Annotated in this window: 114 protein-coding genes, 4 tRNA genes and 1 pseudogene (1 of these 119 only partly in view); 33 read left to right on the top strand and 86 right to left on the bottom strand. The window is 68.7% G+C overall.

The window, feature by feature from the left end:
* Positions 1-498: 498 nt before the first annotated feature.
* Entirely contained in the window at positions 499-1,149 is a 651-nt protein-coding gene (locus QE397_RS01850; RefSeq protein WP_307091297.1) for an endonuclease/exonuclease/phosphatase family protein, read from the top strand.
* 4 nt (positions 1,150-1,153) lie between these two features.
* Here QE397_RS01850 and QE397_RS01845 read toward each other — a convergent pair whose 3' ends face one another.
* Positions 1,154-2,116 (bottom strand): MsnO8 family LLM class oxidoreductase, encoded by a 963-nt coding sequence (locus QE397_RS01845; RefSeq protein WP_307091295.1) that lies wholly within the window; start codon positions 2,114-2,116, stop codon positions 1,154-1,156.
* A 206-nt stretch (positions 2,117-2,322) separates the two neighbouring features.
* Here QE397_RS01845 and QE397_RS01840 point away from each other — a divergent pair, with 206 nt between their 5' ends.
* Positions 2,323-3,906: a GMC oxidoreductase gene (locus tag QE397_RS01840; RefSeq protein ID WP_307097312.1), complete on the top strand. Its 1,584-nt coding sequence runs from the start codon at positions 2,323-2,325 to the stop codon at positions 3,904-3,906.
* Positions 3,907-3,923: 17 nt separating this feature from the next.
* Here the strand turns inward: QE397_RS01840 and QE397_RS01835 are convergent, their stop codons facing one another.
* Positions 3,924-5,561: an alkaline phosphatase gene (locus tag QE397_RS01835; protein WP_307091294.1), complete on the bottom strand. Its 1,638-nt coding sequence runs from the start codon at positions 5,559-5,561 to the stop codon at positions 3,924-3,926.
* A gap of 99 nt (positions 5,562-5,660) precedes the next feature.
* On the opposite strand from QE397_RS01835, the gene QE397_RS01830 reads away from it, so the two are divergent.
* Positions 5,661-5,987 (top strand): hypothetical protein, encoded by a 327-nt coding sequence (locus QE397_RS01830; protein ID WP_307091292.1) that lies wholly within the window; start codon positions 5,661-5,663, stop codon positions 5,985-5,987.
* Positions 5,988-6,003: 16 nt separating this feature from the next.
* On the opposite strand, the gene QE397_RS01825 is transcribed toward QE397_RS01830, so the two are convergent.
* From QE397_RS01825 to QE397_RS01760, 14 genes are all read right to left on the bottom strand, one after another.
* Positions 6,004-6,393 carry a VOC family protein gene (locus QE397_RS01825; RefSeq protein WP_307091290.1) on the bottom strand — a complete coding sequence of 130 codons (390 nt, stop codon included), beginning with the start codon at positions 6,391-6,393 and terminating at the stop codon, positions 6,004-6,006.
* 208 nt (positions 6,394-6,601) lie between these two features.
* Positions 6,602-10,558, bottom strand: coding sequence for a DNA-directed RNA polymerase subunit beta' (locus tag QE397_RS01820; protein WP_027504575.1), 3,957 nt, complete (start codon positions 10,556-10,558; stop codon positions 6,602-6,604).
* A 97-nt stretch (positions 10,559-10,655) separates the two neighbouring features.
* Positions 10,656-14,162: a DNA-directed RNA polymerase subunit beta gene (locus QE397_RS01815; protein ID WP_027504574.1), complete on the bottom strand. Its 3,507-nt coding sequence runs from the start codon at positions 14,160-14,162 to the stop codon at positions 10,656-10,658.
* A 440-nt stretch (positions 14,163-14,602) separates the two neighbouring features.
* Positions 14,603-15,364: a hypothetical protein gene (locus tag QE397_RS01810; protein WP_285184355.1), complete on the bottom strand. Its 762-nt coding sequence runs from the start codon at positions 15,362-15,364 to the stop codon at positions 14,603-14,605.
* A gap of 60 nt (positions 15,365-15,424) precedes the next feature.
* On the bottom strand, positions 15,425-16,171 hold the full coding sequence (locus QE397_RS01805) for a hypothetical protein (protein ID WP_222649764.1): 747 nt from the start codon (positions 16,169-16,171) through the stop codon (positions 15,425-15,427).
* Positions 16,172-16,241: 70 nt separating this feature from the next.
* Positions 16,242-17,492 carry an MCE family protein gene (locus tag QE397_RS01800; protein WP_027504573.1) on the bottom strand — a complete coding sequence of 417 codons (1,251 nt, stop codon included), beginning with the start codon at positions 17,490-17,492 and terminating at the stop codon, positions 16,242-16,244.
* Positions 17,489-18,751 (bottom strand): MCE family protein, encoded by a 1,263-nt coding sequence (locus QE397_RS01795; protein WP_027504572.1) that lies wholly within the window; start codon positions 18,749-18,751, stop codon positions 17,489-17,491. The genes QE397_RS01800 and QE397_RS01795 overlap by 4 nt, the downstream gene beginning before the upstream one ends.
* Before the next feature lie 2 nt (positions 18,752-18,753).
* Positions 18,754-19,983: an MCE family protein gene (locus tag QE397_RS01790; protein ID WP_261781554.1), complete on the bottom strand. Its 1,230-nt coding sequence runs from the start codon at positions 19,981-19,983 to the stop codon at positions 18,754-18,756.
* Between the two features lie 56 nt (positions 19,984-20,039).
* Positions 20,040-21,059: an MCE family protein gene (locus QE397_RS01785; protein WP_037184706.1), complete on the bottom strand. Its 1,020-nt coding sequence runs from the start codon at positions 21,057-21,059 to the stop codon at positions 20,040-20,042.
* Positions 21,056-22,120, bottom strand: a complete 1,065-nt coding sequence (locus QE397_RS01780) for an MCE family protein (RefSeq protein ID WP_027504569.1) — start codon at positions 22,118-22,120, stop codon at positions 21,056-21,058. Before QE397_RS01780 ends, QE397_RS01785 begins: the two co-directional genes overlap by 4 nt.
* Positions 22,117-23,448, bottom strand: a complete 1,332-nt coding sequence (locus QE397_RS01775) for an MCE family protein (protein ID WP_027504568.1) — start codon at positions 23,446-23,448, stop codon at positions 22,117-22,119. The genes QE397_RS01780 and QE397_RS01775 overlap by 4 nt, the downstream gene beginning before the upstream one ends.
* On the bottom strand, positions 23,445-24,305 hold the full coding sequence (locus tag QE397_RS01770) for an ABC transporter permease (protein WP_027504567.1): 861 nt from the start codon (positions 24,303-24,305) through the stop codon (positions 23,445-23,447). Before QE397_RS01770 ends, QE397_RS01775 begins: the two co-directional genes overlap by 4 nt.
* 3 nt (positions 24,306-24,308) lie before the next feature.
* On the bottom strand, positions 24,309-25,103 hold the full coding sequence (locus QE397_RS01765; protein WP_027504566.1) for an ABC transporter permease: 795 nt from the start codon (positions 25,101-25,103) through the stop codon (positions 24,309-24,311).
* A gap of 9 nt (positions 25,104-25,112) precedes the next feature.
* Positions 25,113-26,354: an ABC transporter ATP-binding protein gene (locus QE397_RS01760; RefSeq protein WP_307091280.1), complete on the bottom strand. Its 1,242-nt coding sequence runs from the start codon at positions 26,352-26,354 to the stop codon at positions 25,113-25,115.
* A 455-nt stretch (positions 26,355-26,809) separates the two neighbouring features.
* Between QE397_RS01760 and QE397_RS01755 the strand changes: the two genes are divergently transcribed.
* Genes QE397_RS01755 through QE397_RS01745 form a run of 3 tightly spaced genes read left to right on the top strand, consistent with a single transcriptional unit; the run spans position 26,810 to position 31,785 of the window.
* A complete protein-coding gene (locus tag QE397_RS01755) occupies positions 26,810-28,516 on the top strand; it encodes an MFS transporter (RefSeq protein ID WP_222645484.1) in 1,707 nt (568 codons plus the stop codon).
* Positions 28,513-30,147 (top strand): MFS transporter, encoded by a 1,635-nt coding sequence (locus tag QE397_RS01750; RefSeq protein WP_307091276.1) that lies wholly within the window; start codon positions 28,513-28,515, stop codon positions 30,145-30,147. The genes QE397_RS01755 and QE397_RS01750 overlap by 4 nt, the downstream gene beginning before the upstream one ends.
* 60 nt (positions 30,148-30,207) lie before the next feature.
* Positions 30,208-31,785, top strand: a complete 1,578-nt coding sequence (locus QE397_RS01745; RefSeq protein ID WP_373425202.1) for an NAD-dependent epimerase/dehydratase family protein — start codon at positions 30,208-30,210, stop codon at positions 31,783-31,785.
* A 6-nt stretch (positions 31,786-31,791) separates the two neighbouring features.
* Here the strand turns inward: QE397_RS01745 and QE397_RS01740 are convergent, their stop codons facing one another.
* Positions 31,792-32,298 carry a DUF2505 domain-containing protein gene (locus tag QE397_RS01740; RefSeq protein WP_307091273.1) on the bottom strand — a complete coding sequence of 169 codons (507 nt, stop codon included), beginning with the start codon at positions 32,296-32,298 and terminating at the stop codon, positions 31,792-31,794.
* A 4-nt stretch (positions 32,299-32,302) separates the two neighbouring features.
* Entirely contained in the window at positions 32,303-33,589 is a 1,287-nt protein-coding gene (locus QE397_RS01735) for an aminotransferase class I/II-fold pyridoxal phosphate-dependent enzyme (protein ID WP_081821120.1), read from the bottom strand.
* Positions 33,590-33,888: 299 nt separating this feature from the next.
* Between QE397_RS01735 and QE397_RS01730 the strand changes: the two genes are divergently transcribed.
* Complete coding sequence (locus QE397_RS01730; RefSeq protein ID WP_231476216.1) at positions 33,889-35,064, top strand: acyl-CoA dehydrogenase family protein; 1,176 nt, start codon at positions 33,889-33,891, stop codon at positions 35,062-35,064.
* A 9-nt stretch (positions 35,065-35,073) separates the two neighbouring features.
* On the opposite strand, the gene QE397_RS01725 is transcribed toward QE397_RS01730, so the two are convergent.
* Positions 35,074-35,673, bottom strand: coding sequence for a class F sortase (locus QE397_RS01725; RefSeq protein ID WP_307091270.1), 600 nt, complete (start codon positions 35,671-35,673; stop codon positions 35,074-35,076).
* Positions 35,674-35,686: 13 nt separating this feature from the next.
* Positions 35,687-36,394: a CHRD domain-containing protein gene (locus tag QE397_RS01720; RefSeq protein ID WP_307091268.1), complete on the bottom strand. Its 708-nt coding sequence runs from the start codon at positions 36,392-36,394 to the stop codon at positions 35,687-35,689.
* Positions 36,395-36,453: 59 nt separating this feature from the next.
* On the opposite strand from QE397_RS01720, the gene QE397_RS01715 reads away from it, so the two are divergent.
* Both QE397_RS01715 and QE397_RS01710 read left to right on the top strand, forming a co-directional pair.
* The gene (locus QE397_RS01715) at positions 36,454-37,125 is read left to right on the top strand and encodes a sigma-70 family RNA polymerase sigma factor (protein WP_307091266.1); all 672 of its coding nucleotides are present in this window, start codon (positions 36,454-36,456) and stop codon (positions 37,123-37,125) included.
* Positions 37,125-37,823: a hypothetical protein gene (locus tag QE397_RS01710; RefSeq protein WP_307091265.1), complete on the top strand. Its 699-nt coding sequence runs from the start codon at positions 37,125-37,127 to the stop codon at positions 37,821-37,823. The genes QE397_RS01715 and QE397_RS01710 overlap by 1 nt, the downstream gene beginning before the upstream one ends.
* 79 nt (positions 37,824-37,902) lie before the next feature.
* Here the strand turns inward: QE397_RS01710 and rplL are convergent, their stop codons facing one another.
* Complete coding sequence (gene rplL / locus QE397_RS01705; protein WP_027504561.1) at positions 37,903-38,289, bottom strand: 50S ribosomal protein L7/L12; 387 nt, start codon at positions 38,287-38,289, stop codon at positions 37,903-37,905.
* 105 nt (positions 38,290-38,394) lie between these two features.
* On the bottom strand, positions 38,395-38,949 hold the full coding sequence (gene rplJ, locus QE397_RS01700; protein ID WP_027504560.1) for a 50S ribosomal protein L10: 555 nt from the start codon (positions 38,947-38,949) through the stop codon (positions 38,395-38,397).
* Between the two features lie 429 nt (positions 38,950-39,378).
* Here rplJ and QE397_RS01695 point away from each other — a divergent pair, with 429 nt between their 5' ends.
* From QE397_RS01695 to QE397_RS01685, 3 genes are all read left to right on the top strand, one after another.
* Positions 39,379-39,576: a hypothetical protein gene (locus tag QE397_RS01695; RefSeq protein WP_027504559.1), complete on the top strand. Its 198-nt coding sequence runs from the start codon at positions 39,379-39,381 to the stop codon at positions 39,574-39,576.
* A 112-nt stretch (positions 39,577-39,688) separates the two neighbouring features.
* Complete coding sequence (locus QE397_RS01690) at positions 39,689-41,662, top strand: CocE/NonD family hydrolase (RefSeq protein WP_307091261.1); 1,974 nt, start codon at positions 39,689-39,691, stop codon at positions 41,660-41,662.
* A gap of 123 nt (positions 41,663-41,785) precedes the next feature.
* Entirely contained in the window at positions 41,786-42,631 is an 846-nt protein-coding gene (locus QE397_RS01685; RefSeq protein ID WP_373425272.1) for an alpha/beta fold hydrolase, read from the top strand.
* 60 nt (positions 42,632-42,691) lie between these two features.
* On the opposite strand, the gene rplA is transcribed toward QE397_RS01685, so the two are convergent.
* From rplA to QE397_RS01630, 11 genes are all read right to left on the bottom strand, one after another.
* Positions 42,692-43,411 (bottom strand): 50S ribosomal protein L1, encoded by a 720-nt coding sequence (gene rplA / locus QE397_RS01680; protein WP_027504557.1) that lies wholly within the window; start codon positions 43,409-43,411, stop codon positions 42,692-42,694.
* Positions 43,412-43,497: 86 nt separating this feature from the next.
* The gene (rplK, locus tag QE397_RS01675) at positions 43,498-43,932 is read right to left on the bottom strand and encodes a 50S ribosomal protein L11 (protein ID WP_027504556.1); all 435 of its coding nucleotides are present in this window, start codon (positions 43,930-43,932) and stop codon (positions 43,498-43,500) included.
* A 77-nt stretch (positions 43,933-44,009) separates the two neighbouring features.
* Positions 44,010-44,855: a transcription termination/antitermination protein NusG gene (nusG, locus tag QE397_RS01670; RefSeq protein WP_056442340.1), complete on the bottom strand. Its 846-nt coding sequence runs from the start codon at positions 44,853-44,855 to the stop codon at positions 44,010-44,012.
* Between the two features lie 70 nt (positions 44,856-44,925).
* Positions 44,926-45,384 (bottom strand): preprotein translocase subunit SecE, encoded by a 459-nt coding sequence (gene secE / locus QE397_RS01665; protein ID WP_307091255.1) that lies wholly within the window; start codon positions 45,382-45,384, stop codon positions 44,926-44,928.
* Positions 45,385-45,464: 80 nt separating this feature from the next.
* A tRNA-Trp gene (locus QE397_RS01660) sits at positions 45,465-45,540 on the bottom strand.
* A 132-nt stretch (positions 45,541-45,672) separates the two neighbouring features.
* The gene (gene hadB / locus QE397_RS01655) at positions 45,673-46,101 is read right to left on the bottom strand and encodes a (3R)-hydroxyacyl-ACP dehydratase subunit HadB (RefSeq protein ID WP_027504553.1); all 429 of its coding nucleotides are present in this window, start codon (positions 46,099-46,101) and stop codon (positions 45,673-45,675) included.
* Positions 46,091-46,645 (bottom strand): (3R)-hydroxyacyl-ACP dehydratase subunit HadA, encoded by a 555-nt coding sequence (hadA, locus tag QE397_RS01650; protein WP_051613161.1) that lies wholly within the window; start codon positions 46,643-46,645, stop codon positions 46,091-46,093. The genes hadB and hadA overlap by 11 nt, the downstream gene beginning before the upstream one ends.
* 190 nt (positions 46,646-46,835) lie before the next feature.
* Positions 46,836-47,003, bottom strand: a complete 168-nt coding sequence (gene rpmG, locus QE397_RS01645; RefSeq protein WP_027504552.1) for a 50S ribosomal protein L33 — start codon at positions 47,001-47,003, stop codon at positions 46,836-46,838.
* A 98-nt stretch (positions 47,004-47,101) separates the two neighbouring features.
* Positions 47,102-47,174 (bottom strand) — tRNA-Met (locus QE397_RS01640).
* Positions 47,175-47,209: 35 nt separating this feature from the next.
* Positions 47,210-47,282 (bottom strand) — tRNA-Thr (locus QE397_RS01635).
* Between the two features lie 171 nt (positions 47,283-47,453).
* A tRNA-Tyr gene (locus QE397_RS01630) sits at positions 47,454-47,536 on the bottom strand.
* Positions 47,537-47,680: 144 nt separating this feature from the next.
* Here QE397_RS01630 and QE397_RS01625 point away from each other — a divergent pair.
* Complete coding sequence (locus QE397_RS01625; protein WP_056441678.1) at positions 47,681-48,172, top strand: YajQ family cyclic di-GMP-binding protein; 492 nt, start codon at positions 47,681-47,683, stop codon at positions 48,170-48,172.
* Here QE397_RS01625 and htpX read toward each other — a convergent pair.
* Positions 48,163-49,041, bottom strand: a complete 879-nt coding sequence (htpX, locus tag QE397_RS01620; protein ID WP_307091252.1) for a zinc metalloprotease HtpX — start codon at positions 49,039-49,041, stop codon at positions 48,163-48,165. The two genes, QE397_RS01625 and htpX, sit on opposite strands and share 10 nt — an antisense overlap.
* 72 nt (positions 49,042-49,113) lie before the next feature.
* The gene (locus tag QE397_RS01615) at positions 49,114-50,148 is read right to left on the bottom strand and encodes a polyprenyl synthetase family protein (protein ID WP_307091249.1); all 1,035 of its coding nucleotides are present in this window, start codon (positions 50,146-50,148) and stop codon (positions 49,114-49,116) included.
* A gap of 82 nt (positions 50,149-50,230) precedes the next feature.
* Between QE397_RS01615 and QE397_RS01610 the strand changes: the two genes are divergently transcribed.
* Positions 50,231-51,508: a geranylgeranyl reductase family protein gene (locus QE397_RS01610; RefSeq protein ID WP_307091247.1), complete on the top strand. Its 1,278-nt coding sequence runs from the start codon at positions 50,231-50,233 to the stop codon at positions 51,506-51,508.
* Between the two features lie 32 nt (positions 51,509-51,540).
* Here the strand turns inward: QE397_RS01610 and QE397_RS01605 are convergent, their stop codons facing one another.
* From QE397_RS01605 to QE397_RS01590, 4 genes are all read right to left on the bottom strand, one after another.
* Complete coding sequence (locus QE397_RS01605) at positions 51,541-52,524, bottom strand: hypothetical protein (RefSeq protein WP_222649776.1); 984 nt, start codon at positions 52,522-52,524, stop codon at positions 51,541-51,543.
* A gap of 61 nt (positions 52,525-52,585) precedes the next feature.
* Entirely contained in the window at positions 52,586-53,290 is a 705-nt protein-coding gene (locus QE397_RS01600; RefSeq protein WP_027504546.1) for a demethylmenaquinone methyltransferase, read from the bottom strand.
* 30 nt (positions 53,291-53,320) lie between these two features.
* On the bottom strand, positions 53,321-54,466 hold the full coding sequence (locus QE397_RS01595; protein WP_027504545.1) for a glycosyltransferase family 1 protein: 1,146 nt from the start codon (positions 54,464-54,466) through the stop codon (positions 53,321-53,323).
* Positions 54,467-54,553: 87 nt separating this feature from the next.
* Entirely contained in the window at positions 54,554-55,003 is a 450-nt protein-coding gene (locus QE397_RS01590; RefSeq protein ID WP_051613160.1) for a DUF3592 domain-containing protein, read from the bottom strand.
* A gap of 117 nt (positions 55,004-55,120) precedes the next feature.
* On the opposite strand from QE397_RS01590, the gene QE397_RS01585 reads away from it, so the two are divergent.
* Positions 55,121-55,621, top strand: coding sequence for a DUF2505 domain-containing protein (locus tag QE397_RS01585; RefSeq protein ID WP_307091242.1), 501 nt, complete (start codon positions 55,121-55,123; stop codon positions 55,619-55,621).
* On the opposite strand, the pseudogene menD reads toward QE397_RS01585, so the two are convergent.
* Positions 55,618-57,229: pseudogene (gene menD, locus QE397_RS01580) on the bottom strand (2-succinyl-5-enolpyruvyl-6-hydroxy-3-cyclohexene-1-carboxylic-acid synthase). The gene QE397_RS01585 and the pseudogene menD overlap by 4 nt on opposite strands.
* 83 nt (positions 57,230-57,312) lie before the next feature.
* On the opposite strand from menD, the gene QE397_RS01575 reads away from it, so the two are divergent.
* Entirely contained in the window at positions 57,313-57,906 is a 594-nt protein-coding gene (locus QE397_RS01575) for a flavin reductase family protein (RefSeq protein WP_373425201.1), read from the top strand.
* The gene (locus QE397_RS01570) at positions 57,903-58,967 is read left to right on the top strand and encodes an AbrB family transcriptional regulator (RefSeq protein WP_307091240.1); all 1,065 of its coding nucleotides are present in this window, start codon (positions 57,903-57,905) and stop codon (positions 58,965-58,967) included. Before QE397_RS01575 ends, QE397_RS01570 begins: the two co-directional genes overlap by 4 nt.
* On the opposite strand, the gene QE397_RS01565 is transcribed toward QE397_RS01570, so the two are convergent.
* The 5 genes from QE397_RS01565 to QE397_RS01545 all read right to left on the bottom strand — a co-directional run bounded on the left by QE397_RS01565 (position 58,964) and on the right by QE397_RS01545 (position 63,382).
* A complete protein-coding gene (locus tag QE397_RS01565) occupies positions 58,964-60,142 on the bottom strand; it encodes a glycoside hydrolase family 3 C-terminal domain-containing protein (protein ID WP_307091239.1) in 1,179 nt (392 codons plus the stop codon). The genes QE397_RS01570 and QE397_RS01565 overlap by 4 nt on opposite strands.
* Positions 60,025-61,170 (bottom strand): glycoside hydrolase family 3 protein, encoded by a 1,146-nt coding sequence (locus QE397_RS01560; protein WP_307091237.1) that lies wholly within the window; start codon positions 61,168-61,170, stop codon positions 60,025-60,027. The genes QE397_RS01565 and QE397_RS01560 overlap by 118 nt, the downstream gene beginning before the upstream one ends.
* Before the next feature lie 74 nt (positions 61,171-61,244).
* Positions 61,245-61,688, bottom strand: a complete 444-nt coding sequence (locus QE397_RS01555) for a hypothetical protein (protein WP_037184699.1) — start codon at positions 61,686-61,688, stop codon at positions 61,245-61,247.
* A gap of 102 nt (positions 61,689-61,790) precedes the next feature.
* Positions 61,791-62,774 carry an o-succinylbenzoate synthase gene (locus tag QE397_RS01550; RefSeq protein ID WP_307091235.1) on the bottom strand — a complete coding sequence of 328 codons (984 nt, stop codon included), beginning with the start codon at positions 62,772-62,774 and terminating at the stop codon, positions 61,791-61,793.
* Entirely contained in the window at positions 62,771-63,382 is a 612-nt protein-coding gene (locus QE397_RS01545) for a PaaI family thioesterase (RefSeq protein ID WP_027504536.1), read from the bottom strand. Before QE397_RS01545 ends, QE397_RS01550 begins: the two co-directional genes overlap by 4 nt.
* A gap of 51 nt (positions 63,383-63,433) precedes the next feature.
* Here QE397_RS01545 and QE397_RS01540 point away from each other — a divergent pair, with 51 nt between their 5' ends.
* The 4 genes from QE397_RS01540 to QE397_RS01525 all read left to right on the top strand — a co-directional run bounded on the left by QE397_RS01540 (position 63,434) and on the right by QE397_RS01525 (position 67,147).
* The gene (locus QE397_RS01540) at positions 63,434-64,342 is read left to right on the top strand and encodes a 1,4-dihydroxy-2-naphthoyl-CoA synthase (RefSeq protein ID WP_373425200.1); all 909 of its coding nucleotides are present in this window, start codon (positions 63,434-63,436) and stop codon (positions 64,340-64,342) included.
* A gap of 13 nt (positions 64,343-64,355) precedes the next feature.
* Positions 64,356-64,754: a VOC family protein gene (locus QE397_RS01535; protein ID WP_307091233.1), complete on the top strand. Its 399-nt coding sequence runs from the start codon at positions 64,356-64,358 to the stop codon at positions 64,752-64,754.
* Entirely contained in the window at positions 64,747-65,910 is a 1,164-nt protein-coding gene (gene menE / locus QE397_RS01530) for an o-succinylbenzoate--CoA ligase (RefSeq protein ID WP_307091231.1), read from the top strand. Before QE397_RS01535 ends, menE begins: the two co-directional genes overlap by 8 nt.
* Positions 65,911-66,025: 115 nt before the next feature.
* Positions 66,026-67,147, top strand: coding sequence for a GAF domain-containing protein (locus QE397_RS01525; protein WP_307091229.1), 1,122 nt, complete (start codon positions 66,026-66,028; stop codon positions 67,145-67,147).
* A 23-nt stretch (positions 67,148-67,170) separates the two neighbouring features.
* On the opposite strand, the gene QE397_RS01520 is transcribed toward QE397_RS01525, so the two are convergent.
* Positions 67,171-67,365: a hypothetical protein gene (locus tag QE397_RS01520; protein WP_037184696.1), complete on the bottom strand. Its 195-nt coding sequence runs from the start codon at positions 67,363-67,365 to the stop codon at positions 67,171-67,173.
* Between the two features lie 198 nt (positions 67,366-67,563).
* Between QE397_RS01520 and QE397_RS01515 the strand changes: the two genes are divergently transcribed.
* Positions 67,564-68,433 (top strand): 1,4-dihydroxy-2-naphthoate polyprenyltransferase, encoded by an 870-nt coding sequence (locus QE397_RS01515; protein ID WP_307091227.1) that lies wholly within the window; start codon positions 67,564-67,566, stop codon positions 68,431-68,433.
* 59 nt (positions 68,434-68,492) lie between these two features.
* On the top strand, positions 68,493-68,975 hold the full coding sequence (locus QE397_RS01510; RefSeq protein WP_027504530.1) for an FBP domain-containing protein: 483 nt from the start codon (positions 68,493-68,495) through the stop codon (positions 68,973-68,975).
* A gap of 18 nt (positions 68,976-68,993) precedes the next feature.
* Here QE397_RS01510 and QE397_RS01505 read toward each other — a convergent pair whose 3' ends face one another.
* The gene (locus tag QE397_RS01505; protein WP_056442327.1) at positions 68,994-69,386 is read right to left on the bottom strand and encodes a phage holin family protein; all 393 of its coding nucleotides are present in this window, start codon (positions 69,384-69,386) and stop codon (positions 68,994-68,996) included.
* A 75-nt stretch (positions 69,387-69,461) separates the two neighbouring features.
* Here QE397_RS01505 and pepN point away from each other — a divergent pair, with 75 nt between their 5' ends.
* Positions 69,462-71,939 (top strand): aminopeptidase N, encoded by a 2,478-nt coding sequence (gene pepN, locus QE397_RS01500; RefSeq protein WP_307091224.1) that lies wholly within the window; start codon positions 69,462-69,464, stop codon positions 71,937-71,939.
* Here pepN and QE397_RS01495 read toward each other — a convergent pair.
* On the bottom strand, positions 71,919-72,236 hold the full coding sequence (locus tag QE397_RS01495) for a DUF4229 domain-containing protein (protein WP_027504527.1): 318 nt from the start codon (positions 72,234-72,236) through the stop codon (positions 71,919-71,921). The two genes, pepN and QE397_RS01495, sit on opposite strands and share 21 nt — an antisense overlap.
* A 168-nt stretch (positions 72,237-72,404) precedes the next feature.
* On the opposite strand from QE397_RS01495, the gene QE397_RS01490 reads away from it, so the two are divergent.
* Positions 72,405-72,614: a BldC family transcriptional regulator gene (locus QE397_RS01490; protein WP_042574081.1), complete on the top strand. Its 210-nt coding sequence runs from the start codon at positions 72,405-72,407 to the stop codon at positions 72,612-72,614.
* A 186-nt stretch (positions 72,615-72,800) separates the two neighbouring features.
* Positions 72,801-73,010, top strand: a complete 210-nt coding sequence (locus QE397_RS01485) for a hypothetical protein (RefSeq protein WP_027504525.1) — start codon at positions 72,801-72,803, stop codon at positions 73,008-73,010.
* A 39-nt stretch (positions 73,011-73,049) separates the two neighbouring features.
* On the opposite strand, the gene QE397_RS01480 is transcribed toward QE397_RS01485, so the two are convergent.
* The 8 genes from QE397_RS01480 to QE397_RS01445 form a co-directional block, all read right to left on the bottom strand.
* Positions 73,050-74,099, bottom strand: coding sequence for a MinD/ParA family protein (locus tag QE397_RS01480; protein WP_307091221.1), 1,050 nt, complete (start codon positions 74,097-74,099; stop codon positions 73,050-73,052).
* Between the two features lie 33 nt (positions 74,100-74,132).
* Positions 74,133-75,110 carry a c-type cytochrome biogenesis protein CcsB gene (gene ccsB, locus QE397_RS01475; RefSeq protein ID WP_056441651.1) on the bottom strand — a complete coding sequence of 326 codons (978 nt, stop codon included), beginning with the start codon at positions 75,108-75,110 and terminating at the stop codon, positions 74,133-74,135.
* A gap of 2 nt (positions 75,111-75,112) precedes the next feature.
* Entirely contained in the window at positions 75,113-76,756 is a 1,644-nt protein-coding gene (locus QE397_RS01470) for a cytochrome c biogenesis protein ResB (protein ID WP_222645466.1), read from the bottom strand.
* 16 nt (positions 76,757-76,772) lie between these two features.
* Positions 76,773-77,564, bottom strand: a complete 792-nt coding sequence (locus QE397_RS01465) for a cytochrome c biogenesis CcdA family protein (protein ID WP_027504522.1) — start codon at positions 77,562-77,564, stop codon at positions 76,773-76,775.
* Complete coding sequence (locus tag QE397_RS01460) at positions 77,557-78,165, bottom strand: TlpA disulfide reductase family protein (RefSeq protein WP_027504521.1); 609 nt, start codon at positions 78,163-78,165, stop codon at positions 77,557-77,559. Before QE397_RS01460 ends, QE397_RS01465 begins: the two co-directional genes overlap by 8 nt.
* A complete protein-coding gene (locus QE397_RS01455; protein ID WP_051613157.1) occupies positions 78,162-78,767 on the bottom strand; it encodes a histidine phosphatase family protein in 606 nt (201 codons plus the stop codon). Before QE397_RS01455 ends, QE397_RS01460 begins: the two co-directional genes overlap by 4 nt.
* Before the next feature lie 95 nt (positions 78,768-78,862).
* On the bottom strand, positions 78,863-80,200 hold the full coding sequence (hemL, locus tag QE397_RS01450) for a glutamate-1-semialdehyde 2,1-aminomutase (protein WP_307091218.1): 1,338 nt from the start codon (positions 80,198-80,200) through the stop codon (positions 78,863-78,865).
* A gap of 66 nt (positions 80,201-80,266) precedes the next feature.
* Entirely contained in the window at positions 80,267-80,761 is a 495-nt protein-coding gene (locus tag QE397_RS01445; protein WP_056441643.1) for a GNAT family N-acetyltransferase, read from the bottom strand.
* Between the two features lie 96 nt (positions 80,762-80,857).
* Here QE397_RS01445 and QE397_RS01440 point away from each other — a divergent pair, with 96 nt between their 5' ends.
* Entirely contained in the window at positions 80,858-81,115 is a 258-nt protein-coding gene (locus QE397_RS01440) for a hypothetical protein (protein ID WP_027504517.1), read from the top strand.
* 42 nt (positions 81,116-81,157) lie between these two features.
* Positions 81,158-83,167, top strand: a complete 2,010-nt coding sequence (locus tag QE397_RS01435; protein ID WP_082544307.1) for an acyl-CoA dehydrogenase — start codon at positions 81,158-81,160, stop codon at positions 83,165-83,167.
* A gap of 94 nt (positions 83,168-83,261) precedes the next feature.
* Here QE397_RS01435 and QE397_RS01430 read toward each other — a convergent pair whose 3' ends face one another.
* From QE397_RS01430 to QE397_RS01365, 14 genes are all read right to left on the bottom strand, one after another.
* On the bottom strand, positions 83,262-83,537 hold the full coding sequence (locus QE397_RS01430) for a metal-sensitive transcriptional regulator (protein WP_027504515.1): 276 nt from the start codon (positions 83,535-83,537) through the stop codon (positions 83,262-83,264).
* A 36-nt stretch (positions 83,538-83,573) separates the two neighbouring features.
* Positions 83,574-83,789, bottom strand: a complete 216-nt coding sequence (locus tag QE397_RS01425) for a hypothetical protein (protein WP_307091214.1) — start codon at positions 83,787-83,789, stop codon at positions 83,574-83,576.
* A 20-nt stretch (positions 83,790-83,809) separates the two neighbouring features.
* Positions 83,810-84,307 (bottom strand): hypothetical protein, encoded by a 498-nt coding sequence (locus QE397_RS01420; protein WP_027504513.1) that lies wholly within the window; start codon positions 84,305-84,307, stop codon positions 83,810-83,812.
* Positions 84,304-84,771 (bottom strand): hypothetical protein, encoded by a 468-nt coding sequence (locus tag QE397_RS01415; protein WP_051613085.1) that lies wholly within the window; start codon positions 84,769-84,771, stop codon positions 84,304-84,306. Before QE397_RS01415 ends, QE397_RS01420 begins: the two co-directional genes overlap by 4 nt.
* Before the next feature lie 52 nt (positions 84,772-84,823).
* Complete coding sequence (locus QE397_RS01410; RefSeq protein WP_027504511.1) at positions 84,824-85,033, bottom strand: hypothetical protein; 210 nt, start codon at positions 85,031-85,033, stop codon at positions 84,824-84,826.
* A 57-nt stretch (positions 85,034-85,090) separates the two neighbouring features.
* Positions 85,091-85,228, bottom strand: a complete 138-nt coding sequence (locus QE397_RS01405; protein ID WP_155956937.1) for a hypothetical protein — start codon at positions 85,226-85,228, stop codon at positions 85,091-85,093.
* Positions 85,229-85,317: 89 nt separating this feature from the next.
* Positions 85,318-85,983, bottom strand: coding sequence for a DUF5336 domain-containing protein (locus QE397_RS01400; RefSeq protein WP_307091209.1), 666 nt, complete (start codon positions 85,981-85,983; stop codon positions 85,318-85,320).
* Positions 85,980-86,954 carry a porphobilinogen synthase gene (gene hemB / locus QE397_RS01395; RefSeq protein WP_027504510.1) on the bottom strand — a complete coding sequence of 325 codons (975 nt, stop codon included), beginning with the start codon at positions 86,952-86,954 and terminating at the stop codon, positions 85,980-85,982. Before hemB ends, QE397_RS01400 begins: the two co-directional genes overlap by 4 nt.
* 69 nt (positions 86,955-87,023) lie before the next feature.
* The gene (locus QE397_RS01390; RefSeq protein ID WP_027504509.1) at positions 87,024-88,586 is read right to left on the bottom strand and encodes a bifunctional uroporphyrinogen-III C-methyltransferase/uroporphyrinogen-III synthase; all 1,563 of its coding nucleotides are present in this window, start codon (positions 88,584-88,586) and stop codon (positions 87,024-87,026) included.
* Positions 88,583-88,792: a hypothetical protein gene (locus QE397_RS01385; protein ID WP_155956936.1), complete on the bottom strand. Its 210-nt coding sequence runs from the start codon at positions 88,790-88,792 to the stop codon at positions 88,583-88,585. Before QE397_RS01385 ends, QE397_RS01390 begins: the two co-directional genes overlap by 4 nt.
* Positions 88,785-89,783, bottom strand: coding sequence for a hydroxymethylbilane synthase (gene hemC / locus QE397_RS01380; protein ID WP_027504508.1), 999 nt, complete (start codon positions 89,781-89,783; stop codon positions 88,785-88,787). Before hemC ends, QE397_RS01385 begins: the two co-directional genes overlap by 8 nt.
* A 29-nt stretch (positions 89,784-89,812) precedes the next feature.
* Entirely contained in the window at positions 89,813-91,207 is a 1,395-nt protein-coding gene (locus QE397_RS01375; protein ID WP_056441625.1) for a glutamyl-tRNA reductase, read from the bottom strand.
* Entirely contained in the window at positions 91,204-92,085 is an 882-nt protein-coding gene (locus QE397_RS01370) for a redox-sensing transcriptional repressor Rex (protein WP_037184687.1), read from the bottom strand. Before QE397_RS01370 ends, QE397_RS01375 begins: the two co-directional genes overlap by 4 nt.
* A 200-nt stretch (positions 92,086-92,285) precedes the next feature.
* Complete coding sequence (locus tag QE397_RS01365) at positions 92,286-92,546, bottom strand: glutaredoxin family protein (protein ID WP_027504505.1); 261 nt, start codon at positions 92,544-92,546, stop codon at positions 92,286-92,288.
* Between the two features lie 180 nt (positions 92,547-92,726).
* On the opposite strand from QE397_RS01365, the gene QE397_RS01360 reads away from it, so the two are divergent.
* Positions 92,727-93,692 carry an HAD family phosphatase gene (locus tag QE397_RS01360; RefSeq protein WP_222631034.1) on the top strand — a complete coding sequence of 322 codons (966 nt, stop codon included), beginning with the start codon at positions 92,727-92,729 and terminating at the stop codon, positions 93,690-93,692.
* A 50-nt stretch (positions 93,693-93,742) separates the two neighbouring features.
* Positions 93,743-95,233: an NAD(P)/FAD-dependent oxidoreductase gene (locus tag QE397_RS01355; protein WP_307091205.1), complete on the top strand. Its 1,491-nt coding sequence runs from the start codon at positions 93,743-93,745 to the stop codon at positions 95,231-95,233.
* On the opposite strand, the gene QE397_RS01350 is transcribed toward QE397_RS01355, so the two are convergent.
* The 10 genes from QE397_RS01350 to QE397_RS01305 form a co-directional block, all read right to left on the bottom strand.
* The gene (locus QE397_RS01350; RefSeq protein ID WP_222631906.1) at positions 95,230-96,336 is read right to left on the bottom strand and encodes a lysophospholipid acyltransferase family protein; all 1,107 of its coding nucleotides are present in this window, start codon (positions 96,334-96,336) and stop codon (positions 95,230-95,232) included. The two genes, QE397_RS01355 and QE397_RS01350, sit on opposite strands and share 4 nt — an antisense overlap.
* Entirely contained in the window at positions 96,333-97,445 is a 1,113-nt protein-coding gene (locus QE397_RS01345; RefSeq protein ID WP_261769952.1) for an NAD-dependent epimerase/dehydratase family protein, read from the bottom strand. Before QE397_RS01345 ends, QE397_RS01350 begins: the two co-directional genes overlap by 4 nt.
* A 190-nt stretch (positions 97,446-97,635) precedes the next feature.
* Positions 97,636-97,737 (bottom strand): 30S ribosomal protein bS22, encoded by a 102-nt coding sequence (locus tag QE397_RS01340; protein WP_003402602.1) that lies wholly within the window; start codon positions 97,735-97,737, stop codon positions 97,636-97,638.
* A gap of 263 nt (positions 97,738-98,000) precedes the next feature.
* Positions 98,001-98,246: a helix-turn-helix domain-containing protein gene (locus tag QE397_RS01335; protein WP_027504502.1), complete on the bottom strand. Its 246-nt coding sequence runs from the start codon at positions 98,244-98,246 to the stop codon at positions 98,001-98,003.
* 123 nt (positions 98,247-98,369) lie between these two features.
* Positions 98,370-99,185: a pyrroline-5-carboxylate reductase gene (proC, locus tag QE397_RS01330; RefSeq protein ID WP_056441616.1), complete on the bottom strand. Its 816-nt coding sequence runs from the start codon at positions 99,183-99,185 to the stop codon at positions 98,370-98,372.
* 61 nt (positions 99,186-99,246) lie between these two features.
* Positions 99,247-100,098, bottom strand: a complete 852-nt coding sequence (locus QE397_RS01325; protein WP_027504500.1) for a thioesterase family protein — start codon at positions 100,096-100,098, stop codon at positions 99,247-99,249.
* On the bottom strand, positions 100,095-100,802 hold the full coding sequence (locus tag QE397_RS01320; protein WP_307097304.1) for a MerR family transcriptional regulator: 708 nt from the start codon (positions 100,800-100,802) through the stop codon (positions 100,095-100,097). The genes QE397_RS01325 and QE397_RS01320 overlap by 4 nt, the downstream gene beginning before the upstream one ends.
* 88 nt (positions 100,803-100,890) lie before the next feature.
* Positions 100,891-101,745: a sugar phosphate isomerase/epimerase gene (locus QE397_RS01315; protein WP_231476212.1), complete on the bottom strand. Its 855-nt coding sequence runs from the start codon at positions 101,743-101,745 to the stop codon at positions 100,891-100,893.
* Positions 101,742-102,758: a Yip1 family protein gene (locus tag QE397_RS01310; RefSeq protein WP_307091200.1), complete on the bottom strand. Its 1,017-nt coding sequence runs from the start codon at positions 102,756-102,758 to the stop codon at positions 101,742-101,744. The genes QE397_RS01315 and QE397_RS01310 overlap by 4 nt, the downstream gene beginning before the upstream one ends.
* Positions 102,755-103,711, bottom strand: a complete 957-nt coding sequence (locus QE397_RS01305) for a Ppx/GppA phosphatase family protein (protein WP_027504497.1) — start codon at positions 103,709-103,711, stop codon at positions 102,755-102,757. The genes QE397_RS01310 and QE397_RS01305 overlap by 4 nt, the downstream gene beginning before the upstream one ends.
* 154 nt (positions 103,712-103,865) lie before the next feature.
* Here QE397_RS01305 and QE397_RS01300 point away from each other — a divergent pair, with 154 nt between their 5' ends.
* Positions 103,866-104,666, top strand: coding sequence for a hypothetical protein (locus QE397_RS01300; protein WP_027504496.1), 801 nt, complete (start codon positions 103,866-103,868; stop codon positions 104,664-104,666).
* 123 nt (positions 104,667-104,789) lie between these two features.
* Positions 104,790-105,659, top strand: coding sequence for a DUF559 domain-containing protein (locus QE397_RS01295; RefSeq protein WP_307091197.1), 870 nt, complete (start codon positions 104,790-104,792; stop codon positions 105,657-105,659).
* Positions 105,660-105,739: 80 nt separating this feature from the next.
* On the opposite strand, the gene QE397_RS01290 is transcribed toward QE397_RS01295, so the two are convergent.
* The 3 genes from QE397_RS01290 to QE397_RS01280 all read right to left on the bottom strand — a co-directional run bounded on the left by QE397_RS01290 (position 105,740) and on the right by QE397_RS01280 (position 108,470).
* Positions 105,740-106,423 carry a response regulator transcription factor gene (locus QE397_RS01290; protein WP_027504494.1) on the bottom strand — a complete coding sequence of 228 codons (684 nt, stop codon included), beginning with the start codon at positions 106,421-106,423 and terminating at the stop codon, positions 105,740-105,742.
* Between the two features lie 16 nt (positions 106,424-106,439).
* Positions 106,440-107,609, bottom strand: a complete 1,170-nt coding sequence (locus QE397_RS01285; RefSeq protein WP_027504493.1) for a cell wall metabolism sensor histidine kinase WalK — start codon at positions 107,607-107,609, stop codon at positions 106,440-106,442.
* Between the two features lie 105 nt (positions 107,610-107,714).
* The gene (locus QE397_RS01280) at positions 107,715-108,470 is read right to left on the bottom strand and encodes a phosphoglyceromutase (RefSeq protein ID WP_027504492.1); all 756 of its coding nucleotides are present in this window, start codon (positions 108,468-108,470) and stop codon (positions 107,715-107,717) included.
* A gap of 125 nt (positions 108,471-108,595) precedes the next feature.
* On the opposite strand from QE397_RS01280, the gene QE397_RS01275 reads away from it, so the two are divergent.
* The gene (locus QE397_RS01275; protein ID WP_222631915.1) at positions 108,596-109,414 is read left to right on the top strand and encodes a triacylglycerol lipase; all 819 of its coding nucleotides are present in this window, start codon (positions 108,596-108,598) and stop codon (positions 109,412-109,414) included.
* Here QE397_RS01275 and QE397_RS01270 read toward each other — a convergent pair.
* From QE397_RS01270 to QE397_RS01260, 3 genes are all read right to left on the bottom strand, one after another.
* Positions 109,411-110,877: a carboxylesterase/lipase family protein gene (locus QE397_RS01270; RefSeq protein ID WP_307091193.1), complete on the bottom strand. Its 1,467-nt coding sequence runs from the start codon at positions 110,875-110,877 to the stop codon at positions 109,411-109,413. The genes QE397_RS01275 and QE397_RS01270 overlap by 4 nt on opposite strands.
* 98 nt (positions 110,878-110,975) lie before the next feature.
* The gene (locus tag QE397_RS01265; RefSeq protein ID WP_027506349.1) at positions 110,976-112,577 is read right to left on the bottom strand and encodes an AMP-binding protein; all 1,602 of its coding nucleotides are present in this window, start codon (positions 112,575-112,577) and stop codon (positions 110,976-110,978) included.
* Between the two features lie 130 nt (positions 112,578-112,707).
* Positions 112,708-113,083, bottom strand: the 3' portion of a protein-coding gene (locus QE397_RS01260) for a YbjN domain-containing protein (RefSeq protein WP_037186136.1). It continues 182 nt past the right edge of the window; 376 of the gene's 558 nt are visible here — the last part of the coding sequence; its start codon lies beyond the right edge, outside the window; it ends in the stop codon at positions 112,708-112,710.

Raw genomic sequence — 113,083 nt, 5'->3', positions numbered from 1 at the left:
CCTGCCCGCCCCCTCGTGTTCGCCCGTCTGTCAGGGCGGCGCGATAGCGTCCCGCACCATGCGACTCACCCGCGTGCTTCTCGCCGCGTCCGTCCTGACGATCACCGCCTGCAGCGCGCCTGCCGCCGACGAGCCGCCCGGTGACCCGCGCACCGTCCGCGTCGCGACGTACAACGCCAGCATGAACCGCCCCGCCGCCGGCGATCTGGTCGCGGCTCTGCGGTCCGGAACGGATCCGCAGATCCGGTCGGTGGCCGACGTGGTTCAGCGCAACGCCCCGGACATGCTGCTGCTTAATGAGTTCGACTACTCCGACGGCGCCGTCGACCTCTTCCGCGACAACTACCTCGCCGTCGGCGACGCACCGATCGACTACCCGTTCGCGTACACGGCACCTGTCAACACCGGCGAGCCGTCCGGGCTCGACCTCGACGGCGACGGGCGGTCCGACGGACCGAACGATGCCTGGGGCTTCGGGCAGTTCCCGGCCAGTACGGCATGGTCGTCCTCTCGAAGTTCCCACTCGACGCCGCCGCGGTCCGCACGTTCCAGACCTTCCGCTGGGCCGACATGCCCGACAACCTGCTCCCGCGCGAGTACTACGGCGCGAACTCGGACGCCCTGCGCCTGTCGAGCAAATCGCACTGGGACGTGCCCGTGGACATCGACGGGCGGGTGATCCACCTGCTCGTCTCGCACCCCACGCCGCCCTCCTTCGACGGGCCCGAGGACCGCAACGGCCGACGCAATCACGACGAGATCCGGCTCACCGCGGACTACATCGCCGGCGCCGACTACCTCGTCGACGACACCGGACTCGCCGGCGGCCTGCCGAACGGCTCCTCGTTCGTGGTGTTGGGGGACCAGAACAGCGATCCGGTCGACGGGGACTCCTATCCGGGCGCCATCGCGCAACTGCTCGACAGCCCGGCGCTGCAGGACCCGGCGCCCACCTCGCCGACCGCCGGCACCCACACGGCGGACTTCGCCGATCCCGTGCCGGGTGATCTGCGGGTGGACTACGTCCTGCCGAGCACCGATCTGACGGTCACCGGGTCGGGGGTCTTCTGGCCCGCGCCCGGCGAGCCGGGCGCCGAGTTGCTGTCGGCCAGCGATCACAGACTGGTATGGGTGGACCTACAGGTCTGACCCGTCAGCGCAGCAGTGCGGCCAACGCCTCGTCGGACGCACGCAGAGCGTCACGGTCGAACGTCGATGCCGAGGACAGGATCTCGTCGGCACCGGTGCGGTCGACGAGGTCCTCGAGCCGGCGGCGCACCGTCGCCGGACTGCCGTGCACGCTGCCGTCGAGGGAGCGCTGGGCCGACTCCCGAGCTCGGGGAGTGAGTCCGTCGGGCATCTCGGTGACCGCCCGCAACGGTGGGAACTCCCCGGTCCGGCGGGAGTCCGCCATGGCCACGGCCTCCGCCATGGCGAGACGGCGGGCCTCGGCGTCGGTGTCGGCGACCAGCACGTCGAGCGACACCGTCACGGACGGCTGCGCCGCGAAGGCCGAGGGAACGAACTCGCGTCGATACGCCTCCAGTGGAGCCAGGTCCCCCGACAGCATCGGACCGCCCACCACGACGGGGAGCCCGCGCTGCGCGGCGATCGCCAGCCCGTGACCCGTCGCGAGAACGTGGATCGGGATCAGTCGCTCGGGCGCGGGCTGCACGGTCACCGGACCGGTGCCGAGCAGGAAGTCCTGCAGATCCGCGAGGTCGTCGGCGAAGCGCTCGGCGTCCTCGGTGTCCGCCCGCAGCACCTTGCGTATCGGCGGAGTGAACCCCAGCGACCGGCCGACACCGAGGTCGACCCGGCCGGGACACAGCGCGTCGAGCATCGCGAACTGCTCGGCGACGACGATGGGCGAGTGGTTCGGCAGCATGACGCCGCCCGACCCCAGCCGAATCCGCGACGTCGCCGCGCCGATCGCGGCGAGCAACACCGCGGGTGAGCCGCTCGCGATGCCGGGGACGGCGTGATGCTCGGCCACCCAGAACCGCTCGTAACCCGCCGCCTCGGCCCACCGCGCACGCTCGATCGTGTCCGACACCGCGGCGGCGGCAGACCGATCGGTGCGGGTACGGGAGCGATCGAGAAGGGACAGACGCATACTCTGCACAACCCTCGCGGGAGCCGCCCTGTTCCGCCCCGACCCGCCCGAAAAACCAGCACGAAGATTGGTTAACAGTCATACAATCCGGTCGAGTGGTTCCACCACCTGCACCATTCACGGGAGACTGACCATTCGACTGTTCTCGATCGATGGTGGGTGTGCACGTGAAGCGCAGGCAACTGCTGCAACTGGCCGCAGCAGGAATGGTGGGCCTCGCGGTCCCGCCCGCGATCACCCGGTCGACGGCGTCCGCACTCCCGCTCGGCGTCCCCTCGATCCGGAACCTCTTGCCCGAACTGTTCGCCGACCCTCCGCGTCCACCGGACCACTCACCCGCCCTCGTCATCGGATCGGGCTTCGGAGCCAGCGCCGCGGCGTTGCGGCTCGCGCAGGCCGGTACGTCGGTCACCGTGCTCGAACGAGGACTCCGCTGGCCGCGCGATCCGTTCCGCGACATCTTCACCGCCGACATGACGGCCGACGGGCGCGGCCTGTGGCATCAGCGTTCGTTCACCAACCTCACCGGCATGCCTGTGGGGCCCGTCGACTGGTTCAACGGCGTCCTCGACACCACCCGATACGAGAACCTGTCGGTGTGGCGTGCAGCCGCGGTGGGCGGCGGCTCCGTCGTCTACACCGGCGTCAGCATCGCCCCGGACAAGCGCTTCTTCGATCTCTCCTTCGGTGGCCGCGTGGACTACGACGAGATGGCGTCGCAGTGGTACCCCAAGGCTCGCTCGGTGCTCCGGCCGTCGACCATGCCCGACGACATCTACGCCTCCCCCGGGTTCGCCCACTCCAGGACGTGGGACGACCACGCCCGCCGCGCCGGTTTCGACCCGCAGCGCGTCGACGGAGGCTGGAACTGGAACGTGCTGCGTGACGAGATGTCGGGTCGGTCCCGGCCGTCCGCCACCGTCGGTTGCAGCACGTTCGGCAACTCCAACGGCGCGAAGCACGACCTGACGCAGAACTACATCCCGCAGGCCGAGGCCACGGGCAACGCCGTGGTGTGTCACAGCCACGAGGTCGTCGCCATCGGCACCGAGAGCGGTGGCCGCTACCGCGTGGAGGTGCGGCGCCTCGATCCCGAGGGCAACGTACTCGAGACGCGCACGCTGACCTGCGACTCGCTGATCCTCGGCGCAGGATCCATCGGCACCACCGAACTGCTGGTCCGCGCACAGGCCACCGGCGCGCTTCCGGAGCTCAACGAGTTCGTCGGACGCGGATGGGGCACCAACGGCGACGCCTTCATGACCCGCTCGCTCGGCCCCATCGGCGGCGGACCGCAGGGGGCGCCGTGCGCCTCCCGCATCGTCGACGACACGGGCCTGCCTCTCAGCGTCGAGAACTGGTACGTCCCGGGCGTTCCCACCGAGATGGGGTTCCTCGGATCGCTCGGTATGACCATCGACCCGCTGCGGGCCGATTTCCGTTACGACCGTGCGACGGACGGGATGAGCTTGACCTGGCCCAAGGGCGGCAGCCGCGACACCGTCGAGGCACTGCGCGCGGTGCAGAACCGGATGGCACAGGCCGGCCGCACCGTCGTCTCCGCCGAGCCGTTCACTCGCGACGTCGACGACACGTTCACCGCGCACCCTCTCGGCGGTGCGGTCCTGGGCGACGTCACCGATGCGTACGGACGAGTGAAGGGGCATCCCGGCCTGTACGTCATGGACGGAGCTCTCGTACCGGGCAGTACGGGCGCCGCCAACCCGTCTCTCACCATCACCGCGCTCGCCGAGCGCAACATCGCGGCCGTCATCGCCGCGGGCCGCTAGGCGTACCCGGCCGTCCGCTAGGCCAAGCCGATCTCCGGCCGCCCCTCCGGCACCGTCACGGTCGCTGCCGTGCGGACCGGCGCGCCGGGAATCGAGATCGCGTCCAGGACCCGGACCTCGGACCGCCACTCCGTCGGCGTCAGCGTCGCACGCAGGTAACCGCGTCGGGCATTGCCGAATTTGACGTGCGGTGACGCGGCCGCGATGTCCGCACCGGCCGTGTCGACGTCCGCACCGTCCTTGCCCGACGCGATGGAGGTCGACGCGATCTCGACGCCCACCACCGGGGCGGAGTCGTCCTGATAGTCGCGGCGCAGTTCCGACACGATGGTGCGGTGGATGTCGCCCACGATGGACGCGAGGGTGATGCCCCGGTCGCGAGCGCCGTCGAGGATGCGGTGCCGTGACGCCTCGTACCCACTCCACGGGTCCATCCCGACCTTCCGCTCGCCGTCACTGATGCGGGCGAGGTCGGAGATCACCGTCTGGTGCGCGAGGAACTTCCACGTGGCGCCGGACCCGAAGCCGTCGAGGATCCACTTCTCCTGTGCCGCTCCGGTGATGGTGCGACTCGGGTCCGCGGTCTCCGCGTTCTGCGCGTGTTCGCCGTCCCCGTTGGCCTGATCGCTGCGGTACTGCCGGGTGTCGAGCACCGAGAAGTCCACCAGGTCACCGAAACTGAAGCGGCGGTACGCCGTCAGATCCGGCCCCGTCGGTCGCTGGGCCATCCGCACGGGAGTGTTCTCCCACCACGCCTTGAACGCATCGGCGCGGCGCAGGAGGAACAACCGCGGATCACCCGCAGGATCGCCGGGAGCGGCGGTGCCGGCATCCTGGCTGATCGCCCCGGCCCAGTTGTTGTCCACCTCGTGATCGTCGAAGGTGGTGATCCACGGCGCCGCTGCGTGCGCCGACGCCAGGTCGGGATCCGACTTGTACAGCGCGTACCGATCGCGATAGTCGTTCAGTGCCAGCGTCTCTCGTCCCGCGGACTCGGGCCGTGGCTGCGACGCGCGGGCGCCTGTACCTTCGATCGCGTACTCGTAGATGTAGTCGCCGAGGAAGAACACGACGTCCGGGTCACTCGCCGCGAGATCGGCATAGGCGCCGTAGAACCCGTCCTCCCACTTCTGGCACGACGCCCATGCGAACGACAGTGACGCGAGGGGTGATCCCGGTGCGGGCGCCGTCCTCGTTCGCCCGACGGTGCTCACGTGCGGACCGACCATGAAGCGGTAGAAGTACTCCCGCGCCGGAGCCAGACCCCGTACGTCCACGTGCACCGACCAGCCGTCCGCATCGGATGCCAGTTCGATGCCCTGGCTCACCGCCCGCCCGAACCGTTCGTCCTCGGCGATCTCCCACCGCACCGGCACCACACCCGGCCGCATACCGCCGACCGGAGCGAGTGGGTCGACCGCGAGACGAGTCCACAGCACCACCGAGTCCGGAAGCGGATCGCCCGACGCGACGCCGAGGCGGAACGGGTAGTCGGCCGGGGTGCCGCGTTGCGGCTGCGCGTGCGACGTCGCGCTCGACAGTTCCGGTGTCATCGCGAGCGCACCGACCAGTGCGGTCCACGTGAGGAACGAACGACGCGTGGTGCCGGCACGCAGAGAACGATCGGCACCGATGACGAGATCACGACGGCTCATGGACCGAACGGTGCCCCTCGAAAGGAAACTCCGTGTGGATCGGAGACGACGCGCGCGAGGACTCGCGCTGAAGCCACCCGAATCGGGTACGCAGACGACATGGACGACAAACGAGAGATGGGCAGACGCGACGTCGAGAAGCGGTGGCGCGATCCGCGCGCGATCCGGCACGCGGCCACGTACGACGGGGCAGTGATCGGCATCGCTGCCGTCGCGGTGGCCGTGTTCCTCGCAGCGGGCGCGTCCAGCGTCGTGATCGCCGCGCTCGTCCCGGGTGTCTGTCTGCTCGGGGGGATCGGCGCACTGTGGATCGGCTACCGCTCCTACCGCCACCGCGGGACGTGGCCCGTCTGGCAGGGCGCCGCCTGGCTGCTGTTCGCGCTGATGCTGGTGAGCTTGTCCCTCCCGACCCTCGCTCTGCGCTGAGCCGGGAGGGAACGGATCACGCCTGCACGACGGTGATGACGTTGCCGTCGGGATCCTTCAGCATGAACATCGGCGGCACGTTCGGATCGTCGTCCTCACCGAGCGGTTCCATGTCGACGCCGCCGATGGCACTCAGACGTGCGTGTTCCGCCCGGACGTCCGCGGTCTCCACCCCGATCGCGGAACCTCCCGGCGTGTCGTACATCGGCGGGTTGAGCGCCAGGCGCGCTGTGGACCCCGGCGGCGCCACCTCCAGCCAGCGGTACTCCTGGTTCGGACCGAAGCGGGTGTCTCCGCGCACCTCGAATCCGAGTACACGCGTGTAGAAGTCGAGGGCTGCGTCCTGGTCGGCGACGGTGAACATGGCCACGCCGATGTTCGTGATGGTGCTGGGAGTCTCGGTCATACAGGTGCCGACTCCGCGGTGGCCCGGAACTCATCGCGGTGCCCCACCGGGGCCGGCGCGCGCAGCGCCCGGCCATCAGCGCACTCTGCAACCTGCGCACACCACCGTGCGCAGCGCGCGGCGCAACCCAGCCGAGCAGCGCGAGCAGCTCGGAAACGACACGAGCCCCACCCCGCCGAAGCGGGATGGGGCTCGATGTTGCTCGTCTCTAGCGGTAGTCGCCGGAGAAACCGTAGTCGTCGAGCGGCACTGCAGCACCGGTGTTCTGGCCGAAGCCGTCCGCGCTGTAGTACTGATCGTCGTACGACGGCACCGCGTAGGCCGCGGCACGTGCTTCCTCGGTGGGCTGAACCGTGATGTTCCGGTACCGGTTGATGCCGGTGCCGGCGGGGATCAGCTTTCCGATGATCACGTTCTCCTTGAGACCGATGAGCTTGTCCGAGCGGCAGTTGATCGCCGCGTCGGTCAGCACTCGGGTGGTCTCCTGGAACGACGCCGCGGACAGCCACGAGTCGGTCGCCAGCGATGCCTTGGTGATACCCATCAGCACCGGACGTCCGGCCGCGGGCTCGCCACCCTCGGACACGACGCGACGGTTGCTCGACTCGAACTCACTGCGCTCGGTCAGCGATCCGGGCAGGAACTCCGTGGAGCCCGAATCGATGATGGTCACGCGGCGGAGCATCTGACGAACGATCGTCTCGATGTGCTTGTCGTGGATGGACACACCCTGGCTGCGGTACACCTCCTGGACCTCGTTGACGAGGTGGATCTGCACCTGGCGCGGGCCCATGACTCGCAGGACCTCGTGGGGATCGGCAGCACCTTCCATGAGCTGCTGACCGACCTCGACGTGGTCACCGTCCGACAACAGACGCTCCGTGCCGTCGTCGTGCTTGAAGACACGCAGACGCTGACGCTTGGAGAGCTTGTCGTAGACGACCTCTTCGCCGCCGTCGTCCGGGACGATGGTGATCTTGTAGAAACGGTCACCGTCCTCGAGCTGGATGCGACCCGAGACGTCCGCGATGGGCGCCTTGCCCTTGGGCACACGAGCCTCGAAGAGCTCCTGCACTCGGGGCAGACCACCGGTGATGTCGTCGCCGGCCACACCACCCTGGTGGAAGGTACGCATCGTGAGCTGCGTGCCGGGCTCACCGATCGACTGTGCCGCGACGATACCGACGGCCTCGCCGATGTCGACGAGCTTGCCGGTGGCCATGGAACGGCCGTAGCAGGTGGCGCAGACGCCGGTTCCGGTGGTGCAGGTGAGCACCGAACGGACCTTGACCGACGTGATGCCCGCTGCGAGCAGCGCGTCGATGGCCGGGTCGCCCAGGTCGTGTCCACGCTCGACGATGACGTTGCCGTCGGCGTCGACCGCGTCGGCGGCCAGGGTGCGGGCGTACGTCGAGGTCTCGACGTGCGCGTCGCGGATCATCGAGCCGTCGGCCAGCTTCTCCGCGATCACCGTGGTGATGCCGCGCTCGGTGCCACAGTCGGTCTCCCGAACGATGACGTCCTGCGAGACGTCGACCAGACGACGCGTCAGGTAGCCCGAGTCGGCGGTACGAAGCGCCGTGTCGGCCAGACCCTTACGAGCACCGTGCGTGTTGATGAAGTACTCCAGGACCGTCAAGCCCTCCTTGAAGGAGGACTTGATCGGGCGCGGGATGAACTCACCCTTCGGGTTGGTCACCAGACCCTTCATGCCGGCGAGCGACCGCACCTGCGTCATGTTTCCGGCTGCGCCGGACTTCACGATCATCGGGATCGGGTTCTCGTCGGGGAAGTGGGCCTCCATGGCCTTACCGACCTGCTCGGTGGCTTCCTGCCAGATCTTGACCAGGGCCGAGTTGCGCTCGGTCCGGTCGAGAGCGCCACGCTGGTACTGCTTCTCCAGGCGGTCGGCCTGAGCCTCGAACTCCTCGAGGATCTGCGGCTTCTCCGGCGGCACGAGGACGTCGGAGATGGAGATCGTGACACCCGAACGCGTGGCCCAGTAGAAGCCGGCGTCCTTGAGCTTGTCGACGGTCTGCGCGACCACGATCATCGGGTACCGCTCGGCGAGATCGTTGATGATCGTCGCCTGGCGCTTCTTCGGCATCTGCTCGTTGACGAACGGGTAGTTCGTCGGGAGCAGCTCGTTGAAGAGCACGCGGCCCAGCGTCGTCTCGGCGGTCCAGGCATCGCCCGGGGTCCAGCCGTCGGGGAACAGCTCCGCCTCGATCTCGCGCGACGGACGCTGCTGCGTCAGACGCACCTTGATCTGCGACTGCACGGTCAGGACGCCGCGATCGACGGCCATCTGCGCCTCGGCCGGGCTGGCGTAGATGCCCAGCTCCGCCGAGTCGGACGTCGAGGCCTGGAACTCGCCCAGAGCCTTGTCGTCGAGACGCGTCAGGTGGAACAGACCCGTCACCATGTCCAGACGCGGCATGGCGAGCGGTCGGCCCGATGCCGGCGACAGGATGTTGTTCGACGACAGCATCAGGATGCGCGCCTCGGCCTGCGCCTCGGCGGACAGCGGCAGGTGTACTGCCATCTGGTCACCGTCGAAGTCGGCGTTGAACGCCTCGCACACGAGGGGGTGCAGCTGGATGGCCTTGCCCTCGACCAGCTGCGGCTCGAATGCCTGGATGCCCAGACGGTGCAGCGTCGGTGCGCGGTTCAGCAGCACGGGGTGCTCGGCGATGACCTCTTCGAGGACGTCCCACACCTGTGCGCGCTGACGCTCGACCATGCGCTTGGCCGACTTGATGTTCTGCGCGTGGTTGAGATCCACCAGACGCTTCATCACGAACGGCTTGAACAGCTCGAGTGCCATGAGCTTCGGCAGACCGCACTGGTGCAGCTTGAGCTGCGGTCCGACGACGATGACCGAACGGCCCGAGTAGTCGACGCGCTTGCCGAGCAGGTTCTGACGGAAACGACCCTGCTTGCCCTTGAGCAGATCGGACAGCGACTTGAGCGGGCGATTGCCCGGTCCGGTGACCGGACGGCCACGACGACCGTTGTCGAACAGGGCGTCGACCGACTCCTGCAGCATCCGCTTCTCGTTGTTGACGATGATCTCGGGAGCACCGAGGTCGATCAGTCGCTTGAGGCGGTTGTTGCGGTTGATGACGCGGCGGTACAGATCGTTGAGGTCGGACGTCGCGAAACGTCCACCGTCGAGCTGCACCATCGGACGCAGCTCCGGCGGGATCACCGGCACGGCGTCGAGCACCATGCCCATGGGCGAGTTGCCCGTGGACTGGAACGCGGCGACGACCTTGAGACGCTTCAGCGCACGGAGCTTCTTCTGGCCCTTGCCACTGCGGATGGTCTCGCGCAGGCTCTCGGCCTCGGCCTCGATGTCGAAGGTCTCCATGAGCTTCTGGATGGACTCCGCGCCCATCGCACCCGTGAAGTACTCGCCGTAGCGGTCGATCAGCTCGCGGTAGATGAGCTCGTCGACGATGAGCTGCTTCTTGGCCAGCTTGGTGAAGGTGGTCCAGATCTCCTCGAGACGATCCAGCTCACGCTGCGCGCGGTCACGGAGCTGACGCATCTCGCGCTCGCCACCGTCCTTGACCTTGCGACGGACGTCGGACTTGGCGCCCTCCGCCTCGAGCTCGGCGATGTCTGCCTCGAGCTTCTGCGCACGGGCCTCGAGGTCGGCGTCACGCTGATCGGCGACGGCCTTCTTCTCGACCTCCATCTCGGCCTCGAGAGTGGAGAGCTCGTTGTGGCGCAGCTCGTCGTCGACCGACGTGATGACGTAGGCGGCGAAGTAGATGATCTTCTCGAGATCCTTCGGCGCCAGGTCCAGCAGGTAGCCGAGGCGCGACGGAACACCCTTGAAGTACCAGATGTGCGTGACCGGTGCGGCCAGCTCGATGTGTCCCATGCGCTCACGACGCACCTTGGCGCGAGTCACCTCGACGCCACAGCGCTCACAGATGATGCCCTTGAAGCGCACGCGCTTGTACTTGCCGCAGTAGCACTCCCAGTCGCGAGTAGGTCCGAAGATCTTCTCGCAGAACAGGCCGTCCTTCTCGGGCTTGAGCGTGCGGTAGTTGATGGTCTCCGGCTTCTTGACCTCGCCGTAGGACCAATTGCGGATGTCGTCCGCGGTCGCGAGACCGATGCGGAGTTCATCGAAGAAGTTGACGTCCAGCACGTCGTACTTCCTTTCCCCTTCTCAGGGATAGTTTTCTGCTGCTACGAGTGATCGGGGGTGGGCCGGCGCGAGTCCCCTCGCGCCGGCCTGTCACCGATTACTGCGCGAGATCGTCGACGGTCGCGGACTCGTTGCGGGAGAGATTGATTCCCAGGTTGGCCGCGGCACGCTCGAGATCCTCGTCGTCGCCGTCCGCCATCGTGATGGCCGCGCCGTCCGAGGACAGCACCTCCACGTTGAGGCACAGCGACTGGAGCTCCTTGAGGAGCACCTTGAAGGACTCGGGGATACCGGGCTCCGGAATGTTCTCGCCCTTGACGATGGCCTCGTAGACCTTCACGCGGCCGACCACGTCGTCGGACTTGATGGTGAGGAGCTCCTGCAGCGTGTACGCAGCGCCGTAGGCCTGCATGGCCCAGCACTCCATCTCGCCGAAGCGCTGTCCACCGAACTGCGCCTTACCACCGAGGGGCTGCTGCGTGATCATCGAGTACGGACCGGTCGAACGAGCGTGGATCTTGTCGTCGACGAGGTGGTGCAGCTTGATGATGTACATGTAGCCCACGGAGACCGGGTACGGGAACGGCTCGCCGGAACGGCCGTCGAACAGGGTGGCCTTTCCGTCCGCGCCGACCATGCGCTCGCCGTCGCGGTTCGGGATCGTGCTCGCCAGCAGGCCGGTGAGCTCGTCCTCCTTCGCACCGTCGAACACCGGGGTGGCGATGTTGGTGTCCGCCTCGGCGGCCAGCATCTCCTCGGGCAGCGTCGCGGCCCAGTCGGGTCGGACTCCGTCCGCGGCCACCTGAATGTTCCATCCGGTCTTGCCGATCCAGCCGAGGTGAGTCTCGAGGATCTGACCGATGTTCATACGACGCGGCACGCCGTGCGTGTTCAGGATGATGTCGACCGGGGTGCCGTCGGACAGGAACGGCATGTCCTCCTGGGGGAGGATCTTGCCGATGACGCCCTTGTTGCCGTGGCGGCCGGCGAGCTTGTCGCCGTCCTGGATCTTGCGCTTCTGGGCCACGTAGACGCGGACCAGCTCGTTCACGCCGGGAGGCAGATCGTCGTCGTCCTCGCGCGAGAACACGCGAATGCCGATGACCTTTCCGTTCTCGCCGTGCGGAACCTTCAGAGACGTGTCGCGGACCTCGCGGGCCTTCTCGCCGAAGATGGCGCGCAGCAGGCGCTCCTCCGGGGTCAGCTCGGTCTCGCCCTTCGGCGTGACCTTTCCGACCAGGACGTCGCCGTCACGAACCTCGGCACCGATACGGATGATGCCGCGCTCGTCGAGATCGGCGAGGACCTCGTCCGAGACGTTCGGGATGTCACGGGTGATCTCCTCGGCACCGAGCTTGGTGTCGCGGGCATCGATCTCGTGCTCCTCGATGTGGATCGAGGTCAGGACGTCCTCTTCCACGAGGCGCTGCGACAGGATGATCGCGTCCTCGTAGTTGTGGCCCTCCCACGGCATGATCGCGACGAGCAGGTTCTTGCCCAGCGCCATCTCACCGTTCTCGGTGCAGGGACCGTCGGCCAGGACCTGGCCGGCCTCGACCCGTGCGCCCTCGTCCACGATCGGACGCTGGTTGGCACAGGTGCCCTGGTTCGAGCGCGCGAACTTGCGCATCCGGTAGGTGTTGCGAGTGCCGTCGTCCGCCATCACGGTGACGTAGTCGGCGGACACCTCCTCGATGACACCGGACTTCTCGTTGACGATGACGTCGCCGGCATCGACAGCGGCACGCAGCTCCATGCCGGTTCCGACGAGCGGAGCCTCGCTGCGCACCAGCGGCACGGCCTGACGCTGCATGTTCGCGCCCATCAGTGCGCGGTTGGCGTCGTCGTGCTCGAGGAACGGGATCATCGCCGTGGCGACCGAGACCATCTGCCGAGGCGAGACGTCCATGTAGTCGACGTCCATCGACGAGACGAACTCGACCTCTCCACCCTTACGGCGGACGAGGATCTTCTCGTCGACGAAACGACCCGAGGTGTCGATCGACGAGTTGGCCTGCGCCACGACGTGGCGGTCCTCCTCGTCGGCGGTCAGGTAGTCGACGTCGTCGGTGACCTGTCCCTCGACGACCTTGCGGTACGGCGTCTCGATGAAACCGAACGGGTTCACACGGGCGTACACCGAGAGCGATCCGATCAGGCCGATGTTCGGGCCTTCCGGGGTCTCGATGGGGCACATGCGGCCGTAGTGCGACGGGTGGACGTCGCGGACCTCGAGGCCGGCGCGCTCACGCGACAGACCGCCGGGGCCCAGCGCCGACAGGCGACGCTTGTGCGTCAGACCCGACAGCGGGTTGTTCTGGTCCATGAACTGCGACAGCTGCGAGGTTCCGAAGAACTCCTTGATGGCAGCGACCACGGGACGGATGTTGATCAGGGTCTGCGGCGTGATGGCCTCGACGTCCTGGGTGGTCATCCGCTCGCGGACCACACGCTCCATGCGGGACAGGCCCACGCGGATCTGGTTCTGGATCAGCTCGCCGACCGTGCGGAGACGACGGTTGCCGAAGTGGTCGATGTCGTCGACCTCCACGGGAACCTCGACGCCGTCGGGTGCCGTCATCGACTTCTCGCCCGCGTGCAGACGCACGAGGTACTCGATGGTGGCGACGATGTCCTCTTCGGTCAGCGTCGACGCCTCGATGGGCAGACCCGAGTTCAGGCCCAGCTTCTTGTTGATCTTGTAGCGACCCACGCGTGCGAGGTCGTAGCGCTTCTCCTTGAAGAACAGGTTCTCCAGCAGGGTCTGCGCGCTCTCCTTCGTGGGCGGCTCGCCCGGGCGGAGCTTGCGGTAGATGTCGAGCAGCGCCTCGTCGGTGCCGGCCGTGTTGTCCTTCTCCAGCGTGGCCATGAGGATCTCCGAGAAGCCGAAGCGCTCGGTGATCTGCTCGGTGGTCCAGCCGAGTGCCTTGAGGAGCACGGTGACGGGCTGACGACGCTTGCGGTCGATGCGGACACCGACGGTGTCGCGCTTGTCGACGTCGAACTCGAGCCAGGCGCCGCGGCCGGGGATGACCTTGACGCTGTGCAGATCCTTCTCGGTGGTCTTGTCGACGGCGTGGTCGAAGTAGACACCCGGGGAACGCACGAGCTGCGAGACGACGACGCGCTCGGTGCCGTTGATGATGAACGTGCCCTTGTCGGTCATCATCGGGAAGTCACCCATGAAGACCGTCTGGCTCTTGATCTCACCGGTGTTGTTGTTGATGAACTCCGCGGTGACGAACAACGGCGCCGCGTAGGTCATGTCCTTGTCCTTGCACTCGTCGATCGAGGCCTTGACCTCGTCGAAGCGCGGATCGGAGAAGGAGAGGGACATCGAGCCGGAGAAGTCCTCGATCGGAGAGAGCTCCGTCAGGATGTCCTCGAGACCGCCGCTGCGAGAGCTGTCGCCACGTGCTTCCGCACGTGCGCGCCACTCCGGCGTGCCGACGAGCCACTCGAACGAATCGGTCTGAAGATCGAGCAACCCCGGTACTTCGAGGGGTTCGCGAATCTTCGCGAACGACACCCTCTTCGGGGCTCCGGGAGTTCCGGCGTTTTCCTTGGACTGGGTGGAGACTGCCAAGATGCGTCCTTCCAGCACCTCACGCGGGCCGCTTCGTGCACTGCGCGACCGTCGCTAATCTGCTTCTTTGTGTGGGAACTTCGCTGGTCACTACCCGTACGAAGTCCTCGCTCAGCAGAGATCGACACACGTGTCGATTCAGGCAAAGTCTGGAAGTGGACAGGAGGCACCCAGCGCAACGTCCAAAAGTACCCCAATGCGGCGGATATGGCAACCGCGTCCGCGCGGGGAGCGCGCTCGGCCCGGAGACTGCACGGGCCGTGATCCACGAACCGCCGTACGCCCCTGCCCGTCGATCCCGGCGCCCGGTGCCTCCATTTGCTCCGGCGTCGATCTCGATCATGGCAGCGGGGTCGCACCCGCGTTCGATGAATCCGGTAATCAGAGTGGACTCCCGAAGCCCTCGCGTCAAGAGCGAGAGCGGCGTTTCGTCCCCCGAATCCGCTCGAAGCGGGCGATCAGCGGTTGTCGATGGTCGCGAGCAGCCACTTTCCGTCGACACGTTCCATGGTCACCGAGACCGGCGTCTGCACCGTTCCCTGGTCGACCGTGTCCTGCGTCGCGGCGATGTCCATGCTGGCCAGCAGCTCGGCCCGGTCACCGTCGAGCAGTGACACCCCGATGTCGGTGACCGTGGCCGTCGTGGTGGTCTGCGTCTGGATGACGCCCTGCTTGGTCTGCTCCGCGGTGGAGTCGTACTCCCCGCGGCGCTCGTCGTTCAGCACCGCGCGGGCGGCCGCCTGATCCTGGTCGATCGTGTCGAACTTGTAGCTGAACACCGTCTGCAGGGCGTCGCGCCCGGCCGACGTGACCTCGAGTGTGGCCGGAGTGTCGACCCATGCCTGGTTGCTCACCTCGGACGTACCGGGGCGCACCACGGCGAGGAGCGCGATGACGGCGAACACCACCGCGAGTGCGGCGAGCAGCATCGTGCGGGGAGTCCACCAGGCCGTGCGGCCGGCGGGGGCGCCGTCGTCCGCCTCGGTCGTCTCGTCCACGACCGAGTCCGTGGCAACGCTGTCGACCGCAGCGGTGTCGGCCGACGACTTCGACAGGTCGACGGTCGAGGCCGCGTCGGTGGACGCAGTCGTGGTCTCGTTCTCGATCGCGTCGCCGCCCGCGGGGGGCGCCGTGGAGCGTCCGGCGACCTTGGGTCGACGAACGCTGCCGGCGGGGACACGGGGAGCGCCTGTGGGGGGTCTACGGCGTGCGGGGGGCATAGGAAGAACTCCTGGCTGGTGCGAGGCGAGCGGGACGGACGGCGTCGTGACAGCGAGGTGTCACTGACCGCCGTCGGTCGGTGCGGGAGCGGGATCGACGGGCGCGGCGGGATCCACCGGAGCTGCGGGGTCGACCGGAGCTGCGGGATCGGTGGCGGCGGGATCGGTGGGTGCAGCGGGATCGCCCGTCGCAGCGGGTGCGCCCGGGACCTCGAGGGGGATGCGCTGCCCGATGGGCTGGATACGCGTGGCCTTCCACGTGCCGTCCACGTCCTGCAGTTCGAGACGCAGGGTGCTCTGGTACCGCTCGTTGCCGTCCGGCTTGGTGGTGTCGGTGGTGAGGACCACGAGCGACTGCGCGGTGCCGTCGTCGGAACTGAACCCGACGAGCGACGCGTGCTGCACTGCCGCGGTGGTGACCACACCGGTCTCCGCGAACTGCTGGCGGAACTGATCCTTGGTGTCGTTCAGACCGTTGGTGAGCTCGTCACCGGTGATGGAGGACTCGATGTCGGCGAACGTCTTGTCCAGATCGTTCGAGTCGACGGAGTTCAGATTGATCGCCGCCTGCCGGGCGCCGGCGAGGGCGTCGTCCCGCAGGGAGGCGTCCGAGGACTCCTGGTACGCGAGGAACCAGAAGATGCTCAGCACGACGGCCGCGATCAACGTGATCGCGGCGGCCGCGGCAGTCACCGCCGTGGCGACCGGAGACGTGCGCGGCGCCGGTGCGGGCGTGGACTCGGACGTGCCGTCACCGGTGTCGGTGCCGTCGAGGTCCGGGTCGGAAGGAGAGGTGGTTGGCGTCACAGCAGACACCCTACTTGAGGGTAACTTCTCGCTGCCATCACCGCGCACCTCTCCTCACCCGACTCGACGGTCAGGGGCGGACCGTCACACCGAGCAGTGCGGCCAGCTGTGTCGCGATCGGGTTCAGATCCAGGGGGTCCGGCGCGACCTTGGGCTTGTCGTCCCACGGCTGCACCGTCTGCGGATCGGCGAAGCGCACGCTGTTGGCGCCGCGCACTCCCGTCAGGGATCCCTGCGGCACAGTGCAGTTCGCGTCGAGGTTCAACGGGAAGTCCTGCTGCGTCGGATCGAAGTCGGGGTTCTTGGCGTACTCCGCGTCGAGGATCGCCTGCGTGCCCTCGTAACCCTGGGTGCACGACGGCGGGTTGTTCACCTCGAGCGCGATGCCGAAGTGAATGGTGCCGTCACCCGGACTCGCCGAGTTCGCTCCCTGCGCCAGGGCCGGGAGGAACTGGAGCAGCGGACGCAGTGCGAACGTGCGCGGGCTCAGTGCACTGGTCACACCCGCGAGGTTCGTCAGGTTGGTCGTCAGACCCGGGCCGGCCTGGTCGACGAGCGCGCCGACCTGGTCGCTGGCGGGAAGCCCGTTGTCGATCAGTCGTCGGATGTCCGGATCGCTCGACCGCAACTGCGCGGTGACCAGATCCAGATCCGAGCTGAACTGCTGAATGGACGACGACTGCTCGGACTGGGTGTCCAGCACGACGCGGCTGTCGCGGATCAGCGTGAGGGTCTGTGGCAGGTTGGCGAGACCGTCCTCGGAGAAGCTGTCCAGCGAGGTGACGAGCTGCTGCAGTGAGTCACCCGTGCCGGCGAACCCGGTACCGAGCTCGGTCACCACGGTGTGCAGATCGTCGACCGGCACGGAGTCCGCGAGCGTCTTGACGTTCTTGAGCAGGCTCTCCACCGGCGTCGGGATGGACGTGTCGTCCTGCAGGATGACGTCGCCGTCCTGCAGGAACGGGCCCTGATCGGTGCGCGGCTGCAGATCGACGTACTGCTCACCGATGGCGGAGCGGTTGGCCACCACGGCGATGGTGTCGGCCGGGACGTCGGGAGCGCTCTTCTCGAGCTTCAGTTCGACGTCGACGCCCTGCTCGGTCAGCTTCAGCTCACCGACGCGCCCTACGGGAATGCCGCGGTACGTCACCTCGGCGTTGCTGAAGATGCCGCCGGAATCGGCGAACTGACCGGTGACCGTGTACTGGCCGAAGCCGAACAGCTGGTCGACGCGCACGTACTTGGCACCGACGTACACCAGGCCGAGCACGGCGATGACGACGAAGAGGATCAGCTGTGTGCTGACCAGCTTGGATCTCACTGTCCACCTTCGTTCTGAGGAACGATCCCGAACTGCTGCAGGATGCCGTCCAACGGGTTCGCCGACGGTGCGGCGGCGGGTACACCCGGCGCCGGGGTCGGCGACGGGATGATGGGCGGCAGAGGCAGCAGCGAGATGGTCGGGAAGGAGTTACGCGGGCCGTTGCCGTTGTAGTACGGGTTCGACGGATCGACCCGCGGCTTGGGATCGCCGTTGCGGGGCGCGCTGTAGATCGGGTTGCCCTGGCCGACGCCCAGCGCGGTGAGCTGGTTGCCGATCTGCAGATCCACACTGAGGAACAGATTCACCGCGTTGCCCTGGGTGATCTTCTCGACGCCGTCGGGGAACGGGAACGTGGGCACGAACGCGAGGTCCGTGATCAGCTCGTCGCCGTAGGTCGAGAGCTCCTGCAGGGTCGGGCGCAGTGCGCGCAGGTCGGCGATCAGATCGTCCTTCGACCGCTCGATGACGTCGGTCCCGACCTGCCCGAGGCGATCGAGCTGACCGAGAAGCTGTGTCAGCTGCGGACGCTGCTGTTCGAGCACCTCGGTGGCGACCGGCAGATCGACGAGGATCCGGTCGATCTTCTCGGTCTGCTGGTTGAGCGTGCCGGTGAGGACGTCGAGACCGTCGATCGCGCGCGTGATGTCGGCCTTCTGATCCTCGAGGCCGCCGATGAGCGAGTTGGCCTCCTCGAGCAGGTTCCGCACCCGGTCCTCGCGGCCGCCGAGCGCGGTGTTCAGCTCCTTGACGATCGGAGCGAGCTGCGCGACGCCGCCGCCGTTGAGCAACATCGACAGCGCGCCGAGCACCTGCTCGATGTCGGTGGCGTGGCGGGTCCGCTCGACGGGGATGGTGTCGCCCGAGGCGAGGCGCGCGGACGCCGCGTCGTCGGCCGGAACGCTGAGCTGGACGAACTTCTCGCCGAGCAGGTTGGTCTGCTGGACGGACGCCATGGCGTTGGCCGGCAGGTCCACGGACGAGTCGACCTCGACCTCGACGTCGGCGATCCACGAGTCGTTCGGCACGGAGACCGAGGTGACCCGACCGACCTGGACACCGTCGACCTTGACGGTCGATTGCGGAACCAGGTCCAGCACGTCGTCGAACTGCAACGTCAACCGGATCGGATCCGATCCGACGTCGGCACCGCCGGGCAGCGGGATCCCGTAGATACCGCTGGATCCGCAGGCACTGAGCGTCACGGCGACGACGCAGGCACCGGAGGCGGCCATCAGGCCACGCGAGCGCACTCTCATCGTCACTCCCCTTCCGCAGGAATGTTCAGGCCCGGAAGCTGCAGGTCGTCGACCCGCGGCGATTCGACACCGGGCACGGTGCCGGGCTCGACGTTGCGCTGGATGTTGTCCGCACTGAGCAACCCGAACGGCAGAACCAGCGTCGGCGTCTTCACACCGGCGACGGCCTGGTCGATGATCGCGCCGCAGTTGTCGACGATCGGCTGCATCTGACGGCCGAGCGCCTCGAACTGCGGATCGCCCGGGCGCAGCTTCTGCAGATCGATGAGATTGCAGAAGAACGTCTTCGGATCCTGGAACTCCTGGAAGATCAGGCGCGCGTCCAGCGATCCGGACTCGGCGTTGTAGGAGTTCGCGACGTTCGCGACGGCCAGCGGCAGCAGCGTCAACGTGTCCGCCAGGTTCTGGCGGTTGTCGGCGAGCAACTGCGTGGTCGGAGCGAGGTCGTCGAGATCGTTGGACAGCTGGTCCCGGTTGTCCCGCACGAAGGTGGCGACGTCACCGAGCGTGACCGAGAGCTGGTTCAGCGCGAGGCCGAGGTTCTCCCGCTCCCCCGCCAGGAAGCTCGTCAGCGAGGACAACTGATTGTTGAAGGCACGCACCTGCTGGTCGTTCGCCGACAGTGCACTGACGAACGTCTGCAGATTCTGGATCGTGCCGAACAGATCGCCGCGGTACGAGTCGAGCGTCTCGACGGCACCGGAGAGCTGGGTCAGCGAATCGTTCAGCGCCTCACCGTTTCCGGCCAGGTTCTGCGCGCCGGTGGTCACGAGGTCGGAGACGGCGCCGTTCTGGTTGGCACCGTTCGGTCCGAGCGCGGCCGACAGCTCGTCGATGCTCTTGTACAGCTCGTCGACCTCGACGGGAGTGGCCGTGCGCTCGCGTGGGATCACGGCACCGGACTCCATCTTCTCGCCGCCGGTGTACGCCGGCGCGAGCTGGACGTAGCGGTCGGCGACGACGGACGGCGCGAGCTGGACGGCGCGGGCATCGGCGGGGATGTCGACGCCGCGATCGACGCGCATGTCGACCTGCACCTGATCGCCCAGGCCCTCGACCTTGGTGACGGTGCCGACCTTGACGCCGAGGACGCGAACCTCGGTGCCCTCGTACACGCCGACCGTCTTGTCGAAGTACGACGTGATGGTGGTGGTGCCGAGGCGGGTGAAGGCCCACCACAGCGCGAACACGACCAGCACCACGACAGCGACGACGGCAGCGATGATTCCCAGGTTGCGCTTGCTGAAGAAGCCGCCGTTCGACGGGGCTTCCTGGTCGGTGGATGCGGTCACTGGCCTGCTCCCGGACTACGGACGGGATCCACACCGAGGGTGCGAATCGGCTCACGGTATCCCGGAATGTCCGGGAGACCGGGCGGGAAGGTGTTGACGATGACCTGATCGAACCAGCGGCCGTTACCGACGATGTTGGTGTACAGCCGGACGAACGGCGAGTACAGCTTGATCGCCTCGGCGATGTTCTGGTTGTTGGTCTTCAGGGTGTCGATGACCTGACCCAGCGACTGGAGTGCGGGCCCGATCTGTGCCTCGTTGTCGCGGATCAGACCGGTCAGCTGAGTGGACACCCGCTGCGTGCCGATGAGCAGCTGCGAGATGGACTGCTGCCGATTGTTCAACTCCTGCAACAGGACCGAGGCGTCACCGATCAGCTTGGTGAACTCCTGGTTGCGGTCGGCGAGGACCTGCGTCGTCTTGTCGGTCGCGGCGAAGAGCTTGCTCAGCTCGTCGTCACGGGAGGAGATGGTCTCGGACAACCGCGTGACACCGTCGAGCGACGCGCGGATGTTCTCCGGCGTCTCGGAGAACGCCTGCGACAGCGTCTCCATGCTCGTCGCGAGCTGCGTCGTGTCGATGTCGCCGGTGGTGCGGGCGGCGTCGGAGAACGCGTCGATGACGTCGTAGGGGGCCGTCGTGCGGTCGATCGGGATCGCGTCGCGCGGGTTCAGCCGCTCCTCGCCCTTGGGCTCGAGCGAGAGGAACTTCTGTCCGAGCAACGTCTTGATCTGGATGGACGCCGACGTCTTGTCGCCGACCCACGCGTCACTGACCGTGAACTCGACCTTCACCTTGTCGCCGTCGAGGGCGACGTCGGTGACCTTGCCGACCTTCACGCCGGCGATCCGCACCTCGTTGCTGGCGCGCAGACCGGCCGCTTCGGAGAAGTTCGCGGTGTACTTCGATCCGGCACCGATGATCGGCAGCGAGTCGAGGAAGAACGCGGACAGCGTCGCCATCAGGATGATGAAGATGCCGAGGGCACCCAGCACCGCGGGCTTGCGTTTCGTCACGAGATACCTCCTGCGGCGCAACGCTTCGCGGAGTTGGTGTACAGCGGCTGATTGATGGTGGGCAGTCCTGTCGGGAGGTTGAGCTGCGGCGCGTAGCCCGGCCCGGCGACGATGTCGATGCCGCACAGGTAGAACTGGAACCACGAGCCGTAGCTGGCGACGCGGATCAGCTTCTCGAGCTTGACCGGGAAGTTCGACAGGATGTTGTCGAAGTCCTGCTGCCGATTGTTGATCTTGGTCGACAGTCCGTCGATCGACGAGATGGCCGACTGGATGGACGGACGAGTCGGCTCGAGCAGATCCGCTGTCGCGTCGGTCAGACCGGCCAGCGAGGTGACCGCCGAGCCGACGGTGTCACGATCCGCCGACAGCCCCGACACCAGCGCCTGGGTGTTCACGATCAACTGGTCGAGTTCCTTGTCGTGCTGGTTCACCGTGTCGAGGACCCCGTTGAGGTTGTCGATGACCGCCCCGATGACCTGATCCTTGTCCGCGACCGTGTTGGTCAGGCTCGCGGTGTCCCGCACCAGATCGCCGATGGTGCCGGACTCACCCTGGAAGACCTGGATGATCTCGTAGGACAGCTTGTTCACGTCGTCGGCCGTCAGCGTCTGGAACAGCGGACGGAAGCCGTTGAACAGTGTCGTCAGGTTCACCGCGGGGGACGTCCGATCGAGCGGGATGGTGGCTCCGCTGGTGATCTTCTCGCCCTGGTCGCCCGTGCCCTGCTCGAGCGCGATGTAGCGCTGCCCGATCAGGTTTCGGTAGCGGATGGTCGCGGTGGTGGAGGCCGGCAGCCATTCACGCTCGGTCAGCGCGAAGTCCACCTGAGCCAGGTCACGCTCGTGGATCTCGATCTTCTCCACCTGGCCGACGCGCACGCCGGCGATGCGCACCTCGTCGCCCTCGTTGAGCGAGGAGACGTCGGTGAAGATGGCCGAGAACTTGGTCTTGCCGGACCCGGCTCCGTTGGCGATGGTCAACGCCAGGGCGGCCGTCGCAAGAATGGTCACCACCGCGAAGACGATCAGCTTGATCAGCGGTGCCGCTAGGCCTCTCATCGCACACTCACTTCCGTGCCGCGGAGCGCCGGAGCGCCCACCAGGGTGGTCCACGCGGGGACCTGGTCCGGGGAGATGCCGGAGCCTCCGCCGTAGACCACCGCCAGCGTGTCCCGTTCGATGTCCGATCCGGCGTAGGCCGCCGGGACGGGCGACTGCAGCGGGTTGGGCAGTGCGCCGGGGTCGACCGCGGGGCCGGGGTTGCGCGACGGCACCTGGTAGGAGCCGTCGTTGACGCCGCTGCCCGGGTACTGCGGGAAGAACTTGCCGGGTGTGGTCACGTTCTCGAAGCACGACGGGCCACGGGTGTCGAACAGTCGCGGCTCGTCCTGGTTGGGGATGTAGCGCCCCTTGGGGTTGACGAAGTTGATCGACGCGCGGACGCCGGGGTACGCGTCGTCGACCGAGAGGATCTTCTTCGCCTCGTCGGCGACACGGACGAACTCGGTGAACGTGCAGCCGAACGACGGGGAGAACTCGGCGAGCAGTTCGAGCGCCTCGCGGGAGTCCGCCGCGATGGACACGATGGACTCGGCGTTGGTCTGCACCAGGTCGGCCAGCGAGCCCGACGACGCGGTGGCGCTCGCCAGGAGCGTGGTGACGTCGTTCTGCTTCTCCACCACCGTGTTCCCGGTGACGCGCAGGTTGTCGAGCGCGTCGATCAGATCCGGAGCGGCGGTCGAGTACGTCTCCGACAGGTCGGCGATGCCGACGAGATCCTGCTGGATGTTCGGCAGCTCGTCGTTCAGACCCGAGAAGATCTCCTCGAGCCGGTCGAGAGTCAGACCGAGCCGCTCGCCGTTGCCCTCGAGAGCCTGCGACAGCGCACCGAGCGTGTTGGCGAGATCCTGCGGCGGGATGGCGTCGAGGAGCGGGAGCAGCGAGTCGAGCAGCTGCCCGACCTCGACCGCGTTGCCGCTGGTGTCCTGACGGATCACCGCGCCCTCGGCGAGAGGGCTGGCGCCGGCGGAGTTCTCGGGGATCTGGAGCGCGACGTAGCGCTCGCCGAAGAGCGTCTTCGGCAGCAACCGGGCGGTGACGTTGGAGGGGATGGTGCCCACGAGACCGGGATCGAGTGCCAGCTCGGACGTGACCTCACCGTTCTCGGTGGTGGCGGACCGCACCTCGCCGACGATCATCCCGCGCGCCTTCACGTCCGCGTTGGCGGGCAGCGCGTTGCCGACGGTGTCGGTGATCAGGTCGACCATGACGACGTCCTTGAACGTCTTGTTGAAGGTCGTGATGCTCCAGGCGACGAAGAGAACGACGACGAGCAGGAATCCGATTCCGAGGAGGCGACGACGTGTCGCCGACGGAGCGTGGTTCATCCGGCGACCCTCACCGTCGTCGTGGTGCCCCAGATGGCGAGGCTCAGGAAGAAGTTCAGCACCGCGACCGTGACCAGTGCGGCACGCACGGCACGACCGACGGCCACCCCGACGCCGGCGGGTCCGCCCGACGCGGTGTAGCCGTAGTAGCAGTGGATCATGATGAGCACGAAGGCGAAGACCAGCACCTTGGCAAAGGAGTAGAGCACGTCCTCCGGGGGCAGGAAGAGCGTGAAGTAATGGTCGTACGAGCCCGGTGACTGACCGTTGAAGACGGTGCTCACCAAGCGGGACGCGAGATAGGCGGACAGCAGGCCGACGATGTACAGCGGAATGACGGCGATGAATCCGGCGATCATGCGCGTCGACACCAGGAACGGCACGGACGGAACGGCCATGACCTCGAGTGCGTCGATCTCCTCGGAGATGCGCATGGCGCCGAGCTGGGCGGTGAAGCCGCAGCCGACGGTCGCGGACAGCGCGAGGGACGCCACGATGGGCGCGATCTCACGGGTGTTCACGTACGCCGACAGGAAGCCCGTCAGCACCTGGCTGCCGAGCTGTTCGAGCGCCGCGAAGCCCTGCAGACCGACGACGACACCGGTGAACCCGGACATCATCAGGATGACGCCGATGGTGCCGCCGATGACGGCGAGAGCGCCGGAACCGAACGTCACCTCCGCGAGCAGGCGGAGGGTCTCCTTCTTGTAGTGCACGGCCGTCTTCGGGATCCACCCGATCGCGCGTCCGTAGAACGACATCTGTTCACCGGCACGGTCCAGCACACCGAGCGGAGCCGAGGCCGCGCTACGGAGCCGGAGCAGGGTGCGGTCTCCACGACCACGAGCGATGGTCATCGCTCACCCTCCCTTCGCAGGGACGACCTGCAGGTAGACCAACGTCATGATCAGGTTGGCGAAGAACAGGATCAGGAACGTGATGACGACGGTCTGGTTCACCGCTTCACCCACGCCCTTCGGACCGGGATTGGGATGCAGCCCCTTGTAGGACGCGATGACGCCGGCGATGAGACCGAACACGACGGCCTTGAGCTCACCGACCCACAGGTCGGGCAGCTGCGCCAACGTGGAGAACGACGCCAGGTACGCGCCGGGCGTTCCGTCCTGCAGGATCACGTTGAAGAAGTAACCACCGGCGATGCCGATGACCGACACCAGGCCGTTGAGCAGCAGCGCGACGAGAATCATCGCGAGCACGCGGGGAACGACCAGGCGCTGCACCGGATCGATGCCGAGCACGCGCATGGCGTCGATCTCCTCGCGGATGGTGCGTGAACCGAGGTCGGCCGTCACGGCCGATCCCGCCGCACCCGCGATGAGCAACGCCACCACGATGGGACTGCCCTGCTGGACCACCGCCAGCACGCTGGCGGCACCGGTGAAGGACTCGGCGCCGAGCTGCTTGATCAGCGACCCGGTCTGCAGGGAGACCACCGCGCCGAACGGAATGGCGACCAGCGCGGTCGGAAGAATGGTGACGCTGGCGATGAACCAGGCCTGTTCGATGAATTCGCGGAATTGGAAGGGGCGCCGGAAGGTGTTGCGCGCGACATCGACGAGAAGTTCGACGATGTTTCCTGCCTGGGCCAGCGCTGCAGTGCCCGACTTGAGAATCGGGTTCTTCGTTTTAGCCATTGTTTTCGGTCAGCCCCGCGAGCCACTGGAAGGGAGACCGTCGTTCCGGTCCTGGCCGGGCTCACTCCACCCCTGGTTGCTGTAGCCCTGATTCTGGTCGTACGACCGGTTCTGGTCGTACGTCTGACCCTGGTCGTAGCTCTGGCCCTGGTCGTAGCTCTGGTTGCCGTAGGCCGGCTGCTGGTCGTGGCCCGACTGCTGACCGTACGACTCCTGGTAGCCCTGCTGAGCACCCGCGTACGCCGGCTCCGCCTGACGGCCGTCCTGGCCGTCCGCCTCGTCGAGGCTCTGCTGGATGGCGTGCTGTGCGTGCTCGGGCAGCGTGTGCATGATGCTGCGCACCCGGTCGCGACGACGATCCACGGCCTGACGACGCGGCATGCCGGGCGTGGGATCCATCTGCGGCATGATGCCCTCCACATCCTCGACACCGCCGAGGTTGTGGCCGGCATCGGAGAGGGCCTGCTCCTGGCGCATCTGCGCCTCGTCCTTCTCCTCGCTCATGCCGATCGGCCCGATCATCGTGCCGTTCAGGAACTGCTTCACGGCGGGCTCGTCGGAGGTGAGCAGCACCTCGCGCGGACCGAACATGACGAGGTTCTTGCGGAACAGCATGCCGATGTTGTCCGGCACCGTGCGCGCGAGATTGATGTTGTGCGTGACGATCAGCATCGTCGCGTCGATCTGGGCGTTGATGTTGAGCAGCAGCTGGCTGATGTAGGTGGTGCGCACCGGGTCGAGGCCCGAGTCGGGCTCGTCCACCAGGATGATCTCGGGGTCGAGGACGAGCGCACGCGCCAGACCGGCACGCTTGCGCATACCGCCCGAGATCTCGCCGGGGAGCTTGTTCTCGGCACCGGTCAGACCGACCAGCTCGAGCTTCTCCATGACGATGCTGCGGATCTCGTCCTCCTTCTTCTTCGTGTGCTCACGAAGCGGGAAGGCGGTGTTGTCGTACAGGTTCATGGAGCCGAAGAGGGCGCCGTCCTGGAAGAGCACGCCGAACAACTTGCGGATCTCGTAGAGCTCCTTGGACGAGCACTCCATGATGTCCGTGCCGTCGACGACGATCGAACCCTCCTCCGGTCGGAGAAGGCCGATGAGCGACTTGAGGAAGACGGACTTACCGGTACCGGACGGCCCCAGGAGAGCACTGACCTCACCCTTCGGGAGCGTCAACGTGACGTCCTGCCAGATCTTCTGCACACCGAACGACTTGGTCAATCCCTCGACCGAAACCTCGACACCCATGTGGATCCCTCCCACTGCTCGTCGCACACGACGCGAACGCGTCGACACCTGTGTGCGTCGCGTCACTCTAACCCAGCCGAGTGGTCGCAACGACCACGGACCTTACCGCCCAGTAACACGTCCCCCGACCTGGCCGCAGTCTCCGGATAGAAGTGTGACCCATGAACGCCCGATTCACGAGGGAACGGAGCCGACAAGGCCGAAATTGGTGGCGGCGGTGCACGCGCGGGCGGCCCGGGCTCACGCCACGTGGCGCGGGACGGGCGCTCCCACCTGCAGCGTCGTACGGCGTCACCGGCTCGCTGACGCAACTCTGTGACGTCACACCGACTTCTCCCGCGCTCCCGCCGTTAGCGTCGACAGTGCCGTCGTGACACCTAGCGTTGCGCTCGCGCACGACACTCGCCGCGCTGCATCCGCGGGCGGGGTCCGGGGGGAATACGGGGGATCACGCTATGGGCAGCAGCTCGAAGGACGACACGGGCACGCCCGGGTCGAGGGGGCACTCGACGTTCGGTGTCCGCACCGAGATCGGTCGGCGTCGCCAACTCGCGGCCTTCGGCGTCATCTGCATCGCCGAACTCCTCATCGTCCTCGACATGACCATCATCAACGTGGCGCTGCCGTCCATCGGCATCGAGTTGGCGACGGGCATCTCGGGCCTGCAGTGGGTCGTCGACGCGTACACCCTCACCTTCTCCGGCCTGCTCCTGGCGTTCGGCAACCTCGGTGACCGGTACGGGCGCAAGCTGTTCCTCGTCGTCGGCCTCACGGGCCTGGGCACCGCGTCGGTGATCGGTGCGCTCGGCGACTCCCTCGCCCACGTCCTGACCTCACGCTCGGTCATGGGCGTCTTCGCCGCGATGGTCCTGCCCGCCACCCTGGCCGTCATCACCAACCTGTTCCCGAAGCCGCAGGAGCGGGCTCTCGCCATCGGCGTGTGGTCGTCCATCGCCGGCGTGGCCGTCGCGATCGGACCGGTGTCGGGCGGCTGGCTGCTCGAACACTTCTCCTGGCACTCGGTGTTCTGGATGAACGTCCCCGTCGCCCTCGTCGCCGTCGTGCTCGTGGTGCTGATCGTCCCCGAGTCGAAGGCCTCGGCGGTGGGCCCGCTCGACGTACCCGGCGTGATCCTGTCGATCGCCGGCGTCACCCTGCTGGTGTTCGTGGTCATCGAGGCACCGAACTTCGGCTGGACGTCGTGGCGGACGATCGGCGGTCTCGTGCTCGCCGCGGTGTTCCTCGTGCTGTTCGTCCAGCGGGAGCGACGCATCTCGTCCCCCGTGCTCGACGTGTCGCTCTTCCGCATCCGTCCGTTCGCGTGGCCGGCCGTGTCGATCGCGGTGGGATTCTTCAGTCTCTTCGGCTTCCTGTTCCTCATCACCCAGTACTTCCAGGGAGTGCGCGAGTACTCACCTCTCGCATTCGGCATCGCGACACTGCCCTTCGCCGCCGCGCTGGCCGTCAGCTCCCCGGTGTCGACGATCGTCGCGCAGAAGATCGGCACGATGCCGGTTCTCGTGACCGGGCTCGTCCTCATCGGCGCAGGACTGCTCGTCGCGGGCCGCGTCGAGATCGACAGCTCCTACCTGACGCTCGTCCTGCCCGCGATGCTGTTGCTCGCGGTGGGCATCGCGATCATCCAGGGCCCCGCGACGGAATCCATCATGTCCTCGCTCCCCCTCGACGAGGCCGGAGCCGGTGCCGCGGTGAACGACACCACCCGCGAGATCGGCGGCACTCTCGGTGTCGCGGTGCTCGGGTCGATCGTCGCCTCCTACTACGTGTCGACGGTGCGGCCGCTCGTCGAACGGATCCCCACCGCCATCATGAGCGAGACCGAGAAGGGCTACGCGCAGTCCAGCGTGCTCAGTGTCATCGAGATCCAGAAGCGAGACCTGCCCGCGATGTTCGAACCGCAACGCGCACAGTTGATCCTGGAGATGAAGGAAGCCGCTCTGCGCGGATCGTCCATCGCCGCGTACGTGGCGGCCGGAGCCGTGTTCGTCTGTGCCGCACTGGTCTTCTTCTTCTTCCCCGCCTCGTACCGCACCACGGGCATGCTGGCACCGCAGACCTCGGACGAGCGCGCGGTGGACCGTCTCGCCGCAACGAAGGACGTCGGCTCCGCCCCGGGCAGCGGCCCGGACTCGCCGTCATGACCGGCCGGCACGCCGCGCCGCCGCCGCGGTCGTCGTCCCACCTCCTCTCGTCACCGCGGCGGATGATCGCCTTCCTCGTCATCTGTCTCGTCGAACTGCTGGTCGTGCTCGACAACACCGTCGTCAACGTCGCTCTGCCCGACATCTCCACCGACCTCCGCGCCGGCTTCACGGGGCTGCAGTGGATAGTCGACGCGTACATCCTCACGTTCTGCGGTCTGCTGCTGGCGTTCGGCAACATCACCGACCGCATCGGGCGGCGCCGCATGCTGCTGATCGGCGTCGTGGGTCTCGCCGCGATGTCGGTGGTGGGCGCGGTGGCCGACGACCTGCCGCAACTGATCGCCTCGCGCGCACTGATGGGGGTCTTCGCCGCCGCCGCGCTGCCCGCGACCCTGGCGGTGATCATCGACCTGTTCCGCACTCCCGCGGACCGCGCCGTGGCCATCGGGGTGTGGGCCTCGATCGCCGGTGTCGCCATCGCGATCGGGCCGGTCTCGGGTGGGTGGCTCATCGAACACTTCACCTGGCACTCCGTGTTCTGGCTGAACGTGCCGGTCGCCGTCGTCGCGGTGATCGGCATCGTCGCCGTGGTGCCCGAATCACGTGCTGCGGCCACCGGTCCGCTCGATCTGCCCGGTGTCGCCCTGTCCTTCTCGGGGGTCTCGCTCCTGGTGTACGCACTCATCGAAGCGCCGGGTCACGGTTGGGTGACCGTGCCCACGCTCGGCGGGAGCGCGGTGTCCCTGGTTCTGTTGTCCGCCTTCGTCGTACGCCAGTCGCGCGTGTCCAGCCCGATCCTCGACGTGCGCCTGTTCCGGTTGCGACCCTTCGCGATGCCGGCGCTCGCGATCTCGGTCGCCTACTTCTCGCTCTTCGGGTACGTCTTCCTCATCACCCAGTACTTCCAGGGCGTCCGCGGCTACTCGCCGCTCGAGTTCGGTGTCGCCACACTGCCGTTCGCGGTGGCCCTCGCGGTGAGCGCACCGACCGCGACCTCGCTGGCACAGCGGATCGGCACCATGCCGGTGATCGTCGCGGGCCTGCTGTTGGTGGGCATCGGCATGATCATGGCGGGTCAGGTCGGCATCGACAGCTCGTACGTCGGGCTGTTGCTGCCCACGATGATCGTGCTCGCAGTCGGCATCGCCGTGATCCAGGGTCCCGCGACCGAGTCCATCATGTCCTCCGTGCCCATCGACGAGGCCGGCGCCGGCTCGGCCGTGAACGACACGACGCGGGAACTCGGCGGCACTCTCGGTGTCGCGGTGCTCGGATCCGTGACCGCCTCGTACTACAACACCACCGTCGGCCCACTCGTCGCGACCATTCCGTCGGAGATCCTCTCGGACCGCGACCGGGAGTACGTGAACGGCAGCTTCCTCAGCGTGCAGCAGATCCAGCAGTACCCGCTCCCCGAGATGTTCTCCGCGGTGCGCGACAACCTCGTCCTGTCCATGAAGGAAGCCGCGATGGCCGGGTCCGAGGTGGCGTCCTACCTCGCCGCCGCGGCCGTCTTCGCCTGCGCCGTCGTCGTCGCGGTCCTGCTTCCCCGCCACCACCGCACCACAGGAGTCGTCATGACGGACCCACAGGACACCACCCGACAGTTCAGCTCGGACGAACGGTGAGCGGCCTGACCGTCGCCGTCACCGGTGCGACGAGCGATTTCGGGTGCTGTCATTCTCCCTGTGCTGCTGGATGATCCGGAGATCGACCGGGTCATCGGGCTGGGTCGCCGGGCACCGCGCGTGCGGCACCCGAAACTCCGCTCGATCGCGATGGACATCCGCTCCCCCGAACTCGAGACTGCCTTCGCCGGCTGTGACGTGGTGATCCACCTGGCTTTCGTCGTGGAGGAGCAGCGCGACAAGGCCGCGATCCACGAGACCAATCTGGAGGGCTCGCGCAACGCCGTCGAGTGCGCGCACCGGGCCGGTGTGCGGTCGATGGTCATCGCCTCGAGTGTCAGCGCTTACGGACGCGAGGACCTTCCGGTGCCCGTCACCGAGGAGGAGTTCCCGACGTCGGATCCGTTGCGCTACTACTTCTTCGACAAGGCAGAGGTGGAACACTTCGTCGAGTGGTGGCTGCGCCGGCACGAGGGCGGCATGACCATCTCGATGCTGCGCCCCACCTACATCGTGGGCACCCACTTCTCGAACGACGGCATCGACACCCTCACGCAGTCCGTGGTGGCCTTCCCCGATCCGGCGCAGTCCCGCTACCAGTTCCTGCACGAGGACGACCTGGCCGACGCCTTCCACCGGGCCGTCCGGACACCCGTGAACGGCCCCTTCAACCTGGGTCCGCGCGACTGGCTCGGGGTACGCGAACTCGGTGCGATGCAGGGCCAGTTGGTGCTGCCGATCCCGCGTCGAGTCCTGCGCACCGTGGTCGATCTCGCGTACGCGCTCCGCATCCTGCCGTTCTCCAGCCACTGGATCTCCTCGGGCGAGGCGGCCGTCGACTCGACGGCCTTCGAACGCGCCACCGGGTGGACCCCGACGATGTCGTCCGCCGAGGCCGCGGCCGTCATGGTGTTGCTCAACGGGCGCCCCATCCTGTCGACCCGCCACGCGCCGGTCCGTCATCACGTGTGCGAGGCGGCCCTGGACGGCGCCACTCGCCGCGTACGGACGTGGGGCGACGTTGACCCGGACATGAAGCCCTTCAGCGCCGAGCTCGATCGCGCGGTCTCCTCGTGCGAGCACCGCCAGATCCGCACGTCGACGGGCTCGGTGCACGCCGAGATCCACGAGGGGACCGACACCTCGGCCCCGACGGTCGTTCTCGCGCTGCCCCGCGGCTCCCATGCGCGATACGCCACCGGTCTGGCACGGACACTGGCCGATCACGGCCCGCGGGTGGTGCTGCTCGACGCCCCCGGCCACGGTCTCGGTACCGGCATCCGCGGGCGCGCCGGACGCCGGGCACGAGCCGAGGCGATCGACGCTGCGGCCGGTGAGTTCGCGGGGACCGACGTTCTCCTCGTGCGGGTTCCGCGCACCAGGACCCGACGGACGGCCGCGGCCCTCCGCCGGGGAGACGACACGCTGACGGCGGTACCGGGCACGGACGGTCTGCTCGCCGCACGGAACGGACCGCGCCTGCCCCGACGTCTACGAGCAGTCGAACACCAGGCACCACAGCCGGTCTCGGGTTCCTACCGGACCGTGTCGGTGCCGCGCGGAACGACCGTCACGTCCGGCCGTGGTCAGCGCCAGGTGCTGGAGGCGATCCTGCGCGCACTCCCGCGCCGCAGATGAGAGGGCTCAGGTCCGGAGGGCGAGCCACGACTGGGTGAACTCGCGCTCGGCGGAGAAACTCTTGTCGATCTCGCCGACCATGATCTTCTCGACCACCGGACCCATCACCGGGATCGACGCGTCGACCGTACCGACGAACTGGAGCACACACTGCTGCGCTCCGGTCGCGAGAAGTTCGAGTTCCCCGTCGATCACCACGGGCATCCGGGCGACCCGCAGGGTGTAGTGGCCCTGCGCGGACCCGTCCTCGCGCACCGACTGCCACGACTCGGTGCACCGTGCCGACATCGACGCTCCGGCGAAGCGCTGCAACGCCTTCGGCAGTGCCGCGGCCTCGAGGTCCTGGTCGACCACCGAGGTGGTCAGGCCCTCCTCGACGCGATGCTCCACCACTCGACTGCCGCCACCGATCTCGGCGATCCGGTCCTGCCAGTATCTCTCGTCGGTGAGGGTCGCGTGCAGCACCGCGGCGGCACAGTCGTACGTCGTGCGCTGGTCGACCTGTGTCACCACCGGGTCAGACCGATGCCGGCGCCGGCGCGGCGAGCGCTGCCCCCACCTCGGCCGACGCCACCTCGGACGTGGACGAGTTCTCGCCGAGGAACAGGCCCATCTGCTCCACCACGTAGTCGAGCTGGGTGGTGGTGTGATCGGGCTGGACGCACAGACGCAGGAGTGCACCGTCGCGGGCCACCGCCGGGAACATGGCGGCGGATGCGAAGATGCCCGCGTCCCACAGCTTCCGCCACGTGTTGACGGTGCGCAGGTCGTCACGGACGTTCACGGGGACGATGGGCGAGACCATGTCCGTACCGTCCGGGAGAGGGCTCGGCGCGTGCACGTCGACACCGGCCGCCACGAGCCCGTCGTGCAGGTAGCGCGCGTTCGCGAGTGTGCGGGTGGCGCGCTCGGCGCCCTCCTCGGTCTGCATGAGCTGCACGGAGGCGAGCGCCGCGCCGAGGGCAGCAGGCACGCCCGCGGTGGTGAACAGGAACGTGCGCGCATGCACGCGCATGGCGTCCACGATGTCCTTCGAGCCGGCCACGAAACCGCCCGAGGACCCGAGTCCCTTGGAGAGGCAGCCCATCCGGGCGTCGATGTCGTCCTCGATACCGAACAGCTCGGCGGCACCGGTGCGCTTCGCGCCCATGACCGCGACGCTGTGCGCCTCGTCGACGAACAGTGCCGCGTCGTACTTCTCGCAGACCGCGGCGATCTCGTCGAGCGGGGCCAGGTCGCCGTGCATCGAGTAGAGACCGTCCACGACCACCATGACGACGCCGGTGGAGCGGGAGAGCTTCTCCTCCAACAGGTCCACCCGGTTGTGACGGAAGGCGCGGATGGTGGCGCGTGAGAGGCGGCAGGCATCGTAGATGGACGCGTGCGCGGCCGAGTCGACGATGATGGTGTCACCCACACCGCACAGCGCGCTGATACCGCCCAGGTTCGCCTGGTAGCCGGTCGTGAAGACCAGCGCCTGCTCGGTCCCGTGCCAGTCGGCGAGCGCTTCCTCGAGTTCCGTGTGCAGCGAGATGGTGCCGTTGAGCAACCGGCTGCCCGTGACCGTTGCGCCGTATTTGTCCAGTGCCGCAGCGGCTCCCGCGCGCACCAGCGGGTGGTCGGCGAGGCCGAGGTAATTGTTGGAACCGAGCATGATGACGCTGCGGTCCTCCACGTCGACGACCGGCGCGTTGACCGATTTCATGACGCGGAAGAACGGGTTCTGGTCGTGCTTCGTCAGCACACGATGGGCCCAGATCCTCTTGTCGTGGCGGATTCGGTCGAGCATTCTCTGCGAGCTCATGTTCGCTCCAAGATTGGGGGATCGGTACGTGACGCGAGTGCGCTCGCCGGTCCGGGAGACCCGTGCGACGGGAGACGTCTGTGATTCGAGCCTACGGTCAGCACAGGCGGCCCGAGGGTGCCGCGACCTGTGAGTAGTTGCCAACGAACACGACTGCACTTGTGTCATGCAACAGCAGTTGAGACGGGCGCCATCGAGGCCGTCGCCGACCCCGAATACTGCGGTATCGAGTGACGTGCTGGCACGTGTCCCACACCCGTCCCAGCCACGGTCACCCTTCTTCGACGAAAGGCCGGTACGTGTCCGTTCTCGCTGACAGAGCAGCTCTCGCGTCCGACGGGACCGCGCAGCCGTCGCGGCTCATGTCCACCGAACGCGCCACGCTCCGTCGCCTGCTGCCCGCCCTCGCCACCTACCTCGAGGCCACGCCGCTGTCCGTGCTCGAGGCGCCCGGCAGCGACGCCATCGCGACGTTCCGCGACGCGGGCGGGTGCGGACTCATCGCACCCACCTCGCTCGGCGGACTCGGCGCGACCGCCGTCGAGGCACTGCGCGTCCACCGGGCCATCGGCGCGGCCTCCCCGTCGCTCGCCGCCGCCGTCACGATGCACCACCTGTCGATCGCCACGATCATCGAGATCGCCATGGCGGGTCCCGAGGAGGAGCTGCCGCTCGTCGCCGGCCTCATCGAACAGAAGTCGATCATCGCGTCCGGCTTCGCGGAGGGCGTGGGCAGCACGCTGGTGCCGTCCGTGGACGCCTATTACGACGACGGCGACTACGTCGTCAACGGCAGCAAGAAGCCGTGCAGTCTGTCGGCCTCGATGGACTTCCTCGCCGCCAGCGTCGCGACACGCGAGAAGAAGGGCGGCAAGACACGCAAGGCGGTCGCCCTCATCCCCGCGTCGATGCCCGGTGTCTCGGTGCGTCCGTTCTGGACGACGCCCGTTCTCGCGGGTGCGGAGAGCGAGGAGGTCGTCCTCGAGGACGTGCGCGTGCCGGTGTCGCTGACCATGGTCGGCGCGCTGGACGATCCGGAGGGCATGCACGAGCTCACCGGGTTCCTGTGGTTCGGCATCCTCGCCTCCGCCGGGTACATCGGCGCGGCCACGGCGCTCGTGGAGCGTCTCGTGGGGCACCCGAAAGTCAGCGACAGCGTCTACACCTCGGCGGCCGCCGAGCTCGAAGCGGCGATCGCGGGCCTCGAGGCCGTCGCCGCAGCGATGGACTCGGGTGAGCGCGGCGCCGACATCTCGGCTCGACTGTTGTTCTGCCGCATCGCGCTTCGAGGCGCGCTGCGACGCGCGGTCGACGCCGCCGTGACAGCGCTGGGCGGCATCGCGTTCATCACCGACCCGGACATCGCGTACCTGCAGTCCGTCGTGTCGGCGTTCGCGTTCCACCCGCCGTCGATCCGCGAGACCGAGTCGTCCCTGGCGGCCTACCACCGCGGCGAGAACTTCTCCCTCGCCTGAGGTGTCGCATCACCCCACGCGGGTGCCGAAGACGACGAGGTTGTTCTCGTAGGACCCCGCGTCGTCGTCGAACACTCCGGCACACGTGATCAGTCGGATCTCGTCGCGCGGGACGGCGCCGAACACGCGCGCCGTCGGGAACTCGGATTTCGCGTAGTCGCCGATGTCAGTCACCCGGTACCTGGCCTCGATGCCCTCTGTCGTGGTGACCGTGACGTCGTCTCCCACCACGAGGTCGCGGAGTCGGAAGAACACGGAAGGACCCGTGGTCGAGTCGACGTGACCGGCCAGCACCGTGGGTCCGACCTGATCGGCCGCACCGGGACGCCCGGGCCGCCCGCCGCCGGTGAACCATCCGACGTCGTCGTGGTCCTCGGGAACCGCCATGGTGTTGTCCGGGTTCAGACCCAGCTCGATCAACGGTTCGTCCAGACCCATCTCGGGTACCGACACCCGCGCCGGGACGAGAGGTCCCGTCTCGGACACGGTCGCGGCAGCAGGAGACGTGACGGACACCGCCGTCGCGGTGGGCGGTACGGCCGGTGGTCGCGCGCAGGCGACCACCAGCCCCACCAGGAGGAACGCACTCGCGCGCGTCGACCATCTCATCCGCGTCGGTCGATCAGGAGTTCCGCCGACGGGCGACGCCCAGCCCGACGAGGGCCGCCACGCCCAGAACGGCGGCACCGGCACCGGCACCCGCGACGGTCGCGGTCGAACTGTCGGTGACGGATCCACCGGCGCCCGTCTCCACACCGCCGACGGGAATCGGGGTCAGCTGTCCGCGCACTGCGCCGGCGGCGAAGGCGGTGGTGTGACTGTCCGCGGCGAACCCGGCGGCGTTCGCCTCGATGGCCGCGAGGTCGAAGTTCGTTCCGGTGTCGGCACCGTTCGCCATCACGCCGGTCGTGAACGGCCCCTGCAGGCAGCCGCTGCTGGTGCGAGGTCCGTCGCCGACCGGGGACGGGTTCGGGAACGCGATGCGCGGCGGGCCCGCGGCACCCACTGCTGCCTGATGAATGTGCGTCGCCGTCTTCGCCGGCGACATGTAGTCGCCGGTGACGCCCTCGAGGGTGATGTCGTAGCAGATGATGTTCTCGTCCGAGTTGATGCGGAACGTGAACGTTCCGGTCGCGCCGGGCTCACCCGGCGTCGCGACGCCGTCCGCGTTCAGGACCTGGTCCGGAGTCGCCATGGCCGTGAAGGCACTGGTGAACGACGACGGTTCGCCGACCGGCGTCTCTGCTGCCGCGGGAGCAGCGGTGAGCGCGAGGAACGCCGCAGCGCCTCCCGCAACGATGATCGTTCCTCGTGCAGTGCGTGTCGTCATGGTGGTCGTACCTTCCGATCGGGATGCGCGGACGTCCTTCGAGAGGGGATACGTCCGGAATGACAGGAACGTTCACCGCGGTCGAACGTCGTCGCACTTCTCGACGTACACCCACCATGGAGGTCGGAGCGGCGTCGACGGTGAGTAGGGTTCGTCCTGCACGGGCACCGGCGGGGTACACCCCTCCCCCGACATCGAGGGGGCAGACGCTGGCGATCTTCCGGTCGCGCGAGAGCGGGACGTTCGATCTCACGGCCGCCTACGACGCCCACGCGTCGTCGCTGCTGGGTTTCGCCGTGAACGTGTTGCACGATCGTGTCGCCGCCGAGGATTGCGTGCAGGAGACCTTCGTGCGTGCGTGGCGAGCGCGGGACAGGTTCGACGAGTCCCGGGGTGGAACTCGGACCTGGCTCTTCGCCATCGCGCGCAACGTCGTCGCGGATGCTCTGCGGTCGCGAGGCCGTACTCCGCTGGTCGCGTCCTCCCCCGTCACGGAAGGCGACGCCGTGGAACCCGATCGAAGCGATCACGTCCTGACCCGGATGCGGGTGGTGGAGGGTCTGGCCACCCTGTCCCCCGAACATCGACAGGTGGTGGTGGCCATCCACCTGACCGGCCTGTCCTACGCGGAGCTGTCGGCCGGCACCGGCGTCGCGATCGGCACCCTGCGCACCCGCGCGTACTACGCACTGCGTGCCCTGCGCGCTCACTTCGACGGTCAGGAGACCTGATGACTCCGGGACATCCGCGACGAGAGGAGTTGATCGCGGCCGCGGTGGCCGGCGACCTGACCGACGCCGAGCGGCGTGAGCTTCGCATTCTGGAGGCCGAGGACACCTCGGTCGCCGACGAGATCCGTGAGATGCGCGAGACGGTCGCGTCGCTGGGGTCGGCAGCGGGACTGACCTGGGTCGATGCGGAACCCGGTGACCTGCTTCGACGACGCATTGTCAGACCGTCCGCACCCGGTCGCCTCGTCCCGGCCGCTGCAGCTGTCGCCGGAATCGCGGTGGGCGTCGCGGCGGTGCTCGGTGTGCAGACGGTCGGCACCGGGGGTGGCGAGACGCCCACCGACAGCACGATCGCGGCGCCCGAGGCCGAGGGACCACCGGGCCAGCTGGGCGCCTTCGAGACGGTCGACTTCACCGCGTCGAGTCCCGGCGTCACTGTCGACGGCGGCCTGGTTGCTCACACGTGGGGCACCGAGACGGTCCTGGACATGCAGGGTGTCCCGGTCGACGAAGCGTTCGAGGTGGTTCTGGTGGACCGCACCGGAGCGGATCGTTCCTCGGGCAGCTTCCTCGGCAGCTCCGTGACCATCGACTGCCGCATGAACGCGGCGGTGCTGCGTCCCGACGTCGCGGAGATCGAGATCCGGGCTGCGGGTGGAGACCTTCTCGCCCGCGCCGCACTGCCCACCGTGGGCTGACTCCGCGCACCGTCGCCAGACACGAGAAAAAGCGGCCGTACCCCGAGGGGTACGGCCGCTTCTGCGCTGTGGGGCTAGATCACTTGATGGAAATCTTCGCGCCGGCAGCTTCGAGCTTCTCCTTGGCGGCGTCGGCCGAAGCCTTGTCCACCTTCTCCAGGATGGCCTTCGGAGCGCTCTCGACGAGGTCCTTGGCTTCCTTCAGGCCCAGGCCGGAGACGACCTCACGGACGACCTTGATGACCTGGATCTTCTTGTCGCCGGCGCCCTCGAGGACGACGTCGAACTCGTCCTGCTCCTCAGCGGCCTCGGCGGGAGCAGCTGCTCCGCCTGCGGCAGCAACGGCGACGGGGGCAGCTGCGGTGACCTCGAAGGTCTCCTCGAATGCCTTCACGAACTCGGAGAGCTCGAGGAGGGTGAGCTCCTTGAACTGGTCGAGCAATTCTTCGGTGCTGAGCTTCGCCATGGTGGCGGTCCTCTCTGTAAGTCCTTGTCGCCGATCCGGGGACAGGAGATTGCGTGCAGGCCGGAGGCCGGCCGCACGGGGGGGTGTGCAGTCCTTGCGGATCAGCTAGTCGGCAGCTGCGGCTTCCGGCGCCGAGGCGCCCTCTTCTGCAGCCTTCTTCTCCTGCAGCGCAGCCGCGAGACGCGCGACCTGCGAAGCGGGAGCGTTGAACAGGCCTGCGGCCTTTGCCAGGTTGCCCTTCATCGCGCCGGCGAGCTTGGCCAGCAGGACCTCTCGGGATTCGAGATCCGCGATCCTGTTGACCTCGTCCACGGACAGCGCGCGGCCGTCCATGTAGCCGCCCTTGATGACGAGCGCCTTGTTGTCCTTGGCGAACTGCTTGATCGCCTTGGCAGCGTCGACCGGCTCACCATCGATGAATGCGATGGCGGTCGGACCGACGAACAAGTCGTCGAGGCCTTCGATGCCCGCATCAGCTGCGGCACGCTTGACCAGGGTGTTCTTGGCGACGGAGTACGTAGCTCCGGTACCGAGGGCCCGACGGAGCTCCGTCAGACGGGTGACCGACAAGCCACGGTATTCCGTGACGACGGCCGCCGTGGCGCCCTTGAACTGCTCGGAGATCTCCGCGACCGCGGATACCTTCTCAGCCTTTGCCATACTTCGCCTCCTCTCGTTGCGTCGAGTCGGCCCGGCCCGAACAAGCAGAAACGCCCCGGTGCAGGGCACACGGGGCGTCGGAATGCGGGCGGCGCGACTCGGAGAGAGTCAGCAACACGTATCCCTGGTCCTCGTCCTCCTGCGTGGGTCGCCGGCTCGGCCGGACCTTCAATCGCCATCTCCGACGAGGCGAACCTCTTCGGAGACCACGATGACCAACGGTCTTGGGTGGAACAGATCAGGTGAACGTCGCACGATCGCAGATCACGACCGCACGGTGTCCGAAGAGAAGAGTACCCCGGGGCCGCCGGAGACACCAAAAGGGCTACGCCCCTGTGCGCCTTGTGCGCATCCCCGGGTACGCAAAAGGCGCACGGGGGCGGAGCCCCCTCGGTTTGAGAGGTGCTCTCCCGAGGGAACACGGTGCTCATGGCCAATTATCGCGTACTCGACCCCACCGGATCCGTCGTCGCCACCAAGGAGATCCCCAACTCCACCGACGCCCACACCTGGTTCAAGGAGAGCAAGTCCGACGACGCCGAGCTCGGCTGGCGTCTCGAAGTGGAGCACGACGGCGAGTGGGCCTTCTTCAGCGACAGCGAGGGAACCCCCGAGGGCGGCAAGTAGCAGCGCACTCACCTGGTGACATCGAACGACGACGTGCCCTCGTCGTTGTCGAAGGGCCGGGAATGGCGTGTTGTGTACCGCGTGTCACAGCAATGAGGTTGACTCGACGTTCATGACGACGACATCGGCCCATGCACTGGTGCAACCCGAGCATGTCGTCTCGCCCTTCCACCGTGATCCCACCGGCGGCGCCGACGGCCGAGCATGGGCAGAACTCGTGGAGTCCGCTCCCGAGTTCCCCCGTGTGCACATCGACCGCGGCGCCGCCGTCACGATGACGGACGGAGCCGTTCTCCGCGCCATCGTCGTGTCCCCCGCCGACGCGAGTGGACGATCCGTCTCCTCCCGCTTCCCCGTCGTCCTCAACATCACCCCGTACAACTCGGTCCTGCTCGACTCGATCGACGCACTCCTCGCCGCACCCGTGCTCGGGCCGGCGCTGCGTCGCGTGTCCCGCTCCGTCGACCTCTCGGGAACCCCGTTCGACGGCATCTCCGAGATCACCCGCGTCGTCGCCGGCGGTGCGGCGGATCTGCTCACCGTGAACCGCCATCTCGTCCGTAGCGGCTACGTGCAGGTCATCATCGACGCGCGCGGCACCGGTTCCTCGTCCGGCGTGTGGGACACCCTCGGCCCGCGTGAACAACTCGACACCCTGGAGATCCTCGAGTGGATCCGGGCGTCGCCGTGGTGCGACGGGCGCGTCGGCATGGCCGGCATCTCCTACTCCGCCATCAACTCCCTGCAGGCCGCCGCCGCGGGCAGCGCGGGACCGGACGCCGTGTTCGCCGTCGAGGGATCCGAGGACATCGTCCGCGAGATCTTCGCCACCGGCGGCGCACCGTCGCTCTTCATCCCCCTGTGGCTCACCGCCGTGAACACCCTCAAATGGGTTCCGGCAGTACAGATCCTGCGACGCGGCGGAGTCGGCTGGCTCGCGGATCGCATACGGTCCCCCGCCACGAACATCAGCAATCTGGTGAACGGGTTCCTCACCGGTTCGGACCCGCGCATCTACGACGACCCGTCCTTCGACACCATCGATCCCACCATCGAGGACATCGCGGTCCCCACGTTCCTCTACGGCTGCTGGCACGACATCTTCGGCGGCGCGGCACCCGACATGTACAACCGACTCACCGTCGAACGCGGGCGCAAGCAACTTCTGGTGGGCGACGGGTACCACGGCAACCCCGGGATCGGCTTCGGTGAACCCGGGTTCCCGCCGCGACTCGACGTGCTCGAACGCGCCTGGTTCGACAAGTGGCTGCGCGGCATCGACAACGGTATCGACCGCTACGGACCGGTCACGCTGCGTCAGCAGGGCGGCGGGTGGGAAGCGCACGGCCGATTCCCCGCGCCCGCCGCCGTGGCTCGGCGCCTCTACCTGAGCGCCGACTCGTCCGGTACCGCGTCGCACAGTCGGCACGACGGGTCCCTGCACTTCGAGGCGCCGACCGACACGGCCCGTCTGACGGTGAAGCCCGGGTTCCGCACCGTCGTCTCCCGCGACACCACGCAGGTGCTGGCCGGTGTTCCGGCCGTTCTCGGCGGCGGCTTCACCTACGACAACCGCTTCGCGGAGGGTGACGCGCTCACGTTCACGACGCCTCCCGTCATGACCACCGTCGTCTACTCGGGCCCCGCCAACGTCCACGTCCGCACCGTCGCGCGCGCCCGCGAGTCGATGTGGGCCGTGATGCTGTGCGACGTCGCTCCAGACGGCACTCCCACCGTGCTCACCAACGGTGCGCTGCTGGCGTCGCGCCGCGCGATCGACGACGAGGAGAGCATCCGCACCGAGTCGGGTGACTACCTGGTGGCCCACCACCCGCTCACGCGCGAGTCACTGCTCCCCGTGGTCCCCGGCGAACCGATCGTCCTCGACATCGAACTACTCTCGACCGAGGCGGTCCTGCACCCCGGACACCGCCTGCGACTCGACATCTTCGCGGCCGACGCGCCTCGATTCGTGCCGATCCTGCCCGATCGCCTCCGCACCCGATGGCGAGCGCAGGACGTCGACCTCGACCCGACGGACCCCAGTTTCATCACGTTGCCGCTGCTCGGTGAGCCCGGCTGGTAAGGAGATCCACGTATGACAGGCACACCCGAGACCGGCCGTTCCGAGACCGGCCGTTCCGAGACCGAGGTCGAGGTCCGTACCGGCACCGCCTCGGTCGGCGCGGTCGACATCGCCTACGAGGACATGGGCGACATCGAGAACCCGCCGATCCTGCTCGTCATGGGACTGGGCTGCCAGCTGCTCACGTGGTCGATGCCGTTCTGCCGCAAGCTGATCGACGCCGGCTATCGCGTGATCCGCTTCGACAACCGAGACATCGGACTCTCGGGCAAGCTCGACGGGCAGCGCGTCACGGGGAACATCCTGCTGCGACTGGTCCGCCACGAACTCGGGCAGTCGAGCTCGGTTCCGTACACGGTGGTGGACATGGCCGAGGACACCGTCGGCCTGCTCGACCACCTGGGCATCGAGTCGGCCCACATCGTCGGCGCCTCGATGGGCGGCATGATCACGCAGGTGGTCGCGGGGTCGCACCCGGAGCGCATCCGCTCGGTCTCCATCCTCTTCTCCAGCACCAACGAGGCGTTGCTGCCGCCGCCGGACGTCCGCGCGCTCGCGCCGCTGCTCAAGCCGCCGCCCAAGAACGCGACGCGCGAGCAGATCATCGAACACCAGGCGACGACGTTCCAGACGATCGGCAGCAAGCAGTTCCCCACCACGCGGGACGAACGTGTCGCCGACGCGACCGAGGCGTACGACCGCGGCTACTACCCGGCCGGCATCGTCCGTCAGCTCGCGGCGATCACCGGAACCGGGAGCCTCGCGAAGTACACGAAGCGGATCACGGCGCCGACGGTCGTCATCCACGGCACGGCGGATCCCCTCGTGCGTCCCGCCGGCGGGAAGGCCATCGCGCGCCACGTGGTCGGATCCGAGCTGGTGCTCGTCGACGGCATGGCGCACGACATCCCGAACGCCCTGGTGGACCGCGTGGTCGACACGATTCTCACGAACGTCGCCAAGGCCTGAGAACGCGACGAAGGCCGGCACCCTCACGGGGTGCCGGCCTTCTTCGGTGCTGCGAGTGACTCAGGCGGTCGCGTCGTCCTCGAGGAGGTTCCGAGTACGGTTCGGGTCCACCGGGATGCCCGGTCCGGTGGTGGTCGAGACCGTGATCTTCTTGACGTAACGGCCCTTGGCCGACGACGGCTTCGCACGCAGGATCTCGTCCAGGGCTGCGCCGTAGTTCTCCACCAGCTTGGCGTCGTCGAACGACGCCTTGCCGATGACGAAGTGCAGGTTGGCCTGCTTGTCGACGCGGAAGTTGATCTTGCCGCCCTTGATGTCGCCGACGGCCTTGGTCACGTCGTTGGTGACCGTGCCCGTCTTCGGGTTCGGCATCAGGCCACGCGGTCCGAGAACGCGGGCGATGCGGCCGACCTTGGCCATCTGGTCAGGGGTGGCGATCGCTGCGTCGAACTCCAGCCATCCGCCCTGGATCCGCTCGATCAGGTCCTCTGCGCCGACCTCGTCCGCACCGGCGGCGACGGCCTCGTCGGCCTTCGCGCCTGCGGCGAAGACGATGACGCGGGCGGTCTTACCGGTGCCGTGGGGCAGGTTGACGGTGCCGCGCACCATCTGGTCCGCCTTGCGGGGATCGACGCCGAGGCGCATCGCGACCTCGACGGTCGGATCGAACTTGCTCGACGCGGTGTCCTTGGCCAGCTTCGCCGCCGAGAGCGGCGAGTAGAGCTGGTCCTGATCGATCTTCGCTGCTGCGGCCTCGTAGGCCTTGCTGCGCTTTGCCATGATGATGTCCGTTCGTTGTTCGGAGCGTGGTTGACGAGCCTGGCCGGCTCTCCCACGTGATGCTGTGGAGCTGGTGAGCCGGTGGCTCAGCCTTCGACCGTGATACCCATCGAGCGAGCAGTGCCGGCGATGATCTTCGCGGCCTGGTCGATGTCGTTGGCGTTCAGATCCTCGGCCTTGGTCTTGGCGATCTCGCGCACCTGGTCCATGGTCACCGTGGCGACCTTGGTCTTGTGCGGCTCGCCCGAACCCTTGGCGACGCCGGCTGCCTTGAGCAGCAGCTTGGCGGCAGGCGGGGTCTTCAGCTTGAAGTCGAAGGTCCGGTCCTCGTAGACCGAGATCTCCACCGGCACGACGTTGCCACGCTGCGACTCGGTCGCGGCGTTGTACGCCTTGCAGAACTCCATGATGTTGACGCCGTGCTGACCGAGGGCGGGGCCCACGGGCGGTGCCGGGTTGGCCTGACCGGCCTGGATCTGAAGCTTGATGATCCCGGCTAGCTTCTTCTTCTTGGGGGGCATCTGTGATTCCTAGGTTGTTGCGTGGTTCTCGGATGTCTTGCGGTACTGCCTGCAAGTTGTGGGGGGTTCTGAGCGCCCTAGATCTTCGCGACCTGAGTGAAGCCCAGCTCGACCGGAGTCTCGCGGCCGAAGATGGACACCAGCACCTTGAGCTTCTGCTGCTCGGCGTTGACCTCGCTGATGCTGGCGGGAAGCGTGGCGAAGGGGCCGTCCATGACGGTGACGGACTCGCCGACCTCGAAGTCGACCTCGATGGTCGGCTTCGACGACGTCTCGCCCGCACCCTCGGCACCGGTGGTGGCGCCCGCGGTGGCCTTCTTCTTGTCCTCCTGCGGCATGAGGAACTTGACGACCTCGTTGATGGTCAACGGGGACGGGCGCGACGTGGCGCCGACGAAGCCGGTGACACCGGGAGTGTTGCGGACAGCACCCCAGGACTCGTCGTTCAGTTCCATGCGCACCAGGATGTAGCCCGGCAGCACCTTGCGGTTGACCTGCTTGCGCTGGCCGTTCTTGATCTCGGTGACCTCCTCGGTGGGAACTTCCACCTGGAAGATGTAGTCACCGACGTCGAGGTTCTGGACGCGGGTCTCGAGGTTGGTCTTCACCTTGTTCTCGTATCCGGCGTACGAGTGGATGACGTACCAGTCGCCGGGGGCGCGCCGCAGCGCAGCCTTCATCTCGGCGACGGGGTCGACCGGCTCCGCGTCGATGGGAGCGTCGTCGGCGACGACGGCGTCCGCATCGGCGTCGACGGTCTCCGACTCGTCGGTGTCACCGGTGGCGGCAGCGACGTCGGCCGCGATGGCCTCGTCGGTCTCGCGGTCCTGTGCGGCCTGCTCCGCTTCGAGGCCCTGCTTGGTCGCCTCGACCTGAGCGTCGTAGGCGGCCACTTCGGTGGCGTCGTTATGGGGCGTGCTCACGAAAGGCACTCGCTTCCTGTAATCGTTCCGGTCGTACTCGGGGTGGTCGTGCGGACCTGTGTGTCCGGCGTCAGCCGAACAGCCACTGCACTCCCCTGATGAACGCCAGGTCCAGCCCACTGATGTAGGCCACCATGAACGTCACGAACACCAACACCACAGCGGTGTAGGTGACCATCTGCTTGCGGTTGGGCCAGATGACCTTGCGCAGCTCGGCGACGACCTCGCGCAGAAACTTGCGGAGCCGCTTGAAGATGTTCATCTTCGGCGTCGCTTCGGCGCGGGTGCGGCCCTCGACACGAGAGGCGGTGGCGACGGACTTGCCCGCGGTGGTCTTGGCACCAACCTTGATCAGCGACGGAGCATCGTCCGCGGACCGGGTCCGGCGGGCTGCGCGCTTGCCGGAGGGCCGACTCGACCCGGCGGCATCGTGGGCGGCAGCAGCATCGTCGGCGACGACAGCATCGTCCGCACCGAGATCCTCGGAACCGTCGGAGCTGCTGTCGCGCGCGCCGCGCTGATCGCTCACGTCGTTCCTCTCGGTCGTCGGCAGGGTGTCTGCACTCGAATGCTCTGCATGACCACTGTCCGAAGCACCGCTTTCGAACGTGGCAGGGGCGACAGGACTTGAACCTGCAACCTACGGTTTTGGAGACCGTTGCTCTACCAATTGAGCTACGCCCCTTCGGCCGGATCGAAATCCGGTCGTACCGGCGACGGACAGCGCACAGCGCTGTACGACCCCGGAGATCTCAGTGTACTGCACTCACGGACGCCCCCGAAATCGCTGACTCGAGTCGGCGATCGGAGAGCCGGATCACGCGAGCTGGACGGTCGCGACGGCGCGACCGAAGATCTTCTTGCCCTCGTATTTCGCGGTGATGGCGACGACGGCCTTGCGGGTGTCCGCGTCGACCGACTTGATGCGACCCGTGAAGTCGACCTTGGCCGGCTCGGTCTCCTTGACCAGCACGGGGCTGGTGAAGCGCACGTTGTACTCGGTGATGGCGCCCGGATCACCCGACCAGTCGGTGACGAAACCGGCGCCGAGTCCCATGGTGAGCATGCCGTGGGCGACGACGTCCGAGAGTCCGGCGAGCGTGCGCGCGACCGGATCACTCCAGTGGATCGGGTTCGGGTCGCCGGAGACGCCCGAGTAGTTCACGAGGTCACCGCGGGTGAGCTCGTAGGTGCGCTCGGGAAGGTCGTCGCCGACGGTGACCTGGTCGAACTGCTTACGAGTCATGTTTCATGACACCTTTCGCCATCTCCAGCGCGTCCTGATCGGAACCGCCGCCGGTCTTCGCCACGAGTGTCGTCCAGGACGTCATGACGTCCTCGCCGGCCTCGTCCGTGACCATGTTCTTCGTGATGATGATGTCGCTTCCACCCATCTGGCGGAAGGACTCCAGGCTCACGTCGACGGTCAGGCGGTCCCCCGCCACGATCGGACGGTGGAACTCGAGACGCTGATCCGCCTGCATGATCTGCGACAGGTCGTACCCGGTGATGACCTCGTCGAACATGGCCTTCTGCGCGATGATGCCGACGACCGAGATGAAGGTGGCCGGTGCGACGAGATGCTCGTACCCGAGCTCGGCCGCGGCGTCCTCCGAGGAGTGCGCGGGATGATCGTTCTGCACGGCCCGTGAGTACTCGCGCACCTTCTCGCGCCCGATCTCGTAGAAGTCGGGCATGCGGTAGTGGTGCCCGACCATGCTGGCGGTGTGCACCGCCGGGTCGACGGCAGGCGTGTCGCCCCGGTCGGTTGCGGTTGCGGTGACTGTCACGTCGTCGACTCCCCCGAGAATGATGTGGAACTCACCACGGGACACCCGAGCGTGGGACGAGAGACAGTCCGGACGGCTCTGTCGGGCGAGTTCGAGACGGACGGCGCCGAGCCGACTGGGTCACCGGCACCTGGACGCACGTCAGCGCTGCCACGGCGACTGTGCCGGGGCAGCGCTGCTGTGCGAATGATCAGCGAGATTCGCGGTGCGCGCGATGAGTTCCGCAGTTCGGGCAGAACTTCTTGATCTCGAGGCGATCGGGATCGTTGCGGCGATTCTTCTTGGTGATGTAGTTACGGTGCTTGCACACCTCGCACGCCAAGGTGATCTTGGGCCGAACGTCAGTGGAGGAGGCCACGTCGATGCCTGCTTTCGGGTAGAGCGCGATACGGGTGCTGCGTCGGTCATGAATACCGGACCCCACTGCGCGCAGCAGCGGCGGAGTCCTCTGTCGAGTAGCGATGGCCGGACTTGAACCGGCGACACAACGATTATGAGTCGTTTGCTCTACCGACTGAGCTACACCGCCTCGGTGCCGGACGCCGGCCGGCGCTCGGTCCCGCGAGCCCCCTAACGGAATCGAACCGTTGACCTTTTCCTTACCATGGAAACGCTCTACCGACTGAGCTAAGGGGGCAGGATCGGCGCACACGAGGTGCACGTCGAAGCCTTCGAAGACATTACACAGGGGTCAGACCGCTCGCCAAATTGCCTGGTGAACGAGTTGCACGCGGCGTTTCGCGTGCCGCCTGCCCCCACCCCGACGACGAGACCCCGGCGAGGATTCTCGCCGGGGTCTCGTCGGGTGTGGCAGATGTAGGATTCGAACCTACGTAGGCATAAGCCGACGGATTTACAGTCCGCTCCCATTGGCCGCTCGGGCAATCTGCCGGGATGCTCCATGGCGCAGGACACTCGTCGAGTGACCGCTCCAGGTGCGATACGCAGAATACAACGACCGCACCCCTCGATGGCAAACCGGCTGGACACGCTACCGTCGGCACCGTACCGATCACGCACGAAGGAGTGTTGTCAGTGGCTGATTCGTCGTTCGACGTCGTGAGCAAGGTGGACCGCCAGGAGGTCGACAACGCTCTGAACCAGGCCGGCAAGGAGCTGTCGACCCGCTTCGACTTCCGCGGCACCGGCGCGAGCATCGAGTGGTCCGGAGACGAGGCCATCGTCATCACCGCCGAGGCCGAGGAACGCGCGAAGGCCGCCCTGGACGTCTTCAAGGAGAAGCTCATCCGACGCGACATCTCGCTCAAGGCCTTCGACGCCGGCGATCCCGTGCAGTCGGGCAAGACCTACAAGATCACCGGCACGCTGGTGCAGGGCATCACCACCGAGAACGCCAAGAAGATCTCGAAGAAGATCCGCGACGAGGGCCCCAAGGGCGTCAAGGCGCAGATCCAGGGCGAGGAACTGCGGGTGAGCAGCAAGAAGCGTGACGACCTCCAGGCCGTTCAGCAGCTGCTCAAGGGCGAGGACTTCGGCATCGCCCTGCAGTTCGTCAACTACCGCTGACTCAGCGGTAGGGCCCCCGCCATGCGCTCGAGGCGGGCGATGCGCTCCTCCATCGGCGGGTGCGTGGAGAACAGCTTGCTCGCGCGGTCACCCGCCCGGAACGGGTTGGCGATCATCAGGTGCGACTGGGCCGTGAGGCGCGGCTCGGGGGGCAGCGGGGCGGCCTGGGTGCCACTCTGCAGCTTGCGGAGCGCGGAGGCCAGCGCCAGGGGGTCGCCGGTGAGCTCGGCACCCGACTGGTCCGCCTGGTACTCCCGCGAGCGCGACACGGCCAGCTTCACCAGGGACGCCGCGATCGGTCCGAGCATCGACACCAGCAGCAGGGCCAGCGGGTTGGCGCCCTGCCCGTTCCCGCGCCCGCCGAAGACGTTCGCGAAGAACGCGAAGTTCGCGAGTCCGGACACCACGGCCGCCATGGCGCCCGCCACGGACGAGATGAGGATGTCGCGGTTGTAGACGTGCGAGAGCTCGTGGCCGAGGACCGCGCGCAGCTCACGCTCGTTCAGCAGCGCCAGGATGCCGCTGGTGCAACACACCGCGGCGTTGCGCGGGTTGCGTCCCGTGGCGAACGCGTTGGGGGCGTTGGTGGGGCTGATGTAGAGCCGCGGCATGGGCTGATGCGCCGCGGTGGCCAGCTCGCGGACGATAGCGAAGATGCGCGGGTACTCGACCTCGGTGATCGGCTGGGCGTGCATCGACTTCAGCGCCAGCTTGTCGCTGTTGAAGTAGGCGTACCCGTTCATGCCGACGGCCAGGACGACCGCGACCACCAGGATGGTCGAGTTCTGGAACAGAGCGCCGATGAAGACGATGAGAGCCGACATCCCGACCATCAGGCCGAACGTCTTCATGCCGTTCGCGAACTTCATCGTGTGTCGCCGATCCTCTCGCCGCAGTGCTTCCTGCACGACCAACGACCGAGGTGACGCGGGTAGTTCCCGTCAGCTGATGCGGGCGACGGTGTACTCGACCAGCTTGCGCAGCGCGTCGTTGGCCGGGCCCTGCGGCAGAGCGTCCAGCTCGGTGCGCGCCCGCTGGGCGTAGGTGTCGAGCGTCTCGCGTGCCTTGGCCATGCCCGGCGAACGACCCAGCAGAGTCAACGCCTCGGCCACGTCCGCGTCGTCGGTGATGGGACCGCGCAGCAGGTGGCGGAGCCGGTCGCCGTCCGCACCCTCGTCGCGCAGCGCGAACAGCACGGGCAGCGTGTGGACGCCCTCGCGCAGGTCGGTGCCCGGCGTCTTGCCGGAGTCCGACGCGGCGGACGAGATGTCGATGATGTCGTCGGAGATCTGGAACGCGGTGCCCACCGCGTCGCCGAGACGCTCGAGGCGCTCGATGTGCTCGTCGTCGCCCCCGGAGAACGTGCCGCCGAAGCGACCGCTCGTCGCGATCAGCGAACCCGTCTTCTCCCACACCGTGGTGAGGTAGTGATCGACCGGATCCTGATCGGGCTTGCTGCCGATCGTCTCGCGCATCTGGCCTGTGACCAGCGCGGCGAACGTCTCGGCGATCGTACGCACGGCGGAGGGGCCCAGCGTCGAGACCAGGCGCGACGCGTGTGCGAAGAGATAGTCGCCCGCGAGGATGGCGACGCTGTTGCCCCAGCGCGCATTGGCGGACTCCACGCCGCGGCGCATGGCGGCCTCGTCCATGACGTCGTCGTGATACAGCGTCGCGAGGTGCACCATCTCGAGCACGGTGGCCGCGGTGACGATGTCCGGGCTGGACGCCTTGGGGCCGAGCTGACCGGTGAGAATGGTGAACAGCGGGCGGAACCGCTTGCCGCCGGCCCTGGCGAGGTGCAGCGCCGCCTCGGTGAGGAAGTCCTCACCGTCGGACAGCTCGGTCACGAGCAGGCTCTCGACCTCGGCCATCGCCGCGCGCACGATCTCCGCGAACTCCGCGTTCCCGAGATCCACGCCCGCCACCACGGTGGCCCCACTCGCACTCGTCTCGGTCACCGCGCTCGCACCCATTTCTCGTCGTCGAACACCTCGCGCGGCTCCGGGCCTCGGCGCCGCGTCTGCCTCCAACCTATCGTGCCTGCAAGATGGAACGATGACGGATGGACGCGCACAGGGTGTGACACCGGGAACTCGACGCGTGACCGACGTTCTCGTCGTCGGAGCGGGACCCGCGGGCAGCGCCGCCGCGGCCTGGTCCGTACGAGCTGGTCACGACACGATTCTCGCGGACGCCGCCACGTTCCCGCGCGACAAGACCTGCGGTGACGGACTCACGCCGCGTGCCGTGGCCGAGCTCGACGAGCTGGGACTCGGTGAGTGGGTGCGCTCGCGGGCGATCAATCGTGGCCTACGCCTCACCGGATTCGGTCAGGAACTCACGCTGCCGTGGCCGGGTGGCTCCCTCCCCGACATCGGTTCCGCGGTACCGCGTACCGAGTTGGACGACCGGATCCGCCGGGTGGCCGTCGACGACGGCGCGGTGATGATGGAGAACGCCAAGGCCGTCGATGCGGTGCTGGTGAGCGGGCGGGTCACCGAGGTGATGTTCGACACCGCCGACGGCCCTGTCGCCGTGGCCTGTCGCACGCTGATCGTGGCGGACGGGGTGCGCTCGCCGCTCGGCAAGATCCTCGGCCGTACGTGGCACCGCGACACCGCTTTCGGGGTCGCGGCACGGGCATACGTCACGAGTGACCGCAGTGAGGACGAGTGGATCACCTCGCACCTCGAGCTCCGCGACGGGGACGGCACCCTGCAGGCCGGCTACGGGTGGGTGTTCCCGCTGGGCGTGAACGACGAGGGTACCGGCGAGGTGAACGTGGGGGTGGGGACGCTCGCCACCTCGAAGCGCCCGGCTGCTGGCGCGCTGCGACCTCTCCTGAATCTCTATGCGTCACAACGGGAGTCCGAGTGGGGCCTGAGCGGCGGCGTGCGCCGCGTGCAGTCCGCCCTGCTACCGATGGGCGGCGCGGTGTCGGACGTGGCGGGCCCCAACTGGGCGCTCGTCGGCGATGCGGCGGCCTGCGTGAATCCGCTCAACGGTGAGGGCATCGACTACGGACTCGAGGGTGGTCGACTGATCGCCGAACACCTGGACGGCGCAGACCTGACGCAGGTGTGGCCGGCGGTGCTCCGCGAGCACTACGGGCAGAGCTTCTCGGTCGCTCGTCGCCTCGCGGGACTGCTGACGGTGCCGCGGTTCCTGCCCGCCACGGGGCCGATCGGCATGCGGTCGCGCGCGATCATGACCGTCGCCGTGCGGGTGATGGGCAACCTCATCACCGACGAGGATCGCGACGTGGTCGCGCGCGCCTGGCGGGCCGCGGGATCGACGTCGCTGAAGGTGGACGACCGGCCACCGTTCTCCTGAGAGTGCCCGGCTGCCTCAGGAGCCGGGCCCGGTCAGCGTCCCGGCCGGAAGGCGTACACGGTGGTGCCGTCCGGCAGAAGTATCCCGTCGCGATCGCGGAAGCCGCACTCGAGAGACGCCACGACGCGTTGCAGCACGGGGAGCCGTGCCTGCTCGTCGAGTCCGGCGTGGACGGCGAGGGACAGTTCGGCTCCGTACAGCGCCAGGATGGCCTCGACCGCGCCGGCGAGCGCCGGGTCCTTGGCCTGGTAGAACGCGAAACGGTCCGCTTCCATCGTGTAGTCGCGCTCGTTGCCGCCCGCCAGTACCCGCACCCCGAACTCGGCCAGGTACTCCACCATGCGGCGCTCGGTGGCGCCGAAGCCGATCGACCGGCGGTCCGGCGAGAGGGTGTCGACGACGCGCTTGGTGTCCATGATCAACAGGCCCAGGTCGTTGGCGTCGAGCAGACCGAGGTCGGCGCGCATGGCGTCGCGCAGCAGACGCTGGATCTCGATCAGGAACCCGTGCTCACGGTTCAGCCGCTCGACGGCCGGACCCGGCATCGCGCCCGTCGTGGAGTAGGGCACCAGCACCCGGAGATCGAGCGACATGAGCATCTCGAGCAGCGGCGCGACGCGCTGGCGGGCCACGACGACGGTGATCGTCGAGACGCGCAGCAGTTCCTGATAGGCGGCGTCGACGTCGGCCTGCAGGTCGTCGGCACCCGGCGGCAGTGCGGTCGCGTCGGGGGCGGTCCGGCGACGTACGGCGTCGATCCAGACCCGCTGGAAGGTGGTCAGCGCGACCGACAACTCCTGGTAGCGCTCGGTGACCTGGTCGCGTACCAGCGACGTCTCGACGGCCTGGCGACCGGAATCGTGGGTCAGCTCGGCGCGGATGGTGCGCAGCTCGCGCGCGCGGCGCGTCTCCCTGGTGAGGTGTATGCGCGTGGTGCTGACGGCCCAACCGGCCCCGCCGGCGGCGACGGCCGAGGCAGCGAGGGTGGCATAGGGCAGCCAATCCGGTACGGGCATGCGCAGATCATGCCGTATCCGGACACGGTACGAACACCGATAGGTGCGTTCTCCGTATCTTTCAGTACACCGGTTTCACGGCGCTGTGCAAGGTGACGATGCCGCCCGTGAGATTGCGCCACTGCACGCGGCCCCATCCCGCGGACTGCATGCGCCGCGCGAGCTCCGCCTGGTCCGGCCAGGCGCGAATGGATTCCGCCAGGTAGACGTAGGCGTCGGGATTGCTGCTGACGGTGCGGGCCACGGCCGGGAGCGCCTTCATCAGGTACTCCATGTAGACGGTGCGGAACGCCGGGAAGACCGGTGTGGAGAACTCGCACACCACCAACCGTCCGCCGGGCCGGACCACCCGCAGGATCTCGGCGAGGCCGGCGTTGTGATCGGCCACATTGCGGAGACCGAACGAGATGGTGGCGGCGTCGAACACGTCGTCGCCGTACGGCAGGTGCATCGCGTCGCCCGCGATCATCGGGACGCCGCGCGAGAGGCCCGCGCGGAGCATGCCCTTGGAGAAGTCGGTGGCGACGCACCAGGCGCCGGACCGGCCGAGTTCCTCCGTGGACACTCCGGTCCCGGCCGCGAGATCGAGCACCGCTTCCCCGGGCTTCAGCGCGAGCGCGTCGCGCGTCGCGCGCCGCCAGCCGCGGTCCTGCCCGAAGGACAGGACGGTGTTGGTCAGGTCGTACCGCTTCGCGACTCCGTCGAACATGGACGCGACGTCGTGCGGTTGCTTGTCCAGTTGCGCTCTGGAGCCGTGTGCTGCCACACCTGAACAGTACGTGGGACGCGCACTCACCTAGGCCGCCGTCGTCCGCCGTCCGACGTCCGAGGTGCCGATGACCGCCTCGTAGTGGCCGATCAACTGGCTGCACAGCGCGGGCCAGGTGCGATGCAGGACGGACTTGCGCGCGGACGTGGCGAACCTCGCACGCGTGGTGGGGTCGGCGAGGGCCTGCACGGCGCTCGGCAGCAACTCCTCGTACCGATCCACGGGCAGCAGGTACCCGTTGCGGCAGTGGCTCACCAGATCGCGGGGACCGCCGGCGTCGGGTCCGATCACGGGGACACCGCTCGCGAGCGCCTCCTGGACGGTCTGGCAGAACGTCTCGTGCTCACCGGGGTGCGCGAACACGTCGAAGGACGCGTAGGCCTCCGACAGGGCCTGACCGCCCAGCTGACCGGTGAACACCGCGGACGGCATGAGCGCCTCGAGCCGCGCGCGCTCCGGACCGTCACCGACGATCACCACGCGCACGCCCGGTGTCCGCTCGAGTACCGCGAGGCGTTCCACGTGCTTCTCCGGTGCCAACCGGCCGACGAAGCCCACCACCAGCGCGTCGCCCGCGTCCCACTGCGCACGACGCTCCGCGTTCCGCGACGACGGCGCGAAGCGCACGGTGTCCACTCCCCGACCCCAGCGATGCACGCGGGGGATGCCGTGCGCGGCGAGTGCGTCCATCGCCGACGTCGACGGTGCGAGGGTGCGGGCACTGCCCTTGTGGATCCGGCGGGTCCACGCCCAGCAGGCACGCGAGGTCAACCCGAGACCGTAACTCTCGGCGAACCCGGCGACATCGGTCTGATAGACGGCGACGGCCGGGACGTCCAGCCTCCGCGCGGCCGCGAGGCCACCGGCACCGAGCGAGAACGGCGATGCCAGGTGCACCACATCGGGCGCGAACGAGCGCAGCGCGGCGGTCATACCGGGGCTCGGCACGCCGACGGGCAGCGAACTCACCTTGGGGACCATCACCGACGGCACTCGCAGAACCGGGAACGAGCCGTGTGAGGTCGGTGCCGCGGGCACCCCGGCCGGCGTGTCCGGCGCGACGATCATGGCATCGTGACCTGCGGACTCCGCATGTTCGAGCACGCGGAGAATCGAGTTGGTGACACCGTTGACGTGAGGCAGGAACGATTCGGCGACCACGGCTATGCGCACACCGTGGACTGTTCCGCGCCGCGACGACCGCGATGCGAGGGCGACGTGACCAGCGGGCGAACCCCGGGCGAACCCTCCGGTACCGGGTCAGACGCGCGCGTCGCGGCGCCGCAGGTAGAGGATCGACGGGCCGGCGATCAGCCACGTGACGACGATGACGGAGAGCGCGGGCACGACGGCCACCGAGGCGTCGCGGCCGGCGACCCGCACCAGGTCGGGATCGCTGCGGGAGTACTCGACGTCGATGCGCTGACCGGCGACGAGGTTGGTCGGGTACAGCACTCCGAGCTTGGGATTGTGCATCTCGCCGTCGGGAGTCACGAAGCTCACCGCCGAGCGTAGACGTCCGGCCGACAGCACCTCGGCCGTGGCGACACCCTCGTCCGAGGAGATGGTGTGGTCGTTGCGCCACGCCGCGAGGACCAACAGGACCGCGAGCACCGAGACGACGGTGGCGATCACCAGGAGAACGGTGGGAACGCGCGAGCGGCGCCGCACGGGGGCCTCGTCCGCCTCGGAGTTCTCGACAGCAGGCATGTCGCCACCGGACATCTCGGCACCGGCCGGACTCGGGACGACGGGGTTCACCAGGACAGGCTAGCGACCGCACCACGCAGGACGTCGGCAGCGGTACGCCGAGTAACGTCTCCCGCCATGGGGCGGAAATTCAGTTACACCGAGGACTTCGACGTGACACCGGCGCAGGCGCACTCCGCCTTGACGGACGAAGCGTTGTGGGACAAGCGAACCAAGGAGGTCTCCGACCGGGCCAGCGTGGAGTACTCGCACCGGCCCGACGGCGGCTTCGACGTGGTGATCTTCGAGGGGGTCGGCGCGTCCGTGCTGCCGGGGTTCGTCCGGAAGGTGATTCGCGGCGACCTGGTGATCACGCGCAAGGACAGCTGGGGACCGCTCGAAGGCGACCGTGCGAACGGCACGCTCGAAGGCGGATCGACGGGCTTGACCTCGAAGGTGCGCGGAACGTTCGAACTGGTGCCTCACGGCACCGGATCGCGCCTGACCCTGAAGGGGACGGCCGAGGTGAAGGTCCCGTTCGTCGGCGGCAAGATCGAGGGCATGGTCACCGAGATGATCGGCAAGATGGTGCACTCCGAGAGCAAGCAGGCACGGGAGTACCTCGCCGACAGGGCCTAGAGGGCAGCGCGGATCGAGGCGTGCAGATCGCGTAGACCGGACCGATCGGTGGTCACCTCGAGCACCCGGGGTGCCCTCGGCGTGACCCGTGAGCAGCTTCGCGAGCTCGTCGGGATCGACCCGCCGGTGCGGGATCCGGTAGGCGGCACACAGCGCCGCGAGGTCCATGCCGTGCGGAGTGCCGAACACGCGCTCGAAGACGCCCGCGTACTGGGGATCACCCTGCTCGAGCAGTTCGAAGATGCCGCCACCGTCGTCGTTCGCGACGACGATGGTGAGGTCCCGCGGTCGGGGCTCCCCGGTGCCGATGAGCAGTCCGGACGCGTCGTGCAGGAACGTCAGGTCCCCCATCAACGCGATGGTGCGGCCGTCGTGTGCCAGCGCAGCGCCCACCGCGGTGGAGACGGTGCCGTCGATGCCCGCCACACCGCGATTGGACAGCACCCGGACGTCTTCCGCCGGGTAGCCGACCAGCGCCATGTCGCGCACCGGGTTGGAGGCGCCGAGCACGAGCAGATCACCCGGCCGACGTGCCGACGACACGGCGGCGGCGACGTGCAGACCCGTTGGAATCGAGAGCGAGTCGAGCTGCCCGCGGACCGCGGCATCGGCCGACTCCGAGGCGTCGGCACAGCGACGCAGCCACTCGGGTGACGGTGTCCCGGTGACCAGCGCGCGCGTTCCGGTCGCCACGACGTTGCCCGAGACGTCGGGCCAGCGGGGTCCGGTGGTGAGAGCGATGACGGAGACGGCCGGATCGGCCAGCACCTTCGAGACCTGACGATGCAGCGTGGGACGCCCGGTGATGATGGCCTGGCGCGGCGACAGCGCACCGAGCGCGAGCGGGTTGAGCGGGTGGCCGTGCAGGGGCGCGGTCGGCTCGGCGACCGTCGGCAGCCCGGCGAGTTCCGGCCGATAGGCGGCGCCGTGTCCGGAGATGACGACGGTGTCCACCGAGAGGTCCAGGTCCACCGGAACGTCGAGCGTCGCGTACTGCGTGGTGGTCCACGGGGAGCCGTCGGGACGTCCCTCCGGGGCGGGGCGGGAGTCGGCCGGATCGGGCGTGAGGGGCTCGCGCAGCGGCATGTCGAAGTGGACCGGGCCGGCGTTGCCCGAGCGCGTACCGCGTGCGGCAGCCAGGACGCGGCACACGGCCGACCGCCACTGGCTGTTGACCTGGTCGGACTCCTCGGCGAGACCGAGGCTGATGGTCGCGCGCACCTGACCCGCGAACAGGCCGAGTTGCTCGACTGTCTGGTTGGCGCCGGTGCCGAGCATCTCGTAGGGGCGGTTGGCGCTGAGCACGACCAGCGGAATGCGGGCGTAATTGGCCTCGAGGACGGCGGGTCCGAGATTGGCGACGGCGGTTCCGGACGTCATCACGACAGGGACGGGTCGGCGGCCGGACACGGCGAGTCCGATGGCGAGGAAGCCGGCGGTGCGTTCGTCGATGCGCATGTGCAGGCGGACGCGACCGGCGCGGTCGGCGGCCTCGAGCGCGAACGCGAGCGGCGCGTTACGCGATCCGGGGCACAGCACGACGTCCTGGACGCCGCCGCGGATCATCTCGTCGACGACGACGGCGGCTTGAGAGGTGGACGGATTCACCATTTCAGAGTGTCACAGATGCCGGACCTGCCTGAATGATCGGCCGGCCTCCAGGGCGCGCGTGGCCCTGGCACGATGAACCGGTGCGCACACACTTCGATCCGCAGACCATGGACGCCGGCGACTACTACAAGCTTCTCACCACGTCAGTGGTGCCCAGACCCATCGCGTGGGTGTCGACGGTCTCCGCGGACGGCGTACCGAACCTGGCGCCGTACAGCTTCTTCTCCGTCTCCTCCAGCGCACCCGCCGTGGTGCAGTTCACGTCGGTCGGCCGCAAGGACAGCCTGCGGAACATCGAGGAGACGGGCGAGTTCGTCGTCAACCTCGCCACCGAGTCGTTGTTCGAGCAGATCAATCAGACGTCCGCGAACTACGACGCCTCGGTGAGCGAGTACACGGCCGTCGACCTCGAGAGCGAGCCCAGTGAGACCGTCCGCCCGCCGCGCGTCGTCGCGTCCCCGCTCTCGATCGAGGCGACGCTCCACCAGGTGGTCGAGGTGGGCAACTCGTTCGTCGTCATGGGCGCGGTCACGATGATCGCGGTGCGTCCGGAGTTCCTCGCGGAGGACGGGTTGCCCGACTTCGGCGCCCTCGCACCGCTGAGCCGGCTCGGCCGCGACGAGTGGGGCATGCCCCCGGCCGTGCGACGAATCCAGCGCCCCGACAGGCCTTGAGTCCGGATCGGGTCCCGTTCGACCGCTCGCGCACGGTGCGCTGGGCCTCGCTCGCTCTGGCGACCGTCGTCGTCGCCGTCCTGGCGGAGCGGGTCGGCGTTCCGTCGGCCGCGCTGTTCGTCGCGCTCGCCGTGGCGACGGTGTTCGCGTTGTGCGGGCGGGGCCCGGGGAAGGTTCCGCGCTCCGCGTCGATGGGCGCGCAGGCCGTGCTCGGCGTCGAGATCGGCACCCTGCTCGATCGGGACACGATGTCCTCGCTGGGGTCCGACTGGATCTGGGTGGTGGTCGTCTCGCTCGGCACCCTGGTGCTGTCCATCGCGGCCGGCGCTCTCCTCGGACTGCATCGTGACCTCGACGCCACCACCGGCGCCCTCGCACTCGTGGCCGGGGGTGCGTCCGGCATGGTCGCGATCGCCCGTGATCTGGGCGGCGACGAGCGGGTGGTCGCCGTGGTGCAGTACGTCCGGGTGCTGCTGGTCACCGCGTCGCTACCGTTCGTCGCCACGGTGGTCTTCTCGGCGGACACCGGACAGAGCGGATCGCTCGACACCGCCTCCGCCCCGCTCTGGACGGACGCGCTCTTCATCGCGGTGTGCCTGCTGGTGGGCATCCCGCTGGGCCGACTGATCCGCCTGCCCGCGCCCGCCCTGCTCGGACCGTTGCTGATCTCCGGTGCCGCGGACCTGCTGGGGTGGACGGGCGACGCCGGCGTGCCGTTTCTGCTGCTCCAGCTCGTCTACATCGTCATCGGATGGCAGGCCGGCCTGCAGTTCACCCTCGACAGCCTGAAGTCCATCGGCCGCATCATCCCGTGGGCGGTACTGCTGATCATCGCCATCGCGGTGGGCTGCGCGCTGCTCGGCCTGATCCTGGTGGGCACCACCGGTATCACCCCGTACGAGGCCTACCTCGCCACGACGCCGGGCGGTATCTACGCGGTGCTCGCGCTGGCGGCGGCGAGCAGCGTGAACGTGACCTTCGTCGTGGCGGCCCAGGTGCTACGGGTGTTCATGATGCTGCTGGTGGTCCCGCTGTTCACCCGGGCACGCGGGCGCGGCTAGCCGTTCGCGTCCTGCACGAGCCGCGCGACGACATCGGGTGTCAGGGTTCCGTCGCCGAAGGCCACCATGCGGGCGAGCGGGACGCTCGACAGGAAGACTGCCGTCTCCGGATTGCCCATCATCGCCTGTGCCACCGACGGTCCGTCGCCGTCCTCGATGGCCGCCCGCAGCAGGTCACCGCCGCGCGGATCGTCCAGCCACTCGGTGACGGTCGACTCGGCCGTCAACGGCAGGCGGACGTCGTCGCCCGTCACGGAGACGATCGCGACGCTCCGGAGATCGCGCGACGATGCCGCCGCGGCCACGACGTACTCGCCCGGCGCCACGATCCAGGACGACACCCGGGTGTCCCAGTACGCCAGGTCGGCACGCCGGACGGTGAGAGTCACGGTCTCGGTCGCACCCGCGGCGATCTCGACCGACTCGAACGCCGCGAGCTCACGCGGAACACGGTGCGCGTCCTCGTCGGGCGCGGACACGTAGATCTGCACGACCTCCCGGCCGTCCCGGTCCCCGGTGTTGGTCACCGGCACCGTGACGTCGATGCCGTGCTCCCCCACCGTCGCGGTCACGTCGCCGTACTCGAACGTCGTGTACGACAGGCCCCACCCGAAGGGGTACGACACGTCGGTCTCGCGCGCATCGAAGCCGCGGTAGCCCACGTGGATGCCCTCGCCGTAGCGGACGACCCCGTGCTCACCGGGGAAGTCCAGGTAGGACGGGTGGTCCTCGAGCCGGAGCGGAACGGTCTCGGCGAGCCGTCCCGACGGGTTCACGACGCCGAACAGCACGTCGGCGATCGCTCCGCCGCCGGCCTGTCCCAGCAGCCACGTCTCGAGGATCGCGGGGACGTCGGTGTCCCACGGAGACGTCAGGACCACGCCGCCGTTCGACAGCACCACCACGGTGTTCTCGTTCACCGCGCGCACTCGTTCGACCAGGGCCAGATGGCCTTCCGGCAGCGTCAGCGTGGTGCGGTCCATGCCCTCGGTCTCGGGATCGTTGCCGACGAAGACGAGGGCGATGTCGTGCGTGCGAGCGAGCTCGACGGCCTCGTTCAGCAGTCCGTCGTCGGCGTCGGTCTCCTCGGTCGACGCGTGGTCGGCGTCGTACCCGGGCGCGAACGCCACCTCGCCCTGCGCGGCAGCGGTGATCGCCGACAGCGCGTCGTCCAACCGGGTCGGGGTGATCTGCGAACTACCGCCGCCCTGGTAGCGCGGGGGGTGCGGGCGATCTCACCGAGCACGGCGATCGATCCGGAACCCGGTGCGAGGGGCAGCAGACCGTCGTTCTTCAGCAGGACGATCGCCCGGCTCGCGATCTCTCGGGCCAGCGCGTGGTGGGCATCGTGATCGACGTCCACGGAACCGCTCGCGTCCTGCGCGCGCTCGACCAGTGCGCGCACGCGCGCCGCCGCCGTCTCGAGAGCGCCGGGATCGAGCGCACCGGACTCCGCCGCCTCGGCGACCCGCTGGTCACCGGCAGCGTCGGGTCCGGGCATCGTCAGGTCGAGGCCCGCGGCGATCGAGTCGACCCGGTCCACGACGGCGCCCCAGTCGGACACGACGGCGCCCTCGAAACCCCACTCGCCGCGCAGAACGTCCGTCAGGAGCCACCGGTTCCGCGAGGCGTGGACGCCGTTGATGCGGTTGTAGGAGCACATGACGGTCCACGGCTGCGCCTGCTCCACCACACGCTGGAACGCCCTGAGGTAGATCTCGCGCAGGGTGCGTTCGTCCACCTCGGCGCTCACGCGCATGCGGTCGGTCTCCTGGCTGTTGACCGCGAAGTGCTTGAGCGAGGTGCCGACGCCCCGGCTCTGCACGCCCTGCACGTAGGCGGCGGCGAGCGTGCCCGTGAGCAACGGGTCCTCCGAGAAGTATTCGAAGTTGCGGCCACCGAGCGGGCTGCGCTTGATGTTGATGCCGGGGCCCAGCAGGACGGACACGTCCATCGACCTGGCCTCGGTGGCCAGCGCCTCTCCCATCCGCCGCAGCAGGTCGGGATCCCAGGTACTCGCGGTGGCGGTGGCCGGCGGGAAGCACGTCGCGGGTCGTCCGGAGAACATGTCGCTGTCGCTCGCCTGCATCCGCACGCCGTGCGGGCCGTCGGTCAGCGTGATCGCCGGGAGCCCGTCCTGCTGCTCGGTGCTCCAGAAGTTGCGTCCACTGGTGAGGGCTGCGAGATCGTTGCGTGGAGTCATGGCTCCATCATCGACGATCCGGCCCTCCGTGCGCCTTTCGCGCATCCGGGGACACGCGAAAGGCGCACGGGGGGTCAGGCTGCGTACTTCTGCACCAGGGCGCCGACGCGCGGGAGAGCCTCGGTGACGTTCTTCTTCGCCGACGGGCGGAGCGAGGAGTACGCCTTCTTGATGGTCGACTTGCTGGTCTCGTCGATGCGCGCGTCGGTGACGGACAACAGCGCGTCGGACGCCTCGTCACCGTTCGCGGCGAGGAACTCACCGAACGTGCCGGTCGGCGCGGCCTGGTACCGCTGCCAGAACGGGTCGAGCTTCTCGACGAAGCTCGGCCACAGCTTGGCGACCGCATCGTCGACGACGCTGGGGCTGACCTTCTTCACGGCGCCGTATCCGCCCTTGACCGCCAGGCCGGAGGCGCCCTTCTTGTCGGAGACCTCGGCGTCGATCAGCGCGCGGACGTCCGCGCGCACGGCCGGTGCGGTGTTCTCGTCGAGGAGGGTGGTCTGCAGTGATGCCACGGGAAACAATCCTGTCGTCGGGAGTCAGGCCGGAGGCCGTTCTCTTGGTTGAGAGTCGGGCGCAAACGCCGTTCTCGGAGAAGGTTTCTGGTCGGCGCGACCCTACAACAGAGCGAGGGGATGGCACCGGGCGAGACGCTCCAGCCACCACGCCCGCCGATCGTCCGGGGCGGCGAGCTCGCGGAGTCGATCCGCATCGGGGACGACGGTGTCGACCCGCAGCCGACCGTCGACGAGTGCTCGCGGCTCGGCCACGTCGGTGACGAACAGTGCGCCGGTGCCCAGGCCGCACGCGGCACTCGATGGCAGGGCCGCCGCCGCAGCGAGTCCCGCGGACATGCCGATCGCCGAGTCGAGGGCGCTCGACACGACCACGGGGACGCCGTACTGCGCCAATTCCTCGGCGAGCCGCAGCACCGCCCGCACCCCGCCCAGCGGCGGCACCTTGACGACGGCCACGTCGGCGGCCCCGGCCCGCACCACGCGCAGCGGGTCCTCGGCTCGCCGGATGCTCTCGTCGGCGGCGATCGACACTCCGCGCACGCGTCTGCGCACCTCGGCGAGTTCCTCGACCGTCGCGCAGGGCTGCTCCGCGTACTCGAGGTCACCGTTCTCGGTGAGGGCGCGCAGGGCCGTCTCGGCCTCGTCGACCGTCCAGCCCCCGTTGGCGTCGACACGCACGGTGGGGACGAGCGCCCGGACCGCCTCGACTCGTGCGACGTCGTCGTCGAGGGTCTGGCCCTTCTCGGCGACCTTGACCTTCGCCGTACGCGTGCCGGGATAGCGCGCGAGTACGGCGGGCACCTCGTGGGCGGGCACCGCGGGCACGGTGGCGTTGACCTCGACGTGGTCCCGCACCGGATCGGGCGCGCCCTGCCACGCCATCTCGATGCCGGCACGCAGCCATGCCGACGCCTCGGCGTCGTCGTACTCGGGGAAGGCGCCGAACTCGCCCCATCCGGCGGGTCCGGAGAACACCAGTACCTCCCGCGTCGTGATGCCGCGGAACCGGGTGCGCATGGGCAGCGACAGCACGTGGGCCGACGCGACGATCTCGTCGAGCCCGGGAGCGGGTGCCGCCGTCACTGCTGGCCGGGGAGCAACTGCACCATGAGGGCGTTGCTCTCGGCGACGAGCGTGCCATCCTGCTTGGTCAACCGGGCCTCGATGAACGTCTTGCGGCCCTCGACCTTCGTCACGTGCCCCTCGGCGACGAGCTGCTCGTTCAACGGGGTCACGGCGCGGTAGTCGATGTGCAGGAAGGCGGTGCGGCTGATCGGGCGACCGTACGCGTGCTGGATCAGCCCGAAGAGGTCGTCGAACAGCAACGGCAGCGTGCCGCCGTGGGCTGCGCCGTTGCCGCCGAGATGGAACCGGCGGAACACACCGGTGGACCGTACGCCCTCGGCGCCGTACTTCTCGATGGTCCACGGAAGCATCAGCAGACTGCCGCGACCCGGGAGCTCCAGCGCACGGCCCGCCGGTGACAGACCCTCCGGCACCACGTACGGCGCCATGGTCGCGGCGAGTTTCTCCGCCTGGTCGGCGGCCAGGGCGAGCTGGTCGTCCGGCAGGTCCGTGGACACCGCGAGGTCCTGGACGGTGCGCAACGCCTCGATCAACCGGCCGTAGTCCGGCGGCGGCGTGGCCCTGGTGAACTTCGGGAATCCGCCGTGGGGGGAATCGTCGGTCATCGGACGACGGTAACGCGGAGTCCGATTCGGTCCGTCGTTAGGCTGTCGAGGGTGACCGATCAGACCTCGCCGTTCCAGCCCGAGCAGTGGACCGCGGTCCCCGGCTTCGAGGACCTGGTGGACATTACGTACCACCGCCACGTCACCGACGGCACCGTGCGCATCGCGTTCGATCGCCCCGAGGTGCGCAACGCCTTCCGCCCCGGCACCGTCGACGAGCTGTACCGCACGCTCGACCACGCCCGGATGACCTCCGACGTCGGCGCCGTCCTCCTCACGGGCAACGGGCCCAGCGAGAAGGACGGCGGGTGGGCCTTCTGTTCCGGCGGCGACCAGCGCATCCGGGGGCGGTCCGGCTACCAGTACGCCAGCGGCGACACGGCCGAGACCGTGGACCGGGCGCGCGCGGGACGCCTGCACATCCTCGAGGTGCAGCGCCTGATCCGCACGATGCCCAAGGTCGTGATCTGCCTCGTCAACGGGTGGGCCGCGGGCGGCGGACACAGCCTGCACGTGGTCTGCGACCTGACTCTGGCGAGCCGGGAACACGCTCGCTTCAAGCAGACCGACGCCGACGTGGGCAGCTTCGACGGCGGATACGGCAGCGCGTACCTGGCGAAGATGGTGGGGCAGAAGTTCGCTCGCGAGATCTTCTTCCTCGGTGACACCTACACCGCCGAGGACATGCACCGGATGGGTGCTGTGAACAAGGTGGTCGATCACGCCGACCTCGAGACCGTCGCCATCGAGTGGGGGCGCACGATCAACGGCAAGTCCCCGCAGGCGCAGCGAATGCTCAAGTACGCGTTCAATCTTCAGGACGACGGGCTGGTGGGGCAGCAGCTGTTCGCGGGCGAGGCGACGCGGTTGGCCTACATGACCGACGAGGCCGTGGAGGGTCGCGACTCGTTCCTCGAGAAGCGTGAGCCGGACTGGTCTCCCTACCCCTGGTACTTCTGAGAGGCGACCGACGATGGAGGTGCTGGCGAGCCGGATCATTCTGCGGCCGAAAAACGTCGACGAGACCCTGAGCTTCTATCGGGACCGGTTGCGGCTCGGCATCTTCCGCGAGTATCCCGGTGGCGTGGTGTTCTTCGCGGGGCAGTCGCTGATCGAGGTGGCCGGACACGGGCAGGCCGGAGGCCGGTCGACAGCTGACGGCGAGCCGACGGCGGGTGCGATGGCGACGATCCTGCTGCAGGTGCGTGACATCGAGGCGGCACGCGCCGAGCTCGAGGCGGCGGGCGTCGAAGTCGTGCGGCCTCCGCAGACCGAGCCCTGGGGACTGACGGAGATGTGGATCGCCGACCCCGACGGCACACGCATCGTCGTGGTCGAGGTTCCGCCCGACCATCCGCAACGCCGTGGCTGATCTGACCGTCCTCCCGGTGCCCAGCGGAGACGCGGTGCTGGGTCTGCTGCCGCGACTGCGCGCCGTGCTCGACGGCACCGCCGAGCCGGTCCTGCCGGTCCCCGCCGACGACGATCGTGAGCGTCGACGCCTCGCCGACGCGCTGTCACCGGGCACTCCCGCGGAGCCGGGTACCGCGATGGTGCTCGCGACGTCCGGGTCGACGGGAACCCCGAAGGGGGCCCTGCTCGGGGCGGCCGCACTCCGGGCCAGCGCCGCCGCCACCCATGCCCGGCTGGGTGGGCCGGGGCAGTGGTTGCTCGCGCTGCCGGCCCATCACATCGCCGGGATGCAGGTGGTGCTGCGCTCCCTCGCCGCCGGCCACGAACCCGCGGTGGTGGACGTGTCGACGGGATTCGACCCCGCGCAGCTCGTCCGCGCGGTCGCGTCGATGAGCGGGCCCCGGCGCTACACCTCCCTCGTCCCCACCCAGATGGTGAAGGCGCTCGATCGTCCGGACGCCGTCGCGGCGCTCGCGTCCCTCGACGCCGTTCTGCTCGGCGGGGCCGCGACCCCGACTCCCGTGCTCGACCGCGCACTCGCTGCGGGGATCACCGTGGTCCGCACCTACGGGATGAGCGAAACCTGCGGCGGGTGCGTCTACGACGGCGTTCCCCTGGACGGCGTGACCGTCGGCCTCGAGGCGGACGGCCGGGTGCGCCTCGGCGGACCCACACTGGCGAACGGTTACCGCGGAATGCCTGATCACCCGGCGTTCGCCGAGGCGGGGTGGTTCCGCACCGATGATCTCGGACGCCTGCGGGGCGACCGTCTGCAGATTCTCGGGAGGGCCGACGACGCCATCACCACGGGCGGACTCACCGTCGTACCGCGAGTGGTGGAAGACGCCGTCGCGGGGATCGACGGGGTCGCCGAGTGCGTCGTGGTCGGCGTTCCCGATCCGCGCCTGGGCGAACGGGTGGGCGCACTGGTGGTGCTGCGGCCCGGTGTCGAGCTGTCGCCGGAGTCTCTCCGGGCGGCCGTCGCCGACGCGCTCGGCCCTGCCGCGGCACCCCGGCAGGTGCTGTTCGTGGACGCGCTCCCGGCCCGCGGCCCGGGCAAGGTGGACCGCGCGGCGGCGCGAACGACGCTGGTCGCGTGTAGTCCGACCGAATGACATCTTCCCCCGCACGCCGAGGGGCGAGCCGCCCGAGACCGTGACGGTGAGTAAGGTCCTCCCGGTACATCCGGGTCGGGGGCTTGGTTGTTCGTGGGTTCGGAGGACAGTGACGATGGCGAGGCAGGCGACGGGAGCAGCTCCCGACGCGCACGACGGCTGGATCGTCGTGGAGACACTCGCCGAACCGCCCGACGGCGATGCCGGTCCCGTGGGGACCGTCGTCGCAAAGGACGGTCGGGCGAAGGACTGGACGGCGCTCTCCCGCGCCGTCGGCAGCAAGCGCATCGCGGACGCGGCGCGGGCGATGACCGCGTTCGTCGCGGCGAGCGGCGAGGACGCGGCCGAGACCGTGCCGGGACTGCACGGTCCGCTGCGGGCCGTCGCGGTACCGGGTCCCCGGAAGGCCGTCCACGGCGTGATGCTGTACGCCGGTGACGATTCCGACGCACCGCCACCCCTCGTCGTCGGCTACGACTGGTCCTCGTCACGTCGACAGTTCGCGTTCACGCCCGGCATCGCCGGCGTCACGGGCCGGGAGCCGGCATCGAAGCTCGCCGCACCGGCATTCGAGCTGTTCGACCACGCGGACGACGCCGACAGCGCGATGTATCTCCTCGTCGCTCTGCTCGACGCGGAACCCGGAACCCGCTGGGACGGCACCGTGGCGCTGCGTACCCCGCGCGGTGCCCGGCCCCTGCGCAATGCGGTGCGGACGGTGCTCGACACCTCGTCCGCCGACGACGCCAGCCGGTACGTCGACACCGTGTCGCACGCGTTGGCGATCTCGCTCCGCGCGGACGAACTCGTGGTGGCCGGACCGTCGGTCGAGGCGTTCGCGCTGCGGTCGCTGACGCGCAACTCCCCCACCGCGATCGCACTCATCGACACCGAGCGCGTGCGCGTCGTGCGGTGGCTGACGGATCCGGTGGAGAACATCCTGTGGAAGGGGCAGGTCGATCAGCGCGACACCCCGCACCCCTCGGACATCGCCCGCATCGTGTCGGCCTATCGGCAGATGCACGAGTGGGCGGACCATCGCACCGAGATCCCCGGCGTGCGACTGCGCCGTGTCGACGGCGGGTGGACCGTCGTCGACCTGCGGGCGACACGTGTTCCGGGACAACGCTTCCTGATGGTGGAATTCCAACCGGTCGGATTCTCCGACGAGGACGATCCCGTCCCGCCCACCGACACCGGATACCCGGGTCGTGGGCCGCGCAGGCGGTCCAGCTGAGCCTCTTCTGGGGCTCGAGCGTGTCAGGTTCGCGGCATACCGCACCGGGCGGCGAGGCAGCGCTCGAGATCCTCGGTGACCGCCCAGGCCGTGTCGAGGTCACCGCCGAGCAGCAGTGACCGCTGGCGCAGTGTGAGCGCGCGGATGGCGCGGTCGAGTTCGACGTCCGTCATGGCCGCGACGGCGTCGTCGATCGTGGAACTGGTGATGTCGTCCATCGTTCATCCCCGGGGTGCGACAGGTGAACCGACCGAAGGACCGGTTCCGCATTCGTGTGCCACGTTCACGGCCGACGGCGACAAGCCTGTGAGAAACCCCCGAGGTCGAGGGCGCATCCGGAGTATACGCCGGGAGCGGTGGGCCTCACAACACGACCGCGCGGGGCCGCATCGGCACACGTAGGCAATGATCCACACATGGCGACAGCATCCCAGTGGCTCGAAGGCGCACGGCCGCGCACACTTCCGAACGCGATCGCACCGGTCGTGGCCGCGGCGGGTGCGGCAGCGGCGGCCGGCGACGTGACGTGGTGGAAGGCCCCGGTGGCACTGCTCGTGTCGGTCGCCCTCATCGTCGGCGTGAACTTCTCCAACGACTACTCCGACGGCATCCGCGGAACCGACGACGACCGCGTCGGACCGATCCGCCTCGTCGGCTCCCGGCTGGCGACGCCGGCGGCCGTCCGCGGCGCGGCCGTGGCGTGCTTCGCACTCGCTGCCGTCGCGGGGCTCGTCCTCGCCCTGACGACGGCCTGGTGGCTGGTTCTCGTCGGTGTCGTGTGCATCGCAGGAGCCTGGTACTACACGGGCGGATCGAAGCCCTACGGCTACAGCGGCCTCGGAGAGATCGCCGTCTTCGTCTTCTTCGGCCTCGTCGCCGTGCTCGGCACCCAGTTCGTGCTCACCGATCGCGTCGACCTCGTGGGACTCGCGTGCGCCGTCGCGATGGGCTGCTTCTCGAGCGCCGTCCTGGTGGCCAACAACATCCGCGACATTCCCACCGACACCGAGGCGGGCAAGCTCACCCTCGCGGTCCGGCTGGGCGACGCCCGGAGCCGCGGTCTGCACGCCGCGCTGCTCGGCGTGCCGTTCCTCGTCAGCCTGCTGCTGCTCCTGCACTCGCCGTGGGCCGTGCTGGGCGTCGTCGCCTTCCCGTTGGCCTGGCGTGCCAACGCCCCCGTCCGCACCCGGCAGCAGGGCCTCGCGCTCATTCCGGCGCTGCGCGACTCGGGTCTCGCGATGCTCGTCTGGGCGGTGGCGACCACCGTCGGCCTGCTGCTCGGATAGTCGCGGCGCGACGGGTAATTCCGTTGCCGACGGTCATGATCTCCCTCTACGGTCGTCCCATGGACCCCGTGACCGAACCCGAGATCCGGGCATCGTTCGTCAACTGCTCGAAGGGCGAGGCGAAGCGCATCCCCGTCCCCACCGATCTGGACCGTCGCCCGTGGGACGACCTGGACTTCCTCGGCTGGAGCGACCCCGCGTATCCGGGCCGCAGCTTCCTCGTCGTGCCGACCGCGGATCGGCTCGTCGGAGTCGCCCTGCGTTCGGAGAGCAGTTCGCGCCGGTCTCAGATGTGCAGCATCTGCACCACCGGGCATCAGAACGGCGGCGTCACGCTGATGGTGGCCCGCAAGACCGGTGAGTCCGGCCGCCGCGGCAACACCGTCGGCACCTACCTGTGCTCGGACCTGGCCTGCTCGCTGTACGCGCGACGGATCAAGACCCCGACTCTGGGACGGCAGTACCGCGACGACACCCCGGTCGAGGAGCGCGTCGGCAAGCTTCGCGAGACCATCACGGCATTCGTGGCGCGGCTGGACTGACCGCGGTCGGCGGCAGCCTCAGCGGCGCGCCGATCGCCGGTCCGGCACCAGTCCACCGAGAACCCAGTTGACGATGGACACGATCACCGCGCCCCAGAAGGCGGACCCGAAACCGTCGACGGTGAGCCCGTACCCGGTGCTCTCGGTGACGGCGGCGGTGAGCAGCAGCATCAACGCGTTGATCACCAACAGGAACAGCCCGAGGGTCAGCACGATGAGGGGCAGCGACAACAACTGCACGATCGGCTTGACCAAGGCGTTGATCACGGTGAACACGGCGGCGATCCCGATCAGCACCACCAGGTCCCAGCCCTGCCCGCGCCCCGAACTCGCGATCGAGATGCCGTCCACCCAGGACGCCGCCAGCCAGATCGCGAACGCCGTGACGATCAATCTGAGCACCAGAATCATGCGCCCCATGATGGCACGGGTCGCCGCGACGGTGGTGTGTCGCGAGCCGCGCCTCCGGTGGTGTTGCATGAAGGTGTGAGTACCGCGAACCTGACCCGCGCCGAGACCGCCGACCGCGCCCGGGTGGTGTCCGACGTGCGATACGACGTGGCGCTGGACCTGACCGAGGCACGGACCCGAGCCGAGTTCGGCACCGTCACCACCGTGAGCTTCGCGGCCACCGCGTCGTCGACGTGGATGGACTTCCTCGGTGCCGGCGTGGACCGCGTGATCGTCAACGACCACGAACAGGAGGTGCAGTACGACGGTGCGCGGGTGCTGCTGCGTGATCTCGGGAGCCGCAACACCGTGCGCATCCACGCCCGCGGCTGGTACAGCCGCACCGGTGAGGGCCTGCACCGATTCGTCGATCCGGCGGACGGCGAGACCTACCTCTACACGCAGTACGAGCCCGCCGACGCGCGGCGCGTCTTCGTGAACTTCGAGCAGCCGGACCTCAAGGGACCGTTCGTCTTCCGGGTGAGCGCACCGGACGAGTGGACGGTGCTGTCGAACGAGCGGGTGGAGGAGACCACCACCGACGACGCAGGGTCGTCCACCCGTGACTTCGCCGCCACGCAGCCGATCTCCACGTACATCACGGCCGTCGTCGCGGGCCCGTACCACCGCGCCACGTCGGAGTACCGCCGCGGCGACCTCACCATCGAACTCGGCGCGTGGTGCCGTGCGTCGCTCGGCGAGCACCTCGACCACGACGACATCTTCGACGTCACGCGCGCCGGGCTCGACTTCTTCCACGATGCGTTCGAGTTCCCCTACCCCTTCGGGAAGTACGACCAGGTGTTCGTGCCCGAGTACAACCTCGGCGCCATGGAGAACCCCGGCTGCGTCACGTTCACGGAGTCGTACGTGTTCCGCAGCGCGGCCACCCGAGCGCAGTACGCACGGCGCGCGAACACGATCCTGCACGAGATGGCGCACATGTGGTTCGGCGATCTGGTGACCATGCAGTGGTGGGACGACCTGTGGCTCAAGGAGTCCCTCGCCGACTACCTGGGCGCGTACGCCTCGGTCGCGGCCACCCGGTTCACCGACGCGTGGGTGTCGTTCGCCCTGCGCCGCAAGGCCTGGGCCTACTCGCAGGACCAGCTCCCGACCACCCACCCCGTCGTCGCCGACATCGTCGACCTCGAGGCGGCCAAGCTCAACTTCGACGGCATCACCTACGCCAAGGGCGCCAGCGTGATCAAACAACTCGGGGCCTTCGTCGGTGACGAGGCCTTCTTCGAGGGCGCCCGCGCGTACTTCCGCGCTCGGGCCTTCGGGACGGCCACCCTGCGCGACCTTCTCGACGCCCTGGCCGCACCGGCCGGTCGGTCGCTCGACGACTGGTCGGCCGCCTGGCTGGAGACCACCGGCGTGTCGACCGTGCTGTACGACCGCACCAGAGGTGTTCTCACGCAGACGGATCCGCGTCCTCAGCGGTTGGACATCGCGTGCCTGTCGCCGGACGAGAACGGCCACCTCGTCGATGCGGAACCGATCTCGGTGCACATCACCGACGCGGAGACCCCGCTCACACTGCCCGACGCCGTGGTGATCCTGCCGAACGACGGCGATCTCACGTACGCGAAGGTGCGCCTGGACGCGCGGTCGATGGAGGCGACGATGCAGTCGCTGGACCGCATCCCCGACGACCTGCGCCGCGCGCTGGTGTGGTCCTCCTGGTGGAACGCGACGCGTGATGCCGAACTGCCTGCGCAGACGTACGTCGATCTCGCCGTCCGCTTCGCACCCACCGAGTCGCATCCGGCCGTGCTCGGATCGATTCTCGCGGACACCGCGGTCGCGGTGGAGCACTACGCCGCGGACCGGGACGGTGTCCGGCAGCGGTGGACCGCGACGGCGGCCGAGCAGCTCGCCGGGGCGCCGGCCGGGTCGGACGCGCAGCTCGAGTGGTTCCGGGCGTTCTCGGCCGCGGCGTCACACGACCCGTCGCACGCCGGAAGGGTGCGCGCGTTGCTCTCCGGCGAGGACTCCGTCGACGGTCTCGAACTGGACGCCGAGCAGCGCTGGGGCCTGTGGTTCGCCCTGTCGGCGACCGGTCACACCGACGAGGCCGAGCTGGCGACGGTGCTCGAGTCCGACCGCACGGGGGCCGGTGAGGTGCAGTACGCCGCCGCGGTGGCGGCGCAGCCCGTCGCGTCGGTGAAGGAGGCGACCTGGGCCGCCCTGACCGGTTCGGACGCCCTGAGCAACGAGCGGGTGGGGGCGCTGATCCGCGGCTTCACCGCCGGACCGTCACGCACGCTGATCGAGCGCTTCGACGAGCAGTACTACGCCCTGCTGGCGACCTTCTGGCGGGAGCGGAGCATCGAGATCGCTCGACGACTCGTCATCGGGCTCTTCCCGTCGGCCGCCCACAGCGAGGACGCCGATCGCTGGCTCTCGGGTCACCCGGACGTACCCGCGGCTCTGCGACGGTGCGTGATAGAGCAGCGCGACCACCTGGCCCGCGCTTTCGCCGCCCGGTCACTCTCCGCGCAGGCGTGAGTGCAGATCCTCGCGGTCGCGGCGACGCTTCTCGTCGACGGCGGCGATGTCCTCGTTGACGCGTCGGCGCAGTCCCTTGAAGAGCACGAGCGACAGGGGGAACGCGACGACCAGGGCGAACACCATGGCGATCAGCAGCGGCACGGTCACCCCGACCAGCGCGGCACCGAAGTAGATGACGGCCGCGACCACAGCGATGAGACCGAGCCGGGCGGCGGTGTAGAGGCCGAGATCGCGGACCAGTCGGCCCTTCGCCGACCCGCTCGGGGTGCTGCCGGTGGGGATGGGATCGGTCATGGACACAGATTACCGGAGCCGTTCGACGTATCCGATTTGTCCATTACCTCCCCTTTACCAACATTAGAAGAGTCGAGTACCCGGGGGTCTCGGTGCCACCATGGGCAACGGATGCGGACATACAGCCGCATTCGACCGAGACGAAGACTGTGTCCCTGGAGGATCGCGATGAGTGCACCGGCTTACACCCCCACGCAGGAGAACCTGCTCACCCCCGGCCAGGTGGCCGCACTCTTCCATGTCGATCCGAAGACCGTCACGCGCTGGGCCCACGCCGGCCGGCTCGGATCGCTCCGCACTCCCGGCGGCCACCGTCGCTTCCGCGAGTCCGAGGTCATGCAGCTCCTGACCTCGCTCACCACCGAGGCGCACCGCTGATCACGCGTCACCCCTAGAGCGTCACCCCTAGAGCGCCACCCACTCGTCACCGAGTCGACCATCGGTCGCCACTCGCGGTGTTCGTGCCGGACACCAGTGCGTGCGAGCAGATTCTCAGGATCTTGCGAGCTCGACTCGAGTGCCCCGGCGCTCCGCCACGACTACGCTCGGTAGTGGAGGTGCGTGATGATCTATGTTCTGGCTCTGATCGGGCTCGTGGTCGTGATCGTGCTCCTCTGGAAGTCTTTCGGCCCCGAGACCGGGGCACCCAGAGGACGCGTCACCGGACCGGACGACGACCCGGAGTTCCTGTGGAAGATCAGGAACAACCCTGCACGCGATCGTGGCAACGGTCCCGAGCGTCCCGATGCGGGAACGCCCGGTTCCGTCGACTGAGTCGCGTCACGCGGTGCGGTGCGGTGCGGCGGACGACCGTCACCGCGTGACGTGGGGCGGGAACTCGGCGGTCATCGCTGCTGCCGTCTCGAGAAGCGCCGTGCGCGTCGCCGGCGCGAGAGCATCGAGGTCGACCTCCGCCCCCTGAGCGAGATGGTCGTCGTACGGGATCACCCGCACGGCGCGACATCGCTGACCGAAGTGGTCGACGATCTTCGAGACGTCGATGACCTTCGACCCGGGCCGCACCATGTTGACCACTGTCAACGACTGCTCCACCAGATGCCGGTAGCCGTGCGCGTCGAGCCAGTCCATCGTCGCCGATGCACTCCGCGCACCGTCCACCGATCCGCTGCTCACGATCACCAGCCCGTCGGCGCTGCGCAGGATCGCCCGCATCGCCGAGTGCAGAAGTCCCGTTCCGCAGTCGGTCAGCACGATGTTGTAGAACCGCTCCAGCACGGCCACCGTGGTCTCGTAGTCGTACGCGTCGAACGCCTCCGACATGGCCGGATCGGACTCCGACGCCAGCACTTCGAGCCGGTGGTGATTCTGGGACGTGAAGTCGCGGACCGCGCTGTACTTGTCGATGTCGCGGGCATCCTTCAGCAGGTCGCGCACCGTCTTCTCGGTCTCCAGCGGAACCCGGGAGCTCAGCGTTCCGCGGTCGGGGTTCGCGTCCACGGCGATCACACGGTCGCCCCGGACCGACGAGAACGTCGATCCCAGCGCCGCCGCCACCGTGGTCTTCCCGACGCCTCCCTTGAGGCTCAGGATCGCGATGCGATGACACCCGTGCAACGGGTTGCCGACCTGACGGATCAAGGCGAGCCGCCGCTGCTCCTTGGCACTGTTGCCCACGTTCACCCGGCCACCGGTGACGTCGAAGAGCGTGCGGCGCCAGCCGCCCGTCGGTGGGGGCGGCGAGGTCCGCAGCAGCCGTGACGTCGAGAGGTCGTGCGCCGTGGGCGGTTGCATCGGCGAGGCAGGTATTTGCTGGATCGCCGGATCCGTCGGCGTCGACGCGGACGGGATCCGCCCGTCGTCCTGCGGGCCGGGCGACCACCCGTCCCAACGATCGTCCGTCACCGATTCCCCCCGGCGGTCATGTCGAGCCGACGGTCAGTTCAGACCCGCGTACGAGTGCAGACCGGAGACGACCATGTTGATGATGAAGAGATTGAACAGCATGGCGACGAAGCCCGCGACGTTGATCCACGCCGCGCGGGTGTTCCGCCAGCCCGACGTCGCCCGTGCGTGCAGGTACGCCGCGTAGACGACCCACGCGATGAAGGACACCGTCTCCTTGGGATCCCAGCCCCAGAAGCGTCCCCACGCGGCCTCGGCCCAGATCGCACCGAGGATGACGCCGGCGCCGAACAGCGGGAAGCCGATGATCGTGGTCTTGTAGGCCAGGCGGTCGAGCGTGCGGGCGTCTGGAAGACGCTGGGCGAACCGGGCGAGTGCACCCGTGTTCGCGCCGTCCTCCGTGGCGGGGAAGCGCATCCGCAGCAGGAACAGCAGCGACGCGACGCCGGCCACCAGGAAGATTCCGCTGCCGATGCTGACGATGGTCACGTGGATCGGCAACCAGTACGAGCGCAGGGCCGGGACCACGGGGGCCGCGTCGGCGTAAAGGACCGTCGCCGCGAGGAACATCAGGATCATGACCGGGACGACCACGAAGATCAGCGTCGGGCGCATCTTCCGCAGCGCGATGATCGAGGTCGCCGTCGCGGCGGCCGTGGCCATCGTCACGAACTCGTACATGTTGCCGAGGGGGAACCGGTCGGTGGCGAATCCGCGCAGCACGATCGACGTGACCGTGAGCAGCAGACCGAGCACCACCAGCGCGTAGCCCATGCCGCCGTAGCGCTCGGACGCGGGACGCCGGGGCGCCTCCTCGATCCGACCGGGACCGGTGGGCCGCACGGGCGCCTTGCCCGCCGCGACGAGCTGCCGCTCGGACTTCTGCTCCGCAGCCGTGACGGTCTGCGTGGCGTACTGGGCGATGAGGAACACCGCCGCGAGCAGGTAGACACCGAACGCCGACCGGAAGGACCAGTCGCTGAACTGCGCGAGTGTGGCGTCGATCGGCATGGTCACTCCCTGTTGTTCGAGGTCGGTACGTCATCGGCGTCGGGTCGGTCGAGCACCCGCGCGGTGAGGCGGTCGAACTCGTCACCCCAGCCGGCCTGATCGGTCCGGGCGAGTCCGCCCACTTCTACTACGGTACGTCGTCGGTCGTCGTCCGTGCTCACGCGGACCCAGATGCGACGGCGCTTGATCACCAGGGACACCAGCAGACCGGCCATCATCGACAGCGCGAACACCAGCACCCACGTCTGCGCGGGGTCGTGCGAGACCTGCAGGTTGACGAATTCCTCGGCACCGTCGAATCGCACCTGCGTGCCGTCGGACAGCGTCGTCGACTCCCCCGGTGTCAGGTTGACGCGATCCTGCTTCACCAGCCGGCCCTGCTCCACCAGCACCTGGCTCAGCGAGAACAGCGACTGTGGATTACCGGTGTCGAGGCCGGTGTCGCCCTTGTAGATGTCGACGGCCACCGCCGGATCGTTCGGGGCGGGGAAGCTCGACGACAACAGCGAGCCGTGGAAGAACGCGGTGGGCGCGAACAGCCCCTCGATGGCGATCTGGTTCTGGCGGCGGACATCGGGATCCGGGTACAGACCGCCGGGCGGATCGAAGCGGTGCACTCCGCTGGAGAGGAACGTGGTGCCGTCCGTGGGCTCCCACTGGACCGTCTCGGTACGGGTCTCCCCGTTGGGGAACGTCACCGTGAACGTCGGCGCGTATCCGTGTCCCTGCAGGTAGACGCGGTCACCGGCGACCCGCAGCGGATGGTTGACCTGCAGGGTGTCCGGGCGCCAGGTGTTCGTGACCAGGTCGTCGCCGGCCTGGTACTCGATGTCGGACGTGAACTGCTCGGCCTGCCCGTTCTCGAGGTAGTCGGCCGTGAAGTTCTTCACCCGCACGCAGAGCGGGGTCATGCCCGTGCCGTCCTCGCTGTTGCCGGCGCGGAACGAGTCGAACTGGGCGGGCGAGGTGGTGCAGATGCCCGGGCCGTCGTTGGCGATGACGACGACGTTGCCCTCGTAGCTGAAGAGCTTCCCGACGGCGATGGCCACGAGCAGACCGACGAGCGACAGGTGGAACACCAGGTTGCCCGCCTCGCGCAGGTACCCCTTCTCCGCGGACAGCGTCAGGGCGCCGCTCTCCTCGGTGCGCCGCATCTTCCGCCAGCCGCGCATCCGGCCGTCGATCTCGTCGAGGAGAACGTCGGGTGCCGTGTCGACCTCGGTGCGCAGGTGGTGGGGCAGCCGCCCCAGGTTGCGCGGGGTGGCGACCGGCGGGGTGCGCAACGCGCGGGCGTGGTCGACGCACCGCGGCAGGATGCAGCCGACCAGCGAGACGAACAGCAGGACGTAGATCGCCGTGAACCAGAAGCTGCCGAAGACGTCGAACAACTCCAGCCGGTCCATGACGGGCCCCAGGGACGGGCGGTCCGCGATGTACTGGTCCACCTTCCCCGAGTTGAGGCTGCGCTGCGGCAGCAGCGCACCCGGGATCGCGGCCAGGGCGAGGAGGAACAGGAGCACGAGTGCCGTGCGCATCGAGGTCAGGCCGCGCCAGGTGTTCCGGACTGCGGCGACGACGCGCCCCGCCGGAGACTGCCGCGGCGGGCGCGCCTCGGCGTCCGGGCGGGCCGACAGGTCAGTGCTCATATCTCTTTCTCGTCCACTAGATCGGCAGGGTCACGCTGGTCACCGCTCCGTCGCGGATCCAGCTGACGAACAGGTCCCAGGCGCCGGTCACCAGTGCGATGCCGACAGCCACCAGCATCAGACCGCCGAACACCTGGATGGCACGGGCGTTGCGGCGCAGCCATCCGACGCCGCGCAACGCGCTGACGGAGCCGAACGCCAGAACGACGAAGGGCAGTCCCAGTCCCAGGCAGTAGGCGACGATCAGCACCACACCGCGCGCCGCGGTGGTGCCCTCGGTGCCGGCCGTCAGCGAGATGACGCCCGCCAGCGTGGGTCCGAGACACGGGGTCCATCCGAGCGCGAACACGCCACCGAGCAGCGGTGCCCCGAGGATGCTGCCGACGCGGCGCGGTTCGAAGCGCGTGTCGCGCTGCAGGGCGGGGATCAGACCGAGGAAGACGAGACCCATCGCGATGGTGACGACGCCGCCCACACGCTGCAGGATCTCGCGGTTCACCGACAGCACCGAGATGGCGCCGAAGACCGAGGCCGTGGCCAGGACGAACACCACGGTGAATCCGAGAACGAAGAGGGCTGCGGCACCGGCGACGCGGCTGCGACCCCGCACCAGAGTCTTGGTGGCCGCCTCGTCGGCGGTGACGGACGGGGAGTCCGCTCCGACGACTCCGGCCAGGTAGGACAGGTAACCCGGAACCAGGGGGACGACGCAGGGCGACGCGAAGGACACCAGACCGGCGAGCAGGCAGGCACCGAGAGCCAGGAACAGCGGCCCCGACGCGGCAGCCGACTGGAACGCCTCACCCATCGGACACGTCGGGTGGCTCGGCTGCGATGCGCTCGACCACGGGCTGCAGGTCGCTCGCGAGAAGCTCCGTCAGGAACACCGCGGCGACGCGGTGCTCACGGTCGAGCACGATCGTGGTCGGGATGACGGTGGTCGGGTAGTTCGATCCGAGAGCGAGGAGGGTGCGCAGCGGCGGGTCGTAGATGGACGGGTACGTCACGTTGTTGTCGATGACGAAGTCCTGCGCCTTGTCCTGCTGGTTGTCGCGCACGTTGATGCCCAGGAACTGCACACCCTGGTCCTTCGTCGCCTCGAAGACCTGCTCGAGATCGTCGGCCTCACCGCGACAGGGGCCACACCACTGACCCCAGATGTTGAGGACGACGACCTGGCCCTCGTAGTCGGACAGCGACGTCGTCGTGCCCTCGGTCATGAGGTCGGGTCCGGAGAGGTTCCCCACGGTGCCGCGGTCGGCGGGCGGGTCGTAGAAGATCGACGTCTTGCCGCCGGGTGAGACGAACTCGAAGGTCCCACCCTGTGCCACGGCGTCGGTACCCGTGGCGCACCCGGTGAGAACGGTGGCGGCCACGAGCAGCGGCGCGAGCAGGCGGGCGGGTCTCATGCGCCGGTCTGGAGGGGGTCCGACGCCCCTGCGGGCTCGGAGTAGACGATGTCGACGAGGGTGTCGCCCTCGTAGATCAGCGAGGTGAGCGACGCGAGGCCGCACTGGCGGTTGCGGGGGTCGTGCCACAACCGGTCGCCCTGCAGGAAGCGGCGCAGGGTCCACACGGGCAGCTGATGACTCACGCACACGGCCTCGTGGCCCACGGCCGCGACGCGAGCCGCGTTGACGGCGGCCAACATCCGGTGGGCGATCTGCAGGTAGGGCTCGCCCCACGAGGGGGTGAACGGGTCACGCAGCTTGAGCCAGTGGCGGGGCCGGCGCAGCGCACCGTCTCCGACGGCGACCTTCAGACCCTCGAAGTCGTTCCCGGCCTCGATGAGGTTCTCGTCCGTCTCGATGGTGAGCCCGAACGCCGACGCGATGGGCGCCGCCGTCTCCTGCGCGCGTTGCAGCGGGGAGGCGACGACGTGCGTGACGTCGTGCCCGGCGAGCACGTTCGCCACCGTGCGCGCCTGGGCCTGACCGTTCACCGACAACCGGAAGTTCGGGAGGCGCCCGTAGAGGATGCCCTTGGGGTTGTGCACCTCGCCGTGCCGCATCACGTGCACGATCGTGCGGGTGTCGGCGTGCGGGTGCCCGGAAGTGTCGATACCGGACGCGTCGCTGTTTGTCGGGTCGGTCGGGGACGACTCGGTCATGACGGTGCTTTCTGCTCGGCAGCGGCTGCTGCGGCGGCGGCGTGGGGAGCGGCCGCCTCGATGATCTCGAACGCGCGGTCGTCGAGCGCCGCGGAGACGAACCAGGCCTCGAACGCGCTCGGCGGCGGGTACACGCCGCGGCTCAGGAGCGCGTGGAAGAAGGCGGGGAAACGCCAGGTGGCGGCCGCCTTGGCGCCCGCGTAGTCGATCACCGGTTCCTCGGAGAAGAAGACGCTGACCATGTTGGCGGCGTACTGCACGCGGTGCGGGACGCCCGCCGCGGTGAGCGCGTCACCGAGGATGCCGCCCAGACGGGTGGAGTTCGCGTCGAGTGCCGCGTAGACGTCGGCGTTCGCCGCGCGCAGCGTCGCCAGACCGGCGGCGACCGCGACGGGGTTACCCGACAGGGTGCCGGCCTGGTAGACGGGGCCCGCGGGGGCGAGGTAGCTCATGATGTCGGACCGGCCACCGAACGCGGCCGCGGGCAGGCCGCCGCTCATGACCTTGCCGAAGGTGTAGAGGTCTCCGGCGATGCCGTCGACGCCGTACCACCCCGACGCGCTGACGCGGAAGCCTGTCATGACCTCGTCCATGATCAGCAGTGCGTCGTGCGCACGGGTCAGACGCTGCAGACCCTCGTTGAAGCCGGGCTGCGGCGCCACCGCACCCATGTTGCCCGCCGCGGCCTCGGTGATGACGCACGCGATCTGGCCCGGGTGGTCGGCGAACGCCTTCGCTACCGCATCGAGGTCGTTGTAGGGAACGACGATCGTGTCGGCCGCCTGCGCACCCGTCACGCCGGGCGACGTCGGCAGCCCGAGGGTGGCGACGCCCGAGCCGGCGTCGGCGAGCAGGGCGTCGACATGGCCGTGGTAGCAGCCGGAGAACTTGACGATCTTGCTGCGACCGGTGAACCCGCGGGCCAGACGCACCGCACTCATGGTCGCCTCTGTGCCCGAATTCACCAGGCGCACCTCGTCGACGGGATCGACGCGGCGCACGATCTCCTCCGCCAACTCGATCTCGCCGAGCGTGGGAGCGCCGAAGGACAGTCCCGTGGAGGCCGCCTTCTGCACCGCCTCGACCACGGCCGGGTGGGCATGACCGAGAATCATCGGTCCCCACGAGGAGATGAGGTCGACGTAGTTGTTGCCGTCGGCGTCGCGCAGGGTGTATCCGCTGGCCTCGGCCATGAACCGCGGGGTTCCGCCCACGGAGTGGAATGCCCGCACGGGCGAGTTCACGCCACCGGGGATGACGGCGGACGCGCGTGCGAAGAGTTCTGCGGATCGGGCGGTGGGGACGCCGGTGTCGGTTCCGCTCGAAGGAGTCACGCCCTCCAGTGTTTCACAGGACGCGGAGTGCTCTTTCTGATAAGGAGCAGTCTCACACCGGCTGTCTCACGCCTCGATCAGGAGCTGCATCCAGGTCAGGTCGAGCCACCGCCCGAACTTGACGCCGACCTGCGGCATGACACCCACCACCGTGAAGCCGAACTTCGCGTGCAGGGCGATCGAGGTGGTGTTCGAGGACTCGATTCCCGCGACGATCGCGTGGACGTCCCCACGGCGGGCGCGCTCGATCAGTTCCGCCATCAACGCGGTCGCGACGCCGCGCCGATGGAAGCCGTCGGCGACGTACACGGAGTTCTCGACGGTGTGCCGGTAGCCGGACTTCGGACGGAACGGCCCGTAGGACGCGTAGCCCGCGACCCGACCGTCGATCTCGGCGGTGAGGATCGGCAGGCCGGCGCCGGTGCGCTGGTCGAACCAGGCCTGCCGGTCCGCGAGTCCCACCTGCTCCTCGTCCCAGATCGCGGTCGTGTCCGCGATGGCGGCGTTGTGCACGGTGAGGATCTCGGGCAGGTCGGCGGGCACGGCGTCGCGAATCAGCACAGCGACACGGTAGTCGGTTGCAGGCAGGCACGATCGACGAGAATCGACGTGATCGAAAGTGTTAAATCCGTGTTACATCGGGCATATCCTTCTGCCATGACGGCACCACACGAGCCCGACCGGCAGCACCCGGAATCCCGACTGGCCTGGCCGGAGGGGTTCCGCGAGCACCTCGTCGAGCAGTGCGACGGCTTCAGCTCGATCATGTCGCGCGCCATCGCGGACAACGGCGCCTCGCTCTTCCGCGACGGCCCCTACGCCCCGTCGACCCCGCAGGCTGCGTCGATGGACGCCACGAGTGTGATGTTTCGCAAGATTCGCGCGGTATGGCGTGAATTTCTGTGGCCGCGCTGACAAGTCCCTCCCGGGCACCTCGAGTTTTGGTTACCGTCGAGTATGACCACTACCGAGACCGGCACCACTGACACCGGCACGTCCTCCGACAACGCTGCTCAGCTGGCGAATCACCTGCGCAGGACTCTCGACGGACGGTGGCGCGACGTACGGAACCAGACGCGCGAGCAGCTCGCGCGCCACGAGTTCGCACCGCACTACACACCCAACACCGCCATCGCGCGGACCAAGGCCTTCGAGCAGCTGCGTGTGCTCGCCGCGGCCGGCGCGGCAGAGTCCGGTTTCGCCAAAGAGGTCGGCGGCACGGGCGACATCGGCGCCGCCGTCACGATGATCGAGATGCTCGCCATGTCGGATCTGTCGCTCATGGTGAAAGCCGGCGTGCAGTGGGGCCTCTTCGGTGGCGCGATCGAGAACCTCGGCACCGAGAAGCACCACAAGGAGTTCATCAAGCCCCTGATCGATCTCGAGACGCTCGGCTGTTTCGCGATGTCGGAGACCGGCCACGGCAGCGACGTGCAGTCGATCGGCACCACCGCGACGTACGACCGCGAGACGCAGGAATTCGTGATCCACACGCCGGACAAGTCCTCGCGCAAGGACTACATCGGCGGCGCCGCCGAGTCGGCGAAGTACGCCGCCGTGTTCGCGCAGCTGATCACCGCTGGACCGGGTGAGGAGCCCGAGAGCAAGGGCGTGCACTGCTTCGTCGTCCAGATCCGCGACGAGAACTTCGGCAGCGACCTCCCCGGCGTCACCACGTTCGACATCGGCTACAAGGGCGGCCTGCCCGGCGTGGACAACGGCCGCATCATGTTCGACCACGTTCGCATCCCGCGCGAGAACATGCTCAACAAGATCGCGGACGTCGCGGCCGACGGCAGCTACTCCTCGGACATCGACAACCCGAACCGGCGCTTCTTCACCATGCTGGGCACCCTCATCCGCGGCCGCATCACCGTGGGCGGTTCGGCGGGCGCCGCGGCGCGCGTCGCGCTGACCATCGCGACGAAGTACGCGCTGCAGCGCAAGCAGTTCAGCGCGCCCGGGACCGACGACGAGGTCACGATCATGGACTACCTCGTCCACCAGCGTCGGCTGTTCCCGCTCATCGCCAAGTCGTACGCGCTGCAGTTCGCGCAGAACGAGCTCGTCTCGAAGATGCACGACATCCAGAGCGCCGAGGACCCCGACGCCACCGAGCAGCGGGAACTCGAGTCGCGCGCGGCCGGCCTGAAGGCAGCGAACACCTGGCACGCGACGAAGGCGATCCAGGAGTCCCGCGAGGCCTGCGGCGGCGCGGGCTACCTCGCGGAGAACCGACTCATCGCGCTCAAGGCGGACTCGGACGTCTTCACCACCTTCGAGGGCGACAACGTGGTGCTCACGCAGCTCGTCGCGAAGGAGCTGCTCACCGCGTACGCCCACGAGGTCCGCTCGTTCGGTGCGGCCGACTGGGTGAAGTTCGCCGCCGGCACGGTCGGCGACGTGGTGAAGAAGCGCACGGCGGCGGCGCCCATCATCCAGACCCTCGTCGACTCACGTCAGGACAACGAGGAGGAGGGCAGCCTCTTCAACCGCGGCACCCAGATCTCGATGTTCGAGGAGCGCGAGGAGTACCTCATCTCCACGGCCGCGAAGCGTCTGAACGGGTTGTCCAAGAAGATGAGCCAGTTCGACGCGTTCAACGCGGTGCAGGACCACATCCTGCACGCGGCCACGGCGCACGTCGATCGCGTGGTGCTCGAGGCGTTCGTCGCCGGCATCGACAACTGCGAGGACGACGACGCCAAGGAACTGCTCGGCGAGGTGTGCGACCTCTACGCGCTCACCACTATTGACGCCGACAAGGCCTGGTTCATCGAGCACCGCTACATCTCCACGGAGCGGTCGAAGGCCGTCACGCGCGGGATCAACGAGCGCTGCCGCACGCTGCGCCCGCACGCCCACACGCTGATCGACGCGTTCGGCGTTCCCGAGGCGCTGCTGGGTGCGGCGATGCTCGCCGACGACGAGCCGGGTGAAGTGAAGGAATCCGTCACCGCCGACTAGGCCGGCACCCCTTCGGCCCCCTCGCGAGTACGCCCATGATGTCGTGATTCAGTGCTCCACAACGACAGTGTGGACGTACTCGCCGGGGCGCGGCTCAGGAACGGACGAGGCGAGCGATCGCCTCGGACGCCTCCCTGACCTTCGCGTCCGCTTCGGGTCCGCCCTCGCGGGCCGCGTCCACGACGCAGCCCGCGAGGTGGGCGTCCAGCAACTTCAGCGACACGGACTGCAGCGCCTTGGTGACGGCCGAGACCTGCGTCAACACGTCGATGCAGTACCGGTCGTCGGCCACCATGCGAGAGATGCCGGCCACCTGTCCCTCGATGCGGCGCAGGCGCTTGAGGAGGTCGTCCTGATCGAAACTGCTCATGCGTCCAGAGTACCCCCAGGGGGTAACGGGTAGAGGTCAGCGCCGCCGTACGACGCGCATCACCAGGTACACCGCGACGGCCGCCGCGACCACAGAGAGAGCCGCCCAGGGCCCCGCGACACGGGTCGAGTCGTACGTGACCGAGAACCCCTCGAACGACGACGTGGTGGGGAACTGCTCGGTCACGGTGGTCGTGGTCCTCGACTGCACCCACAGCACCACGGCCACCACGGCGAGGACGACCGCGACCACCACCGGAGCGCACCGGCGCATCACGCGTCGGGCTCCGCGTCGGTGGCGGGCGCCACGAGTGCGAGCAGTTCCTCGCGGAGCGTCTCGTCGTCCTTCGCCCACGCCTGGACCAGGCCGTTGCCCCGCAGCTTCAGGCCGACGCCGGTCCGCTTGCGTGGCACCCCGGACAGCTCCCCCAGCACTCGCGCGGCCTGCCACTTCTCCAGGGTGTTCCCGTTGGCGTCGTAGTCGGGCTCCGGGTACACCTCGAGGATGTCCGCGATGGCGACGTTCTCCGTGCCCTGGCTCAGCGTCGTCGGCGTCAGGATCACCGTGGCGTGCCGACGGGCGGCCACGATCTGCACGTAGGTGAAGGCCATGAGAACCAGCGCGATCACGACGAGCGCCACGTAGTGGACGACGGGTCCCGTGTAGATCTCGACGCCGAGAGCGATGAGACAGAAGATCGGCCCCCAGGCCAGGGCGCGCCACTTCGCGCCGTACTCGGCGAAGATCACCGGTTCCGTCTCGTCGCTCACGGGGCCTCCGGTGCCGCGAACCACGGCGCCGCGGACGGTCGGTACACGAGCACGCAGGCCACGAAGAAGAGGATCGCCCCGAGCGTCGCCAACAGGGGCACGATGGCGAAGCCGACGGTCACCGAGCCCAGGAGCACCAGCCCGAAGACGATCGACAGGACCGTCAGTGCCCGGCGGAACCGCGGATCGCCGCGTCGACACGCGGGCCCCGCGAGGAATCCGATGGCCAGTCCGACGATGATCTCGAGGACACCGACCGTGCGCAGCACCGTGATGACGCTCTCCACGGCATCCGGCTCGCCCCCGGTCTCGGTCAGCTGGGTCCGCAGCGAGTCGGCCGGGAACGTCAGCGAGATGAGGCCGAGCAGCACGACGAGGACGGCCCCGAGAACCCACACGGCGAACGCGACGGTGACGATCCGGGGACGGGCGGGCGACGCGGGCTCGGGCTTCTCGACGTTCACTCGACCATCCTGCCAAGACGCCTCCACACGGTGGAGTCCAGGCGTCTCTCGATCAGGTGAGGACGGCCGGCAGAAGCACTGCGGCAGCCATGAGGATGCCCGTGATCAGCACGATGGCGAGCAACCACAACTCGCGTCGGCCACTGCTGCACTCGACGGTCTGCATACGAGTGCGAGGCGCCGTGGAACCGGCGGAGGTGGAGGAGAAATCGGCGGGCAACACTGTCTCCGTACTGATCAGAATGCTTGTGACAGTGGTCACGATACACCGATCGATGTTTGACGCAAAAAGACAGCCTGACCAGGCAGGACGGGCGTCTCAGGCGCCCGAGAAGCCGCTGGCGACGACGAGGACGACCACCACCACGGCAGACGTCAGGAGCAGCAGGGCGAACACCTCGGCGAGAGGGTTGCGGCGGTCGTTGGCGTCGTGCCCGACCGTCTGTCGTGGGGTCATGAAGATCCTCCGATCAGGGTGTGTCCGATCGTCAGAACCATAACGCCACTTCTGTAACTCAGGTCACATCTGTCACGGCGTGTCGCAGGTCAGCGCGGTGATCTCCGGGAGAGGAAGTACTCCGACGACTCGCGTCGATGCATCAGATACACCGCACCCGCGGCCGCGACGGCCTGCAGGATCCCGAGCACCGCGGTGACCAGGGCGATCGCGCCTCCGGAACCGAGGCCGAACAGCGTGGGAATCGTGGTGACGACGATGACCACGCCGATCGCCGTGAGAACCGCGCGCGCCCATAGCTTCCCGGCCCGCATCTTCCGCACCACCAGGAGGACGAGCCCAGCGATCAGCACCCCGACGATCAACGACAACACCATGGCCACGACGAGCACGGTGTCCGCGGTCTCGGGCGGCAGTGCCAACGACGGGTCCTGCGCCTCGAGGTCCGTCAGGAACGCGTCGAGAAAGGCGTCACGGTCGGTGAACAGGGAGTAGAGCCCGATGAGCATCGAGAGCAGACCGATGCCGATCACGCCGAACCACAGGTGGCGCGCCGTCTCGATGTCGACCGGCGCCTCGCTGTTCTCCGGTGACCGCATCGGCTGCATCGCGCTCGGGGGCAGACCCTCGGGGTGCCAGTTGCCCTGCGGCTGCTGACCCCACTGCGGCTGCTGACCCCACTGCGGCTGACTCTGCGGATCGTGGGGGTCGTGGCGAGGGTCCTCCGGGTTGCCGCCCGGGCGCTGGTCGTTCACAGCCGCGTCGCGATCTCGGTGGCCCAGTAGGTGAGGACGATGTCGGCGCCGGCTCGGCGAATACTGGTGACGGACTCCATGATCGCCGCGTCGCGGTCGATCCACCCGTTCTGCGCGGCGGCGGTGATCATCGCGTACTCCCCCGAGATCTGATAGGCGGCGACGGGCACGGGCGACGCGTCGGCCACGTCGCGCAGGATGTCGAGGTAGCTCATCGCGGGCTTCACCATCACCATGTCGGCACCCTCGGCGATGTCGAGATCGAGTTCGCGCATCGACTCGCGCCGATTGGCCGAATCCTGCTGATAGGTACGGCGATCACCGCGCAGGGTCGATCCGACGGCCTCACGGAACGGGCCGTAGAAAGCCGACGCGTACTTCGCCGTGTAGGCCAGCTGACCCACGTCGGCGAATCCGGCGGTGTCCAGGCCCTCGCGGATCGCGCCGATCTGCCCGTCCATCATGCCGCTCGGGCCGAGCAGGTGAGCGCCCGATTCCGCCTGCGCCACAGCCATGTCCACGTAGCGCACCAGCGTCGCGTCGTTGTCGACGCTGCCGTCCGCGGCGAGGACGCCGCAGTGACCGTGGTCGGTGAACTCGTCGAGGCACGTGTCCGCCATCAGGACGGTGCTGTCGCCGAGGTCGTCCCGGAGCCGACGCAGACCTGTGTTCAGGATGCCGTCGGGATCCGAGGCCATCGATCCCTGTCCGTCCTTGTCCTCCGGACGCGGAACCCCGAAGAGCATCAGACCGCCGACTCCGGCCCGCACGGCCTCGTCGGCAGCGGCGGACAGCGAGTCCAGGGTGTGCTGGACGACGCCCGGCATGGAGCTGATCTCGCGCGGGGCATCGAGGCCGTCGGCCACGAACATCGGCAGCACCAGGTGCCGCGGTTCGAGCGACGTCTCCGCCACCAACCGGCGGATGGCTGGGGTACGACGCAGTCGCCGGGGACGGTCTACGGGGAACACGGAACCCTCACTTCGTTCGGCCGTGCGCCCTTTGCGTATCCCTGGATGCGCAAAGGGCGCACGGGCGGGTCAGCGCCTACGAGACTTCTTGCGCGGAGGCGGCAGTGCACCCTCGGCGCGCAGTCGTGCAGCGTGCTCGGCCAGTGCCTCGACCAGCGGTCCGACCTGAGCCGTCTCGGGCTGCACGTCGACACGCAGGCCGAACTCGACGGCCGTCTCGGCGGTCTTCGGTCCGATGCACGCCACGAGGGTGCGCGCGTGCGGCTTGCCGGCGATGCCGACGAGGTTGCGCACGGTGGAGCTCGACGTGAAGCACACGGCGTCGAAGCCGCCGGTCTTGATCATCTCGCGGGTCTCGGCGGCCGGCGGCGCAGCGCGCACCGTGCGGTACGCGGTGACGTCGTCGATCTCCCAGCCGCGCTCACGGAGGCCCTCGGCGAGAGTCTCGGTCGCGATGTCGGCGCGCGGCAGCAGGACCCGGTTTACGGGGTCGAAGACCTCGTCGTACGGCGGGAAGTCCTCGAGCAGCCCGGTGGAACTCTGCTCGCCGGACGGGACGAGCTCGGGGTTGATGCCGAACGAGCGGACCTTCTCGGCCGTCGCTTCGCCGACGCAGGCGATCTTGACGCCGGAGAACGCGCGAGCGTCGAGTCCGAACTCCTCGAACTTCTCCCACACCGCGCGCACCGCGTTGGTGGAGGTGAAGACGACCCACTGGTAGCGGCCGTCCACGAGTCCCTTGACCGAGCGCTCCATCTGCGCGGGGCTGCGCGGCGGCTCGACGGCGATGGTCGGCACCTCGATGGGGATGGCGCCGTGCGTCACCAGACGCTCGCTCATCTCGCCGGCCTGGTCCTTGGTGCGCGGCACGAGGACGGTCCAGCCGTACAGCGCGCGGCTCTCCCACCAGGACATCCGGCTGCGCTGCGAGACGACCTTGCCGACCGTGACGATGAGTGATCCCACGAGCTCGGATCCCGCGTCGTTCAGCGTCGCGAGGGTCGCCTCGACGGTGCGCTGCTGACGCGTCGTACCGCGGACGGTGATGGCGACAGGCGTCTGCGGGGCCAGGCCGTGCTCGACGAGCGCACTGGCGGTCTCGGCGAGGTGGCCGGACGTCGCGTGCAGGACGAGCGGTCCGGGTGCCGCGGCGAGCGACGCCCAGTCGACGTCGCCCCGGACGTCCGCCTCGGTGTGCTCGGAGCCCAGTGCCATGCCGGCGTAGCTCGGCACCGCAGACCCCGCGGGAAGGCCGGGAACGACCTCGAACTGCACCTGGGTCCGCGCCACGGCGGTGACCTCGGCGATGACGGAGTCGGTGGTCAGCGGATCACCCGAGACGAGCCGCACCACGTCGTGGCCGTTCTTCGCCTCGGCGACCAGCGTCTTGGCCACCTCGGCGGGCTCGCCGAGCGCCGGACGCACGTCCACGCCGTTCTCGCCCGTCTCGGCGTCGGCCGGGACTGCGGTGCCCACCAGGGCGATGACACCCTTGTCGACGTCGGGATCGGTGAAGGCCATCTCGGCGATCGCCAGCGCGTCCCTCGCCCGGACGGTGAGCAGGGCCGGGTCGCCCGGTCCGGAGCCCACGAACAGGATCCGTCCCGGGGTGTTCTTGCGGACTCGGCTCATGATTCGTTCTCCAGTGCAGTCTGTTCCGCGTACTTGTCGCGGAAGCGGATCTCGATCTCGGTGGCGGGACCCCGCTTGGGGATCAACCGCGATGTGGCGATGCGCTCGTACCGTCCCGGACGGGGTGTCACGCGTCGCCCGGGCAGGCCGCCACGTCTGTGTCGGCTCGCGGTCCCGACGACGCTCAGCGCCCTCTGCTCACGCATCGATCGACTCGCCTTTCTCGGTACCGCCCGGTCTCTGGGTCGAGGCGGCGGTGGACGAACTGGAGGGCTCGGTGACGGCAACCAGGTCTCTGGCGCCGAGTTCGAGAAGCTCACGGGCGACACGGCGGCCGATGCCGTCGGCGTCGTCGACGGGCCCCACTGCGGAGGCTCGGATCACGTCGGAGCCGTCCACCGCGGCGGCGCAGCCGCGCAGGGACAGTTCCTCGAAGACTCGGCCGTCCTCGTCGATGGACTCGACGACCTCGGCGATGGCCCCGACCGGAGCTGTGCAGCCGGCCTCGAGCTCGGCGAGCAGGGCCCGCTCCGCCGTCACCGAGGCGCGGGCCGCGGGATCGTCGAGGGTCGCGAGCACGGAGGCCAGATCGTGGTCGTCGGAGCGGCACTCCACTGCGAGTGCCCCCTGAGCGGGAGCCGGCAGGAACTGCACCGGCTCGAGAGCCTCGGTGACGACGTCCAGACGGTCGATCCGCGCCAGTCCGGCACGGGCCACGACGACGGCGTCGAGCTCACCCTTGGTGACCTTGCCGATGCGGGTGTCGAGGTTGCCACGCAGGGGCTGCACGTCCAGGCCGAGGCCGAGTGCGCGCAGCTGGGCGATACGCCGCGGTGCGGACGTGCCGACGGTGGAACCGGCGGGCAGTTCGCCGAGCACCAGTCCGTCGCGCGCCACCAGGGCGTCACGCGCGTCCTCGCGCTGCGGGATCGCGCCGATGGTGAAACGCTCGTCCTCCGCCGTCGGAAGATCCTTGTAGGAGTGCACGGCGACGTCGATGGTCTTGTCCGCCAATGCTTCCCGGAGGGCGGCGGTGAAGACGCCCACGCCGATCTCCTGCACCGGTGCGGCAGACTTGTCGCCCGCGGTGGTCACGACGACCAGCTCGGTGCGGACACCGGCGGCCGTGATGGCAGCGCGGACGGTCTCGGCCTGCGTCGTGGCGAGCAGGCTGCCGCGCGTACCGATACGCACCACGCGATCACCCAGCGCAGCGGCGTTCGCGATCATTCCGTACCCCGCTCGTGGGAGAGGGTGAAGTCGTCCGCGAGGGCGGCGGTGGGATTGTCCGTGTCGACGGCGGTGGCGACCTCCATCGGCGACGCCACGGCCTGCACCGTGCTCGGCGAGAGCTCGAAGAGCTCCCGGAGCGCCTCGGCGTAGGAGTCGCCGCCCGGCGTGGTGGCCAACTGCTTCACGCGCACGGTGGGCGCGTGCAGCAGCTTGTCGACGACGCGGCGCACGGTGCGGGCAACCTCGTCGCGCTGCGGGTCGGCCAGATCGGGCAGTCGTGAGTCGAGCCGCATGAGCTCCGACTCGACGACCTCGGCGGCCCGCTGACGCAGCGCCGTGACGGTCGGGGTGACCTCGGCGAGGCGCTGTCCGGACAGGTAGGAGGCGAGCTCGGCGGCCACGATGTCGCGGGCCGCACGCTCGTCGGACGCCGCGGCGCCGGCCGCGGGATCGTGCTGCAGCGACTCCATGTCCAGGACGGTCACGCCGGGCAGGCCGGCGACGGCGTGCTCGACGTCGCGAGGCAGGCCCAGGTCGCAGATCACCAGCGGGCGAGCCTGCGTGTCGCGCTGGGCGAGCGCACGATGGGCGTCGGCGATGGTCACGACGGCACCCACCGCACCGGTACAGGTGACGAGGATGTCGGCGTCCGCCACCGTCGCGGAGAGCTGGTCGAGTGTGATCGCGAACGACGTCACGCCGCCCGCGGCCGCGGTCTCGGACAGGTGCTGCGCGCGGCTCTGGGTGCGGTTGGCGACCGCGATGCTGCCGATGCCGGTGCGCGTCAGATGAGCGACGGAGAGACCGCCCATCGCGCCGGCGCCGAGCACGACGGCCTTCTTGCCCGCGAGACCACCGAGCACGTCGGAGGCGCGATCGAGCGCGACGGAGACCACGGAGGCTCCCGCCTTGTCGATGCCCGTCTCGGAGTGGACCTTCTTGCCCACGCGCAGCGCCTGCTGCGCCAGCTCGTGGAGCGCGCGGCCCGATGCCTGCTGAGCGTCCGACGCCGCGTAGGCGGCACGGATCTGCCCGAGGATCTGCTGCTCACCGATCACCATCGAGTCGAGTCCGCCGGCGACGGCGAACAGGTGCTCGGCCGCGGCCTCGCTGTAGCGCACGTAGGCGTACTTCGTGAGCTCGGCGAGCTCGAGACCGGAGTGCTCGGACAACAGTGCACCGAGATCGGTCAGGGCGCCGTGGAAGGCATCGACCACCGCGTACACCTCGACGCGGTTGCACGTCGAGACGATCATGACCTCGGAGACATGCGGCGACATCATGATCTCGTCGGTCAGTTTCGGGCGTTCCGTGTCGCTGACGGCGATACGTTCGAGCACCGAGACGGGAGCGCTTCGATGCGAAATCCCGAGGAGAAGGACACTCACGGTGCTATCACCGATCCGTTTCTACTAGCGGGGGTGACCGTCCGGGGATCACGACAGACCGGGCGGGCGGGACGGATGCGCGGTGCCTTGTGGGCGTTCGCGAACGAGAGGACCTGCAGCTCCACGGCGAGATCGACGCGGCGGAGATCGACGTGCGGGGGCGTCACCGGATCGGTGGACGCGAAACTGAGGATGCAGTCGATGTCGGCCTCGACGAGGGCGTCGACGGCGGACTGGGCGGCAGCGTCCGGCGTGGCGACGACGCCGACGGTGGCGCCGAGCTCGGCGGCGACCTCGACCAGCCGATCGACGTGCAGAACGGTGAGCTGCGAGTAGCCGTCGTCGGCGTTGCCGACGGTGATCTCACGGCCCACGACGGCCGGATCGCTGTCGAACAGGGCGACCATCGTGAAACCGCGACGACTGAACCCGTCGTACCCGACCAGTGCGGTGCCGAGGTTGCCGGTGCCCACCAGCACGACGCGGTGACCGCGATCCAGACCGAGCGCCAGCTCGATGCGCGCCCGCAGGCGAGCGACGTCGTAGCCCACTCCGCGCACACCCATCGGGCCGAGGAACGAGAGGTCCTTGCGCAGCGTGGCCGAACCGACCCCGGCGGCCGTCGCGAGGTCCTCGCTCGAGACGATCATCACTCGGGTGTCGGTCAGCGAACTCAGTACCCGGAGATACCCCGCGAATCGGGTGACCGTAGCCTGGGGCACAGCGCGAGAGACCGCACCACCGTCACGAGACACAGCACCACCGTCGCGGCCGGAGTCGGACACGGCGCCGGAGCGCGCGATACCGACGCCGGGCAGGCGGCGTTGTGAGGTCACGTCGAAGGCTCCTCGTCCGACGGCACGCCTGATGACAGGCATGCGGTCTCCACGGTCATCCGAGGATCGGCGGGCCACGCACAGGACCGTGGTACCTGTGACGCAGGGTTCGTCGCCGACCCCTTTCTTCTCTCCACGGTAACCTCTCGTGGAGGGATGAACAAAGTCGCCGACCCGTGTAGTACGATCCCGCGCCCGGCGATCCGACGGCCGCGCGCACCGACGGTGACGAGCGGCCCGGGTCAGTTCTCCAGATCGCGCCGCAGCCGGGGCACGTCGACGTCCCAGTAGCTGTGTTCGCGGCCGTCCAGCAGCACCACCGGCAGCCGGTCCCCGTACTCCGCCCGCAGGTCAGGGTCCTGCGCGGCCACCGCGTCGACGTCGACCGACTCGCAGGCCACGCCGTACTCCGCACACAGGGGAACGAGCACGCGCAGGGCGGCGTCGCACGCCCCGCATCCGGCGCGTGTCAGCAACGTCACGGTGCGTACCGGGCTGGTCATGAGTCGAGTGTCTCACCGCCTCGCGCACGCGGTTAGGGTGGATCGGCAGGACCGGGACGGCCCGCGCCCGTGGGACGACCGGTCGAGGTGGGGAGGTGCACCGTGCCCGATCAGCATGATCCGGACGACGCACATGCTGCTGTCACGCCCGATTCGGAACTCACCGAGTCGCCCGAGGTGATGGACGAGTCGCGGGAACGTCGACTCGTCGACCCGGAGGCGGCCGAGAAGCAGGTCCGTCGACGGATCCGCAATCCCCTCGGCCCCACCGCCGCCCAGATCCGCGCCAAGCTCGCCGGCGAGGCGAGCGCCGATGCCGCCATCGCGCTGCAGGCCGAGAGCGCCGAGGCCGCCGACGACCACGTCAGTACGGTTCCGCGTGATCTCACTGCCGCCGCGTTCTTCGACGTCGACAACACGATGGTGCAGGGCGCGTCGATCATCCACTTCGCCCGCGGGCTCGCGGCCCGCAAGTACTTCACGTCCAAGGACGTCTCCGAGTTCGCCTGGCAGCAGATCAAGTTCCGGGTGAGCGGCAAGGAGAACCTGGGCGACGTCAGCACCGGCCGCGAGAAGGCACTGTCCTTCGTCGAGGGCCGCTCGACCGCGGAGATCGTGCGGCTCGGCGAGGAGATCTTCGACGAGATCATCGCCGACCGCATCTGGGCCGGCACCCGTGCTCTCGCGCAGATGCACCTCGACGCCGGCCAGCAGGTGTGGCTCGTCACCGCCACCCCGGTGGAGCTGGCGTCCATCATCGCCAAACGCCTCGGCCTGACCGGCGCGTTGGGCACCGTCGCCGAGAGCAAGGACGGTGTCTTCACCGGGCGCCTCGTCGGCGACATCCTGCACGGTCGCGGCAAGGCCCACGCCGTGCGGACCCTCGCCGTGCGCGAGGGCCTCGACCTGCGACGCTGCACCGCCTACTCCGACAGCCACAACGACGTGCCGATGCTGTCCCTCGTCGGGACGGCCGTCGCGGTCAATCCCGACGCGGACCTGCGCGAGCTCGCGAAGAACCGCGGGTGGGAGATCCGCGACTTCCGCACCGGCCGCAAGGCCGCCAAGATCGGCGTCCCCACCGCTCTCGCACTCGGTGCCGTCGGCGGCGGCGTCGCCGCGGTGCTCGGCCGACGCAACGTATGAACCGACCGGCCTCCGGCCTACCCGCCACCCGACCGGCCTCCGGCCTACCTGTGAGAGCAGTCGTCATCGGTGCGGGTGTCGGCGGACTCGCCACCGCCGCCCGCCTGGCCCACCGCGGTGTCGAGACCGTCGTGCTCGAGCAGTCGCACGATCTGGGCGGGAAGCTCGGCATCGTCCGGCGGGACGGTTACTCGTTCGACACCGGGCCGTCACTGGTCACCATGCCGCACGTGTTCGACGATCTCTTCGCACAGACCGGTGGGCCGTCGGACCTCACGTTCGACCGGCTCCCGGTCGCGTGTCGCTACCGCTTTCCCGACGGCACCGAGCTGGACATGCCCGGTCGCGCGGAGGAGATCCCCGCCGCTCTGGACTCGGCGCTCGGAGCCGGTGCCGGTGCGCAGTGGTCCCGGTTCTCCGAGCGTGCCGAGCAGATCTGGGACGCCACCCACGAGGCGTTCCTCGAATCGCCCATCGGCCCCCGCGAACTGGTGTCGCTGTCGCGACGGGTGGGCGACCTCCGCACCATCAGCCCGTGGTCGTCGCTGCGTGATCTGGGTCGGCAGTACCTCACCGATCCGCGGCTCGCGATGATGCTCGACCGCTACGCCACCTACACCGGCTCGGATCCGCGGCGCGCCCCGGCGGCCCTCGCCACGGTGCCGCACGTCGAGCAGCGCTGGGGATCGTGGCACGTTCCCGGTGGGCTGCACCGCATCGCCGAGGCGATCGCCGACCGCGCGACATCGCTCGGAGCGGAGATCCGCACGGGTGTCACGGTGACCGGCGTGCGCGTCGAGAACGGACGCACCACCGGCGTCGACACCACACACGGACCCGTCGCGGCCGACATCGTCGTCGCGAACGCCGATGCCGAGCAGGTCTACCGGTCTCTGGTCCCCGCCACGCGGCGCACCGCGCTCGCCCGGCGGCGCCTCGACGCGACCACCGCGAGCCTGTCCGGCTTCGTGATCCTGCTGGCTCTGCGGGGCCGCGACGCCGACACCCCGCACCACCGGGTGCTGTTCCCGGACGACTACGACGCCGAGTTCGACGCCGTCTTCGGCACCCGCACGCGGCCGGCGCACCCCGCCGACGCCCCGACCGTCTACGTCAGCGCCCCCGACGATCCGGCTCTGCGCCCGGACGACGACACCGAGGCCTGGTTCGTCCTGGTGAACGCCGCGCGACACGGCACCGGTTCCTCGGCACTGGTCGACTGGGACGCTCCCGAACTGTCGGAGGGCTACGCCGACCGCATCCTCGACGTCATGGCGGCGCGCGGAGTGGACGTGCGCGAGCGGGTGCTGTGGCGGGAGATCATCTCGCCGGCAGATCTGATGCGCCGCACCATGACTCCGGGCGGGTCCATCTACGGAACGTCGTCCAACGGGGCGACGGCCGCGTTCCTGCGCCCCGCCAATCGCTCGCCGATCCCCGGCCTGTTCCTGGTCGGTGGATCGTCGCACCCCGGCGGTGGACTCCCACTGGTGACGCTCTCGGCACAGATCGTCGACGAGCTGATCGCCGACGCCCTCTAGCCGAGGAAGACGTTCCGGCGACGGGTCAGCAGCCGGTAGAGCGTCTGCTGGATCGTCTCGCGCACGCGGTCGGTGACCTCGAACAGTTCCATCGGGTCGTCGGCGGCGGACGGCTCGTAGGACGTGGTCTCGATGGGCTCGCCGAACTCGATGTACCACTTCGACGGCAGCGGGACGAGACCCAGCGGACCGAAGTGCGGGAACAGCGGCGTGACCGGGAAGTACGGCATGCCGAGGACGCGTGCGAGCGTAGTCAGGTCACCGATCTTCGGGTAGATCTCCTCGGACCCGACGATCGAGCACGGGATGATGGGCGTCTGGGTGCGCAGCGCGGCGGAGACGAAGCCACCGCGGCCGAAGCGCTGCAGCTTGTAGCGCTCACTGAACGGCTTGCCGATGCCCTTGAACCCTTCCGGGAACACCGCCACGACCTCGCCGCCACGCAGCAGTCGCTCGGCGTCGGGTTGGCAGGCCAGGGTATGGCCGGCGCGGCGCGCGATGCTGCCGACCAGCGGGGTCTCGAACGCGAGGTCCGCGGCGAGCATGCGCAGCGCGCGGTGCTGCGGGTGGTGATCCCGCATCGCGACCGAGGCCATGAGTCCGTCGATCGGGATGACACCCGCGTGGTTCGAGACCACCAGGGCGCCGCCCTCGGCGGGCACGTTCTCGATCCCGCGCACCTCGACGCGGAACCACTTCTCGAACAGCGGTCGCAACGCCGGAAGCCAGACGGAATCGGCGAAGTGGGGGTCGTAACCGAACTCGTCGACCTCGTAGTCGCCCGACAGGCGTGTCCGCAGGAAGTCTGCTCCCCCGGCGACACGGTCGACGAGCGCACGCCGTACCGACTCGACGGCCGACGGGAACTCGCCGACGTCCGGCGTCGCATGCGGTGCTGCCGTCTCGGGCACCACCAGAGGCGTCGGCACCTCGACACTCGGCACCATCGAGGGCGAGGGCGACGGGGACGCGTAGGACGAGGGGTGCCGGCCGCGGACGTCCGCCGGGTCGCTGCCGGCGCGTGGCCCACCGTCGGGCGTGGACTGACGGAGGCGATCGAACGACTTACCGTGCAGCGGAATCACTTTGGCCACGTCGGTCACCTTCCCGCTCCGGCCGGCAACGACACGGGCGACGGGTGCACCCCGGAGGTTGCACCGCCCAACAGTCCGATGACGCGGTTCTCGATCGCGTCGACCCATTCACGCCGAATCACGGGCGTCAGCGCGACTCCGCGCACGAAGTCGTCGAACGCCTGCACGGTGGTCCACCGTGGGGTGAATCCGAGGACGTTCTTCATCCTGGTGGTGTCCACCCCGCATCCGAAGTTGAAGTAGTCGAGCTGCTCCGCCGAGAAGTCGCGCATCAGCGATCCCATCACCGCCTTGCCGGTGGTGCGGAACAGGGCCATGGGCACCGGCAGCTCCACGCGGCCGGCTCGGCGGATGGCCTGCGACAGCATGATGATGCCGTCGGCCGCGATGTTGAAGGTGCCCGCGGGGCCGGCCAACGTGGCGCGTTCGAGTGCGGAGAGCGCGTCCTCCTCGTGCAGCAACTGCATGCGCGCATCGCGACCGAGAATCGACGGTGTGACCGGCGAGGTGAGGTAGCGCGAGACGGATCCGTTCAACCGGGGTCCGATCATGGGGGCGTTGCGCAGGATGCTGACGTCGATGTCCGGACGACGACGGCCCAGCCCACGGGCGTAGCCCTCGGTCTCGATGGCGTCGCGGGCGAAGCCGCCCTGCGGACGTGACCGCGCGCCCATCTCCTCGGTGAACTGCGCCGGATCCTTCGCACTGCAGCCGTACACCGCCGTCGACGAGCGCAGCACCACGTGCCGCACCGTCGGCGACTTCTGGCAGACGGCGAACAGCTGCATCGCCCCGAGCACGTTGAGGTCCTTCATCACCGTGCGGCCACCGCCGCTGGGCGGCCGGGACAGCAGCGACGCGTGCACGACGGTGTCGACGCCCGCGCTGCGGATGACCTTGCCGATCAACGGGTTACGGATGTCCGCCCGCACGAATTCGGCGCGACCCATCCGCCGGATCATGTCCTTGGTGGGTGCCACGGCATCGACGGCGACGACCCGCTCGATCGACGGGTTCTGCGCCAGTCGCATGGTGAGGTATCCGCCCAGGAATCGGCTCGCTCCCGTGACGAGCACGACGCGTGGAGCGTCGCGCCCGGTGTCGTCAGAGCTCACCAGACCCCCTCGGTTTCTCCCGTGGCCACCGCTCGCGCGGCGCCGCACACGCCATGGTGTCACGAACCCCGCGTGCGCGCTCCGGCACGAGAAGAACCGGCACGCGACACCCGCGGGACCGGATACGACAACGCCCGCGAGGACGGTCGAAACTCGATCCTCACGGGCGGAAGTCGTCGCGATCCCTAGCGGATCACTTACCCAATTTCCTGCGCTGAACGCGGGTGCGGCGAAGCAGCTTGCGGTGCTTCTTCTTCGACATGCGCTTGCGACGCTTCTTGATCACTGAACCCATGCGGGTGTCCTCGCGTTCTTTCGTCTCTGTACAGCTGCACTGCTGATACCGCTGCTGGTGCTGTTCGGTCGTCGGCGGACACGGCAGTGACGGGACTGCGCGCTCACGCGACTCAGCCCCATCATACCCAGCTCACACGACCACTCTCGACCGGCCTCCGCAGCAGCGGCGCACGCCCGAACCGTCCGATTCCGGTGAACCGTGCCGATGCCCTTCCCCGGGCATGCACCGTTCCACGTGGAACAGACGGGACGAGGCGTGCGTCAGCCTGCGTCGAAGTAGGACGTCTCCAGGTAGTCGTGCACCGCCTTCGCATGCACTCGGAACGAGCGGCCCACACGAACGGCGGGCAGCTCGCCACCGTGCACCAGGCGGTACACGGTCATCTTGGACACCCTCATCAGTGAGGCAACTTCTGCCACCGTGAGGAACTGGGTTCCGGCCACAGCCGGTTGGCCGTCGTGGGACGAGCTCTTGCTCGACCCGGACGGCTTGTTGACGGATTCCATAAATCCACATACCTCCGGCACGCCCGCGCTGCCGGCTTCCCCTCCGGCAGAACAGACACGCACGTGCTGCAGCGAGCTTAGCGGGACTCGAGTGACAAAAGCGACGGGTGGGGGGACCAATATTTATTCGACCGGTGAACCGAGAGCCGTTCCCCGCGCCTTGGCGGCGTCGATCGCGTCGAGAAGCGCAGCTCGGAAGCCCTTTCGCTCCAACTGGGCGATGGCCGCGGCCGTGGTGCCGCCGGGAGACGTCACACCGGCGCGGAGCTCCTGCGGTGACTCGTCCGAGCGATCGAGCATCGCCGCGGAGCCCACCATCGTCTGGACGACCAGTGTCGTGGCGGTGTCGCGAGGCAGTCCGAGACCCACGGCGGCGTCGATCATGGCCTCGGCCATGAGGAAGAAGTAGGCGGGTCCGGATCCGGAGACGGCGGTGACCGCGTCGATCTTGTCCTCGGACACGACGGCCGTCTTCCCGACGGTGCCGAGCAGCTTGCGCACCGTCTCGATGTGCTCCGAGCGGGCATGGCGGCCGGGGGCCAGCACGCTCATCGCCTCGCCCACCAACATCGGGGTGTTGGGCATGACACGGACGATCGGGATGCCCGCGGGCAGCTTCGGCTCGTAGCGCGACGCGGTGACGCCGGCGGCCATCGTCACGATGATCTGCTCGCGCTCCCCGTTGAGCTCGGCCTTGGACATCTGGGTGATCACCGAGTCGACGTCGTCGGGCTTCACCGCGACGACGATGACGTCGGCGCCCTCGATCGCGTCGATCACGCTGGTGGTCCGAATGCCGAACTGGGTGGCCACCGCGTCCGCGCGGGCCGGGTACTTCTCCGCCAGCACCACGTTGCCGGTGGGCAACCCGCCCTCGATCAGTCCTGCGATCAACGCCTCACCGATCCGGCCGCCGCCGATCACCGCAATTCTCGTCATGCGCTCAGCGTGCCATGCCGCGGGTGGCGATCGGCAGGGTGTCGCGGTCCCTCGGTCGGGCTCAGGTCGCGAGCGGCACCATGGCCAGCTGTCGGCTCTGCACCACCACGGCACCGGTGGAGTCGACGATGGTGTGGTCCTCCTCGAACCAGGAACCGCCGAGCACGGTGCTCGACGACTTCACGCGCAGCCAGCCGGGTGCCGGGGTGTGGCGCAGGTACGTCGTGAGCTGGACCGTCGGAGCCCAGCCGAAGAGGCCGCGATTCATCGTCACGGGCGGGCAGATGTCGCCGGCCATGATGGCGAACAGCGCCGCGGTGACGGGATCGTTCTCGTCGTCGGGCCGCGGCCGGACCCACATGCGGATCTCCGCCGACCCCTGCGCGCCGGTCAGGAAGTGCGCGGCGGTGGGATCGAGACGCATGTCGCAGCCCGTCGCGACGTGGACGACGTCCGCCATCGGGTGACCGGGCGCCACTCGAGCGGCCGAGTCCGGCGGCTCGACGGCCATGTCGAGTACCGACGCCAGGGACGACTCGTGCTCCTGGTGCACGGGCGCTCCGCTGTCCGGCGTGCCGAGCGTGACCACGCTCCGCACCGCGGGACGACCGTTCTGCAGCAACACCGCGTCGACGTGCACCACGCGCCGACCACGCTTGAGCACCGTCGTCTCGACCGTCACCGGGCCGGGATCGGGCGCCGCGAGGTAGCTGGCGCTGACTGCGAGCGGAGTGAGCTCGATCGGGTCGTCGTCCAGCGCGAGACGCTGAGTGGCGGCCGCGGCACAGACACTCATCATGGCGCCGCCGTGCACCTTGGGGCCGATGGTCCACGTCGGGTCGATGCTGCCCTCGAACAGATCCGTGTCGGTGCGATCGAGTGTGGTGAGGGTGCGGAACGGGGCGTCGGTCACTGGTCGCTCGAATCTGTCGTCGGGTGGGGCCGGTCGGGAAGGCCGGAGGCCGGCCGGGTGAAGTGGTCGGGAGAGCCGGTCGGGGCGAAGTGCTGCTGGGCGAGGTCGTGGTGCGCGAGGCGGCGCAGGGCGGTGACCACCGGTTCGTAGAGCACCGTCCCGAGGACGGCGAAGCGCACGGCGGCGTGTGGCTCGGTGTGGTCGAGCACCCGCGCCCACTCCCCCTCCGCGATCACGCGCACGGCACGGGCGTACGCGACGACGTCGTCGTCGGATAGCGGGACGCCCGCAGCGTCGGCGGCGGCGAGGGAGTGGTCGAGCTGACGAGCTGCCGAACTGTCGGTCGGGAGATCGGCGGCGGCGTGGCCGAGCCGTTCCAGGATCCGCGAGGTACGCGGCGCCGGACCCGGGTCGACTCCGTCCTGCCCCGCGTCGTCGAGGTAGGGCGGGAGCGCACCGAGTGCCCGGCTCATCGCGGGATGGACGTCGCCGGTCGCCTCGTCGAGGGCCGCGAGCACCGTCCTGATCCGTCCGAGAGGAAGGGAGGCGCCGGTCAGGGCCTTGATCAACCGGAGGCGGTCGAGGTGTTCGTCGGTGTACTCGGACACCGTCGTCGCGCCGACCCCGGGCATGAGGAGCCCTTCGCGGAGGTAGAACTTGATCGTGGGTCGCGGGACCCCGGATCGTTCGACCAGCTCGGACATGCGCACCGGTCGAACTCTAGACCACAGTGGATAGTGGGACTATCCGGGTGCGAACTTCCGAGGGTGCGAACTTCGGAGGTGAGGGACGTCAGAGGTGCTGCCGGGCGAACGCCAACGATCGTTCGAGTGCGGCCGACCGCTCGGTGGCCGTCCGCGCGTTCTGGGTGTTGATCTCGAGCACGGCCTGACCGTCGAAGCCTCGCGCGACCAGCGCCTGGCAGACCTCCGCGACCGGCTGCGTGCCGTCGCCGGGCACGAGGTGCTCGTCGACGGAGGCGCCGCGGCCGTCCGCGAGATGCAGATGCTTGAGCCCGGCGCCCATGCGCTCGGACAGCGCCACGGCATCGAGCCCGGACGTCGCGGTGTGCGAGAAGTCCAGCGTGTAGTGCTGGTGGCCCACGTCGGTCGGGTCGTAGGACGGCGCGAACGCGGTGAACCCGATGCCGGGCTTCCCGCCGCGCTTCTCGAGCCGCTTCACCGAGCCGGTGCCCGCACCGAAGAGCCGGTCCGCACGCATCGGGAACATGTTCTCGACGGCGACGACCATGCCCTCGTTGTCGGACTCGAGCTCGGCGACCTGGTCGGGAAAACCGTCGGCGTAGATGCGTTGCCACCGGAACGGCGGGTGCACCACCACGGTGGACGCGCCGAGCGCCTCGGCAGCGTGGACCGAGCGCACGAGCTTCGAGACCGGATCCGAACCCCACACCCGCTGGGTGATCAGCAGGCACGGTGCGTGCAGCGCCAGAACCGGAACGCCGTACGCGCGGCTGAGCTGCTTGATCGCACCGACGTCCTGGCTGATCGGCTCGGCCCACACCATGAGCTCGATCCCGTCGAAGCCGAGTTCCGCGGCGAAGCGGAACGCGGACTCGGTGTTCTGCGGATAGACCGAGGCCGTGGACAACCCCACCGGAACGTGCCGGCGCCCGGGCGTCGTCACGTGGTGCTGAGCATGAAGGCCAGCGGGCCCAGAGTGACGAATCCGCCCACGACCACCGCCAGCAGGATCGACACGATGTCGTCGGTGCGGCGCAGCACACGCACCACGGCCACGAGTCCGACGATGACGAAGAACGCGAGGACCAGGGCGACCCAGGGCAGCATCTCCCACAGTCGCTCGAACCCCTTGAACAGGAGCGCGCCGAGCACGATCGCCACGATGCCCTGGCCGATCAGCGACAACCACTGCTTGACCGGGCTGCGGGACTTCGACGGCGCCACCGGTGCGTCCTCGACGGGTTCCGCATCGGTGGGGGTCGCGAGATCGGCGTCGTCGGCCGTGTCGGTGGCGATCGTGTCCGGGTTCTCGGAATCCTCGGTCACTGCCGGGACGATCGTGGTCACCGCGTCGTTCTCGGCCGTGACCTCGTCGGCGTCGACCTCCGGCTCGGCCGGCGTCGACCGCTGCTGCTCAGGAGCGCCGGGTCGATCGGAAGCGGGACGCTCCTGCGCCGGCCGCTCGGGTGCGAGCGCACGCTCCTCGGTGGAGGCGCGCAGGCGGTCGACCGCCACGGACGGAGCGCCGGAGAACAGCGCGGGTTCGGGCCGAGCGGAACGGGCGGCGCCGAACGCGGGGGTCGGGCGGGCCTGCTGCTCACGGCGGCGGTCGTCGATCCGGGGCGTGGTCCGTGTGGGCTCGGGTGCCGGGGCGGGCCGCTCGGGCTCGGCGTCGCGGGTCGACTCCTCGGCCTCGGCCTGCCGCGGCTGGTCCTGCGGCGACTCGGTCTCGGGCGACGCGTCGGACTCGTCGTCGGGCGCCTCGGCCGGGGTCTCGTCGCGAACGATCGGGATCTCGCCGGTCAGCTCGGCGACGGAGATACCGCCGGCCATGCCGCGTCGACGTCGACCGCCACCGGACTGCGTGTCCACCTTGGCGCCGTTGCGCGCGAGCAGTTCCGCCACCGACACCTGTCCGGTGTCGGCCGCGCCACTTCCGTTGTTGTCGTCACTCATGTCTCTCGAGTCTCCACCACATCGCCGAACGTCTCCGTGTCCAGCTTGCGCAGGATCAATCCCTCACGCAGCGCCCACGGACAGATCTCCAACGAATCGATCGACAGCGCGCGCATGCTCGCCTCGGCGACCAGTGCTCCGGCCACCATCTGTCGTGATCGATCCGCGCTCACGCCTTCCAATTCTGCACGGTCCGCCGAGGTCATCCTCGAGATGAACGAGATGACCTGACGCAGACCGTCGGCCGTCAGGGTCCTGACGACACGGGGGCCGGCAGCCGACGGAGCGGCACCGGTCAATCGAGCCAACGAGCGGAAGGTCTTCGACGTTCCCACCGCCCGGTCGGGCAGCCCCGGCTCGAGCAGCTTCTTCGCCGGTTCGACGAGTTCCGCGTCGAGCCAGTCACGCAGCACGGCGACCCGCCGCTTGCCGGGAGGATCCTCGGCCAGCCAGTCGCGCGTCAGTCGGCCGGCCCCGAGGGGAAGCGACATCGCCACGTCCGGGTTCTCGTCGATCCCGGTGCTGAGCTCGAGGGATCCGCCGCCGATGTCGAGGTCGAGGATGCGCCCGGCACTCCAGCCGTACCACCGACGCACGGCCAGGAACGTCAGACGCGACTCGTCCTCGCCGGAGAGAACCTGCAGGCTCACGCCGGTCTCGTCACGCACTCGGTTCAGCACGGCGGTCGAGTTGCGTGCGTCGCGGACGGCCGACGTGGCGAAGGCCATGAGCTCGCCGCAGCCCGACGATGTGGCGATCGACGAGAAGTCGGCGACCGTCCGCACCAGTCGATCGGAGCCGGACTGGGTGATGTCACCGGCGTCGTCGGTGTTCTCCGCCAGGCGCAGGGCAGCCTTGGTGGAGCTCATCGGTGTCGGGTGACCGCCGCGGTGAGCGTCGACCACGAGCAGATGAACTGTGTTGCTTCCGACGTCGAGCACCCCTAACCGCACAGGGAACACCGTACTGGGTCTAGCGTCGTGGCTTGTGACACGTGCTGAGAAGGCGGGTAGGCCGGAGGCCGGCCGGGCCGCAAAGCAGACGACGAGCGTGGGCGACGAGGCCGGACGGCGGTCTGGCGAGGCCACCGGACGGCCCGCGGACGTGCTGGAACCCGCGGCGACCCACAAACTCGATCCCGCACCCGAGGTGGCGCCGGACTTCCCGCGCGAGTGGGTCGAGTTCGTCGATCCGACCAACCCCGAGCACGTCGTCCGCGCGGATCTGACGTGGTTGCTGTCGAGTTGGACGTGCGTCTTCGGAACCCCCGCGTGCCAGGGAACGGTCCCCGATCGGCCCGACGACGGGTGCTGCTCGCACGGGGCGTTCCTGTCGGACGACGACGACCACGCCAAGCTCGTCGCCTCCGTCGAGATGCTCACGCCGGACGACTGGCAGTTCTTCGACAAGGGACACGGCAAGAAGGGCTTCGTGGAGGTCGACGACCTCGAAGGCGAGCAGGCGCTGCGCACCCGCAAGTACAAGGGTGCGTGCATCTTCCTCAACCGACCGGGCTTCGAGGGCGGCATCGGGTGCGCACTGCACCGGATGGCGCTGCGCACCGGCGTCGAACCCCTCGAGGTGAAGCCCGACGTCTGCTGGCAGCTGCCCATCCGCCGCACCCAGGACTGGGTGACCCGCCCCGACGGCGTCGAGATCCTGCAGACCGTCGTCGGCGAGTACGACCGACGCGGCTGGGGTGAGGGCGGCGCCGACCTCAGTTGGTACTGCACCGCCTCCCCCGACGCACACGTCGGCTCGAAGGCGGTCTGGCAGTCGTACGCGCCAGAGCTGACGGAGCTGCTCGGCAAGGACGTCTACACCGAACTCGCCGCGCTGTGTCGGCGTCGGCAAGGCTTGGGGTTGATCGCCGTGCACCCCGCGACCCGCGAGGCTCAGCGCACGTAGTCCAATCAATGCCCCGCGGGGCTTGGTCACGCTTCATCCACAGGCACCCCGTCATCCCCACGGCACTGGCGAGTTGCTCGATCGACGCGGCGCCTGTCGGTGCAGCTCGTGACGGTCTGCGCCATGGACCCCACACTCGTCGACGCAATGAGAGCCAACGGCGGCTTCCTGCACACGACCGATCTCCTCCGACGCATGTCCCCGAGCCGCGTGCGGTGGCTGGTGCACACTCGTCAGCTGACCCGCGTACGGCACGGGCTGTACGCGGTCGGAACGCTCCCTGTCTCGGCGCGACTCGACGCTCTGAGCATCGAGCTCGGAACGCGGGTCGCTTCATCCATGGACACGGCGGCGGCGATACACGGTTTCGACCTCGACCAGACGCAGCAATTACATGTGGTGGAGCCGCACGATCGGCGCATCGAGAGCAGACCAGGGGTGGTGGTGCACCAGCGACGGGGTGCACCATTGGTGGAGGTCGGCACCCGATTGGTCGTGGAGCCGGCCTGGACTGCTGTCGAGGTCGCACGGCAACGTGCCCCTGGTCGCGCGCTCGCCGTTCTCGACGCCGCGGCCCGGGTGGGCTGCGAACCCGGATCGCTGGAACGAGCAGTCGATGCGCAACGGGGGCGGCGGGGCATCGTCGAGGTCCGCCGTCTGGCACCGCTCGTCGACCGAAGATCCGGCTCACCGATGGAGTCGGAGACCCGCCTGGTGCTGCACGACGGCCACCTTCCGGCACCCGAGTTGCAGTGGCCCGTGATGCACGGACTCGGCATCTTCTATCTCGACCTCGCTTGGCCAGCACGACGATTCGCGGTGGAATACGACGGCGACGAATTCCACGGAACGCCCGATAGCGTCCGACGCGACAAGGCCCGTCTTGCGCTGCTCGCTGATGAGGGCTGGCGCGTTCTGCAGATCACGTCGGACGATGTGCGGCGCGAACCTGATGTCCTGGTCGGTCGTGTCCGCCGGCTACTTGCCGCCTGATGTCCGCGAATACGCCGAAAGTGTCGTGATCAACGGATCCGCAGCGACACTTTCGACGTACTCGCCGAAACCGAACGGCCTCACTCCTCGAGCTTGTACCCCAGCCCACGCACCGTGACGAGGTGCACGGGCTTCGCGGGGTCCGTCTCGATCTTCGAGCGCAACCGCTTCACGTGGACGTCCAGCGTCTTCGTGTCGCCCACGTAGTCGGCGCCCCACACACGGTCGATCAACTGTCCGCGGGTGAGCACTCGACCAGAGTTGCGGAGCAGGTACTCCAGCAGGTCGAACTCCTTGAGCGGCAACGTGATCTGCTGCCCGCCGACCATGACGACGTGGCGCTCCACGTCCATGCGTACCGGTCCGGCCTCGAGGATGCTGTTGTCGTCGATCTCCTCGGTGTCGGATCCACGGCGCAGGACCGCACGGATGCGCGCGATGAGTTCACGGGACGAGTACGGCTTGGTGACGTAGTCGTCGGCACCCAGTTCGAGTCCGACCACCTTGTCGATCTCGCTGTCGCGCGCGGTGACCATGATGACCGGCACACCGGAGCGGCTGCGCAGGTGCTTGCACACGTCGGTGCCGCTCATGCCCGGCAGCATGAGGTCGAGCAGGACGATGTCCGCTCCCACGCGATCGAACTCGGCGAGGGCGGAGGGGCCGTCGCCGACGACGGTCGCGTCGAAACCTTCCTTGCGGAGCAGGAACGCCAGCGGGTCGGCCAACGATTCTTCGTCTTCGACGATGAGCACGCTCGTCATGGGGTGTCCTTCTCGGTCATGACGGCTCGCCGTCGTCTTCGATGTGAGCAGGAATGAGGAGCGTGAAGGTCGAGCCCGTCCCGGGCTTGCTCCACAGCTCGATGCGGCCGTTGTGGTTGGCGGCGACGTGCTTGGCGATGGCCAGTCCCAGACCGGTACCGCCGGTGGCCCGCGACCGCGCCTTGTCGACGCGGAAGAAGCGCTCGAACACGCGCTCCTGGTCCTCCTTGGCGATGCCGATGCCGCGGTCGGTGACCGAGAAGGCCACCATGCTCTGTGGGCCCGTCGCATCGTCGTCACGCAGGGACCGCGTCACCGACACGGGAGACCCCTTCGGGGAGTACGCGATGGCGTTCTCGACGAGGTTGGACAGTGCGGTGACCAGCAGGGTCTGATCGCCGAGCACCTCGAGTCCGCTCGGTCGGTCAGTCGTGACGACGATGCCCGTGGCCTCGGCCTTGAGGGCCGAACGCGAGAGCGCGCTCTTGACCACGGTGTCGACGTCGACGACGTCGAGATCGGGGAGCTTCTCGGCACCCTGCAGCCGGGACAGCGAGATGAGTTCGCTGACCATGTTGCCCAGGCGCGTGGACTCGTCGAGCATCCGCTCACCGAATCGCTGGACCGACTCGGGATCGTCGCGCGACTGCAGCAGCGCCTCGGCCAGCAGGCTGATGGCGCCGACGGGGGTCTTGAGTTCGTGGCTGACGTTCGCGACGAAGTCCCGCCGCGTGGCCTCCATGCGGACCTGCTCGGAGTCGTCGTCGGCGAACAGGACGACGAACCGGCGATCCTCCTGGGAGAGCAGCTGCGCGTGCCCCTTCACGGCGATGCCGGCGCGCCCGCGGGCGTCGAGAACCGTGAGGTCGACCTCGACGTGGTCACCGGTCTCGAGGACCCTGGTGGCGGCCTTCCAGGCCCGATCGTCGAGCGACCGACCGCGGACGAGACCGAGCTCCTCGGCGCGCGGATTGAACAGCACGACGTCGTGGAACTGGTCGACGACGGCGATACCGCTGTGCGCGGCCAGCACGATGAGGTCGAGGACCTGGGACATCGTCAGCCCGTTGTCGCGGGTCTGACGCAGGACGTGGCGGGAGTTCAGATACGGGATCAGCACTCCACCGACGAGGTACCCACCGAACGCCGCGACGGCGGCGATCAGGACGACGGTCGGAGTGGTCACGGGCCGATCGTACGGTCACACGACCGTGCACCGACGCACGGTGGGCCGGGTTTTCCGGCCGTCACCGCACGTCCGGCGCACGTTCGCACCGCGTTCATCGAGTCGTTACTTCTTGCCCTGGTTCGCCACTGCCGCGGCTCCGGCCGCAGCGGCCTCCGGGTCGAGGTAGGTGCCGCCCGGCACGGTGGGAACGAGCTTGTCGCCCGACTCCGTGAGGTCGTACTGCAGCGGGATGCCGGTGGGGATGTTGAGCCCCGCGATGTCCGCGTCGGAGATGCCGTCGAGGTACTTGACGAGGGCGCGCAGCGAGTTGCCGTGGGCGGCGATCATGACCGTCTTCCCTGCCCGGAGCTCGGGGACGATGACGTCCTCGTAGTACGGAACGAAGCGTTCGACGACGTCCTTCAGGCACTCGGTCAGCGGCACGCTGTCGAGATCGGCGTAGCGCGGATCGGCGTCCTGGCTGTACTCGGAGCCGACCTCGATGGGGGGCGGCGGGGTGTCGTAGCTACGACGCCACAGCATGAACTGCTCGTCGCCGTACTTCTCCTTGGTCGCCGCCTTGTCGAGACCTTGCAGTGCACCGTAGTGCCGCTCGTTCAGACGCCAGTCGCGGACGACCGGGATCCAGTGCCGATCGGCAGCGTCGAGCGCGAGGTTCGCAGTGCTGATGGCGCGACGCAGAAGCGAGGTGTACAGCACGTCGGGAAGCACACCGGCCTCCTTGATCAGCTCGCCGGCACGCTTCCCCTCCGCCTCACCCTTGGCGGTCAGGCGCACGTCCTGCCATCCGGTGAACTGGTTGGACGCGTTCCACTCGCTCTCGCCGTGGCGGAGAAGGATCAGGGTTCCGATGCTCATGCCGCCCAGTTTCTCACGATGCCGTCGGCGGGACGACCGGTCGGGCGCGCCGCAGGTCGTGCGGGGTGCGCAGCGGGAACTGCGCTTCCGCCGAGCCGAACCGGCGTGACCGCTAGCCTCTGCTGATGAGAACCCGCTGGACAGTGGCGCTGGCGGCGTGCGCGTGGCTCGCGTGCGCGCCGACCGCCACGGCCGATCCGCTGCCCGTCGACTACAACTTCTTCAGCGGCTTCCCGGCGGAGATCGCGAACCCGGGCGGATCGCTGCCCGGAACCAACGACTTCTCGTGCGCGCCGACGGCGGAGCACCCGAATCCGGTGATCCTGGTGCACGGCACGGGGACCGGGCAGCAGACAGGGTGGGGCGTGTACGCGCCGCTGCTGAAGAACGAGGGGTACTGCGTCTTCGCTCCGACGTACGGTGCGCTGCCGGGTGCGTGGCCGATCAGCGCGATCGGTGGCCTCGGGCCGGTTCCCGAGAAGGGAGCGCAGTTCGCGGCGTTCGTCGACGAGGTGCTGTCCGCGACGGGCGCCGAGAAGGTCGACATCGTCGGACACTCGCAGGGCACGGTGCTGCCCAACTACTACGCGCAGGTGCTCGGCGGAGCGGACGACATCGACAGGTACGTCTCGCTGGCCCCGCTGTGGAAGGGGTCGGGCCCGTCGCAGTTCGCGTGGCCCGACGCGTCGTACCGCTACGCGCCGGGCATCACGTACACCAACATCATGACGCGGTACGACGAGGTGGTCGTGCCGTACACGGACGGCTACGTCGAGGCTCCGAACGCGACCAACATCGTCGTACAGGACACGTGCGACGTCGACTTCTCCGAGCATGCCGGCATCGTCGGGTCGCCGAGGGCCGCGGCGTTCGTGCTGAACGCTCTCGACCCCGCGCACCCGCGACCCGTGCCCTGCGAGTTCGTCCCGCCCTTCACCGGCTAGCGCGCACCGTCCCACACCGTGCGGGTGTCGGGCCGCGGGTCGTTCACCACGGCCGGCTCCGTCCCGAACATCTTCACCGTGCGCTCGGGCCCGTACTGCGCCCAGCCGGGATCGCCGTCGCGCACGAAGTCGACCCAGGCGCGGTGCATCTCGTCGGCGACCGCCTGCGGCGGGTTCGGCCCCGTGATGCGAGCGGTCTCGGGCTTGCCCAGCACGTCGAAGACGAACGGGATCTCGAGCGCATGGCACGCGCCGAGGTTCCCGTCGAACAGCGGCGAGCGCCAGGTGAACTCGTAGACGTGGGCCGGGTGCGCCTCGGCGACGCGCACGGCGGGGATGCGGAAGAACCAGTCGGTCATGACCGCGATCATGAGTTCACCGGGCGAGGCGTCCGGATACCGATCGCGGTACGTGTCCAGCACCGACGGGTCCAGTCGATACCCGGCGAGCACCGTCCGCAGGTAGTCCTCGGTGATGTGCGGAACGATGCCGGCGGGCACGAGGAAGAACGCGTGCTCCTCACTGGTGGTGCCGAGCAGGAGTTCGACGTCGGTGCCCGCACCGTCGGCGATGCGCGAATACGGCAGCGCAGGAACGACATCACCGTCGATGCACGGCTCGAACGCCATCATGTTCAGTGCCACCTCACCCCACGCGCCGCTCGACGCCTCCGTGGCGATGCGATCGGACAGGGTGCGCTGGGCGTCGACGAGGGCGTCGACGGGTACCGAGCCGAGCCCCTCCACCGTCGCCGAAACGCCGAGGGCCGACGCCAGCGCGGCCGAGACGGTGCCCGCGGTCTCCGCCGAGATGACGTGATGGCCGGCGCCGCTCTGCAGGACCGCGCGGTGGAACAGCCCCTCGGCGCGGGGCATCGACAGCAGCGTGCCGACGCTCATGGCACCCGCGGACTCTCCCGCGACGGTCACCCGCGCCGGGTCGCCGCCGTACGACGCGATGTGGTCCCGGACCCATTCGAGCGCCGCGACCTGGTCCAGCAGACCACGATTGGCGGGAGCGCCCTCGATCTGCGCGAAGCCGTCCACGCCGAGCCGGTAGTTGATCACCACGGCGACGACGCCGTCCCGCGCGAAGGCGGTGCCGTCGTAGGCGGGTACTGCGTTGCTGCCGTTCACGAAGGCGCCGCCGTGGATCCACACGAACACGGGCGCGGAGCCGGCGACGTCCGGCGAGTACACGGCGACGTTCAGGCACTCCTCGCCGGGCACCACGGGCTCGCTGAGGATCTCGCTGGTGGGCGGCCGGTACCCGACCTTCGGGACGGTGGCGCCGTGCTCGAGGGCGTCGCGCGTGCCGGACCACCGCGGCGGCGCGGTCGGCGCCTGGAATCGGTGCGGTCCGAACGGCGCCTCGGCATAGGGAACTCCGAGGAACGAGGCGATGCCGTTGTCGGTGCGACCGCGCACCTGGCCCTGGGCTGTGTCGACGGTGATCGTGTCCATGGCTCATGAGTACCACCCCGAGTGCCCCCACACCCCTCACATGACGCGAACACCCTCTCCAGCACGCTGGAGAGGGTGTTCGGGTGGTACAGGGAGTGTCAGCCGGCGGCAGGCTCGGCCGCCCGCAGATCCTTGCGCAGGATCTTGCCGGACGCCGACTTCGGCACCGTGTCGATGAACTGCACGCGGCGAACCTTCTTGTGCGGCGACACCTTCTCGGACACGAACGTCATGACGTCGTCCTCGGTGAGCTCGGCGCCCTGCTGCAGCACGACGAACGCCTTCGGTACCTCTTCGCCCTCGTCGTCGAGCACGCCGATGACGGCCGCATCGGCGATCTGCGGGTGCGTGAGCAGCAGCGACTCGAGCTCGGCGGGCGGCACCTGGTAGCCCTTGTACTTGATCAGCTCCTTGAGCCGGTCCACGATGCTGACGCACCCACGACCGTCGACGACGGCGATGTCGCCGGTGTGCAGGTACCCGTCGGCGTCGAGCGTCTCGGCCGTCGCAGCGTCGTTGTTCAGGTAGCCGGCCATGACGTTCGGGCCCTTGATCCACAGCTCACCGGGCTCGCTGACCTTGTCCGAGCCGGGCTCCGGGTAGGCCACCTCCTCGCCGGTGGCCGGATCGACGAGCTTGTTCTCCGAGTTGGCGACGGCGGTGCCGCAGCTGCTCAGCGGCATGTCGTCGCCGTCGAACGGGATGGCGTGCGAGACGGGGCTCAGCTCGCTCATGCCGTAACCCTGACGCACCTTGGTCTTCAGTCGCTTCGCGACGGCGTTGCCCAGGTTCTCGTCGAGGGCGGCGGCACCGGAGAACACCATTCGCACGCTGGAGATGTCGTACTGGTCCACCATCGGGTGCTTGGCCAGTGCGACGGCGACGGGCGGCGCGATGAAGAGGTAGGTGATCTTCTTCTCGGTGGTGAGGCTCAGGAACTGTTCGAGATCGAAGCGCGGCATCGTGACCAGCGACGCGCGCACCTTGAGGCCGAGGTTGAGCAGCACGGTCATGCCGTAGATGTGGAAGAACGGCAGCACGGCGAGCAGGACGTCGTCCCGGTTCGCGCCCATGCGCGGCTCGATCTGCGACACGTTGGCCACCAGGTTGCGGTGCGTGAGCATGACGCCCTTCGGCCGTCCCGTGGTGCCCGAGGAGTAGGGCAGCACCGCGAGGTGGGTGGACGGGTCGAAGCTGACGTCGGGCGCCTGTGCACCCTCGGTGAGGAGGTCACGCAGCGACTCGTGGCCCTCCGCGCCGTCGAGCACGACGATGCGATCGGCCGACAGACCGACCTGCTCCGCAGCGGCCTTCGCCTGCGGGAGCAGCGGCGAGACCGTGAAGATCATGGTCGCGGACGAGTCCGTGAGCTGCTTCGCGATGTCCTCGGCGTTGTACAGAGCATTGATCGTCGTGGCGATCGCACCGGCGCGCAGGATGCCGTGGAACACCGACGCGAACGCCGGCACGTTGGGCGAGTGCACCGCGACCACGTCGCCGACCTTCACTCCGCGCGAGGCGAGTGCGCCTGCGACTCCGTTGATCTGACCGACGAGAGTGCGGTAGTCGGTGACGGCGCCGCTGGGCCCGTCGATCAGGGCGGGGCGCGCGAGGTCGTCCTCGGTGAGGTCACCGAAGAGGAACTCGTAGACGCTCTGCTCGGGAATCTCGACGTCGGGGTACGGGCTGCGGAAACTCATGGAACTCCTCATCGGCACAGCAGGGACGACAGAAAGGCAACCTTAATGTGTCGGGCGGTCACATAAACATCCTTCGGACATTCCGGGTGACAGCCATCACACGAAGGAGCCTACCTGCACGGTGTCCGAATCAGTCCCGGTCGTCGTCGTCCGCTCGGTCCGCCGGCTGTACCCAGGACGTGGGCCCGTCGTCCGGCCTGCCGTTCACCAGATGCTCGAACGCCTTCAGGTTGTTCAGCGACTCGCCGCGCGAGACGCGCCACGCCCACTCGCGGCGGATGGACTCGGCGAAGCCCAGTTCGAGCAGCACGTTGAAATCGCCGTCGGCCGCCTCGAGCACCTGCCCGAGGATGCGGTCGATCTCGTCTCCCGTGACCGCGTGCGTCGACATCTTGCCGACGAGGTAGATGTCACCGATCTTGTCGATCGTGTAGTGCACTCCGTACAGACGGCGGTTGCGCCGCAACAGGTATCGGTACACGCCCTCGAAGTTCTCGTCGGGCTTG

It is taken from the genome of Rhodococcus sp. SORGH_AS_0301 (assembly GCF_030818285.1).
GTDB lineage: Bacteria > Actinomycetota > Actinomycetes > Mycobacteriales > Mycobacteriaceae > Rhodococcoides.
Note: the sequence above shows the minus strand (reverse complement) of the source record. Positions and strands in the feature narration are given on the sequence as shown.

Bases quoted from the DNA above. Each gene is read 5' to 3' on its own strand.
- QE397_RS01850 (WP_307091297.1), top strand. From the start codon at position 499: ATGGTCGTCCTCTCGAAGTTCCCACTCGACGCCGCCGCGGTCCGCACG.
- QE397_RS01845 (WP_307091295.1), bottom strand. From the start codon at position 2,116: ATGCGTCTGTCCCTTCTCGATCGCTCCCGTACCCGCACCGATCGGTCT.
- QE397_RS01840 (WP_307097312.1), top strand. From the start codon at position 2,323: ATGGTGGGCCTCGCGGTCCCGCCCGCGATCACCCGGTCGACGGCGTCC.
- QE397_RS01835 (WP_307091294.1), bottom strand. From the start codon at position 5,561: ATGAGCCGTCGTGATCTCGTCATCGGTGCCGATCGTTCTCTGCGTGCC.
- QE397_RS01830 (WP_307091292.1), top strand. From the start codon at position 5,661: ATGGACGACAAACGAGAGATGGGCAGACGCGACGTCGAGAAGCGGTGG.
- QE397_RS01825 (WP_307091290.1), bottom strand. From the start codon at position 6,393: ATGACCGAGACTCCCAGCACCATCACGAACATCGGCGTGGCCATGTTC.
- QE397_RS01810 (WP_285184355.1), bottom strand. From the start codon at position 15,364: ATGCCCCCCGCACGCCGTAGACCCCCCACAGGCGCTCCCCGTGTCCCC.
- QE397_RS01795 (WP_027504572.1), bottom strand. From the start codon at position 18,751: ATGAGAGTGCGCTCGCGTGGCCTGATGGCCGCCTCCGGTGCCTGCGTC.
- QE397_RS01780 (WP_027504569.1), bottom strand. From the start codon at position 22,120: ATGAGAGGCCTAGCGGCACCGCTGATCAAGCTGATCGTCTTCGCGGTG.
- QE397_RS01775 (WP_027504568.1), bottom strand. From the start codon at position 23,448: ATGAACCACGCTCCGTCGGCGACACGTCGTCGCCTCCTCGGAATCGGA.
- QE397_RS01770 (WP_027504567.1), bottom strand. From the start codon at position 24,305: ATGACCATCGCTCGTGGTCGTGGAGACCGCACCCTGCTCCGGCTCCGT.
- QE397_RS01765 (WP_027504566.1), bottom strand. From the start codon at position 25,103: ATGGCTAAAACGAAGAACCCGATTCTCAAGTCGGGCACTGCAGCGCTG.
- QE397_RS01760 (WP_307091280.1), bottom strand. From the start codon at position 26,354: ATGGGTGTCGAGGTTTCGGTCGAGGGATTGACCAAGTCGTTCGGTGTG.
- QE397_RS01755 (WP_222645484.1), top strand. From the start codon at position 26,810: ATGGGCAGCAGCTCGAAGGACGACACGGGCACGCCCGGGTCGAGGGGG.
- QE397_RS01750 (WP_307091276.1), top strand. From the start codon at position 28,513: ATGACCGGCCGGCACGCCGCGCCGCCGCCGCGGTCGTCGTCCCACCTC.
- QE397_RS01735 (WP_081821120.1), bottom strand. From the start codon at position 33,589: ATGAGCTCGCAGAGAATGCTCGACCGAATCCGCCACGACAAGAGGATC.
- QE397_RS01725 (WP_307091270.1), bottom strand. From the start codon at position 35,673: ATGAGATGGTCGACGCGCGCGAGTGCGTTCCTCCTGGTGGGGCTGGTG.
- QE397_RS01720 (WP_307091268.1), bottom strand. From the start codon at position 36,394: ATGACGACACGCACTGCACGAGGAACGATCATCGTTGCGGGAGGCGCT.
- QE397_RS01715 (WP_307091266.1), top strand. From the start codon at position 36,454: ATGACAGGAACGTTCACCGCGGTCGAACGTCGTCGCACTTCTCGACGT.
- QE397_RS01710 (WP_307091265.1), top strand. From the start codon at position 37,125: ATGACTCCGGGACATCCGCGACGAGAGGAGTTGATCGCGGCCGCGGTG.
- rplL (WP_027504561.1), bottom strand. From the start codon at position 38,289: ATGGCGAAGCTCAGCACCGAAGAATTGCTCGACCAGTTCAAGGAGCTC.
- rplJ (WP_027504560.1), bottom strand. From the start codon at position 38,949: ATGGCAAAGGCTGAGAAGGTATCCGCGGTCGCGGAGATCTCCGAGCAG.
- QE397_RS01695 (WP_027504559.1), top strand. From the start codon at position 39,379: ATGGCCAATTATCGCGTACTCGACCCCACCGGATCCGTCGTCGCCACC.
- QE397_RS01690 (WP_307091261.1), top strand. From the start codon at position 39,689: ATGACGACGACATCGGCCCATGCACTGGTGCAACCCGAGCATGTCGTC.
- QE397_RS01685 (WP_373425272.1), top strand. From the start codon at position 41,786: ATGGGCGACATCGAGAACCCGCCGATCCTGCTCGTCATGGGACTGGGC.
- rplA (WP_027504557.1), bottom strand. From the start codon at position 43,411: ATGGCAAAGCGCAGCAAGGCCTACGAGGCCGCAGCAGCGAAGATCGAT.
- rplK (WP_027504556.1), bottom strand. From the start codon at position 43,932: ATGCCCCCCAAGAAGAAGAAGCTAGCCGGGATCATCAAGCTTCAGATC.
- hadB (WP_027504553.1), bottom strand. From the start codon at position 46,101: ATGACTCGTAAGCAGTTCGACCAGGTCACCGTCGGCGACGACCTTCCC.
- htpX (WP_307091252.1), bottom strand. From the start codon at position 49,041: ATGAAGTTCGCGAACGGCATGAAGACGTTCGGCCTGATGGTCGGGATG.
- QE397_RS01615 (WP_307091249.1), bottom strand. From the start codon at position 50,148: ATGGGTGCGAGCGCGGTGACCGAGACGAGTGCGAGTGGGGCCACCGTG.
- QE397_RS01610 (WP_307091247.1), top strand. From the start codon at position 50,231: ATGACGGATGGACGCGCACAGGGTGTGACACCGGGAACTCGACGCGTG.
- QE397_RS01605 (WP_222649776.1), bottom strand. From the start codon at position 52,524: ATGCCCGTACCGGATTGGCTGCCCTATGCCACCCTCGCTGCCTCGGCC.
- QE397_RS01590 (WP_051613160.1), bottom strand. From the start codon at position 55,003: ATGCCTGCTGTCGAGAACTCCGAGGCGGACGAGGCCCCCGTGCGGCGC.
- QE397_RS01585 (WP_307091242.1), top strand. From the start codon at position 55,121: ATGGGGCGGAAATTCAGTTACACCGAGGACTTCGACGTGACACCGGCG.
- QE397_RS01560 (WP_307091237.1), bottom strand. From the start codon at position 61,170: ATGACTCCACGCAACGATCTCGCAGCCCTCACCAGTGGACGCAACTTC.
- QE397_RS01545 (WP_027504536.1), bottom strand. From the start codon at position 63,382: ATGACCGACGATTCCCCCCACGGCGGATTCCCGAAGTTCACCAGGGCC.
- QE397_RS01535 (WP_307091233.1), top strand. From the start codon at position 64,356: ATGGAGGTGCTGGCGAGCCGGATCATTCTGCGGCCGAAAAACGTCGAC.
- QE397_RS01525 (WP_307091229.1), top strand. From the start codon at position 66,026: ATGGCGAGGCAGGCGACGGGAGCAGCTCCCGACGCGCACGACGGCTGG.
- QE397_RS01520 (WP_037184696.1), bottom strand. From the start codon at position 67,365: ATGGACGACATCACCAGTTCCACGATCGACGACGCCGTCGCGGCCATG.
- QE397_RS01515 (WP_307091227.1), top strand. From the start codon at position 67,564: ATGGCGACAGCATCCCAGTGGCTCGAAGGCGCACGGCCGCGCACACTT.
- QE397_RS01510 (WP_027504530.1), top strand. From the start codon at position 68,493: ATGGACCCCGTGACCGAACCCGAGATCCGGGCATCGTTCGTCAACTGC.
- QE397_RS01505 (WP_056442327.1), bottom strand. From the start codon at position 69,386: ATGATTCTGGTGCTCAGATTGATCGTCACGGCGTTCGCGATCTGGCTG.
- QE397_RS01495 (WP_027504527.1), bottom strand. From the start codon at position 72,236: ATGACCGATCCCATCCCCACCGGCAGCACCCCGAGCGGGTCGGCGAAG.
- QE397_RS01490 (WP_042574081.1), top strand. From the start codon at position 72,405: ATGAGTGCACCGGCTTACACCCCCACGCAGGAGAACCTGCTCACCCCC.
- QE397_RS01485 (WP_027504525.1), top strand. From the start codon at position 72,801: ATGATCTATGTTCTGGCTCTGATCGGGCTCGTGGTCGTGATCGTGCTC.
- ccsB (WP_056441651.1), bottom strand. From the start codon at position 75,110: ATGCCGATCGACGCCACACTCGCGCAGTTCAGCGACTGGTCCTTCCGG.
- QE397_RS01470 (WP_222645466.1), bottom strand. From the start codon at position 76,756: ATGAGCACTGACCTGTCGGCCCGCCCGGACGCCGAGGCGCGCCCGCCG.
- QE397_RS01465 (WP_027504522.1), bottom strand. From the start codon at position 77,564: ATGGGTGAGGCGTTCCAGTCGGCTGCCGCGTCGGGGCCGCTGTTCCTG.
- QE397_RS01460 (WP_027504521.1), bottom strand. From the start codon at position 78,165: ATGAGACCCGCCCGCCTGCTCGCGCCGCTGCTCGTGGCCGCCACCGTT.
- QE397_RS01455 (WP_051613157.1), bottom strand. From the start codon at position 78,767: ATGCGGCACGGCGAGGTGCACAACCCCAAGGGCATCCTCTACGGGCGC.
- QE397_RS01440 (WP_027504517.1), top strand. From the start codon at position 80,858: ATGACGGCACCACACGAGCCCGACCGGCAGCACCCGGAATCCCGACTG.
- QE397_RS01435 (WP_082544307.1), top strand. From the start codon at position 81,158: ATGACCACTACCGAGACCGGCACCACTGACACCGGCACGTCCTCCGAC.
- QE397_RS01430 (WP_027504515.1), bottom strand. From the start codon at position 83,537: ATGAGCAGTTTCGATCAGGACGACCTCCTCAAGCGCCTGCGCCGCATC.
- QE397_RS01405 (WP_155956937.1), bottom strand. From the start codon at position 85,228: ATGACCCCACGACAGACGGTCGGGCACGACGCCAACGACCGCCGCAAC.
- QE397_RS01390 (WP_027504509.1), bottom strand. From the start codon at position 88,586: ATGAGCCGAGTCCGCAAGAACACCCCGGGACGGATCCTGTTCGTGGGC.
- QE397_RS01385 (WP_155956936.1), bottom strand. From the start codon at position 88,792: ATGCGTGAGCAGAGGGCGCTGAGCGTCGTCGGGACCGCGAGCCGACAC.
- QE397_RS01370 (WP_037184687.1), bottom strand. From the start codon at position 92,085: ATGCCTGTCATCAGGCGTGCCGTCGGACGAGGAGCCTTCGACGTGACC.
- QE397_RS01365 (WP_027504505.1), bottom strand. From the start codon at position 92,546: ATGACCAGCCCGGTACGCACCGTGACGTTGCTGACACGCGCCGGATGC.
- QE397_RS01360 (WP_222631034.1), top strand. From the start codon at position 92,727: ATGGACGAGTCGCGGGAACGTCGACTCGTCGACCCGGAGGCGGCCGAG.
- QE397_RS01340 (WP_003402602.1), bottom strand. From the start codon at position 97,737: ATGGGTTCAGTGATCAAGAAGCGTCGCAAGCGCATGTCGAAGAAGAAG.
- QE397_RS01335 (WP_027504502.1), bottom strand. From the start codon at position 98,246: ATGGAATCCGTCAACAAGCCGTCCGGGTCGAGCAAGAGCTCGTCCCAC.
- proC (WP_056441616.1), bottom strand. From the start codon at position 99,185: ATGACGAGAATTGCGGTGATCGGCGGCGGCCGGATCGGTGAGGCGTTG.
- QE397_RS01320 (WP_307097304.1), bottom strand. From the start codon at position 100,802: ATGTCCGAGCTGGTCGAACGATCCGGGGTCCCGCGACCCACGATCAAG.
- QE397_RS01310 (WP_307091200.1), bottom strand. From the start codon at position 102,758: ATGAGTGACGACAACAACGGAAGTGGCGCGGCCGACACCGGACAGGTG.
- QE397_RS01295 (WP_307091197.1), top strand. From the start codon at position 104,790: ATGGACCCCACACTCGTCGACGCAATGAGAGCCAACGGCGGCTTCCTG.
- QE397_RS01290 (WP_027504494.1), bottom strand. From the start codon at position 106,423: ATGACGAGCGTGCTCATCGTCGAAGACGAAGAATCGTTGGCCGACCCG.
- QE397_RS01280 (WP_027504492.1), bottom strand. From the start codon at position 108,470: ATGAGCATCGGAACCCTGATCCTTCTCCGCCACGGCGAGAGCGAGTGG.
- QE397_RS01275 (WP_222631915.1), top strand. From the start codon at position 108,596: ATGAGAACCCGCTGGACAGTGGCGCTGGCGGCGTGCGCGTGGCTCGCG.
- QE397_RS01270 (WP_307091193.1), bottom strand. From the start codon at position 110,877: ATGGACACGATCACCGTCGACACAGCCCAGGGCCAGGTGCGCGGTCGC.
- QE397_RS01265 (WP_027506349.1), bottom strand. From the start codon at position 112,577: ATGAGTTTCCGCAGCCCGTACCCCGACGTCGAGATTCCCGAGCAGAGC.